The organism is Amorphus sp. 3PC139-8, assembly GCF_040750475.1.
Taxonomy (GTDB): Bacteria; Pseudomonadota; Alphaproteobacteria; order Rhizobiales; family Amorphaceae; genus Amorphus.
In genome coordinates, this window is record NZ_JABJVY010000003.1 from 1 (window position 1) to 115,343 (window position 115,343).

The 115,343-nt window shown below is 64.2% G+C and carries 98 protein-coding genes and 1 tRNA gene (1 of these 99 running past the window's edge); 38 read left to right on the forward strand and 61 right to left on the reverse strand.

From position 1 onward, the window contains the following. Positions 1 to 616 (reverse strand): LysR family transcriptional regulator (locus HNS03_RS04000; RefSeq protein WP_367193280.1); only part of this gene is annotated, 616 nt, incomplete at its 3' end. Positions 617 to 1,141: 525 nt separating this feature from the next. Here HNS03_RS04000 and HNS03_RS04005 point away from each other — a divergent pair. From HNS03_RS04005 to HNS03_RS04020, 4 genes are all read left to right on the forward strand, one after another. After that, positions 1,142 to 2,371, forward strand: coding sequence for a C4-dicarboxylate TRAP transporter substrate-binding protein (locus HNS03_RS04005; protein ID WP_367193282.1), 1,230 nt, complete (start codon positions 1,142 to 1,144; stop codon positions 2,369 to 2,371). Positions 2,372 to 2,476: 105 nt separating this feature from the next. Beyond that, the gene (locus HNS03_RS04010; RefSeq protein ID WP_367193284.1) at positions 2,477 to 3,028 is read left to right on the forward strand and encodes a TRAP transporter small permease subunit; all 552 of its coding nucleotides are present in this window, start codon (positions 2,477 to 2,479) and stop codon (positions 3,026 to 3,028) included. Next, entirely contained in the window at positions 3,025 to 4,518 is a 1,494-nt protein-coding gene (locus tag HNS03_RS04015; protein WP_367193285.1) for a TRAP transporter large permease, read from the forward strand. The genes HNS03_RS04010 and HNS03_RS04015 overlap by 4 nt, the downstream gene beginning before the upstream one ends. A gap of 67 nt (positions 4,519 to 4,585) precedes the next feature. Next, positions 4,586 to 6,202, forward strand: a complete 1,617-nt coding sequence (locus HNS03_RS04020; RefSeq protein ID WP_367193287.1) for a thiamine pyrophosphate-binding protein — start codon at positions 4,586 to 4,588, stop codon at positions 6,200 to 6,202. A gap of 124 nt (positions 6,203 to 6,326) precedes the next feature. Here HNS03_RS04020 and galE read toward each other — a convergent pair whose 3' ends face one another. From galE to HNS03_RS04040, 4 genes are all read right to left on the reverse strand, one after another. Then, complete coding sequence (gene galE / locus HNS03_RS04025) at positions 6,327 to 7,319, reverse strand: UDP-glucose 4-epimerase GalE (RefSeq protein WP_367193288.1); 993 nt, start codon at positions 7,317 to 7,319, stop codon at positions 6,327 to 6,329. 133 nt (positions 7,320 to 7,452) lie between these two features. Beyond that, on the reverse strand, positions 7,453 to 9,636 hold the full coding sequence (locus HNS03_RS04030; protein WP_367193290.1) for an HAD family hydrolase: 2,184 nt from the start codon (positions 9,634 to 9,636) through the stop codon (positions 7,453 to 7,455). A 1-nt stretch (position 9,637) separates the two neighbouring features. Next, positions 9,638 to 11,311 (reverse strand): glycosyltransferase, encoded by a 1,674-nt coding sequence (locus HNS03_RS04035; protein ID WP_367193291.1) that lies wholly within the window; start codon positions 11,309 to 11,311, stop codon positions 9,638 to 9,640. Positions 11,312 to 11,817: 506 nt separating this feature from the next. After that, positions 11,818 to 11,892, reverse strand: a tRNA-Glu gene (locus HNS03_RS04040). 364 nt (positions 11,893 to 12,256) lie between these two features. Between HNS03_RS04040 and HNS03_RS04045 the strand changes: the two genes are divergently transcribed. From HNS03_RS04045 to HNS03_RS04070, 6 genes are all read left to right on the forward strand, one after another. Next, a complete protein-coding gene (locus tag HNS03_RS04045) occupies positions 12,257 to 13,435 on the forward strand; it encodes a hypothetical protein (RefSeq protein ID WP_367193292.1) in 1,179 nt (392 codons plus the stop codon). A gap of 74 nt (positions 13,436 to 13,509) precedes the next feature. Then, positions 13,510 to 14,130 carry a MarR family winged helix-turn-helix transcriptional regulator gene (locus tag HNS03_RS04050; RefSeq protein WP_367193294.1) on the forward strand — a complete coding sequence of 207 codons (621 nt, stop codon included), beginning with the start codon at positions 13,510 to 13,512 and terminating at the stop codon, positions 14,128 to 14,130. A 20-nt stretch (positions 14,131 to 14,150) separates the two neighbouring features. Beyond that, positions 14,151 to 15,095, forward strand: a complete 945-nt coding sequence (locus HNS03_RS04055; RefSeq protein WP_367193296.1) for a Bug family tripartite tricarboxylate transporter substrate binding protein — start codon at positions 14,151 to 14,153, stop codon at positions 15,093 to 15,095. Positions 15,096 to 15,126: 31 nt separating this feature from the next. Continuing rightward, entirely contained in the window at positions 15,127 to 15,642 is a 516-nt protein-coding gene (locus tag HNS03_RS04060; protein ID WP_367193298.1) for a tripartite tricarboxylate transporter TctB family protein, read from the forward strand. Positions 15,643 to 15,644: 2 nt separating this feature from the next. Beyond that, on the forward strand, positions 15,645 to 17,126 hold the full coding sequence (locus tag HNS03_RS04065; RefSeq protein ID WP_367193300.1) for a tripartite tricarboxylate transporter permease: 1,482 nt from the start codon (positions 15,645 to 15,647) through the stop codon (positions 17,124 to 17,126). Positions 17,127 to 17,511: 385 nt separating this feature from the next. Continuing rightward, positions 17,512 to 18,072, forward strand: a complete 561-nt coding sequence (locus HNS03_RS04070; protein ID WP_367193301.1) for a hypothetical protein — start codon at positions 17,512 to 17,514, stop codon at positions 18,070 to 18,072. A gap of 412 nt (positions 18,073 to 18,484) precedes the next feature. Here HNS03_RS04070 and HNS03_RS04075 read toward each other — a convergent pair whose 3' ends face one another. Next, entirely contained in the window at positions 18,485 to 18,949 is a 465-nt protein-coding gene (locus HNS03_RS04075) for an NUDIX domain-containing protein (protein WP_367193303.1), read from the reverse strand. Positions 18,950 to 19,387: 438 nt separating this feature from the next. Between HNS03_RS04075 and mbfA the strand changes: the two genes are divergently transcribed. Continuing rightward, on the forward strand, positions 19,388 to 20,365 hold the full coding sequence (gene mbfA, locus HNS03_RS04080) for an iron exporter MbfA (protein WP_367193304.1): 978 nt from the start codon (positions 19,388 to 19,390) through the stop codon (positions 20,363 to 20,365). A 213-nt stretch (positions 20,366 to 20,578) separates the two neighbouring features. On the opposite strand, the gene HNS03_RS04085 is transcribed toward mbfA, so the two are convergent. The 3 genes from HNS03_RS04085 to HNS03_RS04095 form a co-directional block, all read right to left on the reverse strand. Then, positions 20,579 to 20,776 (reverse strand): hypothetical protein, encoded by a 198-nt coding sequence (locus HNS03_RS04085; RefSeq protein ID WP_367193305.1) that lies wholly within the window; start codon positions 20,774 to 20,776, stop codon positions 20,579 to 20,581. 142 nt (positions 20,777 to 20,918) lie between these two features. Beyond that, a complete protein-coding gene (locus tag HNS03_RS04090) occupies positions 20,919 to 21,431 on the reverse strand; it encodes a DUF2214 domain-containing protein (RefSeq protein WP_367193307.1) in 513 nt (170 codons plus the stop codon). After that, positions 21,394 to 21,771: a DUF6152 family protein gene (locus HNS03_RS04095; protein WP_367193309.1), complete on the reverse strand. Its 378-nt coding sequence runs from the start codon at positions 21,769 to 21,771 to the stop codon at positions 21,394 to 21,396. The genes HNS03_RS04090 and HNS03_RS04095 overlap by 38 nt, the downstream gene beginning before the upstream one ends. Positions 21,772 to 22,191: 420 nt before the next feature. On the opposite strand from HNS03_RS04095, the gene HNS03_RS04100 reads away from it, so the two are divergent. From HNS03_RS04100 to glgX, 5 genes are all read left to right on the forward strand, one after another. Beyond that, a complete protein-coding gene (locus tag HNS03_RS04100) occupies positions 22,192 to 24,711 on the forward strand; it encodes a glycogen/starch/alpha-glucan phosphorylase (RefSeq protein ID WP_367193311.1) in 2,520 nt (839 codons plus the stop codon). Between the two features lie 46 nt (positions 24,712 to 24,757). Continuing rightward, complete coding sequence (glgB, locus tag HNS03_RS04105; protein ID WP_367193313.1) at positions 24,758 to 26,950, forward strand: 1,4-alpha-glucan branching protein GlgB; 2,193 nt, start codon at positions 24,758 to 24,760, stop codon at positions 26,948 to 26,950. A 189-nt stretch (positions 26,951 to 27,139) separates the two neighbouring features. Next, positions 27,140 to 28,402, forward strand: a complete 1,263-nt coding sequence (gene glgC, locus HNS03_RS04110) for a glucose-1-phosphate adenylyltransferase (RefSeq protein WP_367193315.1) — start codon at positions 27,140 to 27,142, stop codon at positions 28,400 to 28,402. A 114-nt stretch (positions 28,403 to 28,516) separates the two neighbouring features. Continuing rightward, positions 28,517 to 29,986: a glycogen synthase GlgA gene (gene glgA / locus HNS03_RS04115; protein ID WP_367193317.1), complete on the forward strand. Its 1,470-nt coding sequence runs from the start codon at positions 28,517 to 28,519 to the stop codon at positions 29,984 to 29,986. Beyond that, positions 29,983 to 34,293, forward strand: coding sequence for a glycogen debranching protein GlgX (glgX, locus tag HNS03_RS04120; RefSeq protein WP_367193318.1), 4,311 nt, complete (start codon positions 29,983 to 29,985; stop codon positions 34,291 to 34,293). Before glgA ends, glgX begins: the two co-directional genes overlap by 4 nt. 79 nt (positions 34,294 to 34,372) lie before the next feature. Here glgX and HNS03_RS04125 read toward each other — a convergent pair whose 3' ends face one another. Together HNS03_RS04125 and HNS03_RS04130 are read right to left on the reverse strand one after the other, a co-directional pair. Further along, a complete protein-coding gene (locus HNS03_RS04125; RefSeq protein WP_367193320.1) occupies positions 34,373 to 35,539 on the reverse strand; it encodes an acetyl-CoA acetyltransferase in 1,167 nt (388 codons plus the stop codon). 166 nt (positions 35,540 to 35,705) lie between these two features. Next, positions 35,706 to 36,725, reverse strand: a complete 1,020-nt coding sequence (locus HNS03_RS04130; protein ID WP_367193322.1) for a FecR domain-containing protein — start codon at positions 36,723 to 36,725, stop codon at positions 35,706 to 35,708. 174 nt (positions 36,726 to 36,899) lie between these two features. Between HNS03_RS04130 and HNS03_RS04135 the strand changes: the two genes are divergently transcribed. Together HNS03_RS04135 and HNS03_RS04140 are read left to right on the forward strand one after the other, a co-directional pair. Next, entirely contained in the window at positions 36,900 to 38,051 is a 1,152-nt protein-coding gene (locus HNS03_RS04135; protein ID WP_367193323.1) for a tetratricopeptide repeat protein, read from the forward strand. A 91-nt stretch (positions 38,052 to 38,142) separates the two neighbouring features. Continuing rightward, a complete protein-coding gene (locus tag HNS03_RS04140) occupies positions 38,143 to 40,308 on the forward strand; it encodes a CHASE2 domain-containing protein (RefSeq protein WP_367193325.1) in 2,166 nt (721 codons plus the stop codon). Between the two features lie 201 nt (positions 40,309 to 40,509). On the opposite strand, the gene HNS03_RS04145 is transcribed toward HNS03_RS04140, so the two are convergent. Then, positions 40,510 to 41,295: an SDR family NAD(P)-dependent oxidoreductase gene (locus tag HNS03_RS04145; RefSeq protein WP_367193326.1), complete on the reverse strand. Its 786-nt coding sequence runs from the start codon at positions 41,293 to 41,295 to the stop codon at positions 40,510 to 40,512. Between the two features lie 256 nt (positions 41,296 to 41,551). After that, positions 41,552 to 43,474 carry a propionyl-CoA synthetase gene (locus HNS03_RS04150; protein ID WP_367193328.1) on the reverse strand — a complete coding sequence of 641 codons (1,923 nt, stop codon included), beginning with the start codon at positions 43,472 to 43,474 and terminating at the stop codon, positions 41,552 to 41,554. 160 nt (positions 43,475 to 43,634) lie between these two features. Here HNS03_RS04150 and HNS03_RS04155 point away from each other — a divergent pair, with 160 nt between their 5' ends. Continuing rightward, complete coding sequence (locus tag HNS03_RS04155) at positions 43,635 to 44,402, forward strand: sulfite exporter TauE/SafE family protein (RefSeq protein ID WP_367193330.1); 768 nt, start codon at positions 43,635 to 43,637, stop codon at positions 44,400 to 44,402. Positions 44,403 to 44,547: 145 nt separating this feature from the next. Here the strand turns inward: HNS03_RS04155 and HNS03_RS04160 are convergent, their stop codons facing one another. Continuing rightward, on the reverse strand, positions 44,548 to 44,748 hold the full coding sequence (locus HNS03_RS04160; RefSeq protein WP_367193332.1) for a YdcH family protein: 201 nt from the start codon (positions 44,746 to 44,748) through the stop codon (positions 44,548 to 44,550). 341 nt (positions 44,749 to 45,089) lie between these two features. Here HNS03_RS04160 and HNS03_RS04165 point away from each other — a divergent pair, with 341 nt between their 5' ends. The 5 genes from HNS03_RS04165 to HNS03_RS04185 all read left to right on the forward strand — a co-directional run bounded on the left by HNS03_RS04165 (position 45,090) and on the right by HNS03_RS04185 (position 48,794). Next, positions 45,090 to 45,296: a YdcH family protein gene (locus tag HNS03_RS04165; RefSeq protein ID WP_367193333.1), complete on the forward strand. Its 207-nt coding sequence runs from the start codon at positions 45,090 to 45,092 to the stop codon at positions 45,294 to 45,296. 212 nt (positions 45,297 to 45,508) lie between these two features. Next, positions 45,509 to 46,006 (forward strand): 5-(carboxyamino)imidazole ribonucleotide mutase, encoded by a 498-nt coding sequence (gene purE / locus HNS03_RS04170; RefSeq protein ID WP_367193335.1) that lies wholly within the window; start codon positions 45,509 to 45,511, stop codon positions 46,004 to 46,006. Then, the gene (locus HNS03_RS04175) at positions 45,999 to 47,120 is read left to right on the forward strand and encodes a 5-(carboxyamino)imidazole ribonucleotide synthase (RefSeq protein ID WP_367193337.1); all 1,122 of its coding nucleotides are present in this window, start codon (positions 45,999 to 46,001) and stop codon (positions 47,118 to 47,120) included. Before purE ends, HNS03_RS04175 begins: the two co-directional genes overlap by 8 nt. 287 nt (positions 47,121 to 47,407) lie before the next feature. Next, the gene (gene rpsU / locus HNS03_RS04180) at positions 47,408 to 47,629 is read left to right on the forward strand and encodes a 30S ribosomal protein S21 (RefSeq protein WP_367193339.1); all 222 of its coding nucleotides are present in this window, start codon (positions 47,408 to 47,410) and stop codon (positions 47,627 to 47,629) included. A 295-nt stretch (positions 47,630 to 47,924) separates the two neighbouring features. Continuing rightward, positions 47,925 to 48,794 (forward strand): tetratricopeptide repeat protein, encoded by an 870-nt coding sequence (locus HNS03_RS04185; protein WP_367193341.1) that lies wholly within the window; start codon positions 47,925 to 47,927, stop codon positions 48,792 to 48,794. Between the two features lie 63 nt (positions 48,795 to 48,857). Here the strand turns inward: HNS03_RS04185 and HNS03_RS04190 are convergent, their stop codons facing one another. From HNS03_RS04190 to HNS03_RS04200, 3 genes are read right to left on the reverse strand one after another with little or no spacing between them, the layout of a single operon-like run. Next, positions 48,858 to 49,367 carry a MarR family winged helix-turn-helix transcriptional regulator gene (locus HNS03_RS04190; protein ID WP_367193342.1) on the reverse strand — a complete coding sequence of 170 codons (510 nt, stop codon included), beginning with the start codon at positions 49,365 to 49,367 and terminating at the stop codon, positions 48,858 to 48,860. Between the two features lie 52 nt (positions 49,368 to 49,419). Next, complete coding sequence (locus tag HNS03_RS04195) at positions 49,420 to 50,568, reverse strand: alpha-hydroxy acid oxidase (protein WP_367193343.1); 1,149 nt, start codon at positions 50,566 to 50,568, stop codon at positions 49,420 to 49,422. Between the two features lie 4 nt (positions 50,569 to 50,572). Further along, positions 50,573 to 51,733 (reverse strand): mandelate racemase/muconate lactonizing enzyme family protein, encoded by a 1,161-nt coding sequence (locus HNS03_RS04200; protein WP_367193344.1) that lies wholly within the window; start codon positions 51,731 to 51,733, stop codon positions 50,573 to 50,575. Between the two features lie 165 nt (positions 51,734 to 51,898). Here HNS03_RS04200 and HNS03_RS04205 point away from each other — a divergent pair, with 165 nt between their 5' ends. The 3 genes from HNS03_RS04205 (at position 51,899) to HNS03_RS04215 (ending at position 54,990) form a co-directional block, all read left to right on the forward strand. Then, on the forward strand, positions 51,899 to 52,861 hold the full coding sequence (locus HNS03_RS04205) for a Bug family tripartite tricarboxylate transporter substrate binding protein (RefSeq protein WP_367193346.1): 963 nt from the start codon (positions 51,899 to 51,901) through the stop codon (positions 52,859 to 52,861). 31 nt (positions 52,862 to 52,892) lie between these two features. Further along, the gene (locus tag HNS03_RS04210; protein WP_367193348.1) at positions 52,893 to 53,363 is read left to right on the forward strand and encodes a tripartite tricarboxylate transporter TctB family protein; all 471 of its coding nucleotides are present in this window, start codon (positions 52,893 to 52,895) and stop codon (positions 53,361 to 53,363) included. A gap of 136 nt (positions 53,364 to 53,499) precedes the next feature. Next, positions 53,500 to 54,990, forward strand: a complete 1,491-nt coding sequence (locus HNS03_RS04215) for a tripartite tricarboxylate transporter permease (protein WP_367193350.1) — start codon at positions 53,500 to 53,502, stop codon at positions 54,988 to 54,990. A 127-nt stretch (positions 54,991 to 55,117) separates the two neighbouring features. Here HNS03_RS04215 and HNS03_RS04220 read toward each other — a convergent pair whose 3' ends face one another. From HNS03_RS04220 to HNS03_RS04255, 8 genes are all read right to left on the reverse strand, one after another. Beyond that, positions 55,118 to 56,161, reverse strand: a complete 1,044-nt coding sequence (locus tag HNS03_RS04220; protein WP_367193351.1) for an NAD(P)-dependent alcohol dehydrogenase — start codon at positions 56,159 to 56,161, stop codon at positions 55,118 to 55,120. Between the two features lie 48 nt (positions 56,162 to 56,209). After that, complete coding sequence (locus HNS03_RS04225) at positions 56,210 to 57,841, reverse strand: molecular chaperone GroEL (RefSeq protein ID WP_367193353.1); 1,632 nt, start codon at positions 57,839 to 57,841, stop codon at positions 56,210 to 56,212. Between the two features lie 110 nt (positions 57,842 to 57,951). Then, positions 57,952 to 58,788: an iron-sulfur cluster assembly protein gene (locus tag HNS03_RS04230; RefSeq protein ID WP_367193354.1), complete on the reverse strand. Its 837-nt coding sequence runs from the start codon at positions 58,786 to 58,788 to the stop codon at positions 57,952 to 57,954. A 5-nt stretch (positions 58,789 to 58,793) separates the two neighbouring features. Further along, positions 58,794 to 59,816, reverse strand: a complete 1,023-nt coding sequence (locus HNS03_RS04235) for an amidohydrolase family protein (protein ID WP_367193356.1) — start codon at positions 59,814 to 59,816, stop codon at positions 58,794 to 58,796. A gap of 78 nt (positions 59,817 to 59,894) precedes the next feature. Further along, positions 59,895 to 60,263: an MmoB/DmpM family protein gene (locus HNS03_RS04240; RefSeq protein WP_367193358.1), complete on the reverse strand. Its 369-nt coding sequence runs from the start codon at positions 60,261 to 60,263 to the stop codon at positions 59,895 to 59,897. A 126-nt stretch (positions 60,264 to 60,389) separates the two neighbouring features. After that, positions 60,390 to 61,442 (reverse strand): aromatic/alkene monooxygenase hydroxylase subunit beta, encoded by a 1,053-nt coding sequence (locus HNS03_RS04245; RefSeq protein ID WP_367193360.1) that lies wholly within the window; start codon positions 61,440 to 61,442, stop codon positions 60,390 to 60,392. A gap of 64 nt (positions 61,443 to 61,506) precedes the next feature. Continuing rightward, the gene (locus tag HNS03_RS04250) at positions 61,507 to 62,592 is read right to left on the reverse strand and encodes an NADH:ubiquinone reductase (Na(+)-transporting) subunit F (protein ID WP_367193362.1); all 1,086 of its coding nucleotides are present in this window, start codon (positions 62,590 to 62,592) and stop codon (positions 61,507 to 61,509) included. 111 nt (positions 62,593 to 62,703) lie between these two features. Beyond that, on the reverse strand, positions 62,704 to 64,371 hold the full coding sequence (locus HNS03_RS04255; RefSeq protein WP_367193364.1) for an aromatic/alkene/methane monooxygenase hydroxylase/oxygenase subunit alpha: 1,668 nt from the start codon (positions 64,369 to 64,371) through the stop codon (positions 62,704 to 62,706). A gap of 562 nt (positions 64,372 to 64,933) precedes the next feature. Between HNS03_RS04255 and HNS03_RS04260 the strand changes: the two genes are divergently transcribed. Next, positions 64,934 to 65,416: a hypothetical protein gene (locus HNS03_RS04260; RefSeq protein ID WP_367193365.1), complete on the forward strand. Its 483-nt coding sequence runs from the start codon at positions 64,934 to 64,936 to the stop codon at positions 65,414 to 65,416. Positions 65,417 to 65,429: 13 nt separating this feature from the next. On the opposite strand, the gene HNS03_RS04265 is transcribed toward HNS03_RS04260, so the two are convergent. Next, entirely contained in the window at positions 65,430 to 65,696 is a 267-nt protein-coding gene (locus HNS03_RS04265) for a hypothetical protein (RefSeq protein WP_367193367.1), read from the reverse strand. A gap of 62 nt (positions 65,697 to 65,758) precedes the next feature. On the opposite strand from HNS03_RS04265, the gene HNS03_RS04270 reads away from it, so the two are divergent. From HNS03_RS04270 to HNS03_RS04280, 3 genes are all read left to right on the forward strand, one after another. Beyond that, positions 65,759 to 66,064: a hypothetical protein gene (locus HNS03_RS04270; RefSeq protein WP_367193369.1), complete on the forward strand. Its 306-nt coding sequence runs from the start codon at positions 65,759 to 65,761 to the stop codon at positions 66,062 to 66,064. An 88-nt stretch (positions 66,065 to 66,152) separates the two neighbouring features. Further along, the gene (locus HNS03_RS04275) at positions 66,153 to 67,271 is read left to right on the forward strand and encodes a WD40 repeat domain-containing protein (RefSeq protein WP_367193370.1); all 1,119 of its coding nucleotides are present in this window, start codon (positions 66,153 to 66,155) and stop codon (positions 67,269 to 67,271) included. Between the two features lie 77 nt (positions 67,272 to 67,348). After that, positions 67,349 to 67,555 carry a hypothetical protein gene (locus HNS03_RS04280; protein ID WP_367193372.1) on the forward strand — a complete coding sequence of 69 codons (207 nt, stop codon included), beginning with the start codon at positions 67,349 to 67,351 and terminating at the stop codon, positions 67,553 to 67,555. A 93-nt stretch (positions 67,556 to 67,648) separates the two neighbouring features. Here the strand turns inward: HNS03_RS04280 and HNS03_RS04285 are convergent, their stop codons facing one another. Together HNS03_RS04285 and HNS03_RS04290 are read right to left on the reverse strand one after the other, a co-directional pair. After that, complete coding sequence (locus HNS03_RS04285; protein ID WP_367193374.1) at positions 67,649 to 68,044, reverse strand: VOC family protein; 396 nt, start codon at positions 68,042 to 68,044, stop codon at positions 67,649 to 67,651. Between the two features lie 105 nt (positions 68,045 to 68,149). After that, a complete protein-coding gene (locus tag HNS03_RS04290) occupies positions 68,150 to 68,479 on the reverse strand; it encodes a ribbon-helix-helix domain-containing protein (RefSeq protein ID WP_367193376.1) in 330 nt (109 codons plus the stop codon). A gap of 621 nt (positions 68,480 to 69,100) precedes the next feature. Between HNS03_RS04290 and HNS03_RS04295 the strand changes: the two genes are divergently transcribed. Both HNS03_RS04295 and HNS03_RS04300 read left to right on the forward strand, forming a co-directional pair. After that, complete coding sequence (locus HNS03_RS04295) at positions 69,101 to 69,622, forward strand: hypothetical protein (protein WP_367193377.1); 522 nt, start codon at positions 69,101 to 69,103, stop codon at positions 69,620 to 69,622. Between the two features lie 145 nt (positions 69,623 to 69,767). Continuing rightward, entirely contained in the window at positions 69,768 to 71,879 is a 2,112-nt protein-coding gene (locus HNS03_RS04300; RefSeq protein WP_367193379.1) for a sigma-54-dependent Fis family transcriptional regulator, read from the forward strand. A 100-nt stretch (positions 71,880 to 71,979) separates the two neighbouring features. On the opposite strand, the gene HNS03_RS04305 is transcribed toward HNS03_RS04300, so the two are convergent. The 10 genes from HNS03_RS04305 to HNS03_RS04350 all read right to left on the reverse strand — a co-directional run bounded on the left by HNS03_RS04305 (position 71,980) and on the right by HNS03_RS04350 (position 81,509). Further along, a complete protein-coding gene (locus HNS03_RS04305; protein WP_367193380.1) occupies positions 71,980 to 73,164 on the reverse strand; it encodes an MFS transporter in 1,185 nt (394 codons plus the stop codon). A gap of 105 nt (positions 73,165 to 73,269) precedes the next feature. After that, a complete protein-coding gene (locus tag HNS03_RS04310) occupies positions 73,270 to 75,036 on the reverse strand; it encodes a thiamine pyrophosphate-binding protein (protein WP_367193381.1) in 1,767 nt (588 codons plus the stop codon). Between the two features lie 25 nt (positions 75,037 to 75,061). Beyond that, positions 75,062 to 76,303 (reverse strand): amidohydrolase family protein, encoded by a 1,242-nt coding sequence (locus HNS03_RS04315; RefSeq protein ID WP_367193383.1) that lies wholly within the window; start codon positions 76,301 to 76,303, stop codon positions 75,062 to 75,064. Positions 76,304 to 76,311: 8 nt separating this feature from the next. Beyond that, positions 76,312 to 76,611 carry a hypothetical protein gene (locus HNS03_RS04320; RefSeq protein WP_367193385.1) on the reverse strand — a complete coding sequence of 100 codons (300 nt, stop codon included), beginning with the start codon at positions 76,609 to 76,611 and terminating at the stop codon, positions 76,312 to 76,314. Then, positions 76,598 to 76,963, reverse strand: a complete 366-nt coding sequence (locus tag HNS03_RS04325) for a Rieske (2Fe-2S) protein (protein ID WP_367193386.1) — start codon at positions 76,961 to 76,963, stop codon at positions 76,598 to 76,600. Before HNS03_RS04325 ends, HNS03_RS04320 begins: the two co-directional genes overlap by 14 nt. Further along, complete coding sequence (locus HNS03_RS04330) at positions 76,960 to 78,099, reverse strand: alpha-hydroxy acid oxidase (RefSeq protein ID WP_367193388.1); 1,140 nt, start codon at positions 78,097 to 78,099, stop codon at positions 76,960 to 76,962. The genes HNS03_RS04325 and HNS03_RS04330 overlap by 4 nt, the downstream gene beginning before the upstream one ends. Positions 78,100 to 78,136: 37 nt before the next feature. Next, on the reverse strand, positions 78,137 to 79,114 hold the full coding sequence (locus tag HNS03_RS04335; RefSeq protein ID WP_367193390.1) for an ABC transporter substrate-binding protein: 978 nt from the start codon (positions 79,112 to 79,114) through the stop codon (positions 78,137 to 78,139). A gap of 57 nt (positions 79,115 to 79,171) precedes the next feature. After that, positions 79,172 to 79,969: an ABC transporter permease gene (locus HNS03_RS04340; RefSeq protein ID WP_367193392.1), complete on the reverse strand. Its 798-nt coding sequence runs from the start codon at positions 79,967 to 79,969 to the stop codon at positions 79,172 to 79,174. After that, positions 79,951 to 80,661 (reverse strand): ABC transporter permease, encoded by a 711-nt coding sequence (locus HNS03_RS04345; protein ID WP_367193394.1) that lies wholly within the window; start codon positions 80,659 to 80,661, stop codon positions 79,951 to 79,953. The genes HNS03_RS04340 and HNS03_RS04345 overlap by 19 nt, the downstream gene beginning before the upstream one ends. A gap of 38 nt (positions 80,662 to 80,699) precedes the next feature. Then, entirely contained in the window at positions 80,700 to 81,509 is an 810-nt protein-coding gene (locus HNS03_RS04350) for an ABC transporter ATP-binding protein (RefSeq protein WP_367193395.1), read from the reverse strand. Positions 81,510 to 81,839: 330 nt separating this feature from the next. Between HNS03_RS04350 and HNS03_RS04355 the strand changes: the two genes are divergently transcribed. After that, complete coding sequence (locus HNS03_RS04355) at positions 81,840 to 83,318, forward strand: aldehyde dehydrogenase family protein (RefSeq protein ID WP_367193396.1); 1,479 nt, start codon at positions 81,840 to 81,842, stop codon at positions 83,316 to 83,318. 36 nt (positions 83,319 to 83,354) lie between these two features. Here HNS03_RS04355 and HNS03_RS04360 read toward each other — a convergent pair whose 3' ends face one another. From HNS03_RS04360 to HNS03_RS04400, 9 genes are all read right to left on the reverse strand, one after another. After that, positions 83,355 to 84,242 carry a helix-turn-helix domain-containing protein gene (locus tag HNS03_RS04360; protein ID WP_367193397.1) on the reverse strand — a complete coding sequence of 296 codons (888 nt, stop codon included), beginning with the start codon at positions 84,240 to 84,242 and terminating at the stop codon, positions 83,355 to 83,357. A gap of 422 nt (positions 84,243 to 84,664) precedes the next feature. Continuing rightward, complete coding sequence (locus HNS03_RS04365; RefSeq protein WP_367193399.1) at positions 84,665 to 85,546, reverse strand: polysaccharide deacetylase family protein; 882 nt, start codon at positions 85,544 to 85,546, stop codon at positions 84,665 to 84,667. After that, entirely contained in the window at positions 85,546 to 86,043 is a 498-nt protein-coding gene (locus tag HNS03_RS04370) for a (2Fe-2S)-binding protein (RefSeq protein ID WP_367193400.1), read from the reverse strand. Before HNS03_RS04370 ends, HNS03_RS04365 begins: the two co-directional genes overlap by 1 nt. 2 nt (positions 86,044 to 86,045) lie before the next feature. Then, positions 86,046 to 86,930, reverse strand: coding sequence for a xanthine dehydrogenase family protein subunit M (locus HNS03_RS04375; RefSeq protein WP_367193401.1), 885 nt, complete (start codon positions 86,928 to 86,930; stop codon positions 86,046 to 86,048). Further along, the gene (locus tag HNS03_RS04380; protein WP_367193402.1) at positions 86,927 to 87,661 is read right to left on the reverse strand and encodes a class II aldolase/adducin family protein; all 735 of its coding nucleotides are present in this window, start codon (positions 87,659 to 87,661) and stop codon (positions 86,927 to 86,929) included. Before HNS03_RS04380 ends, HNS03_RS04375 begins: the two co-directional genes overlap by 4 nt. Next, positions 87,654 to 90,020: a xanthine dehydrogenase family protein molybdopterin-binding subunit gene (locus HNS03_RS04385; RefSeq protein WP_367193404.1), complete on the reverse strand. Its 2,367-nt coding sequence runs from the start codon at positions 90,018 to 90,020 to the stop codon at positions 87,654 to 87,656. The genes HNS03_RS04380 and HNS03_RS04385 overlap by 8 nt, the downstream gene beginning before the upstream one ends. Continuing rightward, the gene (locus HNS03_RS04390; RefSeq protein ID WP_367193405.1) at positions 90,017 to 92,356 is read right to left on the reverse strand and encodes a xanthine dehydrogenase family protein molybdopterin-binding subunit; all 2,340 of its coding nucleotides are present in this window, start codon (positions 92,354 to 92,356) and stop codon (positions 90,017 to 90,019) included. Before HNS03_RS04390 ends, HNS03_RS04385 begins: the two co-directional genes overlap by 4 nt. Next, positions 92,356 to 94,305 carry a TRAP transporter permease gene (locus HNS03_RS04395; RefSeq protein WP_367193407.1) on the reverse strand — a complete coding sequence of 650 codons (1,950 nt, stop codon included), beginning with the start codon at positions 94,303 to 94,305 and terminating at the stop codon, positions 92,356 to 92,358. Before HNS03_RS04395 ends, HNS03_RS04390 begins: the two co-directional genes overlap by 1 nt. Before the next feature lie 87 nt (positions 94,306 to 94,392). Beyond that, positions 94,393 to 95,373, reverse strand: a complete 981-nt coding sequence (locus HNS03_RS04400; protein ID WP_367193408.1) for a TAXI family TRAP transporter solute-binding subunit — start codon at positions 95,371 to 95,373, stop codon at positions 94,393 to 94,395. 467 nt (positions 95,374 to 95,840) lie between these two features. Here HNS03_RS04400 and HNS03_RS04405 point away from each other — a divergent pair, with 467 nt between their 5' ends. Next, positions 95,841 to 97,139, forward strand: a complete 1,299-nt coding sequence (locus HNS03_RS04405; RefSeq protein WP_367193410.1) for an amidase — start codon at positions 95,841 to 95,843, stop codon at positions 97,137 to 97,139. Between the two features lie 94 nt (positions 97,140 to 97,233). Here the strand turns inward: HNS03_RS04405 and HNS03_RS04410 are convergent, their stop codons facing one another. Genes HNS03_RS04410 through HNS03_RS04420 form a run of 3 tightly spaced genes read right to left on the reverse strand, consistent with a single transcriptional unit; the run spans position 97,234 to position 100,351 of the window. Beyond that, positions 97,234 to 98,232, reverse strand: coding sequence for an NADPH:quinone oxidoreductase family protein (locus tag HNS03_RS04410; RefSeq protein ID WP_367193412.1), 999 nt, complete (start codon positions 98,230 to 98,232; stop codon positions 97,234 to 97,236). After that, positions 98,229 to 98,663, reverse strand: coding sequence for a PaaI family thioesterase (locus tag HNS03_RS04415; RefSeq protein ID WP_367193414.1), 435 nt, complete (start codon positions 98,661 to 98,663; stop codon positions 98,229 to 98,231). The genes HNS03_RS04410 and HNS03_RS04415 overlap by 4 nt, the downstream gene beginning before the upstream one ends. After that, positions 98,660 to 100,351: a class I adenylate-forming enzyme family protein gene (locus HNS03_RS04420; protein WP_367193416.1), complete on the reverse strand. Its 1,692-nt coding sequence runs from the start codon at positions 100,349 to 100,351 to the stop codon at positions 98,660 to 98,662. The genes HNS03_RS04415 and HNS03_RS04420 overlap by 4 nt, the downstream gene beginning before the upstream one ends. Before the next feature lie 248 nt (positions 100,352 to 100,599). Between HNS03_RS04420 and HNS03_RS04425 the strand changes: the two genes are divergently transcribed. The 3 genes from HNS03_RS04425 (at position 100,600) to tcuB (ending at position 103,729) form a co-directional block, all read left to right on the forward strand. Next, positions 100,600 to 101,118, forward strand: coding sequence for a CoxG family protein (locus HNS03_RS04425; protein ID WP_367193417.1), 519 nt, complete (start codon positions 100,600 to 100,602; stop codon positions 101,116 to 101,118). A gap of 105 nt (positions 101,119 to 101,223) precedes the next feature. Further along, a complete protein-coding gene (gene tcuA / locus HNS03_RS04430; protein WP_367193419.1) occupies positions 101,224 to 102,651 on the forward strand; it encodes an FAD-dependent tricarballylate dehydrogenase TcuA in 1,428 nt (475 codons plus the stop codon). Continuing rightward, a complete protein-coding gene (gene tcuB, locus HNS03_RS04435) occupies positions 102,638 to 103,729 on the forward strand; it encodes a tricarballylate utilization 4Fe-4S protein TcuB (protein WP_367193420.1) in 1,092 nt (363 codons plus the stop codon). The genes tcuA and tcuB overlap by 14 nt, the downstream gene beginning before the upstream one ends. Positions 103,730 to 104,021: 292 nt before the next feature. Here the strand turns inward: tcuB and HNS03_RS04440 are convergent, their stop codons facing one another. From HNS03_RS04440 to HNS03_RS04490, 11 genes are all read right to left on the reverse strand, one after another. Further along, positions 104,022 to 105,161 carry a CaiB/BaiF CoA transferase family protein gene (locus HNS03_RS04440; protein ID WP_367193421.1) on the reverse strand — a complete coding sequence of 380 codons (1,140 nt, stop codon included), beginning with the start codon at positions 105,159 to 105,161 and terminating at the stop codon, positions 104,022 to 104,024. A gap of 1 nt (position 105,162) precedes the next feature. Then, complete coding sequence (locus HNS03_RS04445; RefSeq protein WP_367193423.1) at positions 105,163 to 105,978, reverse strand: citryl-CoA lyase; 816 nt, start codon at positions 105,976 to 105,978, stop codon at positions 105,163 to 105,165. A gap of 136 nt (positions 105,979 to 106,114) precedes the next feature. Then, complete coding sequence (locus HNS03_RS04450) at positions 106,115 to 106,876, reverse strand: SDR family NAD(P)-dependent oxidoreductase (RefSeq protein WP_367193424.1); 762 nt, start codon at positions 106,874 to 106,876, stop codon at positions 106,115 to 106,117. After that, the gene (locus HNS03_RS04455; RefSeq protein ID WP_367193425.1) at positions 106,873 to 108,240 is read right to left on the reverse strand and encodes an acetyl/propionyl/methylcrotonyl-CoA carboxylase subunit alpha; all 1,368 of its coding nucleotides are present in this window, start codon (positions 108,238 to 108,240) and stop codon (positions 106,873 to 106,875) included. Before HNS03_RS04455 ends, HNS03_RS04450 begins: the two co-directional genes overlap by 4 nt. A 16-nt stretch (positions 108,241 to 108,256) precedes the next feature. Continuing rightward, positions 108,257 to 108,796, reverse strand: a complete 540-nt coding sequence (locus HNS03_RS04460; protein ID WP_367193426.1) for an acetyl-CoA carboxylase biotin carboxyl carrier protein subunit — start codon at positions 108,794 to 108,796, stop codon at positions 108,257 to 108,259. Beyond that, positions 108,793 to 110,289: a hypothetical protein gene (locus HNS03_RS04465; RefSeq protein WP_367193427.1), complete on the reverse strand. Its 1,497-nt coding sequence runs from the start codon at positions 110,287 to 110,289 to the stop codon at positions 108,793 to 108,795. The genes HNS03_RS04460 and HNS03_RS04465 overlap by 4 nt, the downstream gene beginning before the upstream one ends. A gap of 137 nt (positions 110,290 to 110,426) precedes the next feature. Continuing rightward, on the reverse strand, positions 110,427 to 111,743 hold the full coding sequence (locus HNS03_RS04470; protein WP_367193429.1) for a TRAP transporter large permease subunit: 1,317 nt from the start codon (positions 111,741 to 111,743) through the stop codon (positions 110,427 to 110,429). Then, positions 111,744 to 112,259: a TRAP transporter small permease gene (locus tag HNS03_RS04475; RefSeq protein WP_367193431.1), complete on the reverse strand. Its 516-nt coding sequence runs from the start codon at positions 112,257 to 112,259 to the stop codon at positions 111,744 to 111,746. It abuts the gene before it with no gap. Then, positions 112,259 to 113,236: a TRAP transporter substrate-binding protein gene (locus HNS03_RS04480; RefSeq protein ID WP_367193433.1), complete on the reverse strand. Its 978-nt coding sequence runs from the start codon at positions 113,234 to 113,236 to the stop codon at positions 112,259 to 112,261. Before HNS03_RS04480 ends, HNS03_RS04475 begins: the two co-directional genes overlap by 1 nt. Before the next feature lie 166 nt (positions 113,237 to 113,402). Continuing rightward, complete coding sequence (locus HNS03_RS04485) at positions 113,403 to 115,034, reverse strand: GMC family oxidoreductase (protein ID WP_367193435.1); 1,632 nt, start codon at positions 115,032 to 115,034, stop codon at positions 113,403 to 113,405. Positions 115,035 to 115,048: 14 nt separating this feature from the next. Further along, on the reverse strand, positions 115,049 to 115,343 hold the 3' portion of the coding sequence (locus HNS03_RS04490; protein WP_367193437.1) for an isochorismatase family protein. 437 nt of this gene lie beyond the right edge of the window; only the last 295 of its 732 coding nucleotides appear in the window; the start codon falls outside the window, past its right edge; its stop codon occupies positions 115,049 to 115,051.

Here is a 115,343-nt window from a genome sequence, read left to right on the forward strand (position 1 = left end):
GCCGGCCACCCCGGTCGTAGCTCCAACACCCGTCATGCACTAAGACTGAAACTGGACCACTTCGTTGGGGCAGGTCAGAAGCATGCTCGCTCAAGGTGGATCCTTCGGGGATCGCGAGGATCAGCGGTTCGGTGCTCAAAACCTCCTTGCGGAATTCCAGGTCCTCGAGCTCCGGTCGAGCCACGGCGATGTCGATTTCGCGCTCGACCAGCGCACGCTGCAGGTTTGCCGTGCTCAGTATGAGGAGATCGAGATTCACGTCCGGGTAGGCGTTCCGATAGTTGCGGATCACCCCCAAAAGGGCGCCGTAAGAGGCCGACCCGACAAAGCCGATGCTCAACCGCCCGGCAGAGCCGGTGCCCACGCGCTGCGTCTCGCGCAGGGCGATGTCCAACCGATTGAGCAATTGCCGTGCATGATCGCGCAGCACGCAGCCGGCCTGGGTCAGCCGGATCTGGCTGCGCGCGCGATCGAAAAGCTGAACGCCCAGCTCTTCCTCGAGCGCGGAAATCTGGCGCGACAGCGGCGGTTGCGCGATGTCGAGCCTGGTCGCCGCCCGGCCGATATTCAGTTCTTCGGCCACGGCGAGAAAATATTCGAGCTTTTTGAAATCCATGAACCTCCTCCCCTTATCTTTTTGTTTGAGCACATGCATACCGCCGGACGCCGCTACCCGGTAGTCTTTCGGCTCCAAACAGCTTTGTCGGCCGACATCGGACCGCGGCGGAGGCAACAACGCCACCGAAGGGCATGAACTCGTAAATCCAAAGGTTCCGGGCAGAGACCATTTGGTCGAACGCAGGCCTTCAGCGCAGCAAACCGACAAATGGCCGCATCGCGAGGTGGGGGGTTCGGCGCGGCAGACGAACATATTCTCCCATATAATGGAAATTTAAGACTCATTTTCCCACAAGACGAGCTCGTCTTGCCCGGCTCGCCATCGCACGCAGACGCGTCTTCCTCCACGGTCAACGCCTGTTGCCCAGCCGCAAACATGACGGAGCATACCCCGAAACGGGTTGCGATCAGATTTTGCCGCAGAAAAGTTGTCCCGTATTGTAGGAAATGATACCACTTGTTTTGCGCGAAATCGATCGATACGAGGCGCCAATATTTCCGGGAGATCCGGTGGGAGGATTCTATGAAGCATGCATTTTTCCGGACGGCCCTGTCCGCCGCCGCAATGGCTGCGGCAACGATGGTCGCGGCCGGCCCGGCCACCGCCGCCGACAAGGAATGGCTTGCCGATCTCGAGCCGCAAGTCCTGAGGCTCGCCGATTTTTCCGGTGACCAGAACGCCAACTTCGGCAAGGCGATGGTCCAATGGGAAGAGGCAATCACCGAGTTCACCGAGGGCAAGATCACCTTCGAGAACTACTGGTCGTCGTCGCTTCTGGGAGCACTCGATACGCTCAAGGGCGTTGGAGATGGGGTGGCCGACATCGGGCTGATCATCCCAAGCTACATGCCGCAGGAGCTGCCCGTCGGGTCCTGGCTGTTCGGTTTGGGAGCCGCGCTGAGCGGCTCTACGGTGCATGACGTCGCCGCCGGCGGCGCTGCCGCGTTGGAAACGGTCCTGACCTTTGATCCGCTGATTCAGGAATACGCATCCCACAACGTCAAAGTCCTCCAGGCAACGGCAACCCCGGCGTACAATCTGCTGTGCAACACGCCGATCACCACCCTGGAAGACGCCAAGGGCAAGCGCGCCCGCGCCATCGGGGCCGTCTGGTCGCAGACCGTCGAAGCGCTCGGCATGACCCCGGTCAGCATCGCCTGGAACGAGGCGTACGAGGGTCTGCAGCGCGGCGTCTTCGATTGCATGGTGATCAACCCGAATCAGTATGTCGACGGGCTAGTCCTGAAGGATGTCGCACCGGAATATGTGCCGGTCACCATGGCGCAGCTCCAGGCCTCGACCTGGGTGATCAACCTGGACGTCTGGGAAAGCTTCCCGAAGGAACTGCAGGACTTCATTGTCCAGGAAAATGTGCGAGCCGCCTATAATATCTGGAAAGGCTATCTGGAGATCGAAGCCAAGGCCGGCGATCTGATCGCTGCCGGCGAGGAAATCCACACCAACGACATCTCCGAGCTGGAGCCCGTCGCCAGGCAACAGCGCAGCGACTATGTGGCCAATCTCTCCGAATCGGCACCGGGCACCGTGCCGGACCCGCAGGCTTTCGTTGAGAGCTATGAGGAGCGCATCGCATACTGGACCGACGCGCTCGAGCAGCAGGGCTACAAAGTGACCGAACGCACTCCGGAGGCGATCCTCGAGGCCTTCTCCGGACTGCGCGACGTGGACCTGTCCGACTTCTACGCGAAGTTCAACGACGAGGTCACGCCGTCGCTCCTGAACCAACAATAACGCGACAAGCCTCTCCGGCCCGATCGGCCTCGCCGGAGGGGTAACATCCGCTTTCCGGAGTGTAAGGAGATCGCGGCTTCGATGTCACAAACGAGACCTGACAACATGACGGGGCCAGAGCGCGGCGCCTCGTTCTCCCTCCTTCGCCTCATCGACAGATTGAGCGCGGTCTTCGCCTATGGCGCTGCCGCGGCGGTGATCCTTCTGGCAACGAGTGTCTTCATCGACGTCGTCGGCCGGACGCTATTCAGCAGTCCGCTCACCGGAACGCTCGAAATGACGGCCTATTGGTGGATGCCGATGCTGACCTTGCTTGCGTTCGGCTACACCGAACAGAGACAGGAACACATCAAGGTGACGATCCTGCTCGACGCGCTGCCGCTTCGCATGCGCCAGATCGTGGAAGGGACCTTCGGCCTCGTCGCCACCGCACTTGTGATGGCCCTGACCTATTACGCAGCGGTCGACGCGTTGGAAAGCGCGCAAGTCGGCCAGACGACGGCCTCTTCGCCTCCGATCGCGATCTGGCCGTTCAAATTCGTTGCCGTTGTCGGGCTCGCGATGCTGTCGCTGCAGGCTGCGGCCACCGCCTTCCGATATTTCGCCGGTCTCCTTCCCGACAGGCAGGACGCCGAACTTGACGGGGATACCCTTTGAGCGGAAGCACCCCGCCCGCGGGCGACACGGCATCGGGCGCTATGGCGACCGGCAAGCATCGGGCTGCCCGCGCGGTCTTTTTCGTCGGCCTCGCAGTCGCCATCGCCGCATCGATCGCGATGCTGTATCTCGACATGCCCAAGCAGGTCACGGGCATGCTCGTCATCGTGCTGAGCATTGTCTTGCTCTTGATGGGTATACCGGTCGGCATCGCCATGCTCGGCGCGGCCGTTCTGGGCCTATATGCCCTCAGCGGCCCCAGAGTGGTTACCTCCACCCTGGAATCCGTCGGCTTCGATGCCGTCGCGTCCTGGTCCTACAGCGTCATTCCCATGTTCATTCTCATGGGCATGCTGCTTTGGAAATCGGGCCTGACGGAAACGGCGTTCGAAAGCGCGCGCCGGTGGCTGGGCTGGATGCCCGGCGGCCTAGCGGTTGCCACTAACTTCGCCGGTGCCGCGCTGGCCGCCAGCAGCGGCAGCACGATCGGCATTACCTACGCTTTGGGCCGGGTATCGATCCCGGAGATGCTGAAGACCGGCTATCATCCGCAGCTGGCCGTCGGCAGCGTGGCTGCGGCCGGCACGCTCGGCCAGATCATCCCCCCGAGCCTCCTCCTCGTTGTCTATGCCGGCGCCGCGTCCCAGCCGGTCGGCCATCAGCTTCTCGCCGGTGTGGTGCCGGGGCTGATGCTCGCCCTTGCCTTCGCGCTCATGATCGTCACACGTGCCGTGGTCGATCCGTCCATGGCACCGCGCGTCGACATGAGCAAAGTGAGCTGGCGCATGCGGATGGAGTCGCTGGTTGAAGGCGTTCCGATTCTGATCGTCGTCGTCACCGTCATCGGCGGGCTCTTTGCCGGCATTTTCACGGCGACGGAGGCCGGCGTGTTCGGCATGTTCGCCGCACTCCTGTTCGGGACGATCAACTGTCTGCGCACGAACGGTTCGTGGCGGGCCGTCGCCACGATGATCCGGGAATCGCTCGCCGGCACGCTGACGAGCACGGCCTCCATCTTCCTTTTGATCATCGGCGTCGTCGTGCTGACGCGTGCGATGGCGCTCAGTCAGGTCCCGAACGCACTGGCCCAAGGCATCGTGGATATGGGCCTCGGCCGGATCGAGTTGCTGCTCATCCTGATACTCGTCTACCTGCTTCTGGGCATGTTCATGGACACGCTCGCCATGATGTTGCTCACGATTCCCGTCCTCCTTGCCCCACTCAAAGCAGTGGGAGTCGATCCGCTTTGGTTCGGCGTGTTCCTTGTCGTCATGGCGGAGGTCGGCCTGCTCACGCCGCCGCTCGGCATTCTGACCTTTATCGTCCATCGAATAGCGCTGGATCCACAAGCCAACCTTGGGAAGCCGATAAGCCTCGGCACTGTGTTCAAAGGCGTTGCTCCGTTCGCATTGACCGCGATTGTCGTCTTGTTGCTGCTCATCTTCTTCCCCGGCATCGTCACGTGGCTTCCGAGCCAGAGCAGCGGTTGAGATCGCGTCCGGAACACATCTTTCCGGACGCTGCGTCGCGGGCACCACCCTGCGGAATAGGTGAGGCATGAAAGTATTTGAAATCTTGGCGCGGAGCCTGGCGAATGCTGGACAGGGGCCGCTGTTCGGGCTCGTCGGCGACGCGAACCTCTACATGATCGACAGTTTCCTGCGCGACTGCGGCGGCCGCTACTACGGCGCGGCAAACGAGAGCGGAGCGGTCTTGATGGCGCTCGGCCATGCCAGCGTTTCCGGCAAGGTCGGCATCGCAAGCGTCACGCACGGCCCGGCCGTGACCAACACGCTGACCGCGCTGGCCGAGGGCGTTAAGGCCTCGCTGCCCGTCGTGTTGATGTGCGGCGACACCGCCTACCATGATCGCGAGAACCTGCAGAACATTGCCCAACGCGAGGCCATCCTGTCGACCGGAGCCGGCTTCGACCAGGTCAACGCGGCCGAAACGGCCGCCGACGATCTGGCGCGCGCGATCCGGCGTGCCTATGGCGAACGCCGCCCCATCGCCCTGAATATTCCGGTCGACATTCAACGTCGCGAAGTCGAGGCGGAAGCGTCGACGCCGCTGGTCTCGTTCTCGGTGCCGACGATTACACCGACGGGCGACGATCTGGACAACGCCATCGGACTGGTAGCGGCCGCAAAGCGGCCGATCGTTCTCGCCGGACGCGGCGCAACCGATCCGGCCTCGAGGGAGGCGCTCCTGCGCCTGGCAGAACGGCTGGAAGCTCCGCTGGCGACAACATTGAAAGCGAAAGACCTCTTCCGCTCGGAGGACTTCAATCTCGGCGTCTACGGCACCCTGAGCACGCCGAAATCAGTGGACGCCATCATGAAAAGCGATTGCGTGATCGCGTTCGGCGCCAGCCTCGGAACCTACACGACATCGGATGGTGGGTTCGTCAAAGGCAAGCGCGTGGTCCAGGTCATGGCGCGGGAGGAGGATATCGGCCTGCGCCATGTGCCGGATGTCGGCCTCGTCGGCGGAATGAAGGAAACGGCGGACCTGTTCGTCCATTGGCTGGACGAAGCAGAAATCCCGCCCTCCGGCTTCCGAGCCGAACTGGACCCGAAGGGCCTTGCCGACCATCCGGACCCGGCGTCCGGCCAACAAAGGAGCATGGGGCTCGACTACGTCACCGCGCTTTCGCGCCTCGACGCGCTGCTGCCGGCCGACAGGATCTATGTGACGGATGCCGGACGTCACATGGTCAAGGCGCTGCAATATCTTAACGTCAACGCCCCGTCCGACTTCGTGCTGACGGCGAATTTCGGCTCCATTGGCCTGGGAATGGGCCACGCGAACGGCGCCGCGGCCGCCTGTCCCGAACGAACCGTGGTGCTGACCATCGGCGATGGCGGCTTCATGCTAGGCGGATTGGCGGAATTCAACACGGCCGTGCGTTACGGCCTGAACCTCGTCGTGGTGCTGTGCAACGACGGCAGCTACGGTGCCGAGCATGTCCAGTTGCGCGACAAGCAAATGAACCCTGCGGTCTCACTCTTCGAGTGGCCCGAGTTCGCTCCGCTCGCTCAGGCTCTTGGCGGGAGAGGCGTACAGGTGCGTACTCTGGACGACTTCGACGCTGTAAAGTCCGCCCTCGCAGAGAGGGACGGGCCGTTGCTGATCGAACTCAAGCTCGATCCGGACCATATGCCGTTCTACTGAGCGGCAGATACACTCTCGCCAACCGCGCTTTTCACCGGATCGTTCCCAGATCAGCAGATTGCTGAAAAAATCGCCATTTTAGACACGTTCCCAGCCGGGCTGGAAAAGAGCTGCCTGCAACGCCTCATTCCGCGCGATACCCGCCAGTCCGGTACCACCGCCAAGCATCCTCAATCATCTGCTTGAGGATCGAGCGATCCGCGCTCCAGCCAAGTTCCTCTTTGGCACGACGGCAATCGGAGACCAGCAACGCGGCATCTCCGGCGCGCCTCGGCCCGTAGACAAAGGGAACGGGGCGCCCGGTGACCGCTTCAAACTCGGAAATGACTTCCTTGACCGAAAAGCCCTGCCCGGTTCCCAGATTGAAAACCCTGCTCCCTTTCCGTTGGAGCAACCAATCGAGCCCCTGCAGGTGCGCCGCCACCAAATCCATGACGTGCACATAGTCCCGAACGCACGTCCCATCCGGGGTCGAATAGTCGTCCCCAAATATCGTCAGCGCGTCCCGCTTCCCCGTCGCGGCCTCAATCAGCACGGGGATCAGATGCGTTTCAGGCTGATGCCATTCCCCAATCTCGGCTTCCGGATCCGCGCCAGCGACATTGAAATAGCGGAAGACAACCGCATTCAAACCTTTGCTGTTCTCGAAGTCTCGTAAAATATCTTCAACTGCACGCTTCGAGGCAGCATAGGCATTGAGTGGCATCTGCCGGCTATCTTCCGTCAACACCACGCCGTCTTGATCGCCGTAGGTCGCGCAGGTCGATGAAAATACGATATTTCGGCAGCCGGCGGCCGTCATCGCCTCGACCAAATTGAGCGATCCGACCACGTTGTTGCGCCAATACAACCCTGGACTGGCCACCGATTCTCCAACTTGGCTGAGAGCGCCAAAATGAAGAACCGCAACTGGCCGATGTTCCGCAAAGGCTCCCTCTAGCGCCGCCCTGTCGAGTAGGTCGCCCCGCACGAACGGACCGAACTTGACCGCTTGTTCCCAACCCGTCGACACATTGTCGAATGTGACGGGCACGTATCCGGCCTGCGCCAACACTTTACAAGCGTGCGAACCAATATAACCGGCCCCGCCCGTTACCAATATGGCGTCGCCCGACATCGTTATATTTCCCGCTTGCTGCATTCATCTTCGGAATGAACGTATTTTTTCAAATTTGCGCCATCCGAAATGTGCGCCCCCGAGCGACACACTCGCACCGAAACCCAATCCGCGAGGCATCTTCGAAGAGCGGTCAGGGGCGCAGATTCAATCGCTTCGCCCGGCGCTGTAGTCGCCGGATCGCTTGCCACTCGCTGACGGCCATTGGGTGACGCAGAGCGTAAGATTTCCAGGAGCGCCCACCCATGGCATGAGCCATAATCTTGGCCTCATTCCTCAACTTTTTCGGAAGCGCCGCCGCGATCAATGGATACGGGACATCGACAGAACTCGCGCCCCCACCATCCGACCGCGCCCCGGAAGACACATCCAGATTGATGCGATCGAACGCCGCTTTCCAGAAGCATCGATTTCTCGCTTCTTCAACTGCCGAAGCCGACGCTCGCTGCTCTCGCGACAGCAACATCGCCAACGGTTGACGCTGTTGATTGCTTCCGGGGCCATCCGAATGCGTAATGCTCGCCAGCAGCGCGATCTCCTGGTCCGTCGGCTGCATCACGAGACGCAGAAATGGCTCCGCCCAGGCCGTGCAATTCAGCGTTTCCGGCGAGAAATAGTCAAAGAGGTAAAGGTGATCTTCGACGAACTTTACGACACCTTCTTGCGCCTCAAGCGCAAAGCGCTGATGCTCAAGCTCCTCTTCGCCTTGCTCTTCCAAAACGGGGCGCACAACCCCGTCTTCCTTTGTCAGCGCAATGGTCGAACCATGATCCGCAGTGAGGATAAACTCCATAAGCTCAGTCCCGCCACTCAGCAGCGCTTCGCGGAACTGATGATAATGCGGACTCTGATTCAGCCACCCCGACATCTTAAGCCCGAGGCGAAAATTATGATCGGCGTGATCTGAATGGAGACTTAGATACAAGCCTTCTACGCGCTCAACCGCCGACGCGTCCGACAACGAATGCACGAAGCATCTTTGAATATTGCCTAGCCATCCGATATCGATCAACGCAATCCGATCGGACTTCCCGAACGCAGCTTGATAATAGTCTTCAAATTCCTTCCTGCGTTCGCCACTTGCACACAAGGTGTCATAAAATAGCGAATTGATCGCATTGACCGCCAAACGTTGTTCATGTTCTCCATGAAGCGGCGCGTCGGCATCCGCTATGCCATGTTGAAGCAAAACTCGCTGATACTGTGAAGCATCAAGCCCGGCAGACTTCAAGGCGCGTCGCGCGCTCTTCGACGTTCGACTACCAGCATAGTACCATGCTCTGCCGGGGTTCCAATCACGTTGGCCCGTCATATAGCCTGTGGCACGCGACATGTAGAAGTATTCACTTTCCACATCGAAGGATTGGACTTTTTCCTGACAGGCAGCAAATAGCCGAAGCGGCAGCCAGCCGTCGCGTGCAATAAATAGAGCGCGATCCAGTTTGCGGGCCCGCAGCTCCGACATCAGCCAGCAGGTGAACCCAAAGAGCATGGGGCCCCAGACCTTGTACCCGATCTGGGCGAGCGGGCTCTCGGGCAGTTTGTCCTGGTTCTGAGGCAATTCGAGCGAGTTGATGATCGAGTGAACCGCAGTCGCCGGGAACTCCGGACCGGACGGGCGAAGCCGGTTCTCGACCTGCGCCCAATCGGCAAACAACGCTCGCACTCCCGCCGCTTCGGCCATTTCGACATCAGCCTGCCGGTTGTCGCCGACATGAAGCCACGTCGTGTCCAGCGACCACCCCTGATCTGCCGCCACGTGGGCAAACATCGTGCCTCTATGCTTGGAAACCCGGAGCTCACCCGACACGTAAACCGGACAGGATGCCGCCTCCGGCACATCCAGCTCAGCCAGCCGCTGACATATCCACTCCGACGGCAGATACATGTCGCTCAGAAAGGCAACTTTCGCGCCCGCTTCCTTGGCCGCGCGATAGAAGTCCAAGCCCGTCGGCGACGCGTACAAGAACGCAGTTTCCAGCTCCAGCTCACACGCTTTTAGCCAAGCGAGAACATCATCCGGGAGACCGCTAAGCTGCTGGAGCTCCGAGTAAATCTCATCAAAGCTGATCTCGCCTTCGTCGCCATGCTCCGCCACCCGGCGTTTGCGCGCATCGGCCTCCGCGGACATCCGCAATTGCGTAAATCCATTGAGCGCATCGTGATGGAGGAGAGCAAAATCCTGCTCGAACGCACGCAGACGAACAAATTCGAAGACATCAACCGGTGCGGTCACCCGACGGTGAAGGATCGTGTCAAAAACATCGAATGTGACGACATTCACGCCTTTCAGAAGCCGCGACCATTCTCTGTTCATCTTAGGAACCCTTCAAACCGTCTTCGATGTGCTCAAGCTTCAGCGACAGATCCCGCATCAGGGACGCCATAGGCGACCCCACGCCGGCGCCAGCCATCCCTTCTCGCAACCATCGATTTCGAACAAAAGTATTATAGATAAGATGCTTCCCGGTTTCCGCGTGCACAGTATTTCCCATCACCCCGGATGCCTTCGGCCGGTGATGATAAAAAGCCAACACTTCCGGATGGATCCAAACGTCGTACTGCGAGCAGAATCTTATATGGAAATCCCAGTCGCCAAGCACGGGCAGGACGTCATCGAACATTCCAAGGTCTTTGCAGATCGAAAGATCGAAAATAAAAGCGATTGGCGGAAACAAGTTCCTTACCAGCATTTTGGAGAGGTCCAACACCCCTTCGTTCTTTAAGGACTGGTCCGGCCCCGCCTGCCAGGGGGTAAGATTATCAACTTGAATATGATTGCCGCTAACGGTCTCGTAGACGTTGTTGAGCCCCACCGCGATACCGCGAATGGAAGGAAATTGCTGGTTGCGCGTGCGGAGAATTTGCGTCCCGACCGACAGCATCTCCGGAGCCCAGCTATCATCGTCGTCGTGGATGATCGCAAGGTCCGTACCAAGAACGGAAATCCCGGCATTGCTGGCCGCTTCCATGCCTTGCGACTGCTCGTGATGGATCACCCGCACTCGCTCGTCGTCACCGAAGACGGCTGAGATCAGCCTGTTCACCGGGTCGGGGTCGCCACCATCGTTCACAACGACCAATTCCCAGTGCGGGTACGTCTGGCGTTTCACGCTTTCAAAAGCCCGGCGAAGCAGCACCGGCCGATTTTTGGTCCGCGTGACGATCCCGACGCTGCAGGTCTCGGAATAGATTGAAGCTGCGTTTTTCTTTTGCGTGGACGAGACATGCCGATACCAAGGCGCGTGCTTTTCAGGATTTCGCGCCTGGATTTCGTCCCGATTCACGAAAATCAGATTTACATGCGTTTCAGCAGCCAGAATATAATTGACCGAATGCATAAACGCGATCATTTTCTCCCGCATACCGGGGTAAAAATGTTCCGATGGCTCTGCCTGGAAAATATAGGGTCGCCACCGGGCCCAATCGATATCCTCCATGACGACGAGATCGCCGCCTTCAACGTCGATCGAGACGTAGATCGGATCCTGGTCGGCGAAATACCGTTCCAGCAGAACATTCGGACGCAGCGCGGGTGCCTGCTGCACCTCGGTCACTTCAAGTTTTTCCGCCGGCCACTCTTCGACGAAACGTCGCTCTGTTGAGCTAAGTTCGGATTGACTGGAAACAAAGAAGTCGACGAATTCGGCATCGTAGTCGACGATGGCCGCATGCACGACCTCGTCGTCGCTGCGCAACCGCCTCAAATCGTCGAGGAGCCCTTGGTTTGCTTCCACCAGCACGCCACGCATCCCGTGGCGACGATTCAATAAATAGGTCGAGCTGGTCGCAAATGGGTGATTCGCGCCGATTTCCAAATAACGCTGACCTTCAAGCGGCTCCCCGAGCCGGGCCGCCCGGGCGGCGAGCAGCGACTCGACGATCAGATCTTCCCCGACTTGCCCGTAATGTTCCGGAAAACGGACCTCAATGTCTGGTACAGCTTGATCGTTTCTTTCACAAGCCTCATACACAAAAGTATTTCGGGACATTTTTCATCCGTATTTCGTTGCCTATAGGGCCAAAGGCAAGCACAAAATTGTTGTTCGACCATCCGGCTGGGCGCTAGGAGTGCCCTCCTATACAGAATTAGGCCTGCGACCTGCAAGGCTGGACCGAAGCTTCCTCGCCAGCGATTCGGTTGCAATGATCGCGTGAGATGGGACCGTGTGACCTCAGGCATTCCGCATCGGTCGGACAATTGGTGTCGGGGTCGAAGTTCCTCGCGTTTCAAGCTGCCGTCAGGGCCTGCCGGTCGTTTGGCCGCCGATTGAGCGTCGCGTGGCATGCGGAGCGCGGCGCCCGTCCGCCGAGGGGCGGGCACTCACGGCCCGCGAGGAAGTGCGGAACGTTCGCGGCCATATGGAAGACCTCCTCGCCCGCATCGCCGAACGGGGAGCAAGACGTTTGTCAAAGCTTTCAAGATTCGGAAACAGAAGGTTTTGGCGCGCCCGCTCGAACCCACTTTTGGACGAGGGCGACCATTCCCAAAAGGGAATGGCGCGCCCTACGGGAGTCGAACCCGTCTTTCCAGATTGAAAATCTGGCGTCCTAACCGATAGACGAAGGGCGCAGCCGGCAGCGCGATGTGCGCGGCAGAGCCGGGTTATAAGGAGCGCATCGGCGGACGGCAAGGGGCGGAATCGCCTCGATCCACCGACCCGGTGGATTTTCCCTTCCATGTTTTCTAAAGCGAACCCGTCAGACAACGGTCAGGACCTTTTCCGCCGCCTGTGGCGTGAGGAGCGCGCGAGCGCGGAGAGACCGGAGCCGGCGGATGGACGCAAAGGTCGCCTCGAGAAGACGGGCCGAAAAGGAAGGCGAGAGCTTCGAGAGGCCGACATGAGCGTCGACACCGCGGACGTCGTCTCAAAATCATCGCGATCGGAGCCAATAGTTCCCGTTTCGATTGCGAGCCGAACAGGACAGACTGTGCGATGATCAACGTTTCGACCCTCCTGCGCCCCTTGCGAAACCGGCCCCGGCGCGCGCTGCGGCTGTGGGCGGGGGTAATCGCGCTGGCGGTCGCCGTGCCCCTCGCCGCGATTGCTCAGGAAGGCCCAGTGCCGCCGCGCGATCTGGGCGCCATCGACCAGCAGCTTCACTCGCTCCTGCAATATGCCCCGCCCGGAGCGCCGCAGTCGTTCCGCGCACCGTCCGGCGCCCGCGTCGATATCCGCGCCTTCTCGCCGGTGGAGCGGCGCAGCGGCCGGCCTTGCGGCAACTGCGGCAACCCGTGCCGCGGCTACCGCATCGACTACGTCACCGCCAACCAGAGCGAGCGGGTAGTAATGGAAGGCTACCGTTGCCGTCGCGGCGACGGGCTGTGGGTGATGGTCCAGCCGGAGACGATCATCAGCCGGGAATCGGCCGCCCCCGAACCCACCTGGCCGGAAAATGGCGACGTGCCGGAGATGCCGGAGGACGAGCTGCGCCGGCGCGGGATCCTGCCCCCGACCGTAACCACCGATGCGACCGATGTCACCGGCGGCGACAGCGAAAGCGGCCCGGTTCAGCTCTCCCCGGACGGCGAGACCGAGACCCTGCAGTCCGTGCTCGACCCGAACGCCGTGGAAAGCGCGCCGCTGCCCGATGCCCAGAGCGCGGACGCCTCGCCCACACAAAGCGAACAGCCTCCCTCCTCGCAGACGGCGGCAGCCCCGAACGCACCGAACCAAGCGTCCGAGCCGACGCCCCAGCCGACCACTGCCGACCAGCGCGGCCCGGTGCGCACCGCCACCGCGCGCCCGATCAGCGAGACCGACACCGTGTCGCGCGTGGTCTATCCCGGTGCCTCGTCGGATGGCAGCGCGGGCGAGGGCGGCACCGGCGATCGCCCCGCCACCGAGGCGGCGATGGAGCCGGCGCTCGCCGACCCGGCGGTGGCTGAACGCCTGAAGGAGCTTCACTATCTCCCCGCTTCCACTTCGCCTGAGGACCGCGAAGCGATCCGCACCGCGATCGGCGAATTCGCCGTCGACGAGCAGTTCGCCTTGCCGGTCGATGCGAATGCCCTCTCCACGCGGCTGGAAGCAGCGGCCGAACGCAACGACCAGCTCTCCGCCTGCGACGACGCCAGCGGGGTCGAGACCGTCTGCGAAGAGACCCAAGAGTAGGGCCTGTTGAACATCGCCCGCACCGGCTGCGCCGCAGTCCGAAATCGTTGACAAGGACAACGAACTTTCCGAGCATGCGCAAAATGCCGGTCGACCGGCGCCCCCAGGAAAGGCGCCCGGTCGATGCGGCGAATTTCGAGCCCGGGAAACGAGGCGGCGTGGAGGAAACGGAGGGAGCGAACAGCGGCAGGCACCCGCAGGTCGCGGATATTCGCGATCTGGTGACATTCCGTCTTGCCATGCTGGCCGGCGTGATCGACCGGGTGGGGCAGAGCTGGCTCAAATCGGACTATGGATTGAACATTCGGCTGTGGCGCGTGCTCGGCATGGTCGCCGCGCTGGAACCGGTGCGCTTTGGCGAACTCGTGCACACCCTCCAGCTCGACAAGGGCCAGCTCTCACGCCTGGTCAAGACGCTGGCCGCCGAGGATCTGTTGTCCGTCGATCCCGATCCGAGCGATCAGCGAGTGACGATCGTGCGGCTGACGGACAAGGGCCGCGCGACCAACCGGGAGGTGCTTCTGGCCGCGCGCCAGCGCAATGAGCAAGTGCTGTCGGAACTCACGCCTGAGGAAGCGGACACCCTCGTGCGGCTTTTGGACAAGCTGCATCCGCTCCTGGAACACCGGGCCCACGCCGAGGAAACCGGGCAATCGCTGGCCCGATCGCGACGATCGCAAACCATTGAAGACTGACGAACGGGGAGGATTTCCGCATGAGATTGAAGACACTAGTGGGGGCGCTGACGGCCCTTGCGCTCTCGACCGGCGTAGCGATGGCCGATTGGCCGCAGAAGCCGATCCAGATTCTGATCCCGTGGCCGGCGACGAACGATCCCTCCACCCTGGTGGCCACCGCTATCGCGCCGAAGATGTCCGAAGCGCTCGGCGTTCCGGTGAAGGTCGTGAACAAGCCCGGTGGCAGCGCCGTGCTGGCCACGGCCGAGCTCGCCCGGTCGCGCCCGGATGGTTATACAATCGGCCTGATCTCCATCGGCCCGATGATCACCCAGGTGCTGCGCGGCAAGACCCCCTACAAGAACCAGGATCTAGTGCCGCTCGGCTTGGTCTGGTCCAGCCCGTTCACGCTCGCGACCCGCGCCGACGCCCCCTATGACGATCTCGACGAGCTCTCCGAGTATGCCAAGACCAACGAGGTCCGCCTCGCCCATTGGGGGCTTGGCGCCGTACCGACGTTGATCGCCATGAAGGCGGCCGAAATCGGCGGCTTCAAGTGGAAGGAGACGGCCTATGGCCAGCTCAATCCGCTGCTGGTGGTTCAGGGCGATGCCGACGTCATCACCTTTTCGACGCCCGGCCTGACCGACTATCTGGAGTCCGGCAAGATGAAGCTGCTCGCCGCGATGACCCCGGAGCGGCTGGAGAACTACCCCGACACCCCGACCGTCTCCCAACAGGGCTATGGCGAAGCCTATTCGGTCTGGTTCGGCGCCTTCGTCCCCAAGGGCACCGACGCGGAAATCGTGGACAAGCTCTCCTCCGCCTTCTTCGAGGCCATGGAGGCTCCGGATGTGCAGGAGGTCATCCAGAATGTCGGCGTGATCCCGAACAAGACCGGCCCGGCGGAGGCGCGTAAGATCATGGACAGCGAACTCGACCAGTTCGGCGCGATCATGAAGAATCTCGGGATCATCCAATAGCCCGCCTGCGGATAGCTGAAAGCGCGCCTTCATGAGCGATACCGACGGCGCCGATACGTCTTCCCGCGCGGGCATGTCTTGGGCGGGCGACGCGCTGGCGACCCTGATTGGCCTGGCAGCGCTGGGCCTGATGGTCACGGCGAAATCCCATGTCGACGTCAGCGGCCCCGATCCCTTCTACAAGGGACCGCTGATCTTTCCGCTGATTGCGCTCGCTATCACCGCCGCCGGGGCCGTGCCCGCCGCCGCTCGCCTGCTGCGCGCGCCCCGAAGCGCCAGCCAAGCCATACGCGTCAGACTGCCGCCGCGCCCGCTCCTCCTGTTCGTGCTGGCGTGCTTCTACGCTCCGGCGATCGCGGTTGCCGGCCTTGATGCGTCGACTTTCGCGTTCCTGTTCGCCGGCCTGCTTCTGGCCGGCTATCTCAAGCCGCTGCGCGCCCTCCTCACCGCAGCCATCGTGACGTTGCTGATGCACCTCGCCTTCATCACCGTTCTCGACATCTGGTTTCCCGCGCCGACCCTCTGGTCCGCGTTCGGCGGAGCGTGAACGTGGAGACAATTTTCGCCGGCTTCGCCGCCGCTTTCGCGTTGAGCAATCTGATCGCCCTGGTGATCGGCACGATCGTCGGAATCGTGGTCGGGGTTCTGCCCGGCCTCGGTCCGATGGTGGGCATGGTGGTGCTGTTGCCGTTTACCTTCCAGCTCGCGCCGGACGTGGCGCTGTCGCTGCTTCTCGGCGTGTTCTGCGGGGGCTATTTCGGGGGCGCGGTGCCTGCCGTCCTCCTGAAAGTGCCCGGCGTTCCCTCCTCGATCGTCACGAGCTTCGATGGCTTTCCGCTAACGGAGCGCGGCGAAGCCCAGACCGCCCTCTCCGCCGCTCTGGTCGGGTCGCTCGGCGGCGGGCTGGTTTCCATCGCGATCCTGGTGGTGCTCGCGCCACTCCTGTCGCGGGTGGCGGCAAATTTCGGCCCGCCGGAATATTTCGCCGTCGCCGTATTCGGCATCCTGCTGGTCGCCGTGTCGTTTCGCGAACGGCTCGGCCAGGCCGTGCTTCTGATCGGCCTCGGCTTCTGGCTCTCCACCATCGGCATCGACGGCCCGACCTTAAGCCCCCGCTTCACGTTCGGAAGCTGGGACATGCAGAACGGGCTCGACCTCGTCGCCCTGGTGCTCGGCCTGTTCGGCATCGGCCAGGCGCTCCTGCTTCTGGAGCAGGGCATCCTGAAGACCGACAGCCTCAATCTCAGCCGCTCCAGCCTGGACTTCAGCCGGATCGCGAAGGTGTTGATCTACTGGAAGACGCTGATCCGCTCCGGGGTGATCGGAACCCTGATCGGGTTGCTTCCCGGGCCCGGCTCGGTGCTGGCCTCGTTCATCGCCTACGATGTGGCCAAGCGGCGCTCACCGGATCCCGACAGCTTCGGCAAGGGCAACCCGGAGGGCTGCCTCGCTTCCGAGGCGGGCAACAACGCCGTGCCGGCCGGTGCGCTGATCCCGCTTCTCACCCTCGGCATCCCGGGCGAGGCGCTGAGCGCATTGTTGCTTGGAGTGTTCACCTTGAACGGGATCTATCCCGGCCCGCTTTTGCTCATCAAGGAGCCGGTCCTGATCTCGACGCTCTACTGGTCGATGCTGCTGATCAACATCGTCGCCTTCATCGTGCTGGCGGTGTGGCTGAAGCCCTTCGCCATGATCGTCAAGGTCCCCAAGGAGATCATCGCGGTATCGGTAATCGCCGTCTCCCTGGTGGGCATCTATGCGGTGAACTCCCGCTTCTTCGACTGCGGGGTCGCGCTCGCCGCCGGCGCGGCCGGCTACGTCCTGCTCCGGTTGGGCTGGCCGCTGGTGGCATTGGTGATGGGGATCGTGATCGGCCCGATCATCGAAAACCGATTGCGAGAAACGCTGAGCCTCGGCGACGGCAGCCCGATGATCCTGCTGGAACGACCGATCACCGTCGTCATTCTGGCGCTCTGCGTGCTCCTGGTGCTGGCGCCGCTGCGTCATCGGATTATGCGCCGCTCGACTTGAGCCAAAAGCACCATTCACAGTTGCGTTTCCAGACGAAATGGAAATCGGTCCGTCGTCCGGAAGCGCGTCGAGACAATAAGCTGGCTCCGGCTTCCCTTCCTTCGCCGCAATTGAAACTCAAATAGCAATCGCGACAGGTCGGTGAAGGCCGCCACCTCCGTTGCACTTGGCGCCTTTGGTACTGAAATTTGCGCAACCTCAATGAATTTCGTACAGTCCAAACGCAATCTCGACTGAAAAACGAAGACAAAGACCATCAGAAGTCTGAGATCAGAAATGTAAGGTGGGTCAGTTCCCCTCAAATTTGCCAGTCCGCGCACGGCAATCACCACAAGAAGATTGGCGGATCAGGCAATGGGCGAACGGTAAGAAGACAGGCGTTAAAATGACGACGAAAGTCGCAAGACGATTGGCTTGCCGGAAACGGGCAGGTCAGGTGGCGGGGCAGTCCTGGGTCTTTGCCACAGCTTCGGTTGTCGCCGGGCTCCTGATGCTGGGAACACCGGCTGAGGCCGAATATTCGCTGAAACCCGCACCGGAATCGGTCAACCGGATGTATCAGCCCGGAACCGCCAGCGGCGTGCAAAATGCCGATCCCTGGGGCTATGCCGCCATGGCGATCGGTCCGGACGGCCGCAGTTGGGTGATCGCCGCAGGATCGGAGAGCGCGGCCCGAAGCGCCGCGCAAAGCGAATGCGACGCCTTCGGCACCAGATGTGACGTAGTGGTCAGCGGCCCGGACCATGGCTTCTTCATCGGCGGCTACTGTCAGGACGGACCGCGCGCGGCCTATTCTGCCGTCAGCTTTGCCGACGCCCAGGACAAGTTCTACGGCTATGTCGTCCACTCCGATGGCGGCATCGTCATGAACGACCAAAACTGCACCGTCCACTGGCTTGGCCACCGGGTCACGCCCCCATGGGCGTTCCGTCAGGCCCGACGTTAAATTCAAGTCTTTCCGGGCGAAGCGGGAACCGGTTCGCGGTTCGAAGTAGCGCTCACGCCAGCTCGCGTTGCTCGCGGCTCCGCGAGGGCGGCCTGCCGGCCGGCGCGCCGTCGCGCGCTGGCTCCGCAAAGCCCGGAGAAACGTCGAAACCGGTTCGCGGTTCGAAGTGGCGCTCACGCCAGCTCGCGTTGCTCGCGGCTCCGCGAGGGCGGCCTGCCGGCCGGCGCGCCGTCGCGCGCTGGCTCCGCAAAGCCCGGAGAAACGTCGAAACCGGTTCGCGGTTCGAAGTGGCGCTCACGCCAGCTCGCGTTGCTCGCGGCTCCGCGAGGGCGGCCTGCCGGCCGGCGCGCCGTCGCGCGCTGGCTCCGCAAAGCCCGGAGAAACGTCGAAACCGGTTTCCGTGCGGAATTTCTCAAGCTGAACGGAGGAATGCCGCGAGGCGGTTGAGCAGCGGACGCTGGCCATCCAAAATCTGCTCGTGGGCGGCGTCCAGCGTGAACCAGGCTGCGCGGTCGACCTCGGGAAAAGTTTGTCGTCGCCCACTGCGCGGCGGCCATTCCATCTCGAACCTATTCGAGCGCACCTTCGACACGGCCAGATCTCCGGCGAGGGCAAAGGCGACCACGCGCTTTCCACCGGCCTGACGCACCTCACCCAACGGAATCAGCGGCCCCTGTGCCGGAAAGCCAAGCTCCTCCTGAAACTCGCGACGGGCTGCCGTCTCGTCGTCCTCACCAGGCGCCACTTCGCCTTTCGGGATCGACCACGCCCCAAGATCCTTGTTGCGCCAATAGGGTCCGCCCGGATGGACCAGCAAGACCTCGTGCCCATCCGCCCGCTCGCGGTACATCAAGATACCGGCACTTCTCGCCGCCACGTCCCCCTCTCCGCCTCTTGCGCGCCGATCCTCAACGAACCGCCGGCATCTCGAGGGTCGCATTTTTCGGGTCTCGCATCCCTCCCCCATTTTCACGGTCCTACGCCCAAAAGCGCCGAGCGAAAAAGCGGGTATCGGTTTTTCGCAAAATCCGGCGCGAGAGGGAATGAACGAGGGCATCAGGCAATACGGTTTGTTCGCCTGATGATCTAAGTTCGTACAGCCTGTCGGACGTCGGTCATATAAGTGGGCTAGGCGAACTAAGAACCGCTCCAATCTGCGGTCGACATCCAGCACATTCGGTCGGTTGACGCGATCGGGTGGAGGCCGGCGAAATCGGCTTTCCGCGTCGATCCCGATCCGACCCGAATCGAACGACCCCGAGGATCTCGATTTCCAAAACCCCGAAATCCTCCAGAGCTAGCAATAGGGGCTGACATGATTCCTGGCTTTTCCTCCCGCCGCCGCTTCAGCGACTTGAACGAGCGCCAGGTGCTGTCGCTCGCGATCTCGTCGGAAGTGGAAGATCGCGAGATCTACATGACGTTTGCGGAACACCTGAAAGAGGAATTTCCGTCGACGGCCGCCGTCTTTGAGGGCATGGCCAGCGAAGAGCGCGGTCACTATCAGCGTCTGCTTGCGCTCTATCACGAGAAGTTCGGCAAGGCGGTGCTGCCGATCCGGCGGCAGGACGTTGCCGGCTTCTATTCCCGCCGGCCGGTCTGGCTGGTGGAAAATCTCGGCCTGGAGCGTATCCGGGTCGAGGCGGAGCTGATGGAGACCGACGCGCGCAACTTCTATAAGGCCGCAGCGGATCGCGCGAGCGACCCTGCGATCAGGTCGCTGTTGACGGATCTGGCCGCCGCCGAAGCCGAGCATATGGACCGGGCCGATCACCTCGCCGAGGAGAACCTGACGCCGTCCGCGCGCGAGACCGAAAACGCCGTTGCCCATCGCCGCTTCGTGCTGACCTATGTCCAGCCGGGCCTTGCCGGATTGATGGACGGTTCGGTGTCGTCGCTTGCGCCAGTGTTCGCCGCCGCGTTCGCGACGCAGGATTCCTTCAGCACCTTCCTGGTCGGTCTCGCCGCGGCGGTCGGGTCCGGCATTTCCATGGGCCTGACGGAAGCGCTCTCCGACGACGGCGTCATCACCGGGCGGGGCGCCCCGACGCGGCGCGGCATCGCCTGCGGACTGATGACCACCATCGGTGGTCTCGGCCACGCCCTGCCCTATCTGATCCCCGCCTTCTGGACGGCGACCGCGATTGCCATTCTCGTCGTGTTCGTGGAGCTGTGGGCGATCGCCTGGATACGCTGGAAGTACATGGACACCCCGTTCCTACGGGCGACGCTCCAGATCGTTCTCGGCGGCGCGCTTGTCTTCGCCGCCGGCATTCTCATAGGAAATGTCTGAGCATTTCCAGGAAAAGTGGGGAACCGGTTTTCTGTCCGGAAATGCGACAAAACAAAGGGTTAGAGCCGTTCGGCGATTCCATGAAAACCTAAACGGATAGAGAGCATTTCCGGGCGCAGTGGCCGCTTCACCTTCGAGAAAGGCGTCAAACCAAGAACTCAGACCGGCAGGGCGACGGCAACGATCGCCGATCCCGGCAAGGACCATCGGGGCTCAGGCCTCGGTGGTCTCCCGCTGCTCATAGGCTCGGCTGAGCTCGCTCACGCGCTGCGGCGCCACACCGAAATAGCGCGCAATCTGCGTGTCGCTCAGCCCCATGTCCTGAAGGGCATGAAGATACGGCGCTGCGATCGGCCACACGACCGCGAAACCCGCTCCATCGCTCTGAAAATCCGGCCTGTACTCGCCCATCTTTCCACTCCCGCGGAGGCCGGTCCCCGTTCCGTCGCCTCCGTCCCTGCACGCGCATGCCTGACTAAACAGAACACTAGCTCTGAAACACGGCGGTTTTGCGATCGGATTCACCCTGTGGGTGCTGCGCTGCAGCAGATGATTAGCCGGCTGCGAATGCGATCATTCGGCCGCAAATCAGGGTCGAGAGCCAACAAAAAAGGGAAAACGCCGCGTGGGCTTGGAGATAGCGACCCTCGCCCCGATCGAGCAGTGTGCCATGACGCACGTGTGCGAGGATGGCGGCGAACGTTCCGAGCACGACGAAAACCATCTTGAATTGAAAAATAGCGATGGCAGCATAGTCTTGCGGTCGAACGGAAAAGAGAAAGGCTCCGGTCGTCACGGCAACCGCGAGTCCGCACGCCGCGACGGGCACGAGCACACGCGCCACATCGCGACGCAGCACCTGCGGCCAGGCGCCGAGAAGCCTCAAATCGAGCGGAATGACGGCGCCCACCAAGGCGGCGAGACCGAGAATATGGGCTGCATTGACCGCCGCGTAGCCCCAGCGCGACATCCGCAACCAGGTTGCCGCGCCCGTGGCCTCCAGCGCCGCGAACAGTGCCTCCACCGTCTCAGTCGCGTTCGGGATAGAGCGGATATTCCTGGCCATCCAGATAGATCCGCTCGGCCTTCACCCGACGCGCCGATACGTCGCTCGACGGTTCGCCGATCACCCGGACCTCGACCCCTTCCGCAAGATCGCCCTGCTTGAGGCCGGCGCGGTCGTTGCGCCAGGGCTGGCCGACCTCGACGGTCCAGGTTTCCCCTTCCACGTCCACCTCCAGCACCCCGTGAGGATTGCCCAGCCGGGCCTCCATGATCACGCCGGTGAGATCGATATTCTGGCCGGTGGTCCAGCTCCAGCCGTGGTGAGCGGAGGCCGCGACGGGGGCACCCGCGAGGGCGAGCCCAACAAGCGCGGCCTTGAGACGTGTCCTGATCGTCGCCATGCGTGGCTCCTCACGTTGTCGCCCCTCAACCACGGCTCAGGAATACCCGATCGGGCGCGACACGGCCCAAACAGATCATCGTGAGCGGGCCCCACCGGATTCGGATCCGTCCGACAGCGGGCCGGGAATCCGTCGATCTCAAACGAGCTTTGAAGGCCTGAACGTCCATGCCTTCTGCGTGCGGGTTCGCTTCGCCGTCACATGTTCGCTGTTGACTGCGACCGCGCTGCGGCTGATAGCCCTTGGGATAACCAGCCGGGCGGGTGGCATCGCAGGACGCATCGGGCCACAATAGGCCGCTGCGGTGCCTGCCTTCGTCCAGCGTTCAAATGTTGTCCGGCGCGCCCTGCCTGTGCGGCAAGCTTCCCGAAAGCGCCTTGAGCAAGCGTCGCCCTAAAGATTCACGTGAGCCGAGCGGCCATGACCGAGCATCTACAAACGACCGTGCCTCCGTTCCTTGCCCCTGATGCCCACGAGGACGAGCTGCACCGCCGCGCTGGCGACGATCCCTGCAAACCGGAATTCTGGCGCGAACGGATCCTCTCCAAGCTGGTCTACCAGGTCGGCAAGGACCCCGAGCACGCCGAGCTGCACGACTGGTACACCTCCACCGCGCTCGCGATCCGCGACCGGATCGTGGACCACTGGATCCCCTCCACCCGGCAGACCTATGCCAAGCCGGTTAAGCGGGTCTATTACCTGTCACTTGAGTTTCTGATCGGCCGCCAGCTTTTCGACGCCGCCTTCAATCTCGGCTACGCCGATGCCGTCGCCGAGGCGCTTGAAGGGCTCGGCACCGACATGGAGACCGTGCGCAACCTGGAGCCGGATGCGGCGCTGGGCAACGGCGGCCTCGGCCGACTCGCCGCCTGCTTCATCGAGAGCATGGCCTCGCTCGGCTATGCCGGCTACGGCTACGGCATCCGCTACGATCACGGCCTGTTCCGCCAGGTGCTGCCGGACGGCATCCAGCGCGAATTGCCGGAGGACTGGCTCGCCCAGGGTTGTCCGTGGGAGTTCCGCCGCCCCGAGGCGCGCTATGAAATCGGCTTCGGCGGCACGGTGGAATCCAGCGCCGACGCCCATCATCTGGGCCCTCGTGGTTGGCGCCCGGCGGAGACCGTGCTGGCCGTCGCCTACGATAATCCGGTCGTGGGCTGGCGCGGCCGCTACGTCTCCACGCTCCGGCTCTGGTCGGCACGTTCCAAGGACCCGATCAGCCTGGAGGAATTCAACCGCGGCGACCATGTCGGCGCGCTCGCCGAACGCGCCAAGGCGGAAGCGATCTCCAAAGTACTCTATCCGTCGGATTCCACGCCCGCCGGCCATGAGCTGCGCCTGCGGCAGGAATATTTCTTCACCTCCGCCTCCCTGCAGGACCTCGTCCGCCGGCATCTGCAACAGGGTTACAGTCTGAAGGAGCTGCCGGACCACGCCGCCGTTCAGCTCAACGACACCCACCCGGCCATCGCCGTGGCCGAGCTGATGCGCATCCTTGTGGATCTCCACGAGATGGCCTGGGCGGAGGCCTGGGACGTCACCCGCGCGACGCTCTCCTACACCAACCACACCCTGCTGCCGGAGGCGCTGGAGACCTGGCCGGTGCCGCTGATGGAGCGGCTGTTGCCGCGCCACATGCAGATTATCTACCTGATCAACGCCTTCGAGCTCGACCATGTGCGCGAAACCCTGGGCGATGACGGCGGCACGCTCTCCGAAGTCTCGCTGATCTCCGAGAGCAATGGCCGCGCGGTCCGCATGGGCAACCTCGCCTTCGTCGGCTCCCACCGCATCAATGGCGTGTCCGCGCTCCACACCGATCTGGTCCGCGAGACGGTGTTCAGAGACTTGAACCGCATCTATCCCGACCGCATCGTCAACGTCACCAACGGCATCACCTTCCGCCGCTGGCTGTTTCAGGCCAACCCCGGTCTGACGCGGCTGATCCGCGACGCGATCGGCGACCGGTTCCTGGACGATCCGGAAGCGCTTTCCGAGTTGGCGCCCTTTGCCGAAGATCCCGGCTTCCGCGAAGCCATGGCCGCCGTGCGGCGGGAGCGGAAGGTCGCGCTCGCCAAGCTGGTGAAGGAGCGCGTCGGCGTCACCCTCGATCCCGACGCCCTGTTCGACGTCCACATCAAGCGCATCCACGAATACAAGCGCCAGCTCCTCAACATCCTGGACGCCGTCGCGCTCTATGATGCGATCCGCTCCAACCCGATGCACGACTGGCGGCCCCGGGTGAAGATCTTCGCCGGCAAGGCGGCGGCGAGCTATGCGACCGCCAAGCTGATCATCAAACTCGCCTGCGACGTGGCGAAAATGGTCAATTCAGACCCCACCGTCCGCGGCCATCTGAAGATCGTGTTCCTGGAGAATTACAATGTCAGCCTCGCCGAGGCGATCATCCCGGCGACCGACCTCTCCGAACAGATCTCGACGGCCGGCATGGAGGCGTCGGGCACCGGCAACATGAAATTCGCCCTCAACGGCGCGCTCACCATCGGCACGCTGGACGGCGCCAACGTGGAAATCCGCGACCATGTCGGAGCGGAGAACATCTACATTTTCGGCATGACGGCCAACGAAGTCATCGAGCGCCGCGAGGCCGGGCTGGACATGCACGAGACCATTGCCGCCTCGCGCTACCTTTCCGAAGCCCTCGACCAGATCGCCACCGGCGTGTTCTCTCCGGATCAGCCGGACCGTTATCGCGATCTTGTCAACGCTTTGACACACCATGACTATTTTATGGTGACGGCAGACTTCGAGGCCTATCGGGCCATGCAAGTCCACGTCTCCAACGAATGGAAGGATCGAAGCTCGTGGTGGCGCAAATCGGTGCTGAACACGGCTCGCATGGGTTGGTTCTCCGCGGACCGCGCCATTCGGGAATATGCCGGCGAGATCTGGAACGCCGCTCCGGTGGATCAAGGCTGAATAGTCGCGGCCGCGCCTGCCGCGTCGACGCGGGAGAGCGCTAGCCATGGCGCTCTCCACCACGGACATCGACGCGATCGTCGCGGGACGCCACGGCGATCCCTTCTCCGTTCTCGGCCCCCACCGCGTGGACGGTCGGTGGGAGGTGCGCGCCTTCCTGCCCGGCGCCCGCTCGGTGGCGGTGATTTCGCCCGAAGCCGACCGAGAGCTCGGCGGGCTGGAGCAGATCCACCCCGACGGCCTGTTCGTCGGCACCATTCCCAATCGCGAGGACCAACCGCGCTACCGGCTCAAGGTCAACGACGGCACCATTTCGTGGAAACTGTTCGACCCCTACGCCTTTCCCTCCGTGCTCGGCGCCTGGGACGACTGGTTCTTCGGCGAAGGCGCCCACCATCGCCTCTACGATCGGCTCGGCGCCCATCCCATGCGCCACGACGGTGTGCGCGGAACCCATTTCGCGGTCTGGGCGCCCAATGCCAGCCGAGTGTCGGTGGTCGGCGACTTCAACTCCTGGGACGGCCGGCGCCATCCGATGCGCAAGCGCATCGATACCGGCGTCTGGGAGATCTTCCTGCCCGGCGTCGGCGACGGCGCGCGCTATAAGTACGAGATCCTGGCGCGCGACGGCCGCCTCCTGCCGCTGAAAGCCGATCCGGTCGGGTTTGCGGCGGAGCTTCGGCCGGCGACCGCCTCCAAGGTGGCGCGGACCGACAATTTCGCCTGGAGCGATGACGCCTGGATGGAGGCGCGCGCGTCCGCCGATCCGCGTCGCACCCCCATGTCGATCTACGAGGTCCATCTGGGATCCTGGCAGCGTGGACCCGACAACCGCTATCTCAGCTATGACGAGATTGCCGATGCGTTGGTGCCCTATGTCAGCGAGCTCGGCTTTACCCATGTCGAGCTCCTGCCGGTTACCGAACATCCACTCGACGCATCCTGGGGCTATCAGCCGATCGGTCTCTATGCGCCGACGATCCGTCATGGCGATCCGGCGGGCTTCGCGCGCCTCGTCGACCGGCTGCACGGCGCCGGTATCGGCGTCATCCTTGACTGGGTGCCGGCGCACTTTCCCGCCGACGCCCACGGCCTTGCCCTGTTCGACGGCGAGCCGCTCTACGAGGATGCCGACCCGCTGCGCGGACGTCATCCGGAATGGGGCACGGCGATTTACGATTTCGGCCGCCGCGAAGTGATCAATTTCCTGGTCGGTTCGGCACTCTACTGGCTGGACCGCTTCCATATCGACGGCCTGCGCGTCGATGCGGTCGCCTCCATGCTCTATCTCGACTACGCCCGCAAACAGGGCGAATGGCGCCCGAATACGCACGGCGGCAACGAAAACCTGGAAGCGATCGCCTTCCTGAAACGGCTCAACGAAGTGGTCTACGCCACCGTCCCCGGTGCCGTCATGATCGCGGAAGAATCGACCGCCTGGCCGGGCGTTTCCCACCCCACCTTCGCCGGCGGCCTGGGCTTCGGCTTCAAGTGGAACATGGGGTGGATGCACGACACGCTGGACTATTTCTCCCGCGACCCGAGCTACCGCCGCTTCCACCACAACGAGATCACTTTCGGCCTGCTCTACGCCTTCACGGAAAATTTCGTGCTGCCGCTCTCCCACGACGAGGTCGTGCACGGCAAAGGCACGCTTTACGCCCGCATGGCGGGCGACGACTGGCAGAAACGGGCGAACCTGCGCGCGCTTCTGGCCGGACAATGGGGCTATCCGGGCAAGAAGCTCCTGTTCATGGGGCAGGAATTTGCTCAGATCGGCGAGTGGAACTTCGAGCAGGGGCTCGACTGGCATCTCCTCGATACGTCCGGCCACGACGGTATCCGGCGGCTCGTCGCCGACATGAACCGCACCTACCGCGATGTCGCGGCCCTGCATGAGCGCGACAACGAGGGCGAAGGCTTTCGCTGGTCGATCGTGGACGATGCCGACCGCTCGATCTTCGCCTGGACGAGGTTCGGCACGCAGGATGCATCGCCGGTTCTGGTGGTCTGCAACCTGACGCCTGTTCCGCGCACCGATGTCGACGTTCCCGTTCCCCGCCCCGGTCGCTGGCGCGAAGTCGTGAACACGGACGCAGAAATCTATGGCGGGTCCGGCTGGGGCAACATGGGCGGCGTCGAGGCAAGCGAGGACGGCAACGGCGGCGCGACCGTACGCCTCACCTGCCCGCCACTTGCCACGCTTTGGCTCGTCTGGGAGGACGCAAACGAAAGCTGAGCTTTCGGCTGGCGCGCCGAGCAAGCGGTGCGCCGGTCATCAAGGGCGAGAGCATCAGGCGACGCGAAATATACGCCTAGTGCTCTGGACGGGGCGCCGCCTGATAGCGGAACATCTTTCGTGGCCCGATGGTTGTAGCTGGTTGACGGGACCGCCTCGCGCTTGTCGGGCGGCTGGGAGGGAGAGCCGATGTCCGGCCTGAAGGAGAACGCCCCGTACGCACGATCGGCGATGGCCTATGTTCTGGCCGGCGGACGCGGCAGCCGTCTGCTGGAGCTAACCGATCGGCGGGCGAAGCCGGCCGTCTATTTCGGCGGCAAGACCCGGATCATCGATTTCGCGCTTTCCAACGCGCTCAATTCCGGCGTCCGGCGCATTGCGGTTGCCACCCAGTACAAGGCTCACAGCCTGATCCGCCACCTCAATCGCGGCTGGAACTTCCTGCGACCCGAACGCAACGAAGGCTTCGATATCCTGCCCGCCAGCCAGCGCGTTTCGGAAGACCGTTGGTATGCCGGCACCGCCGACGCGGTCTATCAGAACCTGGATATCATCGAAGCCTATGCGCCGGACTATCTGATCATTCTCGCCGGCGACCACGTCTACAAGATGGACTACGAGCTGATGCTCGCCCAGCATGTGGAAAGCGGCGCCGATGCGACGGTGGGCTGCGTGGAGATCGCCAGTTCGGAAGGCTCCGCCTTCGGCATCATGCACGTGGACGACAAGGATCGAGTGGTGTCGTTCGTCGAAAAGCCGAAGACGCCGCCCGAGATTCCCGGCCAACCCGGCCGTTCGCTCGCCTCGATGGGGATCTACGTGTTCGCCCGCGAGCTCCTGTTCGAGCTTCTGCACGAGGACGCCGCCGACCCGAATTCGAGCCACGATTTCGGCAAGGACGTCATCCCGAAGCTGGTGGCCAACGGCAACACCTGGGCCCACCGCTTCGAGGCGAGCTGCGTGCGCTCCGGCGCCGAGCGATCGGCCTATTGGCGGGATGTGGGCACCATCGACGCCTACTGGGAAGCCAACATCGACCTGACGGAAATCGTGCCGGAACTAGACCTGTTCGATCGGAACTGGCCGATCTGGACCTACTCGGAGCTCACGCCGCCAGCAAAGTTCGTCCACGACATGGGCGAGCGGCGCGGCCAGGCGATCTCCTCGCTGGTCTCCGGCGGCTGCATCGTGTCCGGCGGGTCGATCCACCGATCGCTTCTGTCCTCCAATGTGCACGTGCACTCCTATGCCCGGCTCTCCTTCTCCGTGGTCCTCCCAGAAGTGGTGGTGGGCCGCGGCGCGCGGATCGACCGCGCGGTGATCGATCGCGGCGTGAAAATCCCGGACGGGCTGATCGTCGGCGAGGATCCGGAGGAGGACGCCCGCCGTTTTCGCCGCACCGACCGCGGCATCTGCCTGATCACCCAGTCGATGCTCGATGCCCTCTCGTGAGGGCGGCAGCGACAGGGTAAAACATCCGCGATGAAACGATCCGAAGCCTCGATTCCGTCCGGCCCACGCTCTCGCCGCAAGCCGCGTCCCCGCGCCCTCCCGAAGAAGCCCGCGATGACCGCCCTATCGGTTCTTTCCGTCGCCTCCGAAGCGTTTCCGCTGATCAAGACCGGCGGGCTTGCCGACGTGGTCGGCTCGCTGCCGTTCGCGCTTGCAGAGGAAAACGTCACGGTCCGCACCCTCCTGCCGGGCTACCCGAAGGTCATGGCGGCGCTTCGCCAAGGGCGGCCGGTTCTGGACCTGGGCGAACTGTTCGGGCGTCCCGCCCGCATTCTCGCCGGCAATGCCAAGGGGCTGTCCCTGCTGGTGCTCGACGCGCCGGATCTGTTCGATCGGCCCGGCAATCCCTACACCAGCCCGACCGGAACGGACTGGCCGGACAATGGGCTGCGCTTCGGCGCGCTCAGCCGTGCGGCGGCGGAGATCGCCACCGGGGCCCTTGAGGAATTTAAGCCCGATGTGGTCCACTGCCACGACTGGCAGGCGGGGCTGGTGCCAGCCTATCTGCACTATGCCAAGCGCGCCGGGCCGCCGACCGTGATGACTATCCACAACATTGCCTTCCAGGGCCAGATGGCGCCGGAGCTCTTGCCGCACCTGGGGCTGCCGATCGAGTCCTATACCGTGGAAGGGGTGGAATATTTCGGCCGCATCGGTTTCCTGAAGGCTGCCGTCCGGCTTTCCGATCGCATCACCACCGTGTCCCCCACCTATGCCCGCGAAATCCGCTCCTCGGAGTTCGGGATGGGGCTGGAAGGCCTGATCCGGGCGCGTGGCCAGGACGTCTCCGGCGTTTTGAACGGCATCGATATCGGTCTCTGGGACCCGGCGAACGACCCCGCCATCGCCGCGCCGTTCGACAGCGTCACGCTCTATCGCCGCCGCCCGAACAAGTCCGCCCTGCTGCGCCGCTTCGGCCTCGATCCCGACAGCGAGCGGCTGCTGCTTGGGGTGGTCAGCCGGCTGACCTGGCAAAAGGGCATCGATCTGATCGTCGAGGCCTTGCCGACCATTCTCGGCCTGGATTGCAATCTCGTGGTGCTCGGAACCGGCGATGCCGCCCTTGAGGAGGCGCTAAAGGCAGCCGCCGCGCGCCATCCCGACCGGATCGCGGTCGAGTTCACCTATGACGAAGGCCTCGCCCATCAGCTTCAGGCGGGGGTCGATGCGCTCTTGATCCCGTCCCGGTTCGAGCCCTGCGGACTGACCCAACTCTGTGCGCTGCGCTACGGCGCGGTCCCCGTCGCCGCCCGGGTCGGTGGCCTGGCCGACACCATCATCGACACCAACGAGATGGCCCGCATGGCCGGCGCAGGCACCGGCGTCCTGTTTTCGCCGGTGACCAAGGACACCTTCGACCAGGCGTTGGTGCGCACCCGCGATCTCTATCAGCAGCCCAAGGTATGGCGGCGGATGCAGTCGAATGCGATGCGCACCGATGTGAGCTGGGCAGCACCCGCCGGCGCCTACGCCGCACTCTACCGCGATCTCGTCGAACCGGCCGTGGCGGCGCAATCGGCATGACGGAGAAGCTGACCGTCCTTCCCGGCAAGCCGGAGCCGCTGGGCGTCACCGTCGAGGCGAGCGGCCTCAATGTCGCCGTCGTCGCGCCCGACGCCGAGGCGATCGAGGTCGTTCTGTTCGACGAGGACGGCGAAACCCGGATCGGCTCCGCGATCCTGCCCGCTCGGCGCGGCGCGATCCATTGCGGGCTCGTCAAGGGGTATGGGGCCGGCGCCCGCTACGGACTGCGCGCCTACGGGCCCTATCAGCCGGAGCGCGGCCTGCGCTTCAACCCCGCTAAGCTTCTGGTCGACCCCTACGCGCGTGCCCTGGACCGGCCGTTCCAGCACGATCCGCGTCTCAGCGGCTCGACCGACGAGGGCGCGCCCGATCCCGTCGACACCGCCGACCTGGTGCCGAAGGCGATCGCGACCGCGCCCTCCCGCGCCAGCACGCGACCGTTCCAGGTGAGCCGGCTCGACCGGCCGCCGCTGGTCTACGAGCTCAACGTCCGCGGCTTCACCAGGACCCATCCGCAGGTCCCGGAGGACATCCGCGGCACGATCGCCGCCCTCGGCCATCCCGCCGTCACCGAACATCTCTCCAGCCTCGGCGTGACCACCGTCGAGCTGATGCCGATCATGGCCTGGATCGACGAGCGTCACCTGCCCGCCCTCGGCCTCGCCAATGCCTGGGGCTACAACACGCTGGCCTTCATGGCTCCGGATCCACGGATCGCCCCCGGCGGCATCGACGAGGTGCGCAAGGCCGTTGCCACGCTCCATGCCGCCGGCCTGGAGGTGATCCTCGACATCGTGCTTAACCACACCGGCGAGAGCGACGAACTCGGCGCGACGGTCTCCTTCCGCGGGCTCGACAATGCCGGCTACTACCGGCTTCGCCCGGACGATCCGGCGCTCTACGTCAACGACACCGGTTGCGGCAACACCGTCGCGCTCGACCGGCCCCATGCGTTGCGGCTGGCCATGGACACGCTGCGCTACTGGGCGACTGCGGCCGGCGTCGACGGCTTCCGCTTCGATCTCGCAACCACCCTCGGGCGCCGAGCCGACGGCTACGATCCCGAGGCTCCCTTGTTCCAGGCGATCGAGCAGGACCCGGTGCTGCGGGGCCTGAAGATGATCGCGGAGCCCTGGGACGTCGGGCCGGACGGCCACCGTCTCGGCGGCATGCCGGCTCGCTGGTCGGAGTGGAACGACCGCTACCGCGACGCCGTGCGCCGGTTCTGGCGCGGCGACGGCGGCACCATCGGCGAGCTCGCGACCCGGCTCACCGGCTCCGCCGATTTCTTCGCCGCCGCCCACCGCTTGCCGTCGGCGAGTGTCAACTTCATCGCCTCCCACGACGGCTTTCCCCTCGCCGACACCGTCGCCTACGCCGAAAAGCACAACGAGGCGAACGGCGAGGACAATCGCGACGGCCACGACGCCAACTTCTCCTGGAACAACGGCGTGGAAGGGCCGAGCGACGATCCGGCGATCGGTGCCGCCCGCGATCGCGACGTCGCCAACCTGCTCACGACCCTGTTCGTCTCGCGCGGCCTGCCGATGCTTGCCATGGGCGACGAGCTCGGCCGCACCCAGGCCGGCAACAACAACGCCTATGCCCAGGACAACGAGATGACCTGGGTGGATTGGGCAAGCGCCAACCAGGAGCGCATCGCGCTGGTCCGGCGCCTGGCCGACATCAGACGGCGCCACCCTGCGCTCCGGCTCGACAGCTACCTGACCGGCGCGGCCGTCGACGGACGCGGCCTGCCCGACATCGAGTGGCTGACCGCCGATGGCGGCGCGATGACGCCCGGTGACTGGACCGACCCGGAGCGCCGCACCCTGACGCTGGTGCTTTATGCCGGCGGGGCGCCCACCACCGGGGATCGGGTCGCAGTCGTCTTCAATGCCGGCGCAGACGAATTGACGGCAACCCTGCCCCCGCCCCGTGACGCTTGCCTCTGGCGTGTCGTGGTCGACACCGGCGCAGAGGACCGCACCGCCGATCGCGATCTCGATGGCTGCGAGATTGCGGTCGCCGGCCGCAGCGCCCTGATTTCCGTGGAGACCGTCGACCGCAGCGGCGGCCGTGGCCTCGCAGCCGCCACCCGTGCGGCGGAAACCCGGGTCGTCGACCGGTTGGCCGAGGCGGCCGGCATCGCGCCCGAATGGTGGGACGTGGACGGCACACGCCACCTGGTCTCGCCGGACACCAAGCGTGCACTGCTCGACGCCATGGGCCTGCCGGCCACTTCGGCGGAAGCCGCGCGGGCGAGCCTGGTCTCCCTGTCGAACGAAACGGTGCGCCGGGCGCTGCCGCCGTTCGTCTCGGCCACGCCGGGAGCGTCGGTCGAGGTCGCCGTGCCCCGGCTCTTGTCGATGCGCCCGCCGCGCGCCCTGCATCTCCGGCTTGCCGACGGCAAGGAGCGGGTAATTCCGGTCCCGTCGGACGCCGCGCAAGACGAAGTAACGGCACCGGACGGCACCGCCGTGCGCCGCCTGCGGCTGACCCTGCCGCCTCTGCCCATCGGCGACCACCGGCTTCGCCTCGACGACCATGAGGGCCCCGACGGCGTCGCGCGGATCGTCGTCGCGCCGAAGGCCTGCTATCGTCCGGCCGCTCTTGCCAGCGGGCGCCGGTTCGGCATCCAGGCCAATCTCTACAGCCTCAAGCGCGCCGGCGACGGTGGCATAGGCGACCTCACCACCCTGGCCGAGCTCGGCGAGCACGCCGCCCCCGCCGGGGCCGCAACAATCGGTATCAATCCGCTGCACGCCCTCTTCGGCGGCGACCGCAACCGAGCGAGCCCCTATCATCCGTCGGACCGGCGCTTTCTAGACCCGATCTATCTCGACGTCGCCCGCATCGAGGGTACGCCGGACCTGAACGCCGCCGCGCTCGCCGAGGCTCAGACCATCGACTATCCTGAGGTCTGGCGGATCAAGCGAAAGGCGCTGGAAGCCGGCTTCGAGGCCTTTCGCCAGCGACCCGTGGACGACGCCGAACGGCAGGATTTCGAGGCATATCTCACCAGCCGCGGCCGCAGCCTGATCGAGTTCGCAACCTTCCAGCTCATCTCCGAGGATCGGCCGAAGGTGCCGTGGATGCGCTGGCCTTCGCCGCTGCGCCGCCCGGACACGACCGCTGTCGCCGAAATGCAATCCCGGCGCCCGGGCGAGATCCTGTTCCATTGCTGGCTGCAGTGGCATTGCGAGCGCCAGCTTGCCGAGACGGCGGATCGCGTGCACGAGGCCGGCGTGGGCATCGGGCTTTATCGCGATCTCGCCGTCGGCTGCGCGCCCGACGGGGCCGAGGCCTGGGCGAGCCAGGATGTCCTCGCAGAGGGTGTCTCGGTCGGCGCACCACCCGACCCGTTGGCCGCCGATGGTCAGGTCTGGGATACCCGCCCCCCGATCCCGCACCAGATGGCATCGCTCGGCTACCGCCCCTTCTCCACTCTGCTTTCGACCAACATGCGCTATGCCGGCCTGCTCCGGCTCGACCATGTCATGTCGATTACGCGGCTGTTCTGGATTCCGGCCGGCGCATCCGGACGCGACGGCGCCTATGTGAACCATCACATCGGCCCGCACCTGGCCGCGCTCTCGCTCGCAAGCCATCGCTATCAGTGCGGCGTCGTGGGCGAGGATCTCGGCACCGTGCCGGAAGGCTTCAGCGACCGGCTTGCCGAGGCCGATATCCTGTCCACCAGCGTGCTGCTTCTGGAACGCGACAAGGACCAGTTCACCGCTCCCTCCGCTTACCCGGCCCGAGCGGCGACCTGCGCGGCAACCCACGACCTGCCGCCGCTCGCCGGCTGGTGGCTCGGCCGCGATCTGGAGATCAACGAAGCGATCGGCCGCACCTATGGCGCCCCGGAAGCCGAGCGTTCGACACGGCGGAGCGACCGGTCCGCGCTCTTGTCGGCCCTCGCCACCGCAGGCGCGACCATGAGCGGATTGCCCTCCGCCGACGACGACGCCCCGTCGGAAGCGGCCCTCATCGCCCTGATCGACGCCATCCACGCCTTTCTGGCGAAGACCCCGTCGGATCTGGTCATGCTGCAAGCCGCCGACCTTCTGGCGGAGAAGGCCCCGGTCAACGTGCCCGGCACCGACCGGGAATGGCCAAACTGGCGTCTCCGGCTGCCCGAAGAACTCACCGCCGACAGGCTTGCCGCCCGGATCGGCCCGGAGCTTGCCACGCGCGGAGCAGCCGAACCGGCCGTGGCGCCCGCTCCGTCCGCGGGCGCTGAGACCGAGAGTTCAGAGGATCCCTCCTCCGATCCGCCCGACGACCAGCCCAGCTTTTTGTGAGACCGACTGAAATCGCGAAGCCACGGCCGGGATGGACTGGCCGTGCCCGCGCCGCAAGCAGCGCGAGCGGGCCGAATTTTTACTTCAACGGCTGCAGGATCGAGACGTAGTTCGCGACCGCCGCGCCGCCCATGTTGAAAATGCCGGCGAGCTCGGGACTGTCGAGCTGCATGTCTCCGGCTTCGCCGGCAAGCTGCATGGCCGAGATCGCATGCATGGACACGCCGGTGGCGCCGATCGGGTGGCCCTTGGCCTTGAGGCCCCCGGACGGGTTCACCGGCAGGCGGCCGCCGATCTCCGTCCAGCCTTCTTCCAGCACGCGGGCGCCCTGGCCTTCCGGCACGAGCCCCATCGCCTCGTATTCGATCAACTCGGCGATCGTGAAGCAGTCATGGGTTTCCACGAAGGACAGATCGTCGAGGGTGAGCCCGGCCTTGGCGAGCGCCTGCTGCCAAGCCGCGCTGCAGCCTTCGAACTTGACGATGTCGCGCTTGGACAAGGGCAGGAAATCCTGCACATGCGCGGCGGAGCGGAAGGCAATCGCCTTGTTCATGCCGAGCGCGGTGTCCGTATCGGCAAGCACGATCGCCGCGGCCCCATCGGACACCAGCGAACAGTCGGTCCGCTTCAACGGCCCGGCAACGAACGGATTCTTATCGCTTTCCGCGCGGCAGAACTCGTAGCCGAGATCCTTGCGCATCTGAGCATAAGGGTTGGCGACGCCGTTCTTGTGGTTCTTCGCGGCGATCTTGGCGAGCGCATCGCTCTGGTCGCCGTGGCGCTGGAAATAAAGCTGGGCGATTTTGCCGAACACGCCAGCGAAACCGGCCGGGGTGTCGCCGTCCTCCGGCAGATAGGATGCCTTCAGGAGATTCTTGCCTATCTCCGGCCCCGGCGTCTTGGTCATCTGCTCGACACCGACCACCAGCACGACCTTGGCCGACTTCGCCGCGATCGACTTCAGACCCTGATGCACCGCGCCGGAGCCGGTGGCGCAGGCATTTTCCACCCGCGTGGCGGGTTTGAAGCGCAGATCCGGGTTGGCCTGCAGCACCAGCGAGGCGGTGAAATCCTGGGGCGAAAAACCGGCGTTGAAATGGCCGAGCACGATCTCGTCGACATCCTTCGCCTCGACCCCGGCATCCTCCATCGCGGCATTGGCAACGGAAACGACCAGGCTCTCGACGCTCTCGTCCTCAAGCTTGCCGAACTTGGAATGGGACCAGCCCACGATCGCAGCACACATGCCATATCTCCTTGGTCTTGGTGTCTTGGTCTTGGCAGCAACATGGCGCTGAATGGCCGCAAGTACAATCACGAAGCCGGGGGACACGAACGCAGACCATCTCCGCGCCGGTTCTTGCGAGAAACCAGCGTCCGTTTTCCGTCAGCCAGCGGAGGGGGCCCTGACCCTAGCCGTTCGGCGCGGTGCCGGGGTCCTGCTGGGTTTGCGGATCTGGCTCGGTGACCTCATCGGGTTCCGGCGTCTGGACCGGTTCCGGCTCCGGCTCGACGACGGGTTCCGGCTCCGGTTCCACAACGGGTTCGGGTTCGACCACAGGCTCGGGCTCGGGTTCCACGGTCGGCTCAGGCTCGACGGTCGGTTCCTGGACCGGCTCCGGCGGCGGTTCGGCGTTGCGAACCGCGTCGCGCTGGTTGATCTGGTCGGCATCGTCGCGAGCGGGATCACGGATATAGCGCGGCAGATCGTCGAGCTGCAGATGCCAACCATAAAGCGGGAACGAGACCGGACCGACCAGCCGGCGCAGACTGCCGTCCCACCGCTTCGGACCTTCGATCCGCCCGCCCGGCCGCACCAGAAGATAGGTCCCGGTCCGCACCAGCCCGACACAACGGCCGCCGACGCAGACATCGCTCGCCCCTTCCTCCAAGATCACGATCACGAAGGTCGGACGCACGAAGATATCGAGGATCGTGCCGCGCACGCCGATGGTCGCCACCGGTGTCTCGATCGAATAGGACTGGGGCCGGGACGAGCCGGAGACGAACCGCAGCGCACCGCGGGTGATCTCGACCGTCACGTCGCTCGCCCGCCCGCTGCCGGCATAGACGAACTTATCCAGCATCACCGCCGATTGCGGACCGATGTTGAGGCTGGTTTCGTCCAGGAAGAGAAGCTGGGCGTTGGAGCGGTCGCCGGTGACGATGGTTTCGTCACGAAACACCTCGCCGCCGACGGCAAGCGGCCGCTTCTGGCCGCCGGCATCGCCGGTGACATCGCGCACGACGGTGGAACTGACGCCGATTCGATCCGGCGCGGCGATCGCCGGCGCCGCTCCCATGGACACCGCGATCGCAGCCAACGCAATCGAACGAACCTGTCGGCGCACCGTCTCGAAGACCTGGGCCATGGTGCCCGCGCTCCCCGCGTCTTGCCCGCGCCGGCGCTCCAGCACGGCGACCTCGCTCATTTTGGCAAGATTAATACATCAACGGGCGCTGCGTCGTGTGATTCCAGTCACAATGTTTGCATTTTCCGACCGAAACGACTTTTCCTGCAGATGCCAATTGAACAAAAAACACGTAGACTCACCTGAGATAGCTTTTCGCGTGTCGTCGACCCTCGTCTTGTGGACCTGCTGCGCATGGCGTTCCGGCCCGGGCTGATCCTTTGGTTGCTCGGCGTGCTCGTTGTCTGGACGGGCGCCCCTGTTGCGTTCGCCGCAGGCGACGGGTCGCCGGAGATGACGGCGCTCTTCGAGCGTATTCTGGCTGACCCGACCGATGTCGACGCCAACCTCGCCTATGCCCGGCTCGCCGAGCGCATGGGGGAGCGGCGCAAGGCCCTTGCCACCTACGAGCGGATCCTGATCAACGATCCCGGCAATGCCGAAGCCCGTCAGGGGCTTGCCCGTGTCCGCCGCGCGATCGAACCCGCCTGGACCAACCTCACCGTCTCCACCGGGATCGGCTACAACTCCAATCCGCTGCAGCGGCCGGACACCGCCGACCGTCCAGGCAGCGTGTTCGGGCTGATCGACGCCCGCTTTCGCGACGAGCGCCCGCTTGGCTGGTGGCGCTGGCGCACCGAGCTGTTCGGCGGCGGCCGGCTCTATGAAAAAACCCACCAGATGAGCAACGGCTACGTCGGCGGCGAGATCGGGCCGCTGCTTCCGGTGGCCGGCCGCGCAGCGGTGCGTCCGATCGTGATCGCCGGCTATCGCTGGCTCGACGGAACCGATCTCTACGGCGAGATCGGCGGCGGTGTCGAGGTTGAGGGCCGCTTTCAGGGCGCCCTGCAGGCGCTGCGGCTCGCCGCGGTCTGGCGCGACTACGGCGAGGACTGGTCGTCGGATTCCGGCCCGGTGATCGATCTGGCGGGTCGCTTCTCCCGCCCCGCCCTGCTGTTCGACAACGACGCCCTGTTCATCCGCCCCCGGGTCCGCTGGTCGGATGTCGGCTCCAACCCGGTCTCCTATCTTCCGACCCAGTTCGAGGTCGGCAAATATTGGGAGATCGGCGGCCGGATCGACTATCGCATCGCCTGGACCGATGTCGTCACGACCGGCATTGGAGCTGCGCTTTATCAGCGCTGGTTCGCCGATCCGGTGATGTCTGGCGCCGACGACCGCTCGGACACCTATTTCGCGCCCGGCGTAAACGTCACCTTCTCCAACCTTCTGACCGACTCCGTCGACCTCCGCCTCGACTATATCTACCAGATGCAGACCTCGAACGATCCGTCCCGGGAGTTCGACGCCCACCTGGTCACCGGGCGCGTCGTCGGCCGCTTCTGATGGCGGGCCACGGGTCCGGACGGCAAGTATGAACCGGCCAGCCGCTAGGTCTCGTCGGCACAGGCGGCGGACCCGCATCGGGGTCGGTGTGGTGGCCCTTGCCGTCGCGCTTTGCGCACTCGCTTTGCGCATCGCGGAGCCGTCTGCGCTTGCGCAACTGCGTAACCTCGCCTTCGACGAATATCAACGCCTCGCCCCGCGCCCGTTCGATCCGGATCTACCCGTCAAGATCGTGGCAATCGACGAGGCCGCACTTGCCGCCCTCGGCCAATGGCCATGGCCGCGCCGGGTACTTGGCGAGCTGGTCGACCGATTGAACGCGGCTGGCGCGGCCGCCATCGCGCTCGACTTCGCGCTCGCGGAGCCGGACCGGAGCGATCCGAGGGCTGCGCTCGCCACCCTGCCCGACAGCGCGGACCGCGACCGCCTGCTCCAGGCCCTGCCCCCAGCCGACGCCGGAGACCTTAGCCTTGCCAAGGCCTTATCCAATCTTCCGAGCGTGCTCGGATTGATCCTGACCCACGGCGAGAAGCACGGAGAGGTTCCGCACAAGGCCGGCTTTGCCAGCGCCGGCGACGATCCGCGTCCATTCCTGCCGGCCTTCGAAAGCGTCACAGCCCCACTGCCGCCCCTCGCCGAGGCCGCAAGCGGTCTCGGCGCGATGAACTGGCTGCCGGACCGCGACCAGATCGTGCGCACGGTGCCGCTTCTGTTCCTGGTCGACGGCAAAGTCGTTCCATCGCTTGCCGCAGAGGCCTTGCGCACTGCGCAAGGTGCGTCGACCCTCGTTGCGCGCGCCTCCAACGCCAGCGGCCAGACCGCCTTCGGCGCTGCCTCCGGCATCAACGCGGTCAAGATCGGGGCGGTTGTGATCCCGACCGATGCCGCCGGTGCCGTTCGGGTCCATTTCTCCGAGACCGATCCGAGCCGGCTCTTGTCGGCCGGAGACGTCCATACCGGCGACTTCGATCCGGCGGAGGTCGCCGGCAAGATCGTGCTGCTCGGCGCCACCGCCCCCGGCCTGTTGGACCTGCGCGCCACGCCGCTGGAAGCGGCCGTTCCCGGCGTCGAGATCCACGCCCAGCTTCTGGAGCACATCCTGTCGGGCGCGACGCTGAAGCGTCCGGACTGGGCCTCGGGCCTGGAAATCCTCGCCTTCGCCGGGCTCGCCATCCTGATTGCGGTCGCCGCCGGCCTGCTGCCGGTGCGCTGGAGCTTCGGGCTCGGTGTGGTGGCGATCGCCGGCTGGGTCGCGGCGAGCTGGTTGGCCTTTTCCCGTGCCGGCCTGCTCGTCGATCCGACCTTTCCCGCCCTTGGCACTGCCTCGGTGCTGTTTGCGACCACCGGCTATGTCGGCATTCGCGAGGAGCGTGACCGCCGCCAGATCCGCTCCGCCTTCGGCCGCTATGTGGCGCCGGGGCTGGTGGAGGAACTCGCCCGCGATCCCGACCGGCTGCGGCTGGGCGGCGAAATCAAGGAGATGACCATCCTCTTCACCGACATGCGCGGCTTCACCACCGTCTCGGAGGGCATGGATGCGGAGCGGCTGACGGCCTTCGTCAACGCCTTCCTCACCCCGCTCACCGATGCGGTACTGACCCATCGCGGCACCATCGACAAATATATCGGCGACGCAGTGATGGCGTTCTGGAATGCGCCGCTGGACGACGACGATCACGCCCGCCATGGCTGCGAGGCCGCCCTTGCCATGCTCCAGGCGATTGAGGCGTTCAACGCCGGCGATCACACCTATCCGAAGGTGGCGATCGGGATCGGCCTCAACACCGGCCTGTGCTGCGTGGGCAACCTCGGATCGGTGCGCCGGTTCGACTATTCGGTGATCGGCGACGACGTGAACATCGCTTCAAGGCTGGAAGGGCAGACCAAGTCCTACGGCGTCTCCATCATCGTCGGCGAGGCGACGGCCCACGCGGTGCCGGACTTCGCCCTGATCGAGTTCGACCGCGTCCGGGTGAAGGGCAAAACGCGACCGATCAGCCTGTTCGCGCTCATGGGCGGCGCTGAGCGGGCCGCCGACGCGAGCTTCCAGGCGCTGAAGGCGGCAATGGACCGGTTCGTCGCCGCCTACCGGGCCGGCCACTTCGTGGAGGCCGCCAAAACCCTTTCCGCCGTGGAAGCGGCGGACAATGGCGGTCTGGCGACAATCATCGCCCTCTATCGAGAGCGGCTTCTGATCCATGGCGAAGGCCCCGCCCCTGACGGCTGGAGCGGCGTCCACGATCTCCTGACGAAGTAGCGCCTTAGACCCGTTCCGCTTTTCTTCGGCTTTGCTGGTTCTTTCCCGCAAAGCCGGACGGAAAACCGCTTCGCACTTTTCCTGGCTTTGCCCTCTACCCTCGCAAAGACGGACGGAAAACCGCTTCGCACTTTTCCTGGCTTTGCCCTCTACCCTCGCAAAGCCGGACGGAAAACCGCTTCGCACTTTTCCTGGCTTTGCTTAGTCCTCAACCGGCACGACGTAGTTGAGCGGCAGCCGCCCCCCGTCGGCATAGACGGTCTGCCCGGTCATATAGCTCGCCTGATCGGAGGCCAGGAACGCCACCACGGAGGCGATCTCGGAGGGCTCGCCCAGCCGCCCGGCCGGCGTGCGCGACAGGATGGTGCGGCGCGCTTCCGGGTCCTCGGCGACCTTCGCCAGCATGTCCGTGCGGATCGAGCCGGGACCGACCGCGTTGACGCGAATGCCGTAGGGCGCGAGCGACAAGGCGGACGCCTTGGTAAGCTGATTGATGCCGCCCTTGGAGACGGAATAGGGCACTTGGTTGGCAATCGCGAACACGGCATTGATGCTCGACATATTGACGATCGCGCCGGGCGGTCCGCCCGCTTCCACGCGCTCCACCATATGCTTGGCCACCGCCTGGGAAACCAGGAACGCCCCCTTGAGATTGACCCGAAGCACCCGGTCGAAATCGGCTTCTTCGAGCTCCAGGAAATCGGCGCCCACGAGAATGGCGGCGTTGTTCACCAGGATGTCGATCTCGCCGAACGCCTCCAGCGTCGCCGCCACCAGGTTGCGCACGTCCAGCCGCTCGCCGACATCGCAATCGATCGCGATGACGTCGCCCAACGCCTTCAGCTCCTTGGCGGCCTTCTCGGCAAGCTCGTCCTCGATATCGGCGATGACGACCTTGGCCCCCTCTTCCAGGAATCGCCGCGCCACGGCGTAGCCGATCCCGCGCGCACCGCCCGTGACGATCGCGACCTTGTTCTGGAGCAGCATGTTCGAGGCTTCCTTTTCCGTTCAGACGGTCGTGCCGCCGATCGGATCAAACGGCAGCTTCGCGCAACGGGTCCATCGGGTCCCGTCGCGCGGCTCACGTTGCCTGAACCGCCGTGCCGGTTCAATCGGACGAAAGCGCTCCAATTTTAGGCAGACGTTCCCCTCCGCCGTTTCCCGAACGGCGGAGAGAAAAAGCCGTTCCATTGCCGCAATTTCGGGCGGGAAATCGCATTCCGCCCCTCCCGAGCGGACCGGTTCAGCTCGCCACAGCCTTGCCGACGCCCCGATCTCGGATCGCCGCTTCGATCTCGTCGAGAATCGCCGGATCGTCGATCGTCGCCGGCATTTTGTAGCTTTCGCCGTCGGCTATGGAGCGCATGGTGCCGCGCAGGATCTTGCCGGACCGGGTCTTCGGCAGCCGGTCGACCGTGATGACCAGCTTCAGCGCCGCCACCGGACCGATCTGACCGCGAATGCGCTGGACCAGCTCGCGTTCGATCTCTTCATGGGTCTGGGTGACCCCGGACTTCAGGACGATGAAGCCGCACGGCACCTGGCCTTTCAGGGAATCGGTCACGCCGATCACCGCGCATTCGGCCACTGCCGGATGGCCGGAGATCACCTCCTCCATCCCGCCGGTGGAAAGCCGATGTCCCGCGACATTGATGATGTCGTCGGTGCGCGACATGATGAAGAGATAGCCGTCCTCGTCGACATAGCCGGCGTCGGAGGTCTGGTAGTAGCCAGGGAAGGCTTCCAGATAGGCGCGCTTGAAGCGGGCATCCTCGCCCCAAAGCGTCGGCAGATTGGCGGGCGGCAATGGCAGCTTGACCACGATGTTGCCGAGCGCCCCGGGGGCGACCGGCTGGCCGCCTTCATCCACCACGTGGATGTCGTAGCCCGGCATGGCGACCGTTGGGGACCCGAGCTTGACCGGCAGCCGCTCGATCCCGACCGGATTGGCGGCGATCGCCCAGCCGGTTTCCGTTTGCCACCAGTGATCGATCACCGGCACGCCAAGGGCGCGCTCCGCCCACTGGATGGAATCCGGGTCGGCCCGTTCGCCGGCCAGGAACAGGGTCCGGAAGCGCGCCAGATCATAGTCGGCGATCAGCTTGCCGTCCGGATCTTCCTTCTTGATCGCTCTCAGTGCCGTCGGCGCCGTGAAAAGAGCGGCCACGTTGTGTTCGGCGACCACTCGCCAGAACACGCCGGCGTCGGGCGTGCCCACCGGTTTGCCCTCGAACACCACGGTGGTGCAGCCGTAGAGCAGCGGCGCGTAGACGATGTAGGAATGGCCCACCACCCAGCCGACATCGGAGGCCGTCCAGAACACCTCCCCCGGCTCCAGGCCGTAGATATTCTTCATCGACCAGGCGAGCGCGACCATGTGGCCGCCCGTGTCGCGAACCACGCCCTTGGGCTGGCCGGTCGTGCCGGAGGTGTAAAGAATATAGAGCGGATCGGTCGCAGCGACCGGCACGCACGCAACGGTGCGGTTTTCCGCCTCCGCCCCGGCCGCAAGCGCGGTCAGGTCGCGGTCGATCGGCTTGTCGAGCGTGGCCGGATGCTCCTCGCGCTGCCAGACCAGCACGGCGTCGGGCTTGTGGGTCGCCTCTTCGATCGCCGCGTCCACCAGCGGCTTGTAGGCGACCACGCGGCCGGGCTCCATGCCGCAGGAGGCACACACGATCAGCTTCGGCTTGCTGTCATTGATCCGGGTGGAAAGCTCATGGGCGGCAAATCCGCCGAACACCACCGAATGGACCAGGCCCAGCCGGGCGCAGGCAAGCATGGCGACGAGCGCTTCCGGGATCATCGGCATATAGAGGATGACCCGGTCGCCCTTGACGGCACCCTGGTCGGCCAGCACGGCGGCCATCGCCTGCACGTCGCGCAAAAGCTCGGCGTAGGTAATGGTGCGCTGCTTCCCGGTGATCGGGGAATCGTAAATGATCGCCGCCTGTCCGGGGCGGCCGCGCTCCACATGGCGATCGACGCAATTGTAGCAGGTGTTGGCGACGGCATCGGGAAACCAGCGGCCGTAGACGCCGGCGTCCGGATCGAAGCCCCGTTCCGGCGGCGTGATCCAGTCGATCGCGTCGGCCGCCTTCAGCCAGAACCCCTCCGGATCCGCCTTCCAGGCATCGTAGACTGCGCGATAGGTTGTTTTGGTCATGGCGTCCTCCCGAGATCGTTCCGCCGGCGACGAGAATGGGTTAGATCATCGCCCGCTGACAAGTCGCTCGCCGGGCGCGCCGATCGATCGGCGATGACACGAAACCATCCTCGCCCGCCTTGCCAAAAATCAAATCGACGTCTGCCGAACCAAGGACTCCATGATCACCGATCCGATCTTTTATCTTTGCGCCATTCCCGCCGTCATCGTCGTCGGCATTTCCAAGGGCGGCTTCGGAGGATCGATCGCGCTGCTGGGCGTACCGCTGATGACGCTGGTGATCTCTCCAATCCAGGCGGCCGGGATCATGCTGCCGATCCTGGTGCTGATGGATCTGATCGCGGTCGCGAGCTACCGGCGGACCTTCGACAAGACCGTCTTGATCATGACGCTACCGGGCGCATTCGTGGGCATCGCGCTCGGCTATGCGCTGGCGTCGTCGGTGGACGAGGCCATGGTGCGCCTGATGGTAGGGCTGGTCGCCGTCGTCTTCTCGCTCGACCATTGGGTTTTGAAGCGCAGGCGCCCGAGCGACCATGTGCCGCCCGCCCACAGCCCCGTGAAGGGAACGCTCTGGGGCGCGCTTGCCGGCTTTACGAGCTTCGTCAGCCACGCCGGCGGTCCACCCTACCAGATGTACGCGATCCCGCTGCAGATGGAAAAACGCATGTTCGCCGGCACCGCGGTGATGTTCTTCTTCGCGCTGAACGTTACCAAGCTGGTGCCCTATTTCCTGCTCGGCCAGTTCTCCACCGCCAACCTGGAAACCTCGGCGGTGCTGTTTCCGGTGGCGATCGCCGCCATTCTGCTCGGCATCTGGCTCGTGAAGGTCGTGCCCCAAGAAGCGTTCTACCGGGTGCTTTACGTGTTCGTCTTCGTGGTCGGGCTGAAGCTGATATGGGACGGCGCCACGAGCCTCTTGATGTGAGGCGGCATCGAATCAATCAAAAATAGAAAAACAAAAAGTTCTCCGCCTTCCCTCGGAAGGCGACGCCGACGGATTTTTGTCGATGTCGAGATCGGCGAAGGCCGCCTTGGGATGCCTTGGCCTTCGCCGCGTCTCCGGTCCGCTGTTACGACGCGACCGCGCTGTGGTTCCCGTTCATAGGCCCGCCTCGAAGGCGTTCGATCTCGTCTTTCAGCGCCAGCTTTCGGCGCTTGATCGAGGCGACGGTGAGGTCGTCGGTCGCAGGCTGCATCATCGCCGTGTGGAGCTCCTGCTCAAGCGCCGCATGGCGCCGTTCGAGCTCGGCAACGTGCGCTTCCATCGTCATCGCGTACCTCCCGAATAGGGTATCAACAAAGACAGTCTGCCACAGCCGCAAGGGGCTGCAACAATTAGAGTTGGGGCCTCTTGGCCAGCTTGGAAAGGGTTCGCCGGCGAACAAATCATCCATTCGCGCCCGGCATGCGAAAACCTCCCGAAAAGCGGTGATCCATGCTATAGCACCCTCGCTTCAGGCGAAGCGTTAGGTTGGCGGCGCCGGCAGCATGCGCGCGGATATCCCCGCACGCCCCCCGGTGCATTTTCCGTTCGGAGCTCCCGGCGCTGAACGAGATGGGAACGGCTCAATTTGTCGAAATCACGACCCGGCACGGCAGGAGTTGGTCGGCCATGAGTGAGGAGAATGCGGAGACGCCGCTTCAGGAGCTGGTGCGCCTGAAGGAGGAGCACCGCGACCTGGATGCGGCGATCGAAGCCCTGGCGGGCAAGGGCGTCAGCGACCAGCTCCAGATCCAGCGGCTGAAGAAGCGCAAGCTCCAGTTGAAGGACCGCATCCACTATCTTCAAGACGTCCTGCTTCCCGACATTATCGCCTGACGCCTTGCGGTCTTCCGATCGCCCGCTGCGTCTCGCCTGCCGCGTCGGGCACGAAGAGATCCCGTCTCCGGCTGAGGAGATCCGCACGGGCCGCCTTGCGCCCGCGCCTCCGCTTCGCTACATCGCCGGCTTTCCGCAGTTCGTGCGAACCGGCATCGCGGTGTGACGATCGCCGCTCGCCGATTGGATCGAGACGAGAGGAGCCCTCCGCCATGGCTTCATCCGCGCCCCCGGTCGCGGTCATCATGGGCAGCCAGTCGGACTGGAGCACCATGCGCCACGCCACCGAGACCCTGGACGCGCTCGGCGTGGGCTACGAGGCGCGCATCGTCTCCGCCCATCGCACGCCCGAACGCATGGTCGACTTCGCCAAGTCGGCGAAGGCACGCGGGGTCAAGGTGATCATCGCCGGCGCCGGCGGTGCGGCCCATCTTCCGGGCATGACGGCGGCGCTCACCACGCTTCCCGTGTTCGGCGTGCCGGTGGAAAGCCGGGCGCTCTCCGGCGAGGACAGCCTGTTGTCGATCGTGCAGATGCCGGCGGGCGTTCCGGTGGGCACGCTGGCGATCGGCCGCTCCGGCGCCGTCAACGCCGCCCTTCTCGCCGCCTCGGTGCTAGCCCTTTCCGACGCGCCCCTGGCCGATCGGCTCACCGCCTGGCGCACCCGCCAGAGCGAGGCCGTTGCGGAGTTTCCATCCGACGATGTCTGACATCCCGACCGCCGGCGCGCTGTCGCCGGGCGACACCATCGGCATTCTGGGCGGCGGACAGCTCGGCCGCATGCTGGCGCTTGCCGCAGGCCCGCTCGGCCTCGATTGCCACATCTTTTGCCCCGATCCCGACAGCCCCGCCTTCCGGGCCGCCAAGACCGCGACCGTCGCCGACTATACCGATGCCGCCGCGCTCAAGGCGTTCGCCGAAGCCGTCGACGTGGTCACCTACGAATTTGAGAATGTACCGGCGGAGACCCTGGCCCATATCGCCCCGCACGCGCCGATTCGGCCGGGCGAGCGCTCGCTGTCGATCTGCCAGGACCGGCTCTCCGAGAAGCACTTCCTGACCGAGGCCGGCATCGCGGTCGCCCCCTATGCGGCGATCGACAGCGTCGACGATCTGAAGGCCGCGCTCGCCGACATCGGCGCCCCGGCGATCCTGAAGACCCGCCGGTTCGGCTATGACGGCAAGGGCCAGACCAAGCTGCACAGCGCCGATGACGCCGCGCGCGCCTTCGACGAAATCGGCGGCCAGCCCGCCGTGCTGGAGGGGCTCGTCGATTTCCGCATCGAGTGTTCCGTGGTCGTCGCACGCGGCCTCGATGGCGCGACCGCCGTCTATGACATCGCGGAAAACGCCCATGCCAACCACATCCTGAAATTCAGCCGCGTGCCGGCCGCAATTTCGGAAAAGACCGCCACGGAGGCAGGCGAGCTCGGTCGGCGGGTGGCGACCGCCCTCGATCATATCGGCGTGCTCGCCGTGGAACTGTTCGTGGTGGGAGACGGGGCGGACGAACGGCTGGTCGCCAACGAGATCGCTCCGCGCGTTCACAATTCCGGCCATTGGAGCCAGGACGGCACCGCCGCCTCGCAGTTCGAGAACCATATCCGGGCCGTGGCGGGCTGGCCGCTGGTCGCCCCTGCCCGCCATTTCGACGTGGAGATGGAAAACCTGATCGGCGCCGATGTCGATCGCTGGCCCGCCCTTCTTGCCGAGCCGGGCGCGCATCTCCATCTCTATGGCAAGCGCGAGGCCCGTGCGGGCCGGAAGATGGGGCACGTGAACCGCGTGCGCCCGATCGCAAACGCGCCGAAAAGCATGCGCTGAGCGTGGACAGGCACGGGCCGATCTGATAGATAGCCCGCTCTGTTGCGCTTTCTGCGCGGCACGGGCCGCCGTCTCGGAAGCGAGGCCGGCGGGTTTAGTTTGCGCTCTCAGGTGCGAGAGCGATCCGATTTTTCCGCTCGATCTGGCGCGGCTGCAGGATGGCTTCATCCGGCGGACCTGCGTTTCTTACGGTCGGGCTTCGAACCATTTCCGGCTCCCGCCGTTCTCTTCGGGATCGGAAACGGGTCCAGAACCGAAACTGAGACAGGCGAAAGCAGGGCAGATACGTGCAAGTTCTCGTTCGTGACAACAACGTCGACCAGGCTCTCAAGGCACTTAAGAAGAAAATGCAGCGAGAGGGCATCTTCCGCGAGATGAAGATGCGCAATCATTACGAGAAGCCGTCGGAGAAGAAGGCGCGCGAAAAGGCGGAAGCCGTTCGCCGGGCGCGCAAGTTGGCACGCAAGCGGGCGCAGCGCGAAGGTCTGCTTCCGGGCAAGAAGCGCTAAGGCGCTTCCCCGAGCGGGCGGCGGCTGATGTCCGTGTGGCCCGCTCCTGGATCTCGATCGATCGCATTTCTTTTGGTCGGGGGAAGGGTGTCCGCCGCAAGGCGGTCCTGGATCAGGGACAACGGTCCCCATTTGGCGATCGCGGCGGACCCACGCCTTTTTCTGAGACCGAAGCGACCGCTTCAAGGCCTTCGATCAACCGATCACAAGACTGCGACTCGGAAATCCTGCGGGTGACATCGCGCTTCGGACGCGCCAGAAGGCAGGTCGGACGATGCAACGCAAGAGGCGGGTGATGGTGTCATCCACGCGGAATCGCTTTGGCGCGATGGGACGCGTCGCGCTCCTGGGCTCGCTTGCGATAGCCCTGGCAGCGTGCCAGAGTGGCGGCGCGGGCCTCTCGGGATCAAGCAGCGTTCTCGACCCGCGGGCCGGCTCTTCGGTGAACATCGCCTCCCTCACCAGCGTGGTCGAGGCCAACCCGAACGATCCGACCGCTTACAACATCCGCGGCACCGCCTACGGCCAGGCCGGCGACAATCGCCGTGCGCTGGAGGATTTCGACCGGGCGATCCAGCTCAATCCGCGCTACTACCAGGCCTATGCCAATCGGGCGCTGGTCTATCGCCGCATGGGCGAACTCAACGCGGCGCTGAAGGACTACAACTCCGCGCTCGCGATCGACCCGTCCTACGACGTCGCCCTGATCGGCCGCGGCAATCTGTTTCGCCAGAACGGCAACTACAGCCGCGCCCTGCAGGACTTCAACACGGCAATCCGTGTCGATTCCTCCGATGCCCGTGCGTTCCACAATCGCGGCCTGATCTACCAGGCCCAGGGCCAGCACCAGCGCGCCATTGAGGATTTCGCCACCGCGATCGGGCTCGGCCCGAACAATCCGGAGCCCTACAACGGGCGCGGCGTGTCCTATCTCGCGCTCAACGACATCGATTCGGCGCTCGACGACTTCAACCAGGCGCTCGCGCTCAATCGGAGCTACGCCGAGGCCTGGGCCAACCGCGGCCTGGCGTTGGAAGCCAAGGGCGATCTGAACAAGGCGCGCGCGGCCTACAACCGCGCCCTCACCTTGCAGCCCGGCTACGCTCCCGCCAAGGAAGGCATCCGCCGCGTCGATTCCGGCAAGCCGCCGATCATCGGCGGCTAGGGTCAGGACCCACAATCCGGACGGCCAACGGGTTTCCACTTGGCCTGGAAACGCTCCAGCGAATCAATCTGATCCGGCGAGCGTCGCATCCATCTTTGCGTCATTCAGACCGGCGACGATGTCTTTCAAGGCGGCCAGCAGCATCGGTTTGCGGTCCGCGCCAATGATCTCGTCGAGCCGGCGCATATGGGTGTGCGCCTTCACCGCGATACGCTCGTAGACGATCCGGCCCTCGGCCGTGACGTGACTGGCATAGGAGCGGCGATCGTCCTCGAGGCGGACCCGCTCGATCAGCCCTTTGTCCTCCAATTGTCGAAGCCCGGCCGTCACGCTGGATTTGTCGCGCCCGCTGGTGCGCGCCAGCACCGTCTGGGTAATGCCGGGATTTTCGAAGATGAGCGACAGCAAAGCGAAATTGCCGGGCTTCAGCGAATCGGGGCCAAGCACCTCGGAGAAGTCGTGGAACGCACTCTCGTAGGCAAGACGGAGGTAGAACCCGATAAATTCCTCCAGGAGGCCGAGCTCGACCTCGGACTGGGGGCGGGCCTCACGTGTGCTTTCTACAATCGTCACGACGTCATCCATCTCCAATGGGCCCGGACCGAGCCGGCACGCGCTCACCACCTCAGCCGAGGCACAGGCAGTCTGTAAAGGCCCCCCGGTCGGCGATATCGCTCAGACCGATTTGGCCCATGGCATTGACGAGTTCCGCTCTCAAGAGCTCGAACACGCGCTCCGCCCCTTCTTGTCCATAGGCGCCGACGGCAAACACGAACGGCCGGCCCATCAGCACGAAGTCGGCGCCAGCGAGCAGACCCTTCAAAATGTCCTCCCCGCTGCGGATGCCGCCATCGAGCAGCACGGTGAAATCGGGCCCGAGCGCGTCGCGAACGGCTCCGAGCGCATGCAGCGTGGCCGGTGCGGACGCGAGCTGGCGCCCGCCATGGTTCGACACGACGACTGCGTCGGCGCCTCGGCGCGCCGCCTCCACCGCGTCTTCCGGCGACAGCACCCCTTTCAGGGCGATCCGGCCCTTCCAGGTTTTGCGAATGTGGTCGAACAGCGCCCAGTCGAGCCGGCCGGAGCTTTGCGAAGCCATGAACTCGGCAAGCGAACTGGCGGAGCTGTTCTTGGTGTAGCGCTCCAGATTGCAGAATCTCGGCGATCCGGAGCGCGCAATCGCCCAGGACCAGCCCGGATGGATCGCGACGTCGAGGGCCATCCGCACGCTCGGCCGCAAGGGCAGCATGAAGCTGTTGCGGATATCGCGCAGGCGCTTGCCCGGCTTGGGCACGTCTGCGGTGACCAGCAGCGTCTCGTAGCCGGCGGCCTCGGCCCGATGCAGGAGATCGTCGACGATCCGTTGCTCCCGCCCGACATAAAGCTGGAACCACGAGACCGTCGGCGCAGCGGTACGAAGCTCTTCCAGCGTGGCAGTGGCCGGCGTCGAGGCCGTGTAGGGCGCGCCAGCGCGCTCCGCCCCCGCCGCAAGCCAGCCATCGATGCCGGGCCAGGCGATGCCGGCCATGCCGATCGGCGCGACACCGAATGGCACCCGCCACGTCCTGCCGAAAAGCGTGGTTTCGGTCGCAAGGTCGCCGTCGACGTTGCGCAAGATCCGCGGCACCAGCGTCGCCTGCCGATAGGCCTCCACATTGCGGCCCAGGCTGGCCTCGTTTCCCGCCCCGCCATCGATAAAATCGAAGGCGAAGCGCGGCAGCCGCCGCCGCGCTCTGAGACGAAGATCGTCGACCGAACTCCAGCTTCCCGCCATCGCCTCAGCCCTTGCCGGCTCCGCGCGACGTCGGCCGCTGCGCAAACGCGCGCAACGCGTCCCCGTTAGCGGTGAAGCCGAGCCCTGGCGTGTCGGGAAGCTTGAGCATCGAGCCCGAGCGTTCCGGCAGGTCGCCATAGAGCGCTTTGCACATTTCCACGGAGATGAGGTGCCACTCGACCAGCCCGCCATTGGCCAGTCCCGCATGAAGATGCATGTTGTGGAAGGGGAACGCACCGCCGTTGGCGATCTCGACATTGTGGGCCTGCGCCATGCCGGCAATCTTCAGGCCCGCCGTGAACCCGCCGCAGATCACGACATTGGGCTGGATCACGTCGACCGCGCCCCCCGTCAACAGATCCCGGAAGCGGAAAAGCTGCCCCTCGTTTTGACCCGCGGCCACCGGAAGGCCGGTCTGTTCGCGCAAGCCGCGCATATGGGCGACGTCGTTGTCGCGCACCGGCTCCTCGAAGAAGGAGATGTCGAACTCCGCCAACCGATCGGCGAGGAAGCGCGCCCAGGTCGGGTCGAGGCTGCAATTGGCGTCGATATAGAGCTCCGCCTGCGCACCGATCGCCTCACGCACCACGCGCACGCGCTCAATGTCCTCCAGCACATGCTCGCGCAGATCCCGGTTGTGGCCGCGCCGTGCCAACGCATGATGGCCCACCACCATCTTGAACCGCGTCACGCCATCGGCTTTGAGGTGGCTTGCGGCAGCGGCGAGCTGGTCGCGGTCCAGCGAGCCGAACCCGAACGTCACATAGAGCGGAACTTCGTTCCGCGCCCCGCCGAGCAGCCGCCAGCACGGCTGGCCCGTCGCCTTGCCCAGGATATCCCACAGCGCCAGGTCCACGGCGGAAACGACGTGGCTGCCATAGCCGGTCTGGCCGCGCGGCGTCAGCAACCAATAGAGGCGTTCCGCGATTCGCTCGCGATCGAGAGCATCGAGCCCGATCAGATTCGGGGCCGCCACCTCGCGCACCGCAGCCGCAACGACCTCCTCGTCCGTAATCGCGGTATAGCCGTGCCCGACGACCCCGTCGGCCGTGCGAATTTCCACCACGACGCACGACAGGGCGGTTTCCGCCCTCACCTCGCCGAGCGGCAACGTGACGGGAATGTAGGCTGGATAGGCCGTTACCTCCTCGATCGTCAGGTTCACGCGTTTCTCCCTTTTCCTCGTTTCACTGCGTCGGCAGATGCGACTTTGAAAAAAACCATACGAGATCGTTGACAACAAGAAAGTTGGATAAAAAACTAATCGGCGCAGATCAAGCAAGAGGCGCGTCGATGCGCCCGATCGATCCCACAGGGAGGAAGGAAACCGATGAGACCCTTCATAGTCGCCGCCGTCGCTGCAGCCCTCGGCTTCGGTGCAGCCGTTCATCCGGCGAAAGCGGAATATCCCGATAAGCCCATCAAACTGATCATTCCGTTCCGCGCGGGCGGCGGCAGCGACGGGCTCGCGCGCGCCGTGCAAGCCGCCGTCGACAAGCACGACCTGCTGCCCGTGCCGCTGGTGGTGGTCAACGCCGACGGCGCCGCGGGCACGGTCGGCACCCGTCAGGTGCTGAATGCCGAGCCGGATGGCTACACGCTTCTGCAGATCCACCAGGAGATGTTCGCCGTCTCCGCCCTCGGCCGTGTCGAGTACACGCCCGCCGACCTGCAGCCGGTCATCCAGGCAAGCGAGAGCTGCCTGTTCGTCGCGGTTCCGATCGAATCGGAGTTCCAGACTCTCGAGGAGTTCCTGACCTACGCCAAGGAGCATCCCGGCGAGATCAAGCAGGCCGACGACATCGGCAGCTCCACCCACTTCCCCTCCGCTCAGCTCATGCAGCAGGCGGACACCCAATGGGCGATCGTGCCCACCGGCGGCACGTCCAAGCGGTTTGCCTCCATGAAGGGCGGCTTCACCGACATGGCGCTGATGTCCGCACCTTGGCTGACGAAGGGCAAGAACGACCTGCGCCCGCTCGCCGCCCTCGGCAGCGAGCGCTTCGACGACAAGCCCGACCTCGCCACCGCCAAGGAGCAGGGCTATGACGTCGAAGGCTGCTTGCGTCGGCGCTACTGGGCGCCGGAAGGCACGCCGCCGGAGCGGGTCGCCTATCTCGCGGACGTTCTGACGAAGGCGCTTCAGAGCGAAGAAGTCCAGACCTACCTCGACCGCAACAGCGAGGACCTCAAGATCCTCGTGGGCGAGGAATTGCAGGCGGCGATCGACGCAGACTACCAGTCCTATCTCGACCTGGCCGACCTGGTAAAACAAACCTCGACGAAGAACTGATCCGGCCATCCCCATCCAAAGGGCAGATCGGATGACATTCGCCGGACTTGGGAAAAATGCGGCTGCGATGGTCTTCCTGGCCATCGCGGCCGTCGTCGCGGGGCTGGGGCTCTATGCCTTGGCCTCGGTGGCCAGCTCCCCTTACGAGCCGCTCGGAACCGCCGCATTTCCGCGGGCCGTGGCCATCATCACGCTGGCACTCGTGCTGATGAAGAGCCTCGCCCTGGTGCGGTCCGCGGTATCCCACGAGGAAGAGCCGGAGACCCGACGCCTGCATCTTGGGCCGGCGAAAATGCTGGGGCTCGCCGTCCTCTACCTCCTGGCGCTTTCAAGGACAGAGATCGATTTTCGGATCGTCACCAGCCTCTTTCTGTTCGTCGCAACGTGGACGATGGTCGGCCGGCTCTCGGCTCGCGCCCTTGTGGTGCTCCTCGCCTTCGCCATTGCAACCAGCGTAGGGCTCGATCTTCTGTTCAAGCACTTTCTCTACGTCGACCTTTGAGACGTACGGCCCGAACAGCGGCTAGCCCCGTTCCGCTTCTCACGGAACCACCGAGCGGGTCTCAGTTATTGTTTCGACGCGTTTCCGGACGGCCAACCGGGGTCCACTTGGCCTGGAAACGCCCTAAAGGCGCACAATGCTCGACATTTATCTCTACGTTTTCACGACCGGGTTCGTCTGGGTCCTGATCGGAACGGCGGTCGGCATTCTGGTCGGCGCCATTCCCGGCCTGTCGGGCGCGGTGGTGATCTCGCTGGCGCTGCCGACCACCTATTTCATGGACGGAGGCGATGCGCTTCTGCTGCTCGTCTCCATGTATATCGGCGCCACGACCGGCGGACTGATCAGCGCGACCCTGATGCGGATGCCGGGTACGGAAGCCGCGATCATGACCACGCTGGACGGCTACCCGATGGCCGCCGGCGGACAGCCGGCCCGCGCGCTTGGCCTCGGCGTCCTCGGCTCGTTCGTGGGAGGCCTGATCGCCTGGGCGATTTTGGCCGCTCTCTCGCCACCGCTCTCGCTGGTCGCGGTTCGGTTCGGACCCTACGAGATCTTCGCAATGACCGTCGTCGCGCTGACGCTGATTGCGGCGGTGTCGCGGGGGTCGCTCCTCAACGGCCTGCTTGCCGCCGCCCTCGGCGCCCTGTTCTCGATGCCGGGCATCGATCCGTCGTCCGGCAGTCTCCGGCTCACCTTCGGCCTTTCCAGCCTCGACAACGGCTTCGCGCTGCTGCCTGTCATTCTGGGCGTGCTCGTTCTCGGCCAGGTGCTCGTCGATTGCGAGAATGCCGGCTCGCCCATCACGGAGCGGGTCCGCGCCTCGGCGCGCGTCTCCATGCGACTGCGCGACCTGAAGACCTATGCCGGAACCTTCATCAGCTCGTCGGTAATCGGTTCGTGGATCGGCATTCTTCCCGGTGTCGGCGGCACCACCGCGTCGATCGCCGCCTACTCGGTCACCAAGGCGCTGTCCAAGACGCCGGAGCGCTTCGGCCACGGCGAAGAGCGCGGGATCATCGCGGCCGAGAGCGCCAACAACGCCGGCACCGTCGGCGCGCTGGTTCCGCTCATCACGCTGGGCATCCCCGGCTCCGTCATCACCGCGATCCTGCTCGGCGCGATGGTGATCCACAACCTCAATCCGGGGCCGCTCCTGTTCGCGGAAAATCCCGAGGTCGCCTACACCGTCATTGCCGGCGCGTTCGCGGCCAATGTCGCCATGCTCGCGATCATGTGGGTCGCAACCCCGCTCCTCTCCCGGCTGATGTACGTCAATAAATTCTACCTGTTTCCGGCGATCGTGGTGTTCTGCTTCATCGGAGCTTTCACCGTATCGAGCCGGTTCTTCGACATCTGGGTGATGCTCGGCTTCGCCGTCCTCGGCTACGTGATGGCGAAGGCCCGCATGCCGGCGGGGCCGTTCATCATCGCCTATATTCTCACGCCGATCGCAGAAACCAACCTGCGCTCCGGGCTGGTGATTTACGACAGCAGCTATCTGCCGCTCATCACCCGGCCGGTCTGTGCCGCATTCCTGGCGCTCGCCGCGATTTCTCTGATCTGGTCGTTGTGGTCGGAGCTGAAACCGGCCCGGCGGCAGACCGAAGGCGGCGACACGGAATAAACCGCACCGCCGCCTTTGAAGGGACCGGGCCGTCGCGATGAACTTCACCGGATAGACGACGACCCTGACCTATTCGCTTGCCGCGTTTCCGGACGGAAAACCGGTACCCACTTTTCCTGGAAACGCTTTACGGCACGATGACCCCACGGCCGGGAAAGCGTCGATTCTTGAAGTCGTCGATCGCAGTGTTGATGTTCGCGAGATTGTATTCGCTGTAGTGCATCTTCACCTTGCCGTCCGCGTTGAGCTCCATCAGCTCGACCAGCTCGGTGAAGTTGCCCACCAGGCTGCCGCCGATGTTGATCTCCTCGATAACGAGCTGGATCGTCGGCACCTCGATCGTGCCGCCATAGCCGACGACGAAAAGCTGGCCGCCCTTGCGCACCATCTTCCAGCACACATTCTCCAGCCCGAGCTCGCCGACGAAATCGATGACCACGTGGGCGCCGCCGCTGGTGATCTCCTTGACCTCCTCGATGACGTCCGGCCCGCCCGACAGCACGAAATCCGCGCCAAGCTCCTTCGCGAGCTGCTGGGCCGCGGGCTCCTTGTCGATGGCAATGATCCGACAGCCCGAGATCGCATGCAGCGACTGCAGCGCGATGTGGCCGAGCCCGCCGATCCCGAACAGCACGCAGTAGCTTCCCGGCCGCAACAGCTTGGAGGCACGCTTGGCGGCCCGGTAGGCGGTGATGCCGGCATCGGCCAGCGGCGCTACCTCAATCGGCATGATGCCCTTCTTCAGCTTGATCAGGGACCGCTCCGAGGTCACGAAATATTCCGCGAAGCCGCCATTCATGCCGAGGCCCGGGAAACTGCCGTTCTCGCAATGCATGTCTTCGCCATGGCGGCAGTTGAGACAGACGCCGCACGAGCGGAACGGGTGGCAGATCACCGCGTCTCCCGGCTTCACGGACTTCACGCTCGGGCCGACCTCCTCGACCCAGCCAGCGTTCTCATGCCCCATGATGTAAGGCAGCAGGTGTCCGTCCGGATCCATCGTCGGCTTCCAGATGCCCTCGATGATGTGCAGGTCGGTGCGGCACAGGCCGGCGGCTCCCACCCGGACGATCACCTCATCGGGCTCCGTGATCGTTGGCTCCTTCACCTCCTCCAGTTTGAGCTGCACGTTCATGGCCGGATCGTATTCGTAAAGCATGGCCGCTTTCATGGACGCCTCCTCACATCTTCGGTTGTCTTGGATGAACGCACCCGGCCGTCAGGGACGGCCGAGCAGCTCCGCGCCGCCACCGCGGGTCGGCCCGGCGGTCGGGTCTTCGTCTTCCGCCAAATCGCCGACAAGTGTCTCCGTGGTCAGGATCAAGGTCGCCACCGAGGCGGCGTTCTTGAGCGCGGAGACGGTCACGCGCAGCGGGTCGATGATGCCGGCCTCGTACATGTTGCCGAAGGTGCCGGTGGCGGCGTTGTAGCCATATCCGCCGTTGACGCGCGTCACCTCGGCGACCACCGCGTCGGCTTCCGAGCCGGCGTTGGAGGCGATCATCCAGAGCGGGCGAACCAGGATCGCCCGCACCAATTGCACGCCTTCCGCGACATCGCCGTCGACTGCGTCCTCGATCGCATCGAGTACCGGCGCGATCTGCGCCAACGCCGAGCCGCCGCCGGCCACCACGCCGTCCTCGAACGCCGCGCGCACGGCCGCCAGCGAATCCTCGATGAGCTGGATCACCCGCTTCTGCTCGACCGGCGTCACGCCGCCGGCATGAAGCACCGCCGTGCCGCCGGAAAGCTTGGCGAGGCGTTCGCGCAGCTTGTCCTGCTCGATGTTGGGCGGGGCATTGTCATATTGGCGCTGAACCTGGGCCCGGCGCGCGGCAATCTGGGCCTGATCCCCTTCCCCACCGATCACGGAGGTATAAGAGGCGCTGGTTCGCACCTGCTCGGCGGTGCCGAGATCCTCCGCGGTGACAGCTTGCAGCGAGCCGCCGAGATCCTTGGCGATGACGCGGCCACCGGTGAGGATCGCCAAATCCTCCATCATGGCCTTGCGCCAGTGACCATACTCCGGCGGATGCACCACCAGATAGCGGCCGACACCGCCCTTGCCGAGCAACGTGACGACGACGTCCGGCGCCACCTCCTCCGCCACGATCATCAACGGCCGCCCGGCCTCGTCGGCGATCTTGCGGGCCGCGTCGAGCTCGACGGGATCCTTGATCTTCAGGTCGGTCATCAGGATCAGCGGCCGGTCCAGCACGACCTCCATCTTCTCCTGATCGGTAACCATGTGATGGGAGAGATAGCCGCGATCGAACGACATGCCCTCGACGACGTCGAGCCAGGTTTCGGTCGTCACGCTGAAGTCGGTGGAGATCACACCGTCGCTGCCGATGCGCTCGAACGCCTCCGCCACCAGCGCCCCGAGCTGCGGGTCCGTGGCGGCGATATCGGCGACCGCGCGCAACATTCCGTTGCCCTGGGTCTTACGGGCCGACGCCGTCAGCGCCTTGACGACCTCTTCCACGGCAAGGTTGATGCCCTTGCACAGATCGACCGGCTTGCTGCCGCGTTCCGCGGCATCGACACCGCCCTGGATCAACGCGTTGGCCAACACGATCGCCGTGGTCGTTCCGTCGCCCGCGACCTCGTTGGTCTGCATGGAGACCTCGCGCACCACCTGCGCGCCCATATTCTCGAAGCGATCCGGAAGCTCGATCTCGCTGGCGATGCTGACGCCGTCGCGAGTGATGATCGGCGTTCCGATCGGCCGATCAATCATCGCGTTCAGCCCTTTCGGGCCAAGTGTCGGCTCGACGGCGGCGGCAAGCTGCGCCACGCCACGGGCGAGCGCTCGTCGAGCGGCGGACTTGTGAAGCAGATATTTGGACATAAGAGCTCCTCCCGCACCGCTGCGTGTCCAGCCGGCGCGCTCGTGTTCTGTTCTGGTTGGTGTTGAAGGCCGCCGGAGGTCCGGCGACCCTCGGCCATCGTTGCCGCGCCTCAGGCGCGCCGATCGTGCTTGTCCATCTCTGCGGCGGGCACGGAACCAGGGATGAAATCCACCAGTGTCAGGTCGCCCTTGACCGAGGGCCGCTCCTTGTAGCGGCTCGCCTTGAGCCCCCGGCATAACGCGCCACTGAACTCCATGTTGACGCGCACGGCCCGCAGCCGTCCGAGGTGGTCGTCGAGCTCCTGGGCGGGGATGGGGGCGCCATCGAACTGCACGAAGGCGGGGTCTTCCGCCCCGGAAACAAGCCCTTGCCGGCGCGCCAGCATCAGATAGCGCGGGCGCTGACGCCGGGCCTCCGCCGCGATCTCGTTGGAGGCGTCCGTCCGGGAAAGCGGTGTGAAGTCCGCCTCGGCCAGCTCGTCAACCGTCATGGCGACGATCGCCTCCGCCGACCACCCGGCCACTCGCAACCCCAAGAGCAAGGCCTCCTGCCGACGGTCGAACGCCTTGCGCGCGAATTTCGCCCGTAATCCATCCATGTCCTCGCCGGTGGAGAGGTCGTCGAAGATCTCCTCGAACCCCCGCCCATCCGCAACGGCCGCATTCAGCCGATCGGCGAACATGTGATCGTGCAGGGTCACCCGCACCTCACGCGTCCACGGCAGCGCCGACAGCTCTCGGTGGATATCGTCGGCCATGAGAAAGGCGAAGTTGGGCGAGCACCAGTAGGTGGGCAGTCGGAAGGCAACCTCGACATCGCCGTCGTCGGCCACGCCGAGCGCTTCGATGAAGCCCATGTCCGTCACCGGCTCGTCCAGCTCCGGGTCGTTCACGAAGTCGAGGCGTTCCCACGCCTCGACCTCCCGCCTGTCTCTCTCGCAGACCATGGGGCTCACTCCGCCGCCACCGTGACCGGCATGTCCGCGAACTGCTTGCGCTTGGCCGCAATGTCGATGTCGTAGAGCGCGGCCGCATTCAGCCCGAGGATCTTCTCCTTGATCTCCGGCGTGAGCTGCACGCCGCGGGCCTGGGCAATGTCCTCCGGGATCTCGAAATCCCAGAACCGTTCCACCAGCCACTTGGGCGTCCAGATCGCATAGTCGGAGGCAAACAGAATGTTGTCCTCGCCGACCCAGAACAGGAGCTCGGCCATGATCTCCGCGAAATAGCGCGGCCGCGAGTGGATGAACGGCAGCGCCACCGCCAAACCGCCATAGACGTTCGTCTCCTGCACCGCGATCCAGCAGAAATCGTCCAGGCGCGGCAGGCCGCAATGCTCCACGATCCAGCGCAGATTCTGGAAATCCGTGGCGGCATAGTCCACGTCGTGGACATCGAAGGCATCCTTGCTCAAGGGCAGGATGGTCGGGCCCTTGTGGACGTGGATGTTCTTGATGCCGAGCTTCTCGCAGAGCTCGAAGCAACGATAGGCGTTGGGATCGTTCAGCTTCCAGCCCTTGGACTCGCCTCGCCACTCGGCGGTGTAGAGCTTGATGCCCTGGATGTCGTAGGTCTCCTTCATGAAGTGGATATATTCGAGCGCCAGTTCGCCATCGCGCGGATCGAAGGAGCCGTTGACGATGAACCGATCCGGATAGCGCTCGGCCATCACCGAGTTGCTTTCCAGCGTATTGAACCCGTTCTTGTAGAAGTCCTTAAGGTAAGTGGACTGGATGATCGCGACATCGTCCGGACCGTCGACGAACAGATCCCGGTAAAGATCTTCCTCGGTGTATTTCTCGAACTTCGCCTTGTCCCAGAGCTGATCCGGCGGGCTCAGCGCCATGTGATAGGCATAGAAACATTCGATGAACTGCTTGCCGTGAATGTTGCGCTGATTTTCCGGCGAGCCATCCCAGAAATGGGCGTGGCCGTCGACGACGAAGATTTCCTTGCCTTCGGGCGTGATAAACATTGGTTTCCTCCCCAGGATTACGCGGATACCCGCGGCTCGCCGGCAGATCACCAAAGAGCCGCGGCCTTGCTCTTCGGCTCAGATATATTCCATCACCTCATCCATGTTTCCGAACAGGATCACGGTATTGTCGTCGACACGAACCATCCGGCCGTAGTGTGTCGAGGTATTCACCTCGAACATCTCCGCCGTCATGTCGCGACCGAGATAGTCGCTGATCTCATCCATCTTGAAGATCAGCTTGTCGTGTCCGTCGATGCGGATGAGAGCCGGCTGATAGGTGACAGTGACACCGTCCTTCTTCGACATGAACTCGGCGATCGCGCGGGCTTCGACGGAGTCGTTCATGGTCACGCCGCACTGATCGGAGATGGTCTGCTCGAAGGTGATGTCCTTCATCGACTTGAAGATATTGGCGTGTGAGGAGTCGCGGGCTGTATTCGACATTTCGGTTGCTCCAGATATACTCGGACCGCAGTCCGCTCAGGCTCATGGGGGATCCGGATCCGGCACCGCGCCGCCACGGCATGTGGCGGCCGGGACAGAACCCGGACGACCGAGGCTGGTTGAGGTTCAGAGACCGAGCTCGGACACGATCTGTCCGAAGCGTTCGCGCGAAACGGCGCGCATATCCTCAAACGACACCGGCTTGGAATGAGGCATGGACCAGATCGGCTGCAGCCCCTGCGCCGCCTTCTCGGCGAGCGTGCGGTGCTTCATCAGCCAGCTTTCGAAGAGACCGCGATTGTGGTTGGAATAGGTCTCGTCGTTGGCGAGCAGGTACATGAGGTCGATGGTGTTGGCGAGATTGCGCTCGTAGTCCGCCTCAGCCGCCGAGATCACCGCCGGTGTCATGAAGTCACTGTTTGCGGCACCGACCTGCATGAGGAATCCGGAACGGAACAACTCGCCCACCAGCGGCTCGAACACGATGTTGATGGCAAAATACTGTTCCAGATAGTCGGCGCAGCCCATGATCGTCTCGACCGCTTCGCGAGTCCCTTGCCAGATCCCGTCCTCCAGCCAAGCCGTCTTGCCGCGGGTGTCGTCCCAGCCCTCGATGTCCATGCCGATTTCGGCAAGATAGAGGGTGATGTCCTGGGCGAGGCGCAGCTTGTACGACGAATTGGTCAGCGTCGCGTTGTTGATCATCTGCGTGTAGCCGTAGCGCTGGGCCTGCATCAGCGAGGTGCCCAGGCCGAACTCGGCGTGCTTCCAGGCGCCCAGATGCGTCTGCAGAAGCTTGATCCAGGCGCCGTCGAAGGCCCGAACCGCACCGGATTTCCGGCCGTTCGAGATGACGCTCTGCACCATCGTCTCGATCTTCGACTGACGCTGGTAGTGGGTGCGCTCCCATTCCTGATCCGGCGCGCGGAAAGCATGCCAGTTGGAGCTCTTCGCGGCGGTGCTGCCCTTGTCGTAGGCCCCTTTCGCGTCGGCGAACGAGATGATCCAGTCCTGGATCAGGTAGCGCTCCGGATCGGGCTGGACGTCGACCGTTACGTCCTCGTAGTGGGTGGCGCGCTTCCCGCGCGGCTGGAAATAGCGATATTTCCGGCTATCGGAGTCGGCGAAGATGGCCGCTCCGGCTGCGCCGGATCCGACCGAGCTCGACAAGACTGTCATGGTGTTCACTCCCTCTCATTCGCTTATTGCTTGGATGGTGGTTGGCTGGTGACGGTCCGCCGCTCTAGCGCGCGGCGGTGGAAACGAGCGCCGGCTCCTCCACCGACGCCGTCGACGTCGTGAAGCGGTCGAAGAACACCCGCTCCGCGTCGAAGCCGTTCATGAACAGGACGGGCTGCAGCGCATCGATCATCGGTGGCGGACCGCAGGCATAGACGTCGCCCTCTCCGTCCAGGTCGAGGTCCTTGAGAACGGCATCGACCCTTTCGTGGACGAAGCCGCGATCGCCGGACCAGTCGGCGTCGTCGTCGGCATGGGACAGCACCGGGATGAAGTGGACGCCGGGATGATCGGCAAGAAGCGCCTCGATCCGATCCAGATGGAACAGGTCGTCCTGCGTCCTGGCGCCGTAGAAGAAATAGACCGCGCGGTCTTCGCCACTCGCCAGATGGTCGTGAAGGATCGACCAGATCGGCGCCATGCCGGATCCCGCGCCAACCAGGATCACCGGTCCTTCCCGGTCCTCCCGCCGGAAGCAGGTTCCGTAGGGTCCGGTGACGGAGACGGCTGCTCCAGCCCGGATTCCGCCGGCGTCGAGTTCTCCGGAGAAGCGTCCTTCCGGGTATTTTTTGATGATGAAGGCGAGTTCTTCCGCTTGGTCCGGCGTATTTGCCATGGAGAACGAGCGCGTAATCGTCTCCCCTTTTTCCGTGGTGACCGTGATGTCGACATACTGCCCCGCCCAGAACTTCATCGGCGAGTCCAGTGCGATCCGGATCCCGCGGATGTCATGGGTCAGCCGATCGATCTGCGTGATCTCGCCTGAGAACGTCTTGACGGCAATCGACTTCGACAGAATCTCCTCGTCGTAGTTGAGGAGCTCGACCTCCATGTCGGAGTAGGCAATCGAGCGGCACAGCAGAATATGGCCGCTTTCCTTCTCCATATCGTTGAGCGCGAAGGTCGAATATTTGAGTAGATCGACTTCGCCGTCCAGAAGGATGCATTTGCAGGCCGAGCATTGGCCCTCTTTGCAGCCATGGGGCAACGAAATCCCCTGCCGGAACGCCGCGTTGAGTACCGTCTCGCCGTCTTCGACCTCGAATTCGACGTCGACCGGCTCCAGGCGCACGGTATGCGTTGTACTCATGAGCTTGGTCTCCCCAAAGCTCCGCCGTTCACGGACCAAACGGGTCCATGGCGGCGAACGATGTCCGTGGGACGGAGGCCGTCGGCCGGCCTCCGTCTTCGGGCTTGCGGGTTAGCGGCAGGGGTTGATCGTGAACCCGGCGCGGTACTCCGCGATGTGCTGCTCGCGGTCCTCCGGGCTCATCTCACGCAACAGCGTGAGCGGCGACTGGAGCGTGTACCCGCGCACATCGTCGAGGGTCCACATCTCTTTGTCGTCGAAGCGCAGGTGCGGCTGCGGCACCAGCGTCTTGCCGTCGGAACGCACGAAGTTGAGATCCTTGATGGCGTCGGCCAGATCCCAACCGTGATAGAGCGTCTCCCATTCGCGCTTGCCGCTGAAGCGGCCCATCGCCGGGGTCGGGCGCCCTTCGTACTCGTCGGCGAAGGCCTCCACCGCGGTCCAGCGATCGATCTCGTGGGCGAAGGTGTGCAGCTTGCCGTCGATCTCGTCGACCACCATGTCCTCGCGGATCAGGCACGGCACCAGGCAATTCCAGCACCGGTGCGGATAAACGTAGCCCGTATCCTCGTTGAACGTGATGATCTTCTGGCCCCGGTGGCTGAGCTTGTCATACCAGCGCCAGAACTCTCCGAACTGGGCATACCAGCCGGGATACTTGGCCTCGAACCACTCGAAGTCGCGATCGGTCTGGGCCTCGATGCGCCAGAAGTTGACCGGCCAGCCGACGGCGAAGAACTGCGCCACGTTGTGCACGTAGAACTTCTCGGTCAGCCGCTTCCAGGCTTCCTGGACGTCGTCGTGGTGGATCTTGATGCCGTATTTTTCCAGCGGCAGCATGTAGGTGCGGTAGTAGTCCTCGAAGATCCAGCGGTGCCACATCTCCGCGTAGGACTCCTTATCCTTGTCGCGGTTGGTCGTACCGTATTCGATGAACGTCCCGATCGCCGCATCCACGATGGCGTGGTTCTGCCAGAAGGCATAGCGCAGGTCGCGCTCCAGCAGCAGATGGTTCTCCGGCTCCTTGAGGGCGGCCATCAGCATGGAGTGACCGTTGCCGATGTGTCGGCTTTCGTCGGACTGCACCGACAGGAACACCGTCGGCAGGGCGTAGTCGCCGTTGCGGGCGGCTTCCGACGGCATCGCCACGAACAGCGTGTTGGTGAACGCCGTCTCCGCCACGACGGTGAGGTACATGCACGCGGCGGTCATGGTGTCGCCGGTGATGAAGCCCTCACCGAACTGCCGACCAATGGTGGTAGCGTAGCACTTGCCGAACGCCTCCTCCGTGATGTCGAAGCCGGCCGGATCGATATAGTTCTCCATGTACCACTTCTTCAGGTTCATCTGAATCGTGGAATGGCGGAACTCGTCGACCATCTGCATGGTGAAGCCGGTCCTGAGATCCTCCCCGGGCGCCAGCCGGGCCACCATCGCCATGGAGCGGGCGGCGGAAATCTCCGGGAACGGGATGATCGCCAGGAAGAGCTTCATCCACTCCACCCAGCGCGGCTCCACGTTGCGGAACATGTCCCCGCGCAGCGCGGCGTCCAGGGCGCCGTAGACGCGGTTGTCCTTTTCCTCCTGCATCGGGAAATAGGAGCGCAGCACCTGCTTCATCGGGTCGCGCGGCGCCTTGGAGATCTTGTAGTCGGTCGGAAACGTCATCGCTTCCTGGACGTAGCTGGGATTCCAGCCGAGATCGGAGATCTTCTTGGTCGCTTCGCCAACAGAGATGCCCCGCTGCGACGTGATCTTGTTGAGCGTCAAAGACGTCATATGCTTCTTCTCCCCTAAAAAGGTTCTGGGTCGCGAGCCGTCGCCCGCGAGAAGCGGCCTGCATGCCGCAAGTTTCGGAATTCCCGTCACCGGTCCGGCGGGCAACGACGCACCCGACCGCCCAAGCGCGGTAGTTCGACTACGGCAAAGGTGCTCAAGGAGAGGCCCGCATCCGACGCGCCCTGTCTCCTCCCGTCCCTTCGTTCTTGTGACGCCCCGTGAGAGCCCAAAGGCACCGGTCGACAACCGATGGGATTGGGCCACCGCCACGCGACGGCTTCTTCTTGACCCCAGCTATCGCAATCGCCGTGCCAACTTTTTAAGCCCTTGAAGAACAATAATAATTCAAATCAAAGGACAAAATCCCCCTGAACGGCACAGCAGATTCTGTAAAATTTTGAGACAAATAGAATTTACACCTGTAAAGAAATACAATTATTGCAGCGCAAAATTCGTATCACGAGTAACTAAATTTATTTTCTCGGTATTGTTGACATGATTTATTTCGTAACGTGAATCTATATAAAGAAGCAGCAGGCAGAAAGGACCGATGGCGAGCGCCATGACCAAGGGAAGCTCAGGCCCAGCCGGATCGTCCTGGCCGAAGGCAACCGCCGGCGACGATGTGACGGCCGACCTCGCCCGACTGATGGCGCGAGACCTGGTTTTCGTGATGCGCTTTCTCGGCGAGAGCCAGTACCGGCTTCAGCAGCACTTCCACGATTTCATCGCCGAGGAACTCGCGCGGCAGGGCTTCACTAAAGAGACCCATCCGCTCATCGGCGGCTTCGTGGAAACCCATGCGCTGGTGATGCGCGACTTCGTCTTCTCCGGCGTGGCGCTGACCCATCAGGTCCGCATCGACGAGATGGAGCGCCTGCTCGGCGACACCACGTCTGTTCTACGCGTGGACATCTGGGACCAGCTTCGCGGCCACATCGACATGGCCGAGCGACAGTTCAAAACCCAGGCGCCGGGTCTGGAGCGCCAGCTCGAAGCCTATCGTGCGCCCTCGCGAACCAACGATGAGGGAGAGCGATCGTGAGCGACCACCGGCTTCATTGCGGGAGTGAGTGGGGCGGAGTCCAATGCTGGAGGATGGACTCCGGATCCTCGCGCAACCGCTTGTGCGTCGCCGCCAGGATGCGCTCCCGCATCTCCGGCTCCAGCCCGGAGAGGGCATCCTGGGCACGCGCCGTGGCGACGCCGTCATCGGCTTCGATCGCCGCTTCGAAGCCGGCGGCTCGGGCGCCCGCCTCGCCGAGATGGTCACGGGCGACGTCGCACAGCGTCTTGAAAAAACGTGGGCCGGCTAGAAGCACCACATCACCTCTCTGTTCGCGACGAACGATATCCCTCTCTACTCCCAACGAAACAGGAGGCTCGAATGGACGCCGACCGTGAAGAGCCCAGCGAACTACTCGAGCGACGTCTGATGTTGGTCGCTTCCCTGTCGTCCGTCAATGCGGAAGCCTTGAAGGCGAACCAGAAGATCGGCGCGCTCCATATGGAAATACAAAGGGTAACGATCTTCGAGACGAACGAGGACGAGGGGACCGCCGGCGAAGTCTTCGAAGACGCGCAGGCAAAATTGGCTAAAGCCGAAGCAGAGCTGGCGAACTGCGAGGAGCGGATCGAAGCGCTGGAGGACGAAGTCGCGGACATCGATCGTCGCCTCGACGCGGCGGAATGATCGGAACCGGTCTCTATCAAGCCAGCAGCGCAGCTCTCTTCGACCGTGTCGATCGCACCGATGAGGCGCTGCTCCGGGAGGAACGAGAATGAACCAGCAACCCCGAGCGAACGTGACGCTCTACGACCTTCTCGCGCGCGAATGGGCGTGCGAGGCGGCGGTGAGCGACGCCTGCTTTTCTCATGACGGTTCGGTCACGGCCTTTTCGCTGGACGACGGCACCGTTGCGCTCGCCGTCACCGCCGACGAAGAGCCCCCGCAGGAGCGTATCCGGATGACGCCCTCTGTCGGCAAGGCAACGATCCGACCGCGCTCGGCTCCGCCCCGCCCTTTGATCAAGACCACCGTTTTGAGCGAGAGGCCAATGCCGATCGTCGCAACCCACGACGGGGTTTTTCTCGCCGGGACCAGCGCCGGAGAGGTCCGCGCCATCGATGCTGACGGCGCCGCCCACGAGACGCCCCTCGCCTTCGACGGGCCCGTCACCGCGCTCGATCATCGCGCGGACATCACCGCGGCAAGCGACGGAACCCGCATCCAGATCGCACGGGACGGACAAGCGCGGGAGCTCGAGGGCCTCGCCGGCGGCGCAGTCGGGTGTCTCGCGCTTTCCTCCGATGCAAGCCGCCTGGCGGTCGCGGAGGGGAACACCGTCCGCATCATCGACCTCTCCGACTCGCAGAAGACCTCCGTCGCGGCCGACTTTCCCGCCGCCGTCACCGGGATGGCCTGGTCGGGCGACGGACGCTGGATCGCCTGCCCGCTTGAGACCTCAGGCTTCGGATTGATCGAGGCCGAAACCGGGCGCTCCGCTTTGGTCGGCGGCTATCCCGGCCCCGTCGCCACAGCCGCCTTCAGCACGGCTGCGCACGCACTCGTTACCTCCGGCGCGTTCCGAATAACGGCGTGGTCGACGGCGGAACTCCCCTTCGACGATGCGAAGGCCGGCGTCTTGGAAACCGGGCGGCGCGGTCTCGTCGTTATCGACCGGATCGCAGTCCATCCGACCAAGAAGCTCGTCGCCGCCGCCTACGAGAACGGCCAGATCGTGATCGCCCAGATCGGCCACGGGGACGAGCTGGTGCTGCGCCCTTCCGGCGCGCCCGTCACCGCGCTGGCCTGGGCACCCGACGGCAAGCACCTGTCGATCGGCGACGGAGCCGGCAAGGCGGCGCTCAGCAGCTTTCCGCCCCAGATCTTCAAATAGGCACGGGACCAAAACGGCCCCTCCGACCGGCGGCGGCCATCGCCCATGCCGGTCTCTCCGGAAAGAAGGAAACGATCATGGCCGAAGCAAACGAAATCGGGCTGAGCGAGGAAGAGCAGAGCAAGGACGAGTTCTTCCGCCAGATCGCCGAGCTCGCCGAAGCGATGCTTGCCCGGCACGGGAAAGACTTCAGCATGGGCGCCTTCGTGCTGGCGGCCCGCTGGATCGCGGAAAACCGAATCACCGTGCCCGACCCCTCCAACGGGGCCAAATCCGGCGGGTAGGCCGGCGTCCTGCGACCTCAAAAAGCCGGCGCCTCCAAGAGAGACGCCGGCGATGGTCGGTGACCGACATAGAGCTTACACAGTCCGGCGAGGTCAGACGAACCGCCCGCCCCGCTGCAACACCTCGATCTTGTAGCCGTCCGGATCCTGAACGAAGAAAAAGCGCGCGAACGGCTTTCCGTCGCGCTCGAGCTGCGCCACGTTGCGCGGCGCAAGACCAAGATCGGTGAAGCGCGCATGCTCGCTGTCGACGTCGTCGACGACGACCGCGACATGGCCGTATCCATCGCCGAGGTCGTAGGGCTCGCTCCGGCCCTTGTTGACGGTTAGCTCGACTTCGAAGTCGGCTTCCCCGTTGCGCATGTAGATCAGCGTGAAATCGTCGAATTCGATGCGGTCCGCGACCGCGAGGCCGAACGCCTTCTCGTAGAAGTTCACGGACCGCGCCTCATCGAGCACGCGGAACATGGCATGGATCGCCTTCGCCACGATGCACCCCTCGCAAAAAAGTTTCAGTGTCCGAGGAGGTTAGCAAAGGCGGCCGCGCCAAGTGCATTAAGGGAATACCACCGCGCGAAAGAGCCGCAGCGCTCCCTATTCGGCAGCCTCCGCGGGCAGGATCGCCGCACGGTCCCGTTCGGTTTCGAACGCCAGCAAGGCGTCGCCGCGCCGGTCCAGAAACACCATGCAGATGCAGCGCAGATGCGAGGTGAAATTCGGCGCCTCCCCCCGGATCTCCAAGATCTCGGTGTGCAGCGTCGAAATGAACTTCGGCAGGCTCAACCCCTGCTCATCCGCGATGCGTTCCAAAACGGTCCAGAACACCCGCTCGAGGCGAATGCTCGTGCCCTGGCCGTTGAGGCGCATGGAGCGCGTTTCCAGAACGTAGCTATCGGGTGGCTGATCGGCAAAGATACGACACATGGACATTTCCCCTGAGCGCTCCGCCCTCAACACGACGAGGACGACAGCTCTTTGTTATCTTGGTGCGACAGCTCCCCTTTTCCCCCTTTAGGTCATGGACTAAAGCGGCACCCGACCCGCGCGCGGGATGGCGCGCAATTGGCACAGCGGCCGCCGTCCAAAGCGCCCGCAAGAGGTATCGCGTCCTCTCATCGGCATCAAAGCCAAAATCAAACGCCGCAATCCGGGTATTTTGTGACACGTCGATTGCTGCACTGCAGCTACGGCAAGATCACACCCGAAACGGGGGCGGCATAGCGAAAATCAGATCTGGAAAAATTCAATCGGGCAACCTGTCGCAACGGCATACTACCAAGCCGGGTGAGCTGTTGCTACGATGGTTAGTTAGATTAGGGGGAACCGGATCTGCGGCAGATGTCGCGCACCTGGAATGCGCGAGATTGTCGCCAAAAAGAAAGGGTAAACAAGGACTTGTGCCGGCGAAGATCGGCAGTGTCCAAGCCGCCGCAAAGCCTGCGTATTGGACAGCGCGTTCGCGCGCTTCGGCTCTACACCGGATCGTGATTGCCGCGAACGCATAAAAAAATCAGAAAAATTCCAAGGGGAGGAGTGGAAAGGTCGATGGTGGAGATCTTTTCGAAACGAAACGAACCCGGGCGCGACGAAGCGCGTTTCCGCAAAGTCGTGCAAGAAAACCGTTCGACCATCGTTCGGTTGGCCGACCAGTTGAGCCAGGGCGCTTATTCGGCGTCCAAACGACCGAAACCGGCGCCCCAGCCAGAGGGCCTCATCATCCATGTCGGCGCCGGCCCCGCCAAACCCGACATCGTCGACCCCCATGTGCGGGTCAGCCACAATTCGCGTGTGATCCTGATGGACCTCACCAGCGGACGCCAGCTCGAACATCTGGGCGAGCTCCGGCGTTTCGGCGATGCGCTCTGCTTCGTGCTTGCGACACGGGAAAACGGCTTCTTCAGCCCGCTCGACGACGACATCGTCGGCCGGCTCGCCGACCTCGACGGGATCTATATCGACACCGACTTTCCCGAAGAGCGGTTGTGCGCCACGCTGGTCGATCGGCTGCTCGACGATGCTGACGCAGCCGGCATGGCGGAAACCGAACCGGGCCAGATCCCGGACTGATCGGACACGCACCACGCACGCGCGCCCCTTAGCGAATCTTCCGCGCGACCTGGCCGAACCACTCGACGCTTCCAAACCGTCTTTGCGCCGCCCGCGATCTGGCAGGCCAGGACGAAGCCCAAGTTGGAACCAATCAATGGGACGAGTGTCCAGACCGACTGCAACATATCGCTCCGACAAAAAGCCCCAGGATGCGGCCACTTCCGACCTCGGCAACCTCTATTCCTATCTGCCGGACGAACGGATCTACGACTTTCGCAGCACCATGGACGCCTGGGAAAACTTCGTCGCCCGCGGCGAGACGAAGCCCGCCGGTCTGCCGGTTCGCCAATTGATTCAGGATTCCTGGTGCCGGAGCGCCGACGGCGGCATCGACGCCAACGGAACCGAGGCGCCGCTGTGTATCGACGACGGCGAGATCGAACGCCTGCAGATGGCCAACGTGGAGCTCCTGTCGGCCGCCCAGAGGCCGTTTGCCACCATCGGCCGCATGCTTGAAGGCTCCGGCGCCATGCTGGTCCTGGCGGACCGGGATGGCGTCATGATCGAAGCTGTCGGCGACCGCAAGGTGCTGACCGACGGCGAAGACATCAATCTGGTGATCGGCGGCAAATGGAACGAGGACGATGTCGGCACCAACGGCATCGGCACCGCGATCTGGGCCGGCCAGCCGGTCGTCGTTCATGCCGCGGAGCATTTCTGTGCCGGCATCAAGTCCTGGACCTGCGCCGGCGCTCCGGTCCGCGATCCGTTCGACGGCCGCATCATCGGCGTGGTCGACCTGTCCGGCCATCCGTCGATCTTCAAGCCGCACAACATCGCCCTTGTCATGGCGACCGCGCGGGAAATCGAGAAGGCGCTGGAAGGGCGGCAACGCGAAGAGCGCGCGAACCTGTTGGAGGCGTTCGTCAATCTCGCGCCGCGCTACCAAAGCGCCGACGGCCTTCTCATCCTCAACGAGCGCGGGCGCGTGATCTACCAAAACAACGTTCCGAAAAAGATCGCAGACGAGATTGCCTTCAACGCGTTCGATCTCGGCGACACGCTGCCCCGCTTCGACCACGACCGCGCCGAGGCCGCCTACTCGCTGATCGATGCGTCGTCGCAGGCGACCACGGACTTTCAAGTCAATCGGCTGACGCTGGCGGATGGACGCAGCGGGCTGGCGCTGGTGTTCCCGTCCACGGCATCGGGAACCAGCCCGCCACGCGGCGGCGGACGCCGGCAATCCGCCCGCTCAGGCCGTCTGGCAAGCCGGCCGGCAACATCCATCGTGGGCGAGAGCGAGGCCTTGCTCGAAGCGATCGACGTGGCCTTGAGCGTCGCCGCTGCGCCAACGACGACATCGCTTCTGATCGAAGGCGAGACCGGCGTCGGAAAGGAGCTGTTCGCACGTCTGGTGCACGACAGCGGACCGACGACGGCGGCCTCCTCGTTCGTCGCGCTCAACTGCGGCGCCGTCACGCGCGAGCTGTTCGGGAGCGAGCTTTTCGGACATGCCGGTGGCGCCTTTACCGGGGCAAGCCGCGACGGCAAACCCGGGGTTTTCGAGCAGGCCGATGGCGGCACCCTCAGCCTGGACGAAATAGGCGAAATGCCGCTGGAGGTGCAACCTTTCCTGCTGCGGGTGCTAGAGGAGCGCGCCGTACGGCGCATCGGCGAGGCCCGGAGCCGTCCCGTGGACACCCGGCTGATCGCCTCGACCAACCGGAACCTGCGCGAAGAAAGCGATGCCGGCCGCTTCCGGCTCGATCTCTATTATCGGCTCGCGACGGTGTCGATCCGGGTCCCGCCGCTGCGCGCCCGCGGCGAGGACGTTCTGCTTCTCATGGAGCATTTCAACCAGAAATGCGCCGAGGCGATGGGACGCGATCTTTTGCACTTCAGCGACGAAGCGGTCGAGCGACTGCTGGCCTATTCCTGGCCCGGCAATGTCCGCGAGCTGCGCAATCTGATCGACCGGCTCCATATCCTGGCGAAAACGTCCGTGGTCGGCTTGCAGGACCTGCCGTCAGAGATCACGGCGCCGGATCGTGAACCCGAGCAAGCCTCCGACGACCGGGACGCGGCCCTTCATGCCGATCCGGCAGCGGCCCGACCGCTCACCAGCTTCGCCGATGCGGAGAAAGAGGCACTGCGCGCCGCCCTTCATGCCGAAGGCGGCAATCTCAGCAGAGTGGCGCTGAGGCTCGGCATCTCCAGGCCGACGCTCTACCGCAAGATGGAGCAATACAACATCACCAAGAAATTCACCTGACACGAGCAACCGTTCGCGCGCCGAGCCGGGTGAGAGGCGCGGGAGGGTGAGACGCGTCACGGAGCGCGATACCGCCGGACCAAACCGTCGATCTTCCGCGTCAACTCCGTCGTCCGAGCGTCACTCCCGTCACAAACAAGGTCAGAAGCAGGATCAGCCCGCTCGTCCAGAAGGCGGTCGCCACACCGGAAAGCTCCGCAAGCAGTCCGACCATGATCGGCACCACCAGGGCGCCAAGCCGATTGGCCGTGGCGCGCATGCCCGCCGTCATTCCCTGCTGATCGGCATCCACATTCTGCGACAGCAAGGTGAGTGTTACCGGCATCCCGATCCCGATGCCGAAGCCGTATCCGATCATCGCCAGACCCAACGGCGCCAGCCCGCTGACGAACGGCACCGCGACCAGGCTCGCCGCTGACACCGCCACGCTCATCAAAAGCGCTCTGCGCGCCGTTCCGCAGATCCTCAGCCACTGGCTCGTTAAAAGCGACGACGGCGAGGCCACGAGGTTGCCGAGCGCGAACAGGGTTCCGATCACCGCGGGGGAAAAGCCGCGATCCTGGACCAAGAGAGGCATGAAGGATTCCACAATCGCCACGGCGCCGAGACGGACGAACGCACACGCCATCACGAAGGCGATCACGGGCTGCTTCAAGCTCGCGATTGCCTGGCGGTAAATGCCAAGGCGCGGCACGAAGTGGGCCGCCTTCAGTCGGGGCCGAACGATACCGGCGCGTTTCGACAGCGCGAGGCTACTGGCCAACAAACCCGCGCCCCAAAGCGCCAAGAACCCGTAGCCTCTGTCCGCCCCAAGCCAAGCCCAAACGCCGCCCAGCGCCAGCGGGCCGATCACCGCCCCCACGGAAGCGAAGAAGGAGAACCAGGCCGTTTTCTGCGCGTCGCCCCCTGCCGTGCGTGCAACGGCCGTCTGGGCGGCGATCCAGGCCATCGCACAAGCCAGGCCGAGAAAAATCTGGAGCACCAGAAACGGCACGTCCGACGGGAGCAAAGGATAGAGAAGCGGCAGCAGCGCGCATTGCAGCGAGAAGAAGATCAGGACGCGGCGCACCCCGACGATGTCCAGCAGCGAGCCGATGTGGATGGCGTAGACGAACGGAGAGGCGGACCGACAGCTTGCGGCCAATCCGATCAGCGCCGCCGACAGCCCCAAATGGCTCCCCCACATCGGGGTCGCCAAGGCGACCATGTGAACGAAGCCGAAGCTGAAGAAGGCCGAGAGATTGACCATGAGCAACGGCGAAGGGCGAAGCCGCGAGATCGACACTGACCGTCACTCCGAGACGAGCTCTCGCCCTGCCTTTCCCGCAGCGCGGAGAGCCGCGGGAACATTCCAGCCACACTCCGTGGCGCCTGGTACGGCGACCGGACCTCAGGTTTCATCGTTGGTCGCCGGCATCGCGCTGGCGTATCCGGCACGAACGCGTACGTCCAGCACGTAGAGCGCACCGTTTTCGACGGCTTCAACCGCCTTCGCCAACGCGCCCTGCAGCTCTGCCGTCTCTGTCACCGGCGCCGGCGACTGGGCACCGAAGGAGCGCGCGAGAGCCGAAATATCGACCGGCGGCTGATCCAGCCTCTGACCGATCCAGCGGTTCTCGACAGGCCGCCCCCGCGCAATCGCCATGTTCTCCTGATGGGTCTCGTCGTTGAAATAGGATTGGTTGTTGGACACGATCACGAGCAGCGGAATCCGATAGTGGGCCGCAGTCCATATCGCGCTCGCCCCCATGATGAAATCGCCATCGCCGAGCACGGCAATCGGAAGCCGTTTCAGCCCTTCCAGAGCAAGTGCGGCGCCGACCGCCAGGCCCGGCCCGGACCCGATCCCCGCGCCGCCATCACCGCCGAGATAGGAGAGCGGCTCGTCGAACGGAATGACTTCGGACGCCCAGCCGAGCGGGAAGCGAATATAGGTCGTCGTATGCCCGTGTGCCGCCACGGCCAGGCTTTTGGCGAGAAAGGCAAGATCCAGCGTGTCGCCCGCCGGGGACGCGGGCTCCGGAGACACGGTCGCCTCCGACCGCGCCGTGATGGCGAGCTCTTGGCACAGAAGCTCGACCGCCACGTCGGCCGCGCACGACAGGCGCACATCCGCCGGCGGCACCGCGAAGTGATCGTAATTCCAGCCATTGACCATGTGATCGTCGAGGGTGGCATTGACGATCTTCGGAAACGGCGCGCCCGACGGCAGAGACTGCCTGAGCGATCCCATGAGATCGATCCAATCGAGCGACAGCACCACGTCCGCCTCCGCAAGCACCGCCTTCTGATCTGCGGACAGGAATTGCGAGGCGCCGCCCACATGCAACGGATGCTGGTTCGGGAACGAGGCGCCGGTTTTCATGTCGGTAATGACGCGCGCGCCGAGCGCTTCCGCCAGCGCGATCTTGGCCGACCAGACCTCCGGACTGCGCGACGCCCTGCCGGCGAGGATGACGGGCTTGCTGGCGGAGGTGAGAAGGGCGGCCGCAGCCGCAACGTCCGTCGGAGACGCGACCGGTGCCGGCGCCGGCCGGAACTTCGAGACGTCGGGGATGGCCAACGGCGCGTCGAGTGCCCGCTCCTGGTCGGCCACGTCGAGACAGATATAGGCGGGGCCGTTCGGCGCGGCATGGATCAACTGCCAGGCGCGCAACACCGATTCCACGGCGGCGGCGGGAGAGGCCGGCTGGTCGTCCCATTTGACGTAGGGCCTGACGAGGGCGCCCTGGTCGCGCGAGGTGTGGATCCAATCGATCCAGGGACGTCGCTGCATTGCGTCGACCGGACCGGTCGCCCCGAGCATGAGGACGGGAACGCGGTCGCAATAGGCGTTGAAAATGGCCATCGAGGCGTGCATCAGCCCGACATTGCTGTGCAGCCCGGCAGCCATCGCCCGCCCAGCGACCTTGGCGTAACCGTGGGCGATCGCCACGGAATGCTCTTCGTGCAGACACACCAGCATCTGAGGTCGCTGATTGCCGAGGAAGTTGACGAGGCTGTCCTGGAGCCCGCGGTAGCTGGCCCCGGGCACCATGGCGATGTACTCGACATCGAGGTCGCGCAGCACCTCCGCGACCGCATCGCTTCCCCACCCCGCGGGATACTGGTTGCCCGAGACGGGACGTTCGATCTCGCTGCGGTCTGCCCCTGCCATACTTCCACCTGTCCTGTGTTGGAGTTCAAACGAAGGCTTCGTGCCCGGCACGCGCCACCTGAGGCCGAATATCCGGGAGATTGAAGATCCGCTGCGCGTTGCGCCCGAGAATGTTCTTCTTCTGCTCGTCGTTCAGGAACGGCAGATCCCAGATCACCGACGGCAGATCCATGTCCCAATGCGGATAGTCGGACGAATAAAGTAGCTGGGTCCCGGCGTTGATCATCTCGAAGGTGGCCTTCAACATACTGCCGTTGTTGACCATCTCCATCGGCTGGCTGGTGTAGAACATGTCGCGCATATAGTCGCTCGGCAGTCGCTTCAGCGACGGACATTCCGAGGTCCGCATGCGGAAGTCGTTGTCGAGGCGCTGCATGAGCCACGGCACCCAGGCGAGTCCGGACTCGATCCAGATAACTTTCAGGTTCGGAAAGCGCTCCGGAAGACCATTCACCACCCAGTTGGCGCAGTGCACTGCGTTAAAGAAAGTGAACCCGAGCGCATGGGCCGTGATGAACCGGTTCGTCATCGACGAGAGCGGATCGTTCCAATAGTACCCGGCGTGGAATCCGATCGGCAGGCCGGCCTCTTCGAGCAGCGCATACGTTTTCATGTAGGCGTTGTCGTAGACGCCCTTGTAGCGGGTCGAGCAGACCATGAAGCCGCAGACGCCCTTGTAGCCCGCGAAGTCTTTGACGGTCTGATAGGCGGCTTCCGGATCGTTGAACGGCAGGTACAGCATGGAGACCAGCCGGTCATTTTGCGCCAGCACGTTCTCCACCAGCCATTTGTTGTAAGCCCGCGCCATCTGCACCTCCATTTCGACCTGGGGGTGCATGCCGAGCAGCAGCATCGGCGTAGGAAACAGGCAAGCGTAGTCGACGCTGAGCGCATTCATCCATTCAAGCGCCTGCTCGACATCGCGGTTGCCGCCTTTCGCGGCAATCCGATCCCCGTCCGACCGCCTGGCCAGATAGCGCGCCACCCTACCCCCCATATCCTGAGCACCGGGCTGGTCCATCAGGACGGCGCCGGGTCCCCGATAGGCGTAGTTGTTGAGGGCGACCTGACGGATTGCGGGATCTTCGATGCCCTCCAGGATCTGCGCGAGATTGTCGGTCTCGTAGTGATGCGCATCGACGTCCACGATCAGCACGTCGTCCAGACCGCGGCTTTCCGCTTGCTTTCGCGCCGCGCGCAGGTGGGCCGTTACATCGAACCCGGACAAGTCCTGATCGAAAATCGGATCACTCGATCGAATTCGCATCTGTCGCCTCACCCTTTGTTCCATTGTTGCCAGAGCGCCAGTTCGAACGGCTCAATCTGCGCCTCCCGCAGGAGCGCGGAGACGAGAGTCAGTATTTCGGTTGCCGACATCTGGGCATCCGGCGGAAGAGCCCGCCATGTCTCGCCCTGTTCCGATGCGTGGTGGAACAGGCGGATCGCCGAGGCGATCACCGTCGCAAGCGGCTCCTCCCCCGGCCCGTCGCGTTCGAGGTCACGGGCGGCCGGAGCAAGCGCGTCCGCGATCAGCTTCCGCGCGCGCTCGATCCGCTCTTGCTCAAAGTCGGGCATAGAGGAGTCCGTCGCGCTCGATCACGTCGAACCGCCGCAGCTTCGGGCCCCCATCGCCCGCACACGCACCGGTCTCCACGTCGAACTCCCAGCCGTGCCACGGGCAAACGATGTGGATCGTGTCTTCTGAGAAGGCCATTCCGATATACTCCCGGGTCGGCGAGATGACCTCTTCCACCTTGTGAACCAGAAGCCCGTCACAGACCGGCCCCCCCTGATGAGGACACGTATTCAGGAAGGCGCGGTTCTTCCCCTTGACCTTCATGAAGACGATCTCGTGGTTGCCATGGACCACCAGCCGGCGATCGCCCTCTCCGAACTCGTCCGACCGGCCGATGAGCACTTCGGTCATGATGTCGTCACTCCATCTGTGAACCCGCCATCTGCGGTATCCGGACCTATCGCGGAGGCCCACGCCTCCGGCGAGATCGACACGATCGATCGGGGCGCGGCGAAGGGAAGAGCGGGCGCCACGAGGTCCGCCGTCACTTGCTGCAACGACGTCGCGCCACACAGCGCCATGCTGTGCGAGAGCTCCGTTTGCAGGATGTTCAGCGCCCGAAAGAGGCTCGGTTGGCCGCCGCAAGCGAGCGACAGCCCCTGGAGCTTCCCAAGCCCCACCCCGCGTGCGCCGAGTGCGACCGCTTTCAAGATGTCGGCCCCGCGCATGAACCCGCTGTCGACGAACACGTCGACACGCCCACTCAGATCCCGTCCAACCTCCTGCAGGACATCGATCGGCGCCCGCGCATGATCGAGCTGTCGACCGCCATGGTTCGACAGATAGATCGCAGCGGCGCCGAGATCGCGGAGCCGTCGGGCATCGTCGCCCCGCTGCACGCCCTTCACGATGACCGGCAGGCTGGAGCGCGCGATGAAGGCTTCGAGACCACGCCAGTCGAAACGCGCCTGACAGAGATCCCCCTCGACGCCGACGCGATCGGCGACGGCCGGCCGGTCGACCGCCTCCACCGGCGCGAAACCGAACGCGAGATCGCGCTCCCGCCGACCGTACCAGGCCGTATCGACGGTCAAGCAAACGGCCTTGAACCCGGCATCGGCGGCCATGTCGCTCTGTCTCAGCAGCCATGTGCCATCGCCGCGCGCGTAAATCTGGAGGATGAGATCTCCATCCACGGTCGACGCCACATCGCGAAAATGAGGGCGCGACATGATGCTGACGAAACATGGCACGCCGAACTGGGCCGCCGCCGCCGCGCTCGCGAGCACGCCGTCCCCATGCAACAGGGCCAGCGAGCCGATTGGGGCCAGAAAGAACGGGGCTGCGACCCGGCGGCCCAGAAACTCCGCCTCGGTCGAGACTGACGAGACATCGTTCAGCACCAGCGGACAAAGCGTGAGCATATCGAGCGCCTGCCTGTTGCGCAGGAGCGTTGCTTCGCTGTCGGCACCACCCATCAAGTAGTTCCAGGCCGACGGCTCAAGCCGGCGGCGTGCCTCCACGACGATTTCAGTAAGCGTTTTCATGGGTTCCATCGCCCGGACACACGCCGCCGCTCTGCGATTACTTATTGAGCATGTCGACCCACTTGAGCATCTCCGTCACCTGCGCGTCGGTCAGCGGCGCATCGAGACGCCGCGAGGCGACGGCCTGCTCGATGCTCAGATCGACGCCCGACACCGGCTTGAGGACCATCGCCGAGCGCGGATAACCACGATCGCGCGCCGCCTTGGCGACCTCCACGCTCACGTCGTGCATCTGAGCCCACATCTCGACGGCCTCGTCGGTGTCGTAGGCCCAATCGATCGTTTCTTTGAGTGCTGCGAGGAAACGCTTAGCGACCTCCTCCTTCTCTTCCAGGAAGGCCCGGTTCGCGATGTCGACGCGCACCGATTGATCGGAGATGCCGGGCGCATCATTCCCGGTAAAGAGGAGGCGGATCTTACCGTTTGCGAGCTCTTCCTCGACGGTCGGAGGCGCAGTCCAGCCGACATCGACCTGACCGGACATTACCGCCGTCAGCGTCGCCGACGGACCGCCGGTGGGAACCATTTCGGCGTCCACACCCGCATTGTCGACCACGCCCTGCGCCATCAAATGGGAAGACGACCCGGGCCGCGAGAACGACACCGAATGCCCGTCAAGATCGGCCACTTTCTCGATCTCACTGTCGCCGCGGACATACCAGAACAGGTCGGACCCGCCGGTGAAGTCACTCGCGATGATTTGCACGGGGGCACCGCGCGCCCAGGCCGTGATCGCTCCGAGGGTACCCGTCGCCACGGCGACATCCGCCGCACCGGAGATAACGGCCTGCTGCGTGTTGGCACCGCCGTCGGCCCAATGAATTTCGAGATTGAGCCCGTGCTTCTCGAAGATACCCTTTTCGTTGCCGAAATAGACGAGCGTTGTCGTCCAGAGGCCACGCTGGGCGCTCGCAACCTTCACCGTGTCCATATCTTGAGCGCCGGCAACGGACGAAGCCGCGATCAGCGTACCTGCGGCGGCGACTGCCGCCAGACGTGCGAATAGCTTGGCCATGTTTAGTTCCCCTCTTGGCAGTTTTGGTTCGACGGCCCGAGGTCGATGCGTGGGCCGTCACTTCATCTCGACTTTACTGACAAGCCGATCGATGATCGCATTCGCGCCGAGTGCGATGACAAATGTAATGAGAAGAATTGCGTACATTTCCGGGATTCGGAAGAAATTATAAGACTGTATAATTAAGTAACCGAGCCCCGCATTCGCCATTTTTATTTCAGCAAGCAGGGTCCCCACGATCGCGACGCCGAGCGCAAGGCGCAGGCTTCCGAGAACGCCTCGAAGCATGGAGGGGAAGTAGGCGTAGCGAATCTTATCCAGCACGGTGCCGTTGAGACTTTCGATCACACGGAGATAGACCGGCCGAATGCCACGCGCGCTGGCATATGAGGCCACGAATACCGGAAAGAAAGCCGACATCGCGGCCTTCGCGATCTTCGCCTCCATGCCCAAGCCGAAGATCAGCATGATGATCGGAAGAAAGACGATCTTGGGAGTGGGAGAGATCCATAGAAGGATCGGCTCGAGCACATCGCCAACCAGGCGGCTTGCCGCGAAATAGATGCCAACGGCCAGCCCCGCGATGGTGCCAATGGCCAAACCCGCGAGCACCTCCGTCGCCGTTACCCCGAGATGGCCGTAAAATTCGCTGCTGGTCAGCAACTTGACCGTCTCATCGCCAATCTCGAGCGCCGAGGGAAGAATGCCCTCGAAGAAGAGGCCGGATCGCGAGAGCCCCTCGTAGCATACGAGCGCGAGCAGCACCGCCGCGATACGAACCATGGCGACCTTGGCGCCGAGCGACGGCTGCCATCGCACCGTTTTCGAATACGACTTCAGCGCTTGCTCAGCCACGATTCACACCGCTCAAGAATAGTGAAGAAGATGACACTCGTGAGCACGACAAACAGGATCGCGCCGTACATTGCGGGGATGTCATACCGGTCGTACATCGCCCCGACCAAATACCCAAGCCCACCAATACTCACCAAGAAGTCGATCGCGACAATATTTATGAGTATGTATATGAGAGAAATACGAATTCCGGCAAAAATATGCGGAAGTACCGCCGGCACCGTCACATGCCTTAGCCTCTGCCGCTCGGTCATGTTGAGGCTGACCGCCACGTTCTCCAGGACCCGCGGGATCGCCAAATAGCCTTCGATCGTTTTCAAAGCGATCGGCACCACGCCGACCAGCGCGCCCATCACCACGAGGGTCACGTAGCCCCGGCCGAAGACCACGAGAAACAGCGGATAGAGCAGGATGATCGGCGCGGAAAAGGCCGCGCCCAGCCAGCCCTCGAACGACCGACGAAGCAATTCGCTGCGAGCGACGATCACGCCCAACGGCAGCCCCACAACGATGGCCACCAGCGCGGCGACGAAGGTCATCGCAAACGTGCGGGCAAACAGAACGGGCAGCCCTTCGTAGCGGATGAGATCGACAATCGCCGCAAGCGCCGAGGACGGAGACGCCACCACATAGGGCGAAACGATCTGCAGCGAGACCAGCACCTGAAGCACAAGCGCGGCCGCAACGATCACGGCAAGCGTTAGCGAGCGCTTATACCAGAGCAGCCCACTCATGCCGCCCCCGACGCGGCACGCGCACCGCCCTCGGCCGCCATGCCCTTGGAGGCCTCCGTCCGCAGGTCGCGCCAAATTTCGCCGACATACTCACCGAACTCCGGCGAGCTCAGCGCATCCGACGTTCGCGGGCGCGGCAGATCGATGTCGATGATCCGCTTAATGCGACCAGGACGGTAGCTCATGATCACGACGCGGTCGCTCATCTGGACCGCCTCGGTGATGTTGTGCGTGATGAGAAGCGTCGTCTGCCGCATGGACTGGCAGATCTCGAGCAGCTTGTCGCAAAGGAGAAGCCGGGTCTGCTCATCGAGCGCACCGAAGGGCTCGTCCATCAGCATGATGCGCGGCTCGAACGCGAACGTCCGTGCGATCGAGATGCGCTGCTTCATGCCACCGGACAATTGTGAGGGGTAGTGCCCCTCGAAACCCTCCAGTCCCACCATGCGGATGAGCTCGCGACCGCGGGAGTCGCGCTCTTTTTTTGACACACCCGAGACCTGGAGCGGCAGAACGACGTTTTCCAACGCCGTGCGCCAGGGGAAAGTCGACTCCTCCTGAAACACCATACCGATGTCATGGTGAGAACCGACCGCCGGCCGACCGTCCACCTCGATCCGACCATCGTAATCCGGCTGCAGCCCCCCGATAATCGAAAACAGTGTGGACTTCCCACACCCCGACGGGCCGATCACCGACACGAACTCCCCCTCGTGAACCTCAAGGTCCACAGCATCGAGAGCTTTTACGACTTGGCCCTTTACGGCGAAGCTCTTGCTTACGCCGGAGACATTCAGAACGCCCACACCAATCCCCTCTTATTTTGTGCGGCAAGTGGATGAGATCACACTCTGGAACACTTGTGAACCGAAAATCGGGACAAGACACAAAAATTGACCAATACCGGCAAGTGTTGGGCAGTTCTTGGTGCAAATCGCTGCTTTGGCGACGGGAGAGACCCGCAAATTTCGCTCATTTTGGGCGGCATGGGCCGCAGCTTCGGCCGGCTCATCGGCGACGGCGTCGCCGTAATGAAAATTTTTGGGACTTGTACAATTTATATTGCAAAGCAATCGGCATGCCACTACGACTCTCCGAAGATGGTTGGCCGCATCCGCACACGGGGAGATGGACCGATGCCCCATCAAGCGCTCTCGATGATCGACATCGGTCGCAACGCCTTGTTCTATGGTGGGAAGTGGCAGGCGCCGTTCAGCGACGCCCGGATCGACGTGGTCAATCCCGCCGACGGATCACCACTCGGCTCTGTCGTCGATGCGAACGCACAAGATGTGGACGCCGCCGTTGAAGCGGCCAGGCGCGCCTTTCCGGCTTGGAGGGATCTGCCCCCGGTCGAGCGCGCCAAGCTGATGATCAAGGCGGCCAACGCCTTGAGATCCCATTCCGACGAGCTCGCCTATCTCGACGCGCTCGATGCCGGCCTGCCAATCCGCATGATGGCCAACGACGTGGAGATGGCCGCCAGCCAAATTGAGTATTTCGCCGGCCTGGTGCGCGAAACGAAGGGCGACACGCTCCCGATGGGCCCCGGTTCTCTCAACTATTCCGTCCGGGAACCCCTGGGCGTCGTCGTACGCATTCACCCCTTCAACCATCCCATCATGTTCGCGGCGGCAAAGGTCGCCCCAGCCCTCGCCGCGGGCAATGTCGTGATCGGGAAACCGGCCGATCAGACGCCACTTTCCGCGCTCGCCCTCGCCGAGATCTGGAAGGATATCTTTCCGCCGAGCGTCTTCAACCTGATCACCGGCTCGCGGGAGTGTGGGGCGCACCTCGTCGCTCACTGCGGTGTGGCAAAGGTCGGCGTGATCGGGAGCGTGGAGACCGGCCGCGCCGTGATGCGCAGCGCTGCCGACACGTTGAAGAAGGTTACCTTGGAGCTCGGCGGCAAGAATGCGCTCATCGCCTATCCGGACGCGCGGACGTCCGACATTGCGCAAGCCGCGGTCAAAGGAATGAACCTCGACTGGACGGCCGGCCAGTCATGCGGGTCCACCACCCGTATCTTCCTCCACGAAGCCGTCCACGACGCGGTGGTGGAAGAGATGAAGCAGCTCCTGTCGGAGATCCGATTGGGGCCTCCGACCGACCCCGCCACGGAAATGGGCTGCCTTGTCAGCGAACGCCAACGCGACCGGGTTTTGTCCTACGTCGCCACGGCCAAACAGGAAGGGGCCACGCTCGTGTGCGGCGGCGCCGCACCGGAAGACCCGGCCCTTGCTGGCGGATATTTCGTCTTGCCGACCCTCTTCACCGATGTCGCCCCCGGTATGACGATCGCCCGAGAGGAGATTTTCGGTCCCGTGATGGCCGTGTTCCGCTGGTCTGACGAAGAACAGATGCTCGCCGAAGTCAACGCGCTGGACTATGGGCTCGCCGCCTCAATCTGGACGAACGATCTGGCGACCGCCCATCGCTGCGCAGCGAAGACGGAGGCCGGCTATATCTGGATCAACGGTGTTGGAGCCCACTTCGTCGGCGCGCCGTTCGGCGGCTACAAGCAGTCCGGGCTCGGCCGCGAGGAGTGCCTGGAGGACCTGCTGAGCTACACGCAGACAAAAAACGTAAATCTCAGCCTCAGCCGTTCTCCGTAGCCTGGAGCGAAGGCTGCAAGGCGACTGGTACGAGATCTATTCCGATGCCGTCGAATCCAACAGCTCGCGCAGATAGGCGGCGGCGTCCCGACCTTTCAGCGCGGCACGCCACATCTCCGTGACGACCTTCTCATGCAGATCGACGGCTTCGTTGGAGGAGGTGATCATGGCGACACCCAGGCGCACGTTGGGCTGCTCGCCGAGCCGGAAGGGGCTGATGGAGAGCGTTTTCTTGTCGCCGTTGCGGAAGATCTGAAACGCCGTGTGCGGAAGCGAGTCCGTCACCAGCCCGATCTGGACGCCAATCGGCTCGGCCTCGACGACCGCAGCGAAATGCTCGATTTCCGCGCGCGCCCGCTCGCGCCGCTTGCGGATATCGGCCGCCGTGACGAACGGCCGGCCGACGAAGCCGGAGCGAAGCAGCCGCTCAATGTCCAGCGCGGAGATCAGATTGACGATGGAGGGCCTACGCTCCTCGTACACGCGACGGCGCTTGGCCAGGATCTCCATGATCTTGTGGATGTCGGCGACCGTCTTCTCCCGATCGGTCGCATTGTCGGGAACGCTTTCCAGAAGGATCGGCTCCAGGCCGGCCTCGAACTGTGGCGACGACAGGAGAAAAGAGATCGGCCCGGCCAGCACGAAGATGCGCTCGGCGTCCTCCTCAAGCTGCCTGAGCCTCTCGAAATAGGTCACGGCGGAGGAAATGTATTCGATTTCGACGCCAAGCAACGTCGGCAGCGAGACGCCAAGAAGCTCGGAGAGGCTGGTCAGCGTCTCGATCTTGACGACTTCGCCCTTCTCGAGCCGATAGAGCGCGGTGCGCGAAATGCCGATCCGACGGGCGATCTGTTCGGCGCTCAAACCAGAGCCCATCCTGAATGCCCGCAGCCGCTGGCCGATCTCCGAATAGCGAATGCTCAAATCCGAGTCTCTCCCTGGCGAACGCTGCTGCCCTCTTTTGCGAAGGACCGCACTTTGCAGTCTAGGTTATGAGCTCATAAATCCGGGCGCTCCGGGCAGAGGTGACTTGGCCGAATGTCAGGAGCAAGAACGTTCGCATTTATGAGTCCATGACCTAGGCCCTGCGCGTCTACGGACAATGAGCTCATCGATTCTCGGCAAACTCAATGCATAGCCTCTTCGCGTACATGGGATGACACCGTTTCGGCAAGCAGGATTGCCAGCGACCGGACCTCATTGTCCGCAGAAAGCGGCCTCCTTTGGCAGTCGAAACCGGGATTAGCGATATCCGGAGAAGGGGCACGTTCGAGGACCGATTGGCGCGCACCGCCTGTAGCCTCATTTTCGACGACCGGGAAACGCACCCTATTCTCACATAAAATTCAGGGAATCGGCTGCCCCTTGCAGTATTCGGCGACGCCTCCGAGCGTGGTGATCCAAAGATCGTCGCGGCGCTTCAGCACATGCTCCATGGCCCGGCGAAAGGCGCGCAACCGATAGGGCTGACCGATCACGAAGGAGTGCAACACGATCGTGAAGACGAGCGGCCGTTTGCGCGATTGCAGCAGCATTTCGTCGAACTGATCGACTATCATCGCCTCGAAGTTCCGTGCGCCCTCCTGCCGAAAGACCATGGAGGGAGAATCGTTGAGCTCGATCGAATAGGGCACGGACATGATCGGCCCGGACCGCGTCTTCATCCAAAAGGGCTGATCGTCGGCAGGCCAATCGAGCACATAGTCATACCCGGCCTCTTTCAGAAGATCCAGCGTGACGTCGGTCTGCGCCAGATACGGGCCGAGCCAGCCTTTCGGCGGCGTTCCGGCGAAACGACGGATCGCCTCCGTCGCCTCGGCGATCATGCGGCGCTCTTCATCCTCGCCGAAGACATCCTGGCGCTCCGCATTGGTCCGCCCATGACCGACGAACTCATCGCCACGTTCAAGGATCCGTTCCGCGATCTGCGGACAGTGATCGAACAGCAGCGAGTTGAAATTGTGAGATGCGGGAAGGCCCAGATCTTCCATGAGATCGAACAGATACCACTGGCCGACGCGATTTCCGTAGTCACGCCAGGCGAAGTTCCGGCTGGTCTGCGGAGCTCCGACGGTCGCGCTGTCGCTGCCAAGACCATCGCAGAAACTGAAGATCTCGATGTTATTGCAGATGCAGAGCGCAAGCCGCTTGCCATCGGGCCAAGTATAGTCCGCCCGGTCGACGAGGGGCACGTAGTCGTAGCGGTCGTGGGCTTTGAGCTCGATCATCACGCTTCGACCTTGCGATGCGACGCCCCACGCAGCTCCGTGGAGACGGCACGCACCGCTTTGACGATGTTCTGGTAACCCGTACAGCGGCACAGGTTGGAGGACAGGATGTCGACGAGGTCGTCGTCGGTGACGTCCGGATCGTTCTCGTAGGCCCCAACGATCAACATCAGAAAGCCCGGCGTACAGAAGCCGCACTGCAGGGCGTGATTGTCCATGAACGCCTTCTGCAAAGGATGCAGCGTGCCGCCGTCGGCAAGATCCTCCACGGTGCGGATCTCCGACCCGACCGCCTGGTGCGCGAACATGAGGCATGACCGCACCGGCCTTTCGTCAACAAGCACGGTGCAGGCCCCGCACACGCCGTGCTCGCATCCCAGATGCGTCCCGGTCAGGCCGCAGTCCTCGCGCAGCGCATCCGCCAGCGTCTTCCGCGGCTCGACCCGGATCTTGTAGGTGGACTTGTTGACGGTCAGTTCGATGTCGCTCTTGTCCATAATCAGATGCTTTCGTGTCTACCGGCGTCCACCAGCCCCGTGCGCTCCAGCGCACGCCGCAGGCAGACGGAAGCGAGATCGCGGCGATAGTCGGCCGACGTCGCCGCATCCTCCATCGGATCGACCGCGGCCGCGGCCGCGTCTCCTGCCGCGCGCCAAAGGTCCGCACTCGGCTTCTCGCCCACAACGACCGCCTCCGCCTCAGGGATGCGGCGCGCCGTCTCCTCGATCGCCCCGAGCCCAAGGCGGGTCTCGACGATCCGTCCGTCCTCGACCCTGACCGTCGCCAGCGCCATGCCAAGCGCGTAGTCGCCGGCGCGTCGGGAGAATTCGTAGAAGCCGAAACGCACGTCCGGCGAAAGCAGCGGAAGGCGCGCCCGCAGCAGCATTTCGCCGGTGTCGAGGGCGGTCGTCATCGCCCCTTCGAGGAAGTCCTCGACCGCGATCCGCCGCCGCTGCGATGCCGAAGCGACCTCGAGTTGCGCCCCCAGCGTCGCCGCGACGAGGCACCATTCGGAGGCCGGGTCGGCATGGGCAAGGCTGCCGCAAAAGGTGCCCCGCATGCGGATCGGATAGTGGGCGATCGAGCGCGACACCGTGGCCATGAGGTGGCCGAGCGGCCCGGGCGCAAGCGGACGGTGGAAGGTCGCGTGCCGCGCCACCGCACCGATCACCAGCTCGTCGCCCTCCGTCGTGACCGCATCCAGCCCGGCCACCTTGTTGATGTCCACGAGGTGGGGCGGAAAGGCGACGCGAAGCGCCATCATCGGCACGAGGCTCTGGCCGCCGGCCAGAACGAGACCGCCCTCCTCGGCGACCTCGCCAAGCACGGCAAGGGCGTCCTCAACGGTCGTCGGTTGATGAAGTTCGAACGGCGCAGGCTTCAACGCGAGCTCCTCTCTGTGCTCTTCCCGTCCCCGTCGAGAGCGGCCGTCCAATGCGACCAGCAACGCTCGATCGCGGGCACGGCCGGAGGCGTAGCCATCTCGATTTCTTCCGACGACAGCGGCTGCAGATGTCCAAGCGGGGCCGCCGCGAGCTGATAGTCGGCGTCGCGGCAGGCATGAACGGCGCGAAACACGAGCTCCTTGAGCCCGCTGCCGGTAACGGTCGCCCCATGCCCCCGCATCAACACGAGCGAATTGGATCCGAGCGCGCGCACAAGCGACATCGCCTGCGCCATGTCGTTGACCAGCATGGCCGTGGCCCCGAATTCGTCCCGGCTGTCCCACCGCGACACCTCCGCGCCGATTGACGCCCCGGTCTGCGACACCGCGACGAGGGGATGGTCTGCGATGCAGAACGGCATCACAGACGGGGAATGGTGGTGACAGACCGAAAAGACGTCCGGACGCTGCGCATAGACCGCGGCGTGAATAAAGCGCTCGGAGAATAGCGGTCCGCCGGGATCGGCGGCCGGCTCGCCATCCAGCGTGAGGGGCACGAAGTCCGCCCGCACCACCCGGCTCGGCGGCGTTGCGCGGGAAAGCCAGAACCGGTCGGACCGGCGCGGATCGCGCACGCTGATATGCCCGAACGCGTCGAGAACGCCTTCGCCGACGAGAATGCGGTGCGCCGTGACCAGATCCGCAAGCAGGGCTTCGGGTGCCTCAAGCATCGGCGTGCACCGCCTGCGCCGTTTTGTCCTTGATAATCCTGCGGAGAACCTGCGGCAGCATCGGCATCCGCTCCACGTGCACGTCGAGGTCGCGCAGCGCATCGTCCACCGCGGAGGCAATCGCTGCCGTGGTCGGAATGACGCCGGACTCGCCGACCCCTTTCACCCCGAGCTCGTTGAACGGGCTCTTCGCCTGGGTATGGATCACCTCGATCTCCGGCATCTCGGCGGCCGAGATAAGGACGTAGTCGGCAAAGGTGGCGGTGATCGGCTGGGCACTTTCGTCGAAGCCCATCCACTCGAACAGGGCATTGCCCAAGCCATGGGCGATCCCGCCGACCACCTGACCATCGACGGTCATCGGATTGACCATCCGCCCGCAGTCATGCGCGATGGTGAAACGGTGAACGGTGATGGCACCGGTGTCGGGATCGACTTCGACCTCGGCCACCGCACAGCCATTCGAATAGACCATATCGTCAGTGACCACCGAGCCCCGTGCCTGCAGGCCCGGTGTCTCGATCCCCGGCAGCGTGTAGCCCGGGAGGCCATCCGCGGCGCGCGCGATCTCGGCAAAGGAAAGCGTTCTGTTCGACAGGCCAGGCAGGCTGACATGACCATCCTCAGTCACGTCGAGCTCGTCCGGCCGGCACTCCAGCATGTGGGCGGCGACGGTCAGGAGCTTAGACCGCACTTCGCGAGCCGCGGCATGGGCGGATGCGCCGGCAACCACCGTCTGCCGGCTGTTGAAGCCACCGAAACCGAGGGTGCCTGGATGGGTCTCCCCCGTCCGCACGGTGACCAGGTCGAGATTGCCGCCGAACTGCTCGCCGACGATCTGCGCAAGCATGGTGGCAGTGCCCTGGCCCATCGCAGAGGCGCCGGTAGTGATGACGATGCGCCCCGAGCGAGCAATCCGGACGGTGACCTGCTCGTAAGGGCCGCGTCCGGTGGCTTCGACATAGTTCGCCAGCCCTATCCCGAGACGGCGGCCTCGTGCGCGCGCCTCGCTGCGTCGGGCTTCGAAGGTGTCCCACCCGGCCTCAAGCATCGCATTGGCCTGGGTCGCGGGATAGTCGCCGCTGTCGAGAATGATATCGGTTCCGCCACGCAGGCGCAGCGGTTTCCGGCACGGCATCTGGTCGGGGCGGACCAAGTTGCGCCGCCTGATCTCCTCACGCGACAACCCGATCCGCTTCGCGGCGAGGTCCAAGAGCCGCTCCATGACGAACGCGCCTTGCGGCTGCCCCGCCCCCCGGATCGGCGTGGTCGGCACCTTGTTCGTCAAGGCGACGTCGATATCGAGATGATAGGCCGGCACGTTGTAGGGCAGCGGTACGGTCACTGCAGAGCCGTAAGGCACGTTCAGGCCGCGCGCGGTGTAGGCACCGTGATCGTGCAGGAGATGGCCGCGAACGGCGAGGATGTGTCCCTCGTCGTCGAAAGCGGCTTCCATCGCCCAGTGCTGATCGCGCTCCTGGGTGGTACCGACGAAGTGCTCGCTGCGGTCCTCCACCCATTTCACGGGACGGCCGAGCTTCAGCGCCACGACACCGATCGCGATTTCTTCCGGATAGGTGACGAGCTTGGGCCCGAAGCCGCCCCCCAGATCCGGCGTCGCGACGGAGACGGCATCCTCCTCACGCATGAGCATGTCGCACAGGTGCCGCTTCAGCGCATAGGGAGTCTGGGTCGAGCTCCAGACTTCCAGCAGATCGCGGGCGGCATCGAAAGAAGCGAGAACGCCGCGCCCTTCCAGCGAATGCGCACCGCCCCGGTGGACCCAATAGGACCCCGTCACGGTGTGGGCTGCTTTGGCGAGCGCGGCATCGCAGTCGCCATAATCAAAGTCGAACCGGGCCAGAAGATTGTCCGGCAGCGCGGTGTGGACACGGGGAGCCCCTTCCGCCAGCGCGTCCCGACAATCGGATACTGCCTCGAGCGGTTCGAAATCGACGTCGATGACGTCCGCGGCGTCTTCCGCCTCAGCGCGCGTCTCCGCAACGACGAGCGCGACTGGCTCGCCCACATGGACGACTTCGCCGGTGGCGAGGATCGGACGGTCGGCGGGATGACGGATGCTCGCGCTCGGCAACGCGACAACCAGCCGGTCCTGGGCCAAATATGGCCGGAGATCCTCCAGCGTGTAGACGGCGACGACGCCGGTCATAGCCACCGCATCGGCGGTGTCGATCTTAGTGAACCGCGCATGCGCGTAGGGGCTGCGCAGAAACGCGACGGCGAGGCAGTCGGCCGGCCTCAAATCGTCAAGAAAGCGGCCCTCCCCCCGCAACAGGGGCGGATCTTCCAGACGCGGGACCGGCTTGCCGAACGTTTTCGCAGATGTCGTCTCGCTCATGTGCCAGTCCCGGCGAGTTCGGCGAGACGCGCCTTGACCCGCTGCGGTGTCAACGGCAACGCCGTGACGAAACCCGGCATCTGCAAGGCATCGTCCACAGCCGCCGCGATCGCGGCGCCAGCGGCGTTGAGCCCACCTTCGCCCGCTCCTTTCAGACCGAGCGGATTCAGCGGGCTTGGCGCATCCTCGCAAATCAGAACGTCGACTTGCGGCATCTCCATAGAGCTCGGCATCAGATAATCCGCCAGGGTCACCGAAAGCGGCTGGCCCTCCTTGTCGTAGGCGAACTCTTCAAGGAGCGCGCCCCCGAGCCCCTGGGCGAGCCCGCCGACAATCTGTCCCTCCACGAGAGCCGGATTGACCGCGCGGCCGACATCATAGGCGATCGAATAGCGTTCCACTTTGATGCCCCCGGTTTCCCGATCGACCGCGACCACCGCGATATGGACGCCGTAGGGGTAGTTCATATGGGTCGAGTGAAACCAACCTTCGGCGGAGAGGCCGGGAAGCCGCTCTCCGCGCGCCGGCGCATTCGGCGCCAGTTGGCGGGCGACGTCGCCGAGATCCATCGAGGCTCCCGCCGGTGCGAAGACCTGCCCATCGACAATCCGAAGCGCGTCCAGCGGCTGCTGCAGAATTTCAGCGGCGAGCTCGAGCGCCTTCTCCCGTACCGCCACAGCGGCGCGCCGGGTCGCCTCGCCGGTCATGACGGTCACGCGCGAGGCGTGGGCGCCGAAACCGTAGGCGATCCGGTTCGTGTCGCCGTGCAAAACGCGGATGTTGCGATAGTCGACGCCAAGGGTGTCGGCCGCGATCTGGGCGATGACCGTCTCCATGCCCTGACCCACGGAGGCCGCCCCCGTGACGATTTCCACGCGCCCCGTGGTGTCGACGGACATCTTGACCATTTCCGATGGCCCGAGCCCGCTCTTCTCCACGAACATGGCAAAGCCAACACCGACGCTTTCGCCGAGGCTCCGGCGCCGAGCGGCATCGGCCTTCAGCTCGTCCAACTTCGAGAAGTCGAGCGCCTTGTCGATCAGCCCGGCATAGTCGCCGGAGTCGAGCACGACTTCCGTTTCCAGCGCGCTCAGACCGCGCTCGTACGGCATCTCCTCCTTACCGATCAGATTGCGACGACGCACCTCGATCGGATCGAGCCCGAGGCGATCGGCGACGGCATCCATCAGCCGCTCGCGCACGAACGACCCCTCAAACCGCCCCGGCGCGCGATAGGTCGCGCACGGGGTGCGGTTGGTCAGGCGGTAATGCGCCGTCGCCCGATAGGCGGGTACCCGGTACGGGCCGAGCAGAAGCCCGATCGTCATGTCCGCCACGCGGGCACCATGGGTGCGGACATAGGCCCCTTGATCGTGAAACAGCGTCTCATCGAGGGCGAGGATACGTCCATCCGTGTCCACCGCCGCGCGGATCACGTGCTTCTGTCCGCGCGACTGGTTCGCCGACATGAGATGTTCCCGGCGATCCTCGATCCACTTGACGGGCCGATTCAGCCGAAGGGCGGCAACGCAGAGCAGCACATCTTCGGGATAGATCTCGCCGCGGACCCCGAAACCACCGCCGACATGGTTCTCGAACAGCTCGATCTCCAACGGCGCCAGACCGAGCATCTCGGCCAGTTGGTCGCGATTCCAATGCGGGCGCTTGGCCGCGCCATGCAGCTCCAGAACGCCCCTGGCGGCATCGAAGCGCGCAAGCCCTCCCCGCGTTTCCAACGGAATGGCGGAATGGCGGCCGACGGACGGGCGGATTTCCACCACCACCGGAGCGGAGGAAAAGGCGGCGTCGACGTCGCCATAGCCCTTGCGGATCACGGTGGGTTCGCAATCGAGGCCGGGTGCGAACTCGGCGGGTGGCGTCTCCACGTCCAGATAGGGAGGCAACGGGGCGATCTGCGGCATGACCGTCTCCGCCGCATCCTCCGCCCGGTAGGGATCATCGGCGATGACGATCGCCACCGGCTCTCCCACATAGCGAACGACGCCATTTGCGAGGACCGGCTGCTTGTAGGGCAACAGGCCCTGGATTGCCGTCGCCCGGAACGGGATTGGCGGCAGATCCTGCAGATCCTCCGCGGTCCACACCGCGAGGACGCCCGGCATACCCCGCGCCTCCTCGACATCGATCTCCTCGATGCGGCCGTGTGCGTGGGATGACCGCACGATGCGCGCATGGAGCTGATGCGGCATGTCGAGATCGGCGACGAACCGGGCTCTGCCCGTGACCAGCGGACCATCTTCGAGACGCGTGACGGACCGTCCGATATGGGGCGGTTTCGCCGCGTCGGACCTACCCTCCATCGTCTTAGGTGCCATCAAACGCTCCCATCGGCGGGCGCCGACTTCACCGCCTCACCGGACCGGCTGGAGGACTGCCGGTAGAGCATCAAGGCCGCGAGGGCCGCGAGCACGCAACCGATCGCCATGGTAACGATCTGCGGCGCAAGAAAGCAGACCGCGGCCGCGAACATGAGGACCCGCGGCAGCCAGCCGAAAGCCTGCAGCCAGAAGCCCTCCGACCCGACAGAAATCAGGAACACCGCCACCGTCGTGCTCAGCACCGCCATTACGATCCAGATCGGGGAGTCCATTAATAGAATGCCCGGATCGTAGACGAACGCGAACGGAAGGAAGAAGGCTGCCACCGCGAACTTGCAGGCGACCGATGCGATCGCGACCGGCTGAGCATCGGCGATGCCGGCGGCCGCATAGGCGGCAACCGCCACCGGCGGTGTCATGGCCGACAGGACGGCGAAATAGAGCAGGAACAGGTGCGCCTGCATGAGCGAAACGCCGAAGTCTCCCGTCAGGGTCGGCGCGATCAGGGCGGCCGCCAGGGCGTAGGCGGCCGGGGTCGGCATGCCCATGCCCAGAATAATGGTCATCACCGCGGAGAGAACCAGCGTCAAACCCAAGTTCGGGCCGGCGAGCAGATGCAGCAGTTCCGACACCTTACCGGCGAGGCCCGTCATCGTGATACCGCCGATGACCATGCCGGCGGCCGCGCACGCACCCGTCACCGCGACCATGTTAAAGGTCGTCTGGGCGATCCCGTCATAAAGGTCCCGGATGGAAAAACGCGACCAGCGCACAAGCCACACAGCGATGACGGAGATGACCCCGTAGAGCGCGACATAGGTCGGGCTATAGCGCACCACGAGCGCCGTCGTGAGCGTCGCGAGCGGCACGAGGAACAACCAGCCGCCCTTGAACGCCGACCACATGCTCGGAATCTGCTCCGGCGGAAGGCCGAGCAGGCCGAGCCTGCGCGAGCGCAGATGAACCTGCAGGAAAATGCCGGCATAGTAGAGCAGCGCCGGCACCAAACCGGCGATGACGATGTCCAGATAGTCGATGCCGGTGAACTCGGCCATGATGAAGACTGCCGAGCCCATCACGGGAGGCAGGATCGAGCCGCCCGTCGAGGCCGCGACCTCCACCCCGCCGGCCAAGGTCGGGCTGTAGCCAAGACGTTTCATGATCGGGATCGTGACCGATCCGGTCGTCACGACGTCAGCCGTGGGGCTGCCGGACATCATCCCGAACAGGCCGGACGAAAACACGGCGACTTTGGCCGGCCCGCCAACCCGGCGCCCCGTGGCAGCGGCCGCGACATCGAAGAAGAAGGCGCCGCCGCCGGACCGTTCCAGCAAGGTCCCGAACATCACGAACAGGAATGCATAGGTCGCCGTCACCTGCACCGGCACGCCGAAGATGCCGTCGGTCGTGAAAACGGTAATGTCGAGGAAGTGGCTATAGGAAATGACGCCGTGCGACAGCGGTCCATCGAAATGATGGCCCCACAGATTGTACGCCATGAAGACGAGCACGATCAGCGTCAGCCCCACCCCGACCGTGCGTCGCGCGGCCTCGACCGCCAGGAACAGAAGCGCATAGCCGAAGAACCAATAGCTCGGCGTCATCGGATCGAACAGCGTGATCCGCTGGGCGATCTCCTCCATCTCGAAGATGAAGAACACCAGGCACGCCAGGCTTAGGAGAGAAAGCGCGTAGTCGAAAATCGTGGGTTTCTTCGGATCGGAGTTCTCCGTCGGACCGACCAGGAGAAACACCATCACGAGCATCAAACAGAGAAAGACGATCGTGCGCGCAAGCACGTCCCATGTGGACATAGTGGCCGCGTAGATCGTGTAGCCCGCGGTCGCAACCGCATAGGCCCGAAGAACCTCCGCCAACCATCCGGTCGGACGGCGACGGGCACCGGTGCTCAGCGCAAGCCGGGCCAGACTGATCGGTCTTGCCAAGACGAACTCTCCCAGGCAAATGCCAAAAGCGAGACGAACAAAGCTCCGCCCGGCCCCAATCAACGGAGGCCAGGCGGAACCCGGGACCTACATCAGGCCAGCTTCCTTGTAGGCCTTGATCGCGCCTGCGTGGAACGGAATGGCGCCCTGATCGACCATTCCTTTCGGCGTGAAGCGCTTCATGGCGTTGGAGACCGCCGCCATGCTGTCGGGGTGATCGATCATCGCCTTGGTGATCTCGTAGGCGGTCTCTTCCGACATGGACTCGTCGGCGAACAAGATGATGCTCGTGGTCACCGTCTTGACCGGCTCCGTCTGGCCCGGCACGGACCCCGGCTGAAGCGTCCAGGGCTTCAACTGGAACTCCTCGATCACGGCCTCGGCGGCCCCGTCCGGCACCTCGATAAGCTTGAGATCGACGGCGTCGGCCATCTCGCCGAGAGAACGGTGCCCCTCGAACAACGTGTTGGCCAGCATGTCGACACGCCCGTCGCGCATCAGCTCGGTCTGCTCGCCGGAGGCCTGGAACTGAACCGACCCGCCCCATTCCTCGATATCGTCGAGGGACACGCCCACCGCCTTGAGCGTCTCTTCCGAGATCGCCGAGGTAAGAAGACCGCGCCGGTTGAAGACGAGCCGAACCGGCGGCTTGGCGTCTGCCAGGTCCTGCAGGTTCTCGATGCCATATTCGTCGGCGAAATCCTTGCGGGCGATCCACCACACCGGCGCCCAGTCGTAGAGCACCGAAATGGCCTTCAACCCCTTGACCGGCTCCTTGAACGGCTCCGTCCCGTTGACTGCGTAGATCAGGTCGCCGTCGTTGGCCATGCCAAGCTGGCATACGCCCTTCTTGACCTGGACCACGTTGGCCAAGCCGCCGCTGGAGCTTTGATAGGTGATCGTAGAGCCAGGCACCTGCTCCTTCACCGCAGCGTCGAGACCGGCCCCCACGAGCGACCAAAGGCCGCCTGGGCTCGCCCCGCACATGGCAAGGTTCAACGACTGTGCTTGCGTCGCTCCGGTGAAACCGAGGGTCATTGCGACCGCGATTCCGGCAATCCGTTTCATCTCTGTTCCCCTTCGCTGTGTCGAATCCAGCGTTTCTTGGCGCCTTGAGCGCTCACGGGTGAGCGATGCGCCCACACCGACATGCAATCAAAAAACCATACCGCAAGCAAGGCAAAATACAAAAAATATTACAGTTTCCCGGTGCACGAATATAAAATGAACAACTGATCACTGAACGAACGCAGCCTGCCCAATCACGCGGCAGCCCGCGATCAGTACCCTCCGAGAATGATCGAAACGCGCTGCCTTTCGAAGGTGAGAGCCGCCCAAACTCAGGATTTCCGACGGGAGCGATCGTTCTGGGAAAGATGCCGATCCCGGAACCATCCGTAAGCGGGCGCGTCTCGCCCGCGCCGGTCAAACCCGACGCCTGCCCGCTTGCCCCTTATCTCAAAAATGGTACAAATGCCGCAACTTGGACAACGGCACCCACCTTCCCCGGACGCCGCACAAGATAAGGCTGCACCATGACCGCCAACGGCCAGGCCATCGATCCGACAACGCTATCCGCGGCCGAGATCAGCGCCAAAGTCCGCTCAGGCGCGCTCTCCTGCGAGCAGGTCGTTCGCGCCCGCCTCGATCGAATCGCCGCTCGGGAAGGCGACGTTCGCGCCTGGGCGGAGATCGACGAGGACCAAGCCATCGCGGCTGCGCGCACGGTCGACGCGGCAGGGCCGCGCGGGCTGCTGGCGGGCGTCCCGATCGGGGTCAAGGACGTGATCGATACGTCGGACCTGCCCACGCGCTACGGATCTCCGATCTATGACAGCCACCGTCCTGCGGCGGACGCGTCCTGCGTAGCGCTCGCGCGCCTGGAAGGCGCGCTGGTCCTCGGAAAGACGGTGACGGCCGAATTTGCCGGCGTCGAACCGACCCGCACCCGCAATCCGCTGAACCTAGCCCATACGCCGGGAGGTTCGTCGAGCGGGTCTGCGGCGGCGGTTGCCGACCACATGGTGCCCGTCGCCTATGGTACCCAGACCGGCGGCTCCGTGCTGCGCCCGGCTTCTTTCTGCGGCGTTATCGGCTTCAAGCCGACCTTCGGGCTCTACAATCCGGCGGGCGTGAAACCGGCTGCGGAAAGCTTCGACACGGTCGGCCTGATTGCCCGAACCGTCGAAGATATCTCGCTGTTTCATGCCGTGCTGACCCACACCGAACCGGTACCGGCGCGCGCCTCCTTCTCCGGCCTGCGCATCGGGATCTTCCGGACCCATTTGTGGGACAGCGTGCTGCCGGAAACCGCCGCCCTCTTCGAACGCCGCAGCGCCCGTCTCGCAGCCGCGGGCGCGCATCTGGTCGATGTGGCGATCCCAGAGGGCTTCGAGACGATCACCGAGCATCGTGCGACCATCAATGCCTACGAGCGTGCCCATGGTCTGGCGCACGAATGGCGAGCACACCGGGATCTGCTGACGCGCTACAGTGTGGCTGTCTGCGAGCGCGGGTTCGCGATCGACGGGGAAACCTATCTCGGCTCGCGCATCGCCGTGGACGCGCTCCGATCGAAGGTTCGAAGCCTGTTCGCGGATATCGATCTTCTGCTGACGCCGACCGTCCCGGGCGAAGCGCCGGAAGGGCACGACTATGCGGGGGACCCGAGACTTCAGGAGCTTTGGACCATGCTGCACTGCCCGGCGATCACGCTCCCGGCCGGCCATGGACCCAACGGGCTGCCCATCGGGCTTCAGCTCGTGGCCCCGCAATATGCCGACGCTACGCTGCTGTCGGCAGCCGGCGCCGTCGCGGAGTCCCTGCGCACCTGAGCGCGGCGCATCCTCGATTTTCCGGCGCCTCACGAACCGCGGTTTTTACGCGTTTCCGGTGAGCGACCCGGTATTCACGTTGCCTGAAAAAGCTCTATGAGGCGCTCCACGGCTCGATGATCGCCCGACCGTCGAGGCTCCGGTTGGTCAAGCCGTTCAGAGCGCGGTCATATCCTTCAAGCGGAAAACGGACCACCGGTGGGGCCTTCAGCTTGCCGGCCCTGTAGAGGCCGAACACATCATCGAAGCATTGGCGGACCATCTCCGGCATGCGCTTGCGATAGTCGCTGATCTGCAGGCCGCTGACCTCGATATTCTTCAACATCAGGTAGTTTACCTTAACTTCCGGAATCCGTCCGGCCGCGAAGCCGATCACGACGAGCCGACCGCGCCAGGCAAGCGTCCGTATGGCGGCATCGAAGATATCCCCGCCAAGTGGATCGAGAACAATATCAACGCCCCTGCCGTCGGTCAGCGCGTAGACCTGCTCGCGCAGGGTGTCGCGCAGATTATCCCTGGAAAGATCGACCCAATGGTCGGCGCCGGCGTCGAGCGCCTTCTGCGCCGAACGCTCCGACGAGGCGCCCGCGATCACGCGCGCGCCTTTGGCCTTGGCGAGCTGAACCGCCGCACTCCCGACCGCACCCGACGCGCCGAGCACGAGAACGGTCTCGCCGGGCTTCATGCGCCCGCGTTCTTCCAAAGCGAACCACGCCGTATCGAAGGACAGCGCCATACCGGCCGCCTCAACGAACGTCATGCCTTCCGGCAGCAGGTAGCATTGATCCGCCTTCGCCTTGGCGAATTGGGCATACCCGCCATGCTCCTCCATCGCGGTCACCCGGTCGCCGACTTTGAGGCTGGTCACCCCCTCCCCGACGGCCTCGACCGTGCCCACCGGCCCTTTGCCGGGCACGAACGGACGCTCGGGCAGAAATTGGTACTTCCCCTCCAGCACCAGAATGTCCACGAAGTTGGCCGCAACCGCCTCCACACGAAGGAGAATTTCGCCGGGCCCCGGGACCGGATCCGGCACATCCTTGACCTTCGCCGTTCCGACCGGTCCGAAGTCTTCCACGAGAACAGCTTTCATGGGCGAGGCTCCTGGAGAGTGGAATAAGTGCCGCGCGCGACCGCGACGAGGCGTTGGCCGACAAAGAGTTCGACGTCGGCGGTCGATATCGCGCGTCCGAGCTTGCGCAGGAGCCCCTTGGCCCTAAGCGTCTCGCCCGGTGCGACGCGCAGATAGTCGATGCGCAGATCGATCGTCGGCGCCGGCGCGCCATGCCAGACGGCAACAGCGGCATGGCCGGCGATGTCGGCGAGCGCCGAGAGGACGCCGCCATGGTAGAAATCCGCATCGCGACTGAAGCCAAGCTCGCGCCGGAAATCGACTTCGATCTCGACGACCTTCTGGTCGCCATCCACCGCGACCGCACGCGGCAACAGCCAGCCATGGAAAGGCGGGCGACGCATTTCCTCGCACAACCTTGCCATCAACTCCGACTGGCCGAGCCCCCTCATGCCGAGCGGGCCGAACCCTGGAACCGGATCGGGGTGGGCCGCAGCGTCCCGTTCTGGATGGGATCCAGCAGCTCCCGCTTCAGGATCTTGCCGTTGGCACTCAGCGGGATCTCGTCGAGGCTCAGGAAATATTCCGGCATGTCGTACTTGGACAGCCCCTCGCGGTCGAGATAGCTGAGAAGCTGCTCGGGATTGATCGTCTGGCCCTTACGCGGCATGACCGCGAGGCAGACCTTCTCCCCAAGCCGCTCATCCTTCACCGGAACCGCGGCCGCGCGTTCGACGGAAGGGTGGCGCATGGTGAGCATTTCCATATGCGCCGGGTGGATGTTGTGCCCGCCGCGAATGATCACGTCCTTGATCCGGCCCGTGATCCGCAGATAGCCGTTCTCGTCCTCCCAGCCCAGATCGCCGGTCATGAACCAGCCGGACCGGTTGAAGGACCGCTCTGTGGCAAGCTGGTTGTCGAAATAGCCGAGCATCAGGCTCGCGCCCCGGCCGCCGATCTGACCGACGGTGCCCGGCGCCACCGGTTCGTCCGGGTCGGAAACGGAGAAGATCCGGACCTCGTAGCCGTCGCAGCTCCGGCCCGAACTGCCGGAGATGAGCTCGGGGGGATCGTTCGGCCGAGTATAGTGATGGGAGCAGGCTTCAGTCATGCCATAGCCGCTTTGCGGCTTGATCCCGAAGGCCTGCAAACCCTCCACGATCGTGCTCGACACGGCCGCGCCGGAGATGCGGAAGCCTTCGATTTTCTCAAGGCCATCGGCCCCTGTACGGCGCATCTCTTCCAAAAGATCCATCGCGTGCGCCGGCACGCCGAAGATAAATGTCGCCCCGACCTCCCGCAGCCGCTCCAGGATGCTGACCGTGCGCGGCAGATCGTGCAGCACGACTTCCGAACCGCAGGCGATCGACGCCGTAAACGCTCCAAAGCCCAGATTGTGGCTTAGCGGGCTCAGCGTGTAGATGACCGAGCCCGAGTTGAGGCCCCAGTCGGACGACAGTTCGCGCGCGTTCGACAACAGCGTGTTGTCGCTGTGCATGACGCCCTTCGGCTCGCCCGTCGTCCCCGAGGTGAAGGCCAGATAGACGACCGTATCGGGCTGCTCGATCGCAGAGATCTCGCGTCCAGTACTGGGCTTTCCGTCCAAACCCAAGGCGGGATCGACGCCATCCGCACTCCGAGGCGCGCATTTGAATACCTTGCGGACATAGTCGCGATCGCCGAGCTTCTCGAAGATGTCGTGGCGATCGGCGTCCGCGCCATACCCGGCCTCTCCGACAAAAGCGGCGGCAGCCATGCGCTCGCAGAGCGTGAGGATCTCCGCAACCGTGTGGTTGCGGTGCAACGACGGGCAGCAAATGTACCGATTGCGCGAGCACGCGAGCACGAAAACCGTGATCTCCACGCGGCTCGGTAGCCACACGGCGACCCTGTCGCCCGGCTTCAGCCCCGCCGCGTCCAGCTCCCGCGCGACGCGATCCGCCATTCTCACCAGCTCGCCATAGCTCAAGGTGCCGTAGCTGTCGCGCACGGCGCACTTGTCGGGATGAGCCTGCGCGTGGCGCTGCGCCAGCGCATAAAGGGTGTCGTCTCGCCAATAGCCGGCCGCGTAGTTGCGCTTGAGCATGTCGTGGCTGAGACGACTGAGAATGGTGTTTGCGGTTAGGCCGCTGGTGCCCACTTGCCTCTCCTTGAGGATCGGCCGTCTCGGCCGTCATGACGGATTCAATATGACATGTCTGCCGAAAGGCCGTCTCAAAATCAAGAGGCGTGTCATTTTTTGGAAACCTTCTCTCCAAGGCAATAACGCCACAATCCGCCGAAACTCTACATTTCTAGGCATCTTGCGGAAAAAACCGCCATCCGGAAGCGCGAAGCGTGTGTTGATTTCTTGGCACATATGCCGTTATCACGAACAAAGGGTCAGGAATGGAGGAGAAGACGGTGGATATCGAAGGTTCGTACAGCCTGTCGGCAAGCCGCGAAGCGGTTTGGAAAATGCTGAACGACCCGGAGGTGCTCCGCGCGTGCATCCCCGGATGCGAGACGCTGGACGCCCAGAGCCCGACGGAGATGGCGGCGGTGGTCGTCACAAAAATTGGACCGATCAAGGCGCGCTTCTCCGGAGAAGTGACGCTGAAGGACCTCGATCCGCCGTCGAGCTGCCGAATCGTCGGCGAAGGCAAAGGCGGTGTCGCCGGCTTCGCCCAGGGCGAGGCGCACGTCCGGCTCGTGCCCGAAGAGAGCGGCACGCGACTGGACTACACGGTGGAGGTCCAGATCGGCGGAAAGATCGCCCAACTCGGCCAGCGGCTTGTCCACTCCACGGCAAGGAAGCTTTCAGACCAGTTTTTCACCTGCCTGGCTGAGAAGATCGCGGCGGAAGGACTGGACGACACCGGCGACGCGACCGTCGCCGAACGCACGACGGTCTCCTCCACGACATGACCAGACGCGCCCCGTCACCTTCAATGGACACGAACCGCATTTCGATGCCGCGCGCGGCATCGGCTTGTTGCGGCCGCGTTTACTCAGGCGGAGGAGCGATGCGCCATGGCTGATGCCATATCCGGGATCGCTCCCTCCGATCCCTTCGGCAAGCGCTACGACGTGCTCGTCGTGGGGGGCGGTAACGCGGCCCTGTGCGCCGCGATCAACGCGCGCCGTGAGGGCGCGGAGGTGCTGGTTGTGGAAGCCGCGCCGAAATTCTATCGCGGCGGCAACACGCGCCACACCCGGAACCTGCGCTGCGCCCACGACGAGGCGAACGAGGTACTGACCGGGCCCTACCCGGAAGACGAATTTTGGGACGACCTGATGCGCGTGACCGGCGGCGAGACCGACGAGGAGCTCGCCCGCTTCACCATCCATGAGTCGAAGGGCCTGTGGGATTTCATGAATGCCCAGGGTGTGCGCTTCCAACCCTCTCTGGGCGGCACGCTGAGTCTGGGGCGGACCAACGCCTTCTTTCTCGGCGGAGGCCGATCGATGCTGAACGCCCTTTACCGAACGGCGGAGCGCCTGGGCGTGGACATCGTCTACGACGCGGAAGCTACTCAGCTTGACATTGAAGACGGCTTTTTTCACGCCGCCACCGTCACACACTCCGGACGCGAGCACCGCGTCACCGCCAAGGCACTGGTCGCCGCTGCCGGAGGCTTTGAAGCCAATATCGAGTGGCTGACCGAGGCCTGGGGGCCGGAGGCGCAGAACTTCCTGATCCGAGGAACCCCTTATAATCGCGGATCTCTGCTGCGCCTGCTGCTGGATCGGGGTGTGAAATCGGTCGGCGACCCCACCCAATGCCACGCGGTTGCGATCGATGCGCGCGCGCCGAAGTTCGACGGCGGGATCGCAACCCGGCTCGACTGCGTCGTCTTCGGCATCGTGGTGAACCGGAACGGCGAGCGCTTCTATGACGAAGGCGAGGATTTCTGGCCGAAGCGCTATGCCATCTGGGGCCGACTCGTCGCCGCGCAGCCCGATCAGATCGGCTACGCCATCATCGATGCCACCTCGATCGACAAGTTCATGCCGTCGATCTTCCCCCCCGTTCAGGCCGACACGATCGAGGCGCTTGCCGAAAAACTGGACCTCGATCCGGCCAAGCTGCGCCAGACGGTGGCATCCTTCAACGCCGCCACCAAGCCCGGCACTTTCGACCAGAACGTGCTCGACGACTGCCGAACTGAAGGGCTCTCGCCGGACAAGACCCATTGGGCGCGGCCAATCACCGAGCCCCCCTTCTACGCCTACCCTCTGAGGCCCGGCATCACCTTCACCTATCTCGGCGTGCGCGTGAACAAGCAGGCTCAGATCCTGATGGAGGACGGCCGCCCCTCGGCCAACATGTTCGCCGCAGGCGAGATCATGGCCGGCAACGTCCTGGGCAAGGGCTATCTCGCCGGGATCGGCATGACGATCGGCGCCGTGTTCGGCCGCGTCGCAGGAAAAGAAGCAGGTACGTATGTTCGCAACTGACAATCTTGCCGAAGCCGATCGGCTGATGCGGATCTGCAATGCTTGCCGTTACTGCGAGGGGCTTTGCGCCTTGTTTCCGGCCATGGAGAAGCGCCGCACCTTCTCCAACGGCGATTTGAACTATCTGGCGAACCTCTGTCACCAATGCGGCGCTTGCTACTATGACTGCCAGTATGCGCCACCGCACGAATTCGACGTCAATGTACCGGTGACGATGTCGAAGGTCCGTGCGGAGTCCTATGCCGCCTACGCCTGGCCGCGCGCCCTGGCCCCGATCTTCGAAAAAAACGGACTGATGATCGCGCTGACCGCGGCGCTCTCTGTCGCCGCCTTTCTCATCGGCTTCATGGCCTGGAGCGATCCGGGCGTGATGTTTTCCGTCCAGCGCGGCGAAGGCGCCTTCTACGCGATCATGCCGCACAACACGATGGCCGCGCTCTTCGGCGCGGCATTCCTCTATTCGATCGTGGCGCTTGTGATGGGCTTTCGCGCGTTCTGGTCCGATATCGGCGCCAACGGGAGCAGGGTCGAAGGCCAATCCATCTGGCAGGCGATCAAGGACGCCGGCCAGCTACGCTATCTCGACGGCGGCGGCATCGGCTGCATGAACGAGAGCGAGAAGCCCGCGGATCGGCGCAAGCATTTCCACCACGCCACCTTTTACGGCTTCCTGCTTTGCCTGGCCGCAACTTCGGTCGCCACCATCTACCATTACGTTTTCGGATGGGAGGCGCCCTATTCCTGGTACAGCTTGCCGGTGCTGCTCGGCACCGTCGGCGGCATCGGTCTCGTGGTTGGCGCGATCGGCCTCCTGAAGGCCAAGTGGAAGCGGGCCGGCGAGATTTCCAACCCCTCTCGTTTCGGCATGGACACGGCGTTCGTGGCGATGCTGTTCCTGGTCGGCGCGAGCGGTCTCATCCTGCTCTTTCTGCGCACGACACCGGCGATGGGCACGCTTCTCGCCGTCCATCTGGGCTTCGTCTTCGCCTTCTTCCTGACGATGCCCTACGGCAAGTTCGTTCACGGCCTCTATCGGTTCGGAGCACTTGTCCGCCATGCCATGGAGGAGAGGACCTGACATGCATCGCAGTGCAGTCAGGCGGCCAGTTTAGGTCATGACCTTCGAATAGGGCTGCGCCGTTGCCGATTTCTTCGCTCCGGCAGGAGCCGATCGATGCGCGGACCGGGAGTACGATCGAGATCGGCGACGAACCGGCGCAAACAAAGCGGCTGGTCCGAAGGGGCGGAGAGAGAAGGTCGGCCAATGCGTCGAAGGGCTCCCAAATACGATAGAGTATTCGGATCGCCTTTCTCCTGTTGTCCGCGCCGCTCTCCCCGACGCGGCTTCTATTCCAAGTCCATAGAAACCTCTAAGGAAGACGACGCAGCTCTTTGAGGATCTCCTCCCGGTGCTCGTCGAGCACCGGCGGCGCCTCCGCCAGGGCGGCGCGATCGGCGTCGTAGACGATCGGATTGCGGACCGAGTGGAACGCGCCTTCGGTCGGATGCATGGCGCTGGTCTCGATCTGGAGATGGCGCACTTGCGGATCCTGCAACACCTCGTCGGTGTGATAGACGGGCGCGAAGGGGACGTCCTCGGCCTCCAGCAGCGCGCACCATTCTCCCCGCGGCCGCTTCACGAACTCGACGGCCAGCGCCGCCGTCAGCGCCCCATGGTTTTCGATCCGAGCCACACGATCGGCGAAGCGCGGATCGTCGAACAAATCCGGGCGCTCGATCACCTTCGCCAGCCCCTCCCAGAATTTCGGGGGCGACGACATGTGCAGCGCGATCCATTTCCCGTCGGCACATTCCAAAACGTAGGACTGGGACGCGCTCGGCCGGCTGTACGGTCCCATGACATCGCCGGTGGCGAAATAATGCGTAAAAGCATCGATGTTGAAGTGACACATCGCCTCCAGCATCGAGACCTCGACGAGCCTGCCGGCGCCGGTGCTGTTGCGTTCGTGCAGTGCGCCCAAGACGCCGAAGGCGGCGTAGAAGCCGGTCGTAGCGTCCGCGATGGCGGGGCCGACCACACGCGGATTTTCCGGATTGACGAGCAGGTGCAGATAGCCGCTAACGGCCTGGGCAACGGTGTCATAGGCGGGACGCCCGGCATACGGACCCGAGGCACCGAAGCCGCTGATGGCGCAGTAGATCAGTTTCGGGTTGATGGCACGCAGGCGTTCCGCGCCAACGCCCAACTTCTCCGCGCCACCGGGGCGGAAGTTCTGGATGTAGACGTCCGATTGCCGGATCAACTCGTCGAAGATCTCCAGCTCGTCCACTTTCGTCGTGTCGAGAGCGATCGAGCGCTTGTTGCGATTGTAGGCCTGGAAGTGTGGGCTGTAGAGCCCGCCTTTGAAGGATCGGAAAGGGTCGCCCACTCCCGGCCGTTCGACCTTGATCACGTCGGCGCCGAGATCGCCCAGGATCATGCCGGCGGCGGGGCCGGTGATGAAATTGCCCTGTTCGAGGACCCGAATCCCCTTGAGCACCGGCACCATCTCAGCGGTCTCCTTCGGTGGAGGCTCCGGCAAGCGCCGGCCCGTCATAGCCGATCGTCGTCGTCGCGTTTCCGGCCAGGATGAAGCCGATGGAGCGGCTCATTTCCTCGTTAAGATGAGCGATCAGCCCGGCCGTGCGCGCCAGGATCGGGATGCCCTTGAGAGCATTGAGTGGAAAGTCGGCATCCAGCATGACGGCGGGGATGGCGCCGGAAACATTCAACGGGAGATCGCGCCCCCAGATTTCCGGAACAAGCTCGGACAGGGTCTCGATCAGCGCCACGTGCGAGCCTGCTACGCCGTTCGTACGGGCAAGCGAAAGCAGCCGGATCGCCCGAGGGTCGCCTTCCTTGTGCTGCGAATGGCCGAAGCCGGGCACCGGCTTGCGGGCCGTCCGAAGCTCCTGAAGCGCTGCGCGCGCGGCCGCCTCGACCGGCTGTCCCGTGTCCTTTGCCGTTTCGAGGACACCCGACAGAAACCGTCCGCAAGCCTCCGAGCTTCCAAGCACGACCGACCCGCAGCCGAGGATGCCCGCGGCAACGGCGCCCTGCAGCGCATCGGGGGCAGCGGCAAGCGTCATTCGCGCCGCCTGGTTGCTCGGCACCAAGCCGTGCTCGGCGATCGCGACCAGCACCGCGTCGAGGATCGCGCGCTGATTGTCGGCGGGCATCCGGCCGGTCAGCAGAAAGAAGAAATAGCTGGTGAAGTCGACGCACCCGATCAACTCGTGGCTGAGCTCCTTGCCGCGCACGTTGATCGAATGAGCGTCCGACGTGCAGATCGCACTGAACGCGTTGTCCTGTTTCCCGACCCTCATCCTTTACTCCCTGATAAATGGCCCGACACATGTCGCGCGCATGGTTCCAATCGGACCCACGGGAACCGGCACGAACCGCTCAAGACTTTGGAGCGGCCACATTTTTCCGGCCAGGACGGCCCCGCTCGGACAGCCTCTAGCCGAAGCTGGTTGCGCCGTTGACGATGAGCATCTCGCCAGACACGTAGCGCGACGCTGCGCTGATCAGCATGCAGCCGGCCTCGGCGACCTCTTCCGCCGAGCCGATCCGCCCGAATGGCGACGATTCGATCTGCAGCGCGCGGCTCGACTGCGCATAGTTGGAGATCATGGGGGTTTCGGTGACGCCCGGGGCGACGCCGTTCACGCGAATGTTGTGCGGCCCGAGGGCACGGGCGAGCGTGCGCACCATGCCGCCGATCGCCGCCTTGGAGGTGACGTAGGCCGGGCCGCCATTGCCCGCGGTACCGCCGATCGGCGCATGGATCACGGCCGTGGAGCCTGTGAGGACGATCGCGCCGCCCTCGCCTTGCGCGATCAGCCGGCGCGCGACCGCCTGCGCAATCAGGAAGGAGCCGGTGACGTTCACGCGCAGCAGCGCGTCGAAATCCTCTGCCGTCAGCTCGTCCCAGGTTTTGATGGAGTGCCGCCCGGCCCAGTGGATCAGCCCATCGACGCGGCCGAACACTTCGACCGACGTCGACACGATGCCCGCGCAAGTCTCTGTGTCGGAGATGTCGGCCGCAAGCGTGCGCAATGCCGGGCTCGGCGCAGGAAACGCCGCATTGAGGTCGGCCTGCCGGAGATCAACGGCAAGAACGCGGTTGCCACCTTCCAGAAGGTAGGTTGCACACGCCTTCCCGATACCGCTCGCGGCTCCCGTGACGATCACGGACTGATTTGAAACGCAGCAGCTCACGACGCCACCCCTCCCCCATTCTCCGAGACCAGCCGGTCGACCAGGGAGGTGGTCATGGTCCCGTCCTGGAAATCCGGTTCGCTCAGAAGTCGATGCTGGAAAGCCAGCGTCGTGGCCGGACCCTCGATCTGGAAACGTCGCAGGGCACGCCGCATCCGCTCGATCGCTTCGGACCGGTCCCCGCCATAGACGATCAACTTGGCGATCATGGAATCGTAGAAGATCGGCACGACGTAGCCCTCGTCGCAGTGGCTATCGAGCCGGATATAGGGAGCCTGCGGAGGCTCCCAGGCCGTGATGCGGCCGGGGCTCGGCCGGAAGCCTTCCGCCGGCATCTCCGCATTCACCCGACATTCGATCGCGTGGCCGCGAAAGACGATCTCATCCTGGGCAAAGCGGAGCTTTTCTCCGCTGGCCACGCGGAACTGCTCCTCGACGAGGTCAATCCCGGTGATGGTTTCGGTGACCGGATGCTCCACCTGGATGCGGGTGTTCATTTCGAGAAAGTAGAAGCGTCCCTCGTCCTGATCGAGGATGAACTCCACGGTGCCGGCATTCTGGTATCCGAACCGGCTCGCCAAACGCACAGCGGCGGCGCGGATTTCCTCACGCAGGTCGTCGGACAGGTTCGGGGCCGGCGCTTCCTCGACCATCTTCTGGTGCCGACGCTGCAGCGAGCAGTCGCGTTCGCCAAGATGAATGACATTGCCGTATGTGTCGGCCAGAATCTGAACCTCCACGTGGCGGGCGTTGGCGATGAATTTCTCTAGATAGAGGGTGCTATCGCCGAATGCCGCCCCGGCCTCCGAGCTGGCCCAGGCGATCTGATCTTTCAACTGACCGATTTCGGTGACGATCTTCATGCCGCGACCGCCGCCGCCGGCAGCCGCTTTCATCATCACCGGCAGGCCGATGTCGTCGACGACCGACCGCGCCTCCTCATAGCTCGCCACGCGGGTGGATCCGGGAAGCGTCGGAATCTCATATTCTTCGGCGAGCCGGCGCGCCTCGATCTTGTTGCCCATGCTGCGGATCTGCTCGGGTTTCGGCCCGACGAAGATCACGCCATTGTCCAGGCATAGCTGGGCGAGCTCCGGCGACTCGGCCAGGAAGCCGTAGCCGGGATGCAGCGCATCGCATCCGGTACCGAGGGCGGCAGCGACCATGGTCTTCGCCTGGAGGTAGCTCGCCGTGGGCGAGGGAGGGCCGACGCAGATGGCACGGTCGGCGATTTTGGCCCCGAGACTGTCGCGATCGGCCTCGGACACGGCAAGCACGCTCTCGATGCCGAGCCCTTGGCACGCCCGGATGATGCGAACCGCGATCTCACCACGGTTGGCGATCAATACTCGCCGGATGCTCATTGCGCGGCTTTCCCGGTCATTCGGCCGGACGCACGCGGCACAGCACTTGCCCATATTCGACGAGTTGGGCATCGCCCACGCAGATCTCGATGACGACGCCATCGACACCGGCAGTGACCGCGTTGAAGAGCTTCATCACTTCGATCAGCCCGACGGAAGTGTCCGGCGTAACCGTCGACCCGACCGCAATGAACGGCTCCGATTGCGGGTCCGGCCGCGCATAGAAGGTTCCCATCGTGGTCGCAACGACGTCGATCAGCCCCTCTTCCAACGGCGCGGCGGCCGCGGGCGCAGCGGCGGGTGCAGGCGCCGCGGGCGTTGCTCCCTCCGCCGCAGGTGCCAGAGCGGCGGGCGCAGGCGCGGCAGCAGATGTTCCACCGGAGGAAACGGCTGGCTCCGGGGCGCCTTCTGGAATGGCCGCTCCCGTGCCCACCGTGATCTTGAAGCCGGCAAGCTCCAAGGTGAGATAGTCGAAGCCGGACTTATCGAGGACACCAACGATCTCGCTGATCTTGGAGATGTCGTCTTCGCTCAGCGCGTCGAACTTGCCGGTCATCGCGCAGCCTCCTCTGCCGTCCGTTTGGCGGGGGCTCCGCTTGCCTTCAACGTCATCGTCATTCCCTCGGTTTCCATGCGGAAGAAGCCGATCCGCTCGTGCTGGGAGAGCATTTCCAAGAGGCCGGCAATTCCACGCCGCGACCGCAGGCTCGTTGTGCTGCCCGCCGAGGCGCGCATCCTCGCCACCGACTCCTCGTCGGTGAAAATCCTCAGCATCATCTCTTCATCGGAGAGGCCCGGACCGCCGTAGCGCCGGCGCAGTTCGGCGAGCGAAGGTTCTTCCGGCGGGCGCTCGGCCATCTGCCGGGCGCGCGGACGATGGAGCACGCGGTCGCGCACGTCCGGATCGATCGCGTCGCGCTCGTCCTCGCCCCAGAAGCCGAGCGCATATTGGATGATCTCGTCGGAGACGGTCTTGTAGCGCTCGCCGGCGATCACGTTCATCACCGCCTGTGCGCCCATGAATTGCGAGTAGGGGGTGACCATGATCGGGTAGCCGAAGTCCGCTCTGACCCGGCCGATCTCCTCCAGCACCTCCGGCAACTTGTCGGTCAGCCCGGCGTTGCCGAGTTGGAAGCGCAGATTGGAGATCATCCCGCCCGGCACCTGATGGATGTAGTGGGCCGCGTCATAGGACTGGGGCTCGCCGACCGGCCATCCCTCGCGCTCGGCAACCGCGCGCAGGTGTTCTTCGACCGGCGGCAGGCAAGTCTCATCGAGCATCGTTTCGTAGCCGAGGGTGCGGGCGTTGCGCGCCACCTCAAACGTGGAGGGATTGGAAGACCCGTACGCCATCGGCGGAATGGCGGTATTCACGGTCGCGATGCCGAGTTTGATGGCTTCCAGCGTGCACAACCCACCAAGCCCGGTGTTGCAGTGGGTGTGGAACTCCACCGTCGCGTCGCCGGCCTCTTTCAGGATCGCCGGAACGAGGGTCTGAAGACGCGCCGGAGTGAGCAGCGCGCCGGGATCCTTGAGGCAGATCCGGTAGGGCTTCAGCGCCACCGCCTGACGGGTCTTTTCGGCGTAATAGGTGTCGGTATGGCGCGGCGAGATCGAGAAGATCAGATTGAGGATCGTCTTGACGCCCGACTTGCGCGCCTCCTCCACGTGCCATTTCCAATAGTCGACGGTGTGAGAGGAATCGGAGGTGCGCACCTCCTGAATGCCGTAACTGCCGAGCAACTCGTACCAAAGCGCTTCGAGACTGCGCGGCGCGATCTGGAACGACGTCAGATAGCGGCCGCGAATGATCCTCAGCGGCGTGTTCTTCGTGGTTTCCCGCGCCTTGCGCAGCCGCTCGAAGGGGTCTTCGCGCAACTCCCGCACCATCTTCTTTTCGAAGCTGTTGGCATGAATCTCGATTGCCTCGAACCCAGCCTTGTCGAGATGCTGCAGCGCCGGGAGCATCATCTCGGTGCGCATATTGGTCGCCCACAGGCTCTGCTGACCGTCGCGAACGGTGGTGTCGACAAATCGGACTTGAGACATTCCTGCTTCCTTCAACGCTCCTGTCGCGGACGCGGTCGGGGCGCATTTTCGAAACGGACTGGAGTGTTTCCAGGCAAAGTCGAAACCGGTTCGCCGTCCGGAAACGGGATCCGGCGAGGACGGCGGATGACCGTCGGCTATCCGCGCATAAGACTGGGCACAAAGGTGATGAGCTCGGGAAAGAGAGCCATCAGCGCCATGCCGGCCACGATGATCCAGACAAATGGCCAGGCGGCCGAAAACAACAGCTTGGTCTCGATCGTCGGCACGGCGCTCTTGAAGGCGTAAAGCGTGTAGCCGAACGGCGGGGTGATGCCGCCGACCGTCGCAACGATGAGAACCAGCGCCCAAAACCAGATGCCGTCATACTCGTAATGCCCGATGATCGGCTGATAGAGCGGCACCAGCACCATCAACACCGAGATCTGATCGAGGAACATGAAGAGAACGAACGGCAGCGCGAGCAGCACCAAAAGCATCGCGTAGTGCGACAGGTCGAGATGCAGGACGAAATCGCCGAGCCGCCCCAATGCGCCCGAAAAGATGAGAAGCTGGCTGAACATCGTCGCGCACGCCATGATCGCCAGCATGATGCCCGCGACGCGGACGCCGGACAGAAGCGACAGACGCAGCATGTCGAAGCTGAGCCCGCGATACGCCGCAGCAAGGACCAGCGACCCGACGACGCCGGTGGCCGCCGCTTCGGTGGGGGTGGCGACCCCCATCATGATGAAGCCGACGACGGTAAGAAAGATCAGCGACACCGGCAGCATGCGCAGGAAGGCGACCAAGGCGCTGCCCTTGGTCTCGGGGTTCCTAAGGTCTTCCGACAGATCCGGCGCCAGCGCCGGATTGAGCTTCACGCGGACGAGCACGTAGACTAGGAACAACGCCATCAGAAGCAGACCCGGCACGAGCCCGGCCATAAGGAGTTCGCCGGTCGACACCTTGGCCAGCGAGGCGATGATGATGGCAAGCACGCTCGGCGGGATGATCGGATCGAGGCTCGCGCCGCCGAGGATCGTGCCGGCGGACAGCCGCGTGTCGTAGCCACGCTCCTGCATGGTCGGGTAGAGCGAGCGGCCGAGCAGTCCGGCGACGGCCATCGCCGCGCCCGCCAGTGCCCCGCAGATCGCCGACAGCAGAATGCACAGGACGTACTGGCGTCCGCGAATATTGCCGACCAGGCGATCGAGCGATGCGAGCAAAACCTCCATCGCGCCTGATCGAAACAGCACTTCCCCCATCAGGATGAAGAGAGGCACCGCGGCAAGGCTGCCGGTCGACGCCGTCGTGAAGATGCTGTTGGCGAACATCCCGAAGCCGGACGGTCCGATCAACCATAGCACGCCGACGACGTTGAGGATCAGGAACGCCACGAAGATCGGCATCCCGACGAACAAAAGCGCGAGCAGAATTCCCACGCCCAGAAGCAACGTCACCCACCAGTCCATCTATACGGCCTCGGAGGTCTGATAGGATGTCAGAGTGGCCGCGTGCCGCAGGAAGTAGATGCTCGCGGAGAACAGCCCGTAGGGAATTGCCCAGGAGAGCAGCCACTTCGGCATGCCCCATTCGTTGACCGTCGAGATACCGCGCATGAATTGCTGCACCGTGGCGTCGAAGCAAAACCAGGACGCCAGCAGGCAGGCAAACGCGGCCACCACAAATGTGACGCGCTGGAACCAGAGAGCCCGCCGGGCCGGCATGGAATCGAGCAGAATGGAAATGAAGATGTGGCTCCGCGCCCGCGTCAGTTCCGGCATGACGAGGAAAACCATCAACACCAGCATGTAGGAGACGAGCGAGGAGGCCCAGGTGGTGGGGGCCGCGAAGAAATATCGGGCTCCCACCTCGTAGGAATAAGCGCTAACGATGACGACCAGGCAGACGACGGCGCCTATGTAGCCGACGAGCGTGATCGCATCATGGACGCGCGCCGGCCAGGCAAGGCGCCGCTCGCCCTTCATCAGTCGGCCATGCCTTGGCTGCGGGCAAAGTCGTGCAGCGCCGAAGCGGCCTCGGGGTCCTTTTCTTCGGCCATTTGCCACAGCGAGGTCGTCCAGGCTTCGGCGAGCTTCGCCTGCTCGTCCTCGCCCATCTCGGTCACCTGCATACCGCGCGCCTTGAGCTCGTCCTCCTCTTCCTTCCAAACCTTCGGCGCATCGACGAACCAGGAGTCCTCGATCTTCCGAGACACCTCCATGATGGCCTTCTGATCTTCCTCGCTCAGCGCGTTCCAGGCGTCGAGATTCATGAAGATCGGCTCGTAGTTTACGCCGAAGCCCGGGCGCAGGAGGTAGGGAGCGACCTCGTACCAGTTGTAGTCGAGCGCGCCGATAATCGGCCAAGCCGCGCCGTCGATGACACCCTTTTCGAGACCGGTGTAGATCTCCGCGGGCGGCATCACCACCAGGACGCCGCCGAGCATCTCGATCACGCCCTTGTAGGTCAGGCTACCGCGAACCTTACGGCCTTCGAGGTTGCCTTCGTCGTTGACCGGATCGCGCAGGATGATGTGGTAGGCGCCTTCCGGCGTCACCGGCAGCATGACGAGCTTCAAATTATATTTGGCGTAGAGCTTGTCCATCTCATCGAAGATGCCGGACTCGCGCACCTTGGTGAGGTCTCCCTGCAGCGCGTCGGCTGCGAGCATCACCGGCGTGGTGCCGAAGTGGTAGGCGCCGTGAGTGAACAGAAATTGAAACACGCCGGCACCCACCGGCTCGAGCTGCTCGAATGGGGGAACCGTCTCCGGGCCGCTGACCGTGATGCTAATCCGCCCGTCGGTGGCCGCCTTCAGCTCCTCCACGAACGGATCGAGAATATAGGGATTGTAGGCGTAATTGCCGTCCCAGCTCGACAGCAGGCGGTAGTCCTTCGCCGCTGCCGGAAGCGCCGGCAACACCAGCGCGGACGCGATGAGAATGGACTTCAAAAACTTCATGTCGGTTCCCCTGGTCTATTGTCGCTGCCCAAAAATGAGCCCAGCTTTAAAACTGTTCAGGGCACGATAGGGGAGGCCGAGAAAAGCGTCAAATTTTTTGTACAAACCATCAACTTTGGATCTCTGGCCGAAAAGATCCCACTTTTAAGATAGACGTCAAATCCAACTATGAGGTGTGTTCGCCGTTCTTGCCGAGAATGACGTCGGCTGCCCGATCGGCCATCATGAGCACGGCCGCGTTGATGTTGCCGCCAACCAAATCCGGGAATGCGGAGGCATCCACGACCCGCAGCGAGCGGGCGCCGCGCACGCGAAATTCCGGATCGAGAACCAGGTGGTCCCCTTCTCCGCCGCCCATGCGACAGGTGCCGGCCGGGTGATGGGCCGTCGCGGCTCGCTGCATGATGTGCTGGTTCAGTCCGTCGGGCGTCCAGTTATCGGGTCCGGGCTCCAGTTCGCGTCCGACGAAGCCACGCATGGCCGGCTGGTTCGCGACATCGCGGGCGATCGCCAGCCCCTCCGCGATCACGCGCTTGTCGTTTTCGCTCTGGAGCAAACCTTGCCGGATCCGCACCTTGTCGCGCGGGTCCGCCGAGCGCAGCGCGATCCTTCCCCGGCTTTCGGGCCGCAGCACAACGGAGCGAATCGCGAAGCCATCGACAAAGGGCTTTCGGATCCCTGGAAACCAAGGTCGTGCCTCGATCGGCACTGCACGGAAAATGAGCTGGACGTTGGGCACCGCGCCGGCGGACGGAGTCCTCAGAAAAGCGGCCCAACCACTCGGCAGATCGGTCGCGAAGCCTTTACCGAAGAGATAGGCCTCAGCCAAACTGAACGTCAGGCGATCGGCGCGCATGTGGCGCACGAAAGGTCCAGGATCGGCGCGCTCATATTCGACCGCGACGCTCCCGTGATCCTGCAAATTCTTTCCGACACCAGGCAGAGCGATGCGGGTGTCGATCCCGTGCCGACCAAGCTCCGCTGGGTCGCCGATCCCCGACAACATCAGGAGCTGCGGCGTATTCATCGCGCCGGCTGACAGAATGATCTCCCGCTCGGCGCGCACCACCTCCGCCCTGCCCCGCCGCACGACGGACAGCGAGACGGCGCGATCGCCCTCAAAGCCAATCTTGGTCGCGAAGACACCGGTAATGACGTGCAAATTTGCCCGCTCCAGGGCCGGGCGCAAGAATGCGTCGGCCGCACTGCAGCGGCGCCCGCTACCGATCGTCGATTGGAGGACCCCGAAGCCTTCCTGCCGCTCGCCATTATAGTCGTCGGTCCGCGGATAGCCGGCCGCTTCCGCGGCCTCCAGGCAGGCGGCGGCCAGGGGGTCGCCGTAGGTCGCGGGCGAGGTGCGCAGCCCGCCGCTACCGCCGCGATAGGCGCTTTCGCCGCCCGCCCAGCGCTCCTGGCGCTTGAACACCGGCAGCGCGCGCTCGTAGGCCAGCTCCGGCAGGCCGTAGCTTGCCCAGCGGTCATAGTCCGCCCGATTGCCGCGCACATAGGCCATCGCGTTGATCGACGAGGAACCGCCGATCACGCGCCCGCGCATGCATTCCATGGTGCGCCCGCCAACCGCCGGATCGACCTCGGAATCGTAGCCCCAATCGTGCAGCCGTCGCTGCATGATCTGGCCCCAGCCAATCGGGATTTTAATCCAGGGATCCCGGTCCCAACCACCCGCTTCGAGGAGGAGAACGGAGGCCTCCCCGCCCGCCGACAGCCGATCCGCCAACACGCAGCCCGCCGAGCCGGCCCCAACGATGATGTAGTCGAACGTTGTCCGCCCCGACATCGCGCGCGCCGCCCTCACCTGCGAGGCAGGTTGGGAAACAGATCGTCAGAGAGGCAGCCGGCATAGGCATGTACGGCATCCGCCGTCACCACGTCCGCGTACTTGCAATGGAGGTCGAAAAGGGTCACGGCATGGCTCGCCTCGCACCGATCGAAGCAGCCGTCTTCAACGACCGTACAACGCAGGTTGAGGCTGAAGGCGTCGATCACGGTGGCGCGCACGCAGCCGCTGGTCGTACAGCCGGTGACGATCAGGCTGTCGCATCCCAAAAGGTTGATGTAGCTCGCCAGATTCGTTCCGAAAAACGCA

Coding starts and splice junctions, on each gene's coding strand:
- HNS03_RS04235 (WP_367193356.1), bottom strand. CDS start 59,816: ATGTTTATCACGCCCGAAGGCAAGGAAATCTTCGTCGTCGACGGCCAC.
- HNS03_RS04145 (WP_367193326.1), bottom strand. CDS start 41,295: ATGCTGCTCCAGAACAAGGTCGCGATCGTCACGGGCGGTGCGCGCGGG.
- HNS03_RS04155 (WP_367193330.1), top strand. CDS start 43,635: ATGATCACCGATCCGATCTTTTATCTTTGCGCCATTCCCGCCGTCATC.
- HNS03_RS04175 (WP_367193337.1), top strand. CDS start 45,999: ATGTCTGACATCCCGACCGCCGGCGCGCTGTCGCCGGGCGACACCATC.
- HNS03_RS04135 (WP_367193323.1), top strand. CDS start 36,900: ATGGCGTTCCGGCCCGGGCTGATCCTTTGGTTGCTCGGCGTGCTCGTT.
- HNS03_RS04380 (WP_367193402.1), bottom strand. CDS start 87,661: ATGCTTGAGGCACCCGAAGCCCTGCTTGCGGATCTGGTCACGGCGCAC.
- HNS03_RS04290 (WP_367193376.1), bottom strand. CDS start 68,479: ATGTGTCGTATCTTTGCCGATCAGCCACCCGATAGCTACGTTCTGGAA.
- HNS03_RS04060 (WP_367193298.1), top strand. CDS start 15,127: ATGAGCGATACCGACGGCGCCGATACGTCTTCCCGCGCGGGCATGTCT.
- HNS03_RS04095 (WP_367193309.1), bottom strand. CDS start 21,771: ATGGCGACGATCAGGACACGTCTCAAGGCCGCGCTTGTTGGGCTCGCC.
- glgA (WP_367193317.1), top strand. CDS start 28,517: ATGACCGCCCTATCGGTTCTTTCCGTCGCCTCCGAAGCGTTTCCGCTG.
- HNS03_RS04185 (WP_367193341.1), top strand. CDS start 47,925: ATGGTGTCATCCACGCGGAATCGCTTTGGCGCGATGGGACGCGTCGCG.
- glgC (WP_367193315.1), top strand. CDS start 27,140: ATGTCCGGCCTGAAGGAGAACGCCCCGTACGCACGATCGGCGATGGCC.
- HNS03_RS04275 (WP_367193370.1), top strand. CDS start 66,153: ATGAACCAGCAACCCCGAGCGAACGTGACGCTCTACGACCTTCTCGCG.
- HNS03_RS04210 (WP_367193348.1), top strand. CDS start 52,893: ATGACATTCGCCGGACTTGGGAAAAATGCGGCTGCGATGGTCTTCCTG.
- HNS03_RS04475 (WP_367193431.1), bottom strand. CDS start 112,259: ATGAAGGGCGAGCGGCGCCTTGCCTGGCCGGCGCGCGTCCATGATGCG.
- HNS03_RS04070 (WP_367193301.1), top strand. CDS start 17,512: ATGACGACGAAAGTCGCAAGACGATTGGCTTGCCGGAAACGGGCAGGT.
- HNS03_RS04460 (WP_367193426.1), bottom strand. CDS start 108,796: ATGACCGGCAAGTTCGACGCGCTGAGCGAAGACGACATCTCCAAGATC.
- HNS03_RS04085 (WP_367193305.1), bottom strand. CDS start 20,776: ATGGGCGAGTACAGGCCGGATTTTCAGAGCGATGGAGCGGGTTTCGCG.
- HNS03_RS04215 (WP_367193350.1), top strand. CDS start 53,500: ATGCTCGACATTTATCTCTACGTTTTCACGACCGGGTTCGTCTGGGTC.
- HNS03_RS04310 (WP_367193381.1), bottom strand. CDS start 75,036: ATGGCAGGGGCAGACCGCAGCGAGATCGAACGTCCCGTCTCGGGCAAC.
- HNS03_RS04255 (WP_367193364.1), bottom strand. CDS start 64,371: ATGACGTCTTTGACGCTCAACAAGATCACGTCGCAGCGGGGCATCTCT.
- HNS03_RS04320 (WP_367193385.1), bottom strand. CDS start 76,611: ATGCCCGACTTTGAGCAAGAGCGGATCGAGCGCGCGCGGAAGCTGATC.
- HNS03_RS04005 (WP_367193282.1), top strand. CDS start 1,142: ATGAAGCATGCATTTTTCCGGACGGCCCTGTCCGCCGCCGCAATGGCT.
- HNS03_RS04045 (WP_367193292.1), top strand. CDS start 12,257: ATGATCAACGTTTCGACCCTCCTGCGCCCCTTGCGAAACCGGCCCCGG.
- HNS03_RS04365 (WP_367193399.1), bottom strand. CDS start 85,546: ATGATCGAGCTCAAAGCCCACGACCGCTACGACTACGTGCCCCTCGTC.
- HNS03_RS04220 (WP_367193351.1), bottom strand. CDS start 56,161: ATGAAAGCGGCCATGCTTTACGAATACGATCCGGCCATGAACGTGCAG.
- HNS03_RS04130 (WP_367193322.1), bottom strand. CDS start 36,725: ATGAGCGAGGTCGCCGTGCTGGAGCGCCGGCGCGGGCAAGACGCGGGG.
- HNS03_RS04445 (WP_367193423.1), bottom strand. CDS start 105,978: ATGAGGGTCGGGAAACAGGACAACGCGTTCAGTGCGATCTGCACGTCG.
- tcuA (WP_367193419.1), top strand. CDS start 101,224: ATGGCTGATGCCATATCCGGGATCGCTCCCTCCGATCCCTTCGGCAAG.
- HNS03_RS04385 (WP_367193404.1), bottom strand. CDS start 90,020: ATGAGCGAGACGACATCTGCGAAAACGTTCGGCAAGCCGGTCCCGCGT.
- HNS03_RS04020 (WP_367193287.1), top strand. CDS start 4,586: ATGAAAGTATTTGAAATCTTGGCGCGGAGCCTGGCGAATGCTGGACAG.
- HNS03_RS04325 (WP_367193386.1), bottom strand. CDS start 76,963: ATGACCGAAGTGCTCATCGGCCGGTCGGACGAGTTCGGAGAGGGCGAT.
- HNS03_RS04055 (WP_367193296.1), top strand. CDS start 14,151: ATGAGATTGAAGACACTAGTGGGGGCGCTGACGGCCCTTGCGCTCTCG.
- HNS03_RS04225 (WP_367193353.1), bottom strand. CDS start 57,841: ATGTCCAAATATCTGCTTCACAAGTCCGCCGCTCGACGAGCGCTCGCC.
- HNS03_RS04160 (WP_367193332.1), bottom strand. CDS start 44,748: ATGACGATGGAAGCGCACGTTGCCGAGCTCGAACGGCGCCATGCGGCG.
- HNS03_RS04335 (WP_367193390.1), bottom strand. CDS start 79,114: ATGGCCAAGCTATTCGCACGTCTGGCGGCAGTCGCCGCCGCAGGTACG.
- HNS03_RS04470 (WP_367193429.1), bottom strand. CDS start 111,743: ATGGACTGGTGGGTGACGTTGCTTCTGGGCGTGGGAATTCTGCTCGCG.
- glgX (WP_367193318.1), top strand. CDS start 29,983: ATGACGGAGAAGCTGACCGTCCTTCCCGGCAAGCCGGAGCCGCTGGGC.
- purE (WP_367193335.1), top strand. CDS start 45,509: ATGGCTTCATCCGCGCCCCCGGTCGCGGTCATCATGGGCAGCCAGTCG.
- HNS03_RS04355 (WP_367193396.1), top strand. CDS start 81,840: ATGCCCCATCAAGCGCTCTCGATGATCGACATCGGTCGCAACGCCTTG.
- HNS03_RS04370 (WP_367193400.1), bottom strand. CDS start 86,043: ATGGACAAGAGCGACATCGAACTGACCGTCAACAAGTCCACCTACAAG.
- HNS03_RS04100 (WP_367193311.1), top strand. CDS start 22,192: ATGACCGAGCATCTACAAACGACCGTGCCTCCGTTCCTTGCCCCTGAT.
- mbfA (WP_367193304.1), top strand. CDS start 19,388: ATGATTCCTGGCTTTTCCTCCCGCCGCCGCTTCAGCGACTTGAACGAG.
- HNS03_RS04195 (WP_367193343.1), bottom strand. CDS start 50,568: ATGGCGGGAAGCTGGAGTTCGGTCGACGATCTTCGTCTCAGAGCGCGG.
- HNS03_RS04165 (WP_367193333.1), top strand. CDS start 45,090: ATGAGTGAGGAGAATGCGGAGACGCCGCTTCAGGAGCTGGTGCGCCTG.
- HNS03_RS04030 (WP_367193290.1), bottom strand. CDS start 9,636: ATGAACAGAGAATGGTCGCGGCTTCTGAAAGGCGTGAATGTCGTCACA.
- HNS03_RS04245 (WP_367193360.1), bottom strand. CDS start 61,442: ATGACAGTCTTGTCGAGCTCGGTCGGATCCGGCGCAGCCGGAGCGGCC.
- HNS03_RS04480 (WP_367193433.1), bottom strand. CDS start 113,236: ATGAAGTTTTTGAAGTCCATTCTCATCGCGTCCGCGCTGGTGTTGCCG.
- HNS03_RS04400 (WP_367193408.1), bottom strand. CDS start 95,373: ATGAAACGGATTGCCGGAATCGCGGTCGCAATGACCCTCGGTTTCACC.
- HNS03_RS04295 (WP_367193377.1), top strand. CDS start 69,101: ATGGTGGAGATCTTTTCGAAACGAAACGAACCCGGGCGCGACGAAGCG.
- HNS03_RS04330 (WP_367193388.1), bottom strand. CDS start 78,099: ATGAAAACGCTTACTGAAATCGTCGTGGAGGCACGCCGCCGGCTTGAG.
- HNS03_RS04455 (WP_367193425.1), bottom strand. CDS start 108,240: ATGAGCATCCGGCGAGTATTGATCGCCAACCGTGGTGAGATCGCGGTT.
- HNS03_RS04465 (WP_367193427.1), bottom strand. CDS start 110,289: ATGTCTCAAGTCCGATTTGTCGACACCACCGTTCGCGACGGTCAGCAG.
- HNS03_RS04150 (WP_367193328.1), bottom strand. CDS start 43,474: ATGACCAAAACAACCTATCGCGCAGTCTACGATGCCTGGAAGGCGGAT.
- HNS03_RS04010 (WP_367193284.1), top strand. CDS start 2,477: ATGACGGGGCCAGAGCGCGGCGCCTCGTTCTCCCTCCTTCGCCTCATC.
- HNS03_RS04280 (WP_367193372.1), top strand. CDS start 67,349: ATGGCCGAAGCAAACGAAATCGGGCTGAGCGAGGAAGAGCAGAGCAAG.
- HNS03_RS04315 (WP_367193383.1), bottom strand. CDS start 76,303: ATGCGAATTCGATCGAGTGATCCGATTTTCGATCAGGACTTGTCCGGG.
- HNS03_RS04485 (WP_367193435.1), bottom strand. CDS start 115,034: ATGTCGGGGCGGACAACGTTCGACTACATCATCGTTGGGGCCGGCTCG.
- HNS03_RS04415 (WP_367193414.1), bottom strand. CDS start 98,663: ATGAGGGGGCTCGGCCAGTCGGAGTTGATGGCAAGGTTGTGCGAGGAA.
- HNS03_RS04230 (WP_367193354.1), bottom strand. CDS start 58,788: ATGGTCTGCGAGAGAGACAGGCGGGAGGTCGAGGCGTGGGAACGCCTC.
- HNS03_RS04410 (WP_367193412.1), bottom strand. CDS start 98,232: ATGAAAGCTGTTCTCGTGGAAGACTTCGGACCGGTCGGAACGGCGAAG.
- HNS03_RS04270 (WP_367193369.1), top strand. CDS start 65,759: ATGGACGCCGACCGTGAAGAGCCCAGCGAACTACTCGAGCGACGTCTG.
- HNS03_RS04440 (WP_367193421.1), bottom strand. CDS start 105,161: ATGGTGCCGGTGCTCAAGGGGATTCGGGTCCTCGAACAGGGCAATTTC.
- HNS03_RS04260 (WP_367193365.1), top strand. CDS start 64,934: ATGACCAAGGGAAGCTCAGGCCCAGCCGGATCGTCCTGGCCGAAGGCA.
- HNS03_RS04405 (WP_367193410.1), top strand. CDS start 95,841: ATGACCGCCAACGGCCAGGCCATCGATCCGACAACGCTATCCGCGGCC.
- HNS03_RS04205 (WP_367193346.1), top strand. CDS start 51,899: ATGAGACCCTTCATAGTCGCCGCCGTCGCTGCAGCCCTCGGCTTCGGT.
- HNS03_RS04425 (WP_367193417.1), top strand. CDS start 100,600: ATGGAGGAGAAGACGGTGGATATCGAAGGTTCGTACAGCCTGTCGGCA.
- HNS03_RS04090 (WP_367193307.1), bottom strand. CDS start 21,431: ATGGCCAGGAATATCCGCTCTATCCCGAACGCGACTGAGACGGTGGAG.
- galE (WP_367193288.1), bottom strand. CDS start 7,319: ATGTCGGGCGACGCCATATTGGTAACGGGCGGGGCCGGTTATATTGGT.
- tcuB (WP_367193420.1), top strand. CDS start 102,638: ATGTTCGCAACTGACAATCTTGCCGAAGCCGATCGGCTGATGCGGATC.
- glgB (WP_367193313.1), top strand. CDS start 24,758: ATGGCGCTCTCCACCACGGACATCGACGCGATCGTCGCGGGACGCCAC.
- HNS03_RS04250 (WP_367193362.1), bottom strand. CDS start 62,592: ATGAGTACAACGCATACCGTGCGCCTGGAGCCGGTCGACGTCGAATTC.
- HNS03_RS04125 (WP_367193320.1), bottom strand. CDS start 35,539: ATGTGTGCTGCGATCGTGGGCTGGTCCCATTCCAAGTTCGGCAAGCTT.
- HNS03_RS04240 (WP_367193358.1), bottom strand. CDS start 60,263: ATGTCGAATACAGCCCGCGACTCCTCACACGCCAATATCTTCAAGTCG.
- HNS03_RS04035 (WP_367193291.1), bottom strand. CDS start 11,311: ATGTCCCGAAATACTTTTGTGTATGAGGCTTGTGAAAGAAACGATCAA.
- HNS03_RS04050 (WP_367193294.1), top strand. CDS start 13,510: ATGCGCAAAATGCCGGTCGACCGGCGCCCCCAGGAAAGGCGCCCGGTC.
- HNS03_RS04390 (WP_367193405.1), bottom strand. CDS start 92,356: ATGGCACCTAAGACGATGGAGGGTAGGTCCGACGCGGCGAAACCGCCC.